The organism is Ruegeria sp. BG10 (assembly GCF_056538575.1).
The window spans coordinates 55114-164800 of sequence record NZ_JBQFTI010000003.1 but is presented as its reverse complement, the minus strand read 5'-3'; the positions used below and the strand labels follow the sequence as shown (position 1 = coordinate 164800).

Genomic DNA, 109687 nt, shown 5'->3' with positions numbered 1-109687 from the left:
TCTTTTTTCAGTTCGGTTGTGGATATCAATAACAAGTTCGAAAGTCCCGGTCCGCGAGTACTCGTTTACCGTCAATAGTTCGTTTTGAGTTCTCGCGCTGACTTCAAACGTGACTGTTCGTTGGCGGTCAAGTTCCGATTTCACCCAGTCTATGTCGGCACTTAGCATGTTCTTGAGGTTCGTGATCGAGCCATCATAGACAAGATGCCGGTGGTGTTTCAGATCAAAGGGAATATCTTCAGCCCTTTGAGTGATAAGCGTACAAATTTTGTCCTTTGCATGGGCGTACCCTACTTCATAGAAGACGTTTGGGTTTTTGCCCGTCATATCCGCAATAATGAAATCTGCGGCATCGATCTGCCGATAAATCCTCTCCAGGATGCTCTCTGTATAAATCTGTTCGTCGACACGCTCGGCCACGACGCCTTGCTCTTTTGCCGTCTCCTGAATTCCCAACCGATAAATGTCATCGAATTCGCTGCCGAAGGGCATCAGAACAAAGGCAAACGGCTTTGGTTTTGCCATATTGAGAAACCCCTTTTTTGTTCTTGGCTTTGCATAAAGCCGTTCGTGGAAACTTACGTCACGTTTCCATTTCTTGAAGAGGCTATCAAAGTGCTTCGGTCAAGTGAACAACCAGAAAGTGATGATCTAAGGCGCTTAAACCCCTGTATGTAAATATGTTTGCTGTTCCAAATTGCTTTACCAAGGTCTGCTTCGGGTTGCGACCCACCGAATGCTCCCGCAGCACTCAGTTAGCATAGCAATGACTGGTAAGGGCTCGATTTACTGCAATCCGGGCAATCCAAGGGTTTTAAAAACTTCAGCGCAGGCTGGGGTTGTTAGAGCTCGGAACCGATCAATTTCCAGTTCTAGGAAGCAAGCTTCGACAACGGCTTTTGCGAACTCTTCTTGTTGATTTTTGAGAACACTGGCCGCTCGCTCAGCCATATGTGCTTGAGCGTCTAGCAATTCTTGCGAATAAAAGCGTCGGCCCCCGAACTCGAAATCCAGACCATAAGCGGATTGAAGGCACGAAGATCCTCTATCCCGACTTTCAGGTCCGAGGTTGAATCCGCTACGACCGAGTAGCTCTTCAGCCATCGTCTCAACAGCCACTCGATCATCTCTTTCGATAGCATCAAGGCATTGGTCAATCAGGTCGGAGTGACGGAGTTCGGAATACTCAGTTGCAAGCCCTTGACCTGTGGAAAGAACAATAAGCAATGCGCAATGAGCGCCAATAAATCTGAACATCAACAATCCTTCCAATCTGCCTGAACGTTAGATTGGTGTGGTTTCGCACGCAAGGAGCATCAAAATGGTCGACTTGGCGAACCAAAGCACGGGGCTGTTTAAGTCAGTAGACTGACGAAGTCAGGATAACACCTCGTCCGATTTTTTGCAGGGCGAGGTGTTTTGTTAGAGCGCGGCGAATGGCTTCTAGGTCCGCATTGCGCCGTTCGCGACCTGCTGCATGAGCGAAACTCCAGACGACAGTGAAAGTCTGGAATGGGCTAAGTTCGCGCCATGCCGCTTAAGTGAGATGAACTTATCCATCTAAGGTCTGACAAGGACTCAAACCACCCAAATGGGCACGGCGCAAATGAAGGCGGGTGCTCGTCAGTGGTTTACGCAATGAACCGATATCTGTTCTTCGTTTCATGCAGCTTGTTTGCAGCGCGCTCAGGATCGGCCTGTACATTCTCTGCGAGCCTGCCTCCAACACTTTCCATGAAATCACTCAACTCACTTTCCTGAGTATCTTCTAGCGCGGCCAGAGTGATCCCAAGGCCCGCAATTTGCGCTGATATCAACCTAATTTGTTCAGCGCGATGTACGTGCTTAATGCTGGTTGCGTCGATGTGGCTGCGCATTTCTTGCAAGTCATCCTCTGACGATTCAGCAACTAAGTCCCAGATTTCATGATTTGGCCACCGGGCGCGGTTACTGTCATCAGGATCAGGCTCACAGTAACGTATCTTCTGCAACGCCTCGGAAATGACATCGCCGAACATGGCGTCGAATTGAGGCCATGTCCTGATCTGCCAACGATCCTTGAGCAAATCTTTCCCGGCACGAAACTCAACACGCCACACACGACTTTGAGACGCATCAGAAGGTTTCAAAGGAGGCAACCCGTCCCGCTCAAGGTTTGTGTTCCAGATATCCCACCAGATCGGTTTTTTCTTGTCGATCACTTCGCGACGCTTGTCATAAATGATGACCTGGCGTCCCGGCATTTTACCCACCGTGACGGATGTAAACTGACCAGATTTACCGTTGCTGCGCATATCATCTTGAGCGGTGAGATAGTCGGCGCGGTTGGTATGGCTGTGAACGACGAAATTTTCAGGAACAAGTTCGAAATCCGGTGCAAGGATATCAACGCAGAAATCCGCGCGGCTGATGCTGACTTGATGCGCCTCAAAACGGATTCCGAGTCTACTTAGTGTCTTATCAATGTAGGAACGTGCGTATCCGAGACCTTGGGTTGCAAGAAGAGTTGAACCCACCGAAACCCGAATACCCCACGGGTCGCGGGCATTTGGTTTCTTTAAGGACCAATGCACATCCAACGGTCCCCCTTTGAGGATAAAGCGATACCCGTTGCCGCCATGGGGCAACAGGTCAAAGTCTGCACCGCCGTAGCTGAAAGGAACGGGATGCCGCTCTTCTTCGGCTCGTTCCCTTTCGGTATTCAGCAAGTCGAATAGCTCTTGCGAGATGTTGGCCTGAATCGAAAGTGCGATAGTGTCGAATCCACGATGTACAACGTGCATTTAATGGTCTCCTTGTTTTCCGGTATTTCCAGAGGGGGGTGCTACAATCACCCCCCTCTTTCGGCGAACGCCGCGCGATTTGGTTGAGGTTGGGAAAGGGGCGGGCGCTGTCGCGCCCTTCGATAGTGCCTCCGGCGGGGCAGCTATTGTTTTGGGGCCGGGCTGGACGCCCGGCGGATATCATTGGCTGGCTGCTGCCTGCTTGCGCGAAATCCAATTCTCTGCACGTTCAGCGCATTTGGCGACGTTCAGAAGGTCATTGTGAGAGAACGCGCTGGTGGTGCGCCAGTCGCCTTCCCCGTTTTTGTAGGATCGTGAGATATCGACAGAAAAGAACCCGTCATTGTCCCAGATCGTTGCGGTAATAAGCCCGATTTTGAATTTGAAAGCGGGTTGTTGCGTCATGGTGAACTCCTTGGTTGAACCGTTTGGCAGGCACAGAAAGGGCGCGAGGTGGCGACACCCCGCGCCCCTGAGAGCCATCCGGCCCCAAAATCCCGCTCAGCGCTGCCAACTCTGAGCGGGCAAAACTTGAATGTCAGGAAGGTGCGGCGCTGGTATTGGCGACGCGCTTTTCGGCAATCCACTTTTGCAGATCGCTGCGCGTATATCGGACAGAGCGACCGGACACTTTTACGAACATTGGTCCACCGCCTCGGACGCGCCAGTTCTGCAGGGCACGAACGGAGTAGCAAAGGTAGTTGGCGGCTTCTTTTTCGTCGATAAGCCGGTCGAAGTAGTCAGGATCAATCTGTGCTTGCATGGTTGCCTCGCTGCATTTCGTTTCGTTGCAACCAGAATGCAGCGTAGGTGCGGATCAATCTAATGTCATATATGGCTCAAAACCTGTCCATTTATGACATCCCTATTTTTTAAGGCCAAACACGCGCAATGTCGCGTTGCCGATGGTGTGTGACGTTGGGAATTTGTGGTTCGGATCAACCCAGAAAAACGCGTAAATGAAGCTAAAGAAGTCGCTCTTGTAGGGTTGTTCTACGTCCAGATCGTCATAGTAATAGGTCGCCACCGGATGGCGGCCAGTATAGTGCTCGAAGACCTCACCGAGCCGTTGGATTGTTTCTTCCAAACTTTCGTTTTGCTTTGGTCTGGCGCGTGGGCGCTTGTGATGCTCCTGTGCGTCTCCAATCAAGAACGCAAACTCGGGGAGTTTCTCATTCAGGACATCAATCAGATACTCTCCGTAATCCAGCCCTTCGTGGTCAGAACCTAATGCGTTCTCAAAATAGTCTTCTGGCTCATTCGCCATTCCAACTTCTTCTAGTTCCCATTGAATGGATGGAGGCAGGTTTGAAAGCTGATCCAGCAGGGAGCGGACAGTCTTATCCAACTTGCCGTAGATTGCGTTGCGCTCTTTCGCAGGAAGTTGCGCTATCCGTCGGGCGTTGGGGCGGTAGTGCTGAGCAATCCACGCAATGTCCGTCGCAAATCCTTCCGCGACGGGCAGCGGAAGCTGCATTTGGTTCCAAAGTCGTTCGACGTCCAATGCGTTTTTCTTGTTCTGAGTATCCAGCATATGTCCTGAGCCTGTATTGGTAGCTATCTTATGGTTGTTTTGTGGAGCCCTATGTAACGTAACCTATATGTAGGGTGCAGAATTCCTGACCAATTTCCCTATGTAAGGTAACGTTACCGAAAAACCTGTGGAGGCATGACGCATTCGACTAAAAGCCGCGAATTCTGATTTACTTGGCTACGGCCTCTGAGGCCAGTCGCAAAAAAGGTTATAAAACACCATAAAAAGGGGGGCACACATTCATGTACCCCCTATCGTTGTCGCTACTTGTGAGCTTTAACCTGTCACGCCGACCTGCGGACAATTCTTTGCTTGCATAGCCTGGGTGATGGCGTCGTAATTCCCTTTGGCCTGTGCCAACTGGTCGGCATGATCCTGAGTCGCGGCCATAGCCAAAGCCGCGGGCCAGAACAGAACCAGTGTCACTCCGGTAATAACCGCGTCGTTAGTAGCCGATTTCTGTTGATCCGCTGTCAATTTATTCACATTGCTTGCAATTTGGTTGCGTTCCGCGTGCAATTGCTGGCACGAACGCCCGTCAAAAATTGCGGGGCTGACATACGTTGCTCCTACTTTATCCGGTGACTGCGCGCAGGCAGAAACGAAAGATAGTAGGGAAACAACAGTCAAAAACCTGCGCATGAAATACTCCTTTGCGTACATGCAGTTATGAGCCGGACAGCACTACGACAATAAGGCTTTTAAGCGGCAATCTAAGACTTTTTCGGTGTCCGTTTTGACTATTTAGAGGGCGTCGTTGGGTATCGGTGGGAAATCAGTGGAAGTCATGCTGTTAAAAGTATTTGACCCAAATTCGTGAAGCTCACCCTACAACCCTCAGTGGCGCGGTTCGGATGTCTTTTCGAACCGCGCGGGCCAATCGCGCTGCCACTGATCCTGCCGCCCGTTGTACGGCGTCATCTGCAAGGTGGGCATATCGCAGGGTCGTGGTCAGATTCTTGTGACCCATGATTTCTTTCAGGGTGAAGGGGTCAATCCCGTCTTTCATCGCAACAGAGGCATAGGTGTGTCGTAGGTCGTGAATGCGGACATCTTCCAAACCCGCTGTCTTACGTATACGCCGCCACGGTTTCTGTAGATTATTGAGCGGCCCGGTGTCTGACTCGCCTAATATTACATAAGGGTTTCCGGGCTGCCGGGGCAATTCCATCAGGATGTCGTAAGCTTCCCTCGGCAGGGGAATACGGCGGCGACCGGTCTTACTGTCCGGCAGCTCCAGATGGTGCGACGTAACATAGTCCCAGCGCAGTGTCAGAATCTCACTGAGGCGGCAACCGGTGTAAATCAGCAGCAAGAGTGCCGACACCACGTAAACGGTCTCTGTGCCGTCTTCCAGCGCCTCTGCCAGCACTTCGCCCAGTCGTATCTGTTCCGCGTCTGACAGGTAGCGTTTCTTTTCTTCTTCGCGGAATTTCTTGATCCGGCGCGCTGGATTTGATCCCGACTGCCGCAATCCCCAATCCTCGGCCAGATTGAACAGCTTCGACAGCATCGCCGCCGCCCGGTTGGCCTGATAAGGCGTTTCCCGCAGCCCGTGGTGAAAGGCGACCACGTCGGCGCGGGTCACCTCGGCAATCGGGATAGGACCGAGCTTGGGCCGGATGAACCGGCGTATCACGCTATGATAGTCGCGGGCAGTGGTCGGCTTGCAATGCTGGTCGACATATTCCTCTAAGAAACGGTCACAGAGCCCCGCCACGGTCGGAGCGCGCCTTTTGGCCTGCCTCTCGGCGGAAGGGTCCGAACCGCGTGCCACATCGCCCAAAAGCTGCTTTGCCTGCGTCCGCGCCTCCTCGGCGGTCAGAACGCCATGTTGGCCGATGGTGATCCGCCGTGTCCGGCGCCCGGCCCGGTATTGAACCAGATAAGTCTTTTTACCGGACGGATAAACCCGCAGCCCAAAGCCGCGCATGTCCCGGTCCCAGACAAGGTAATCCTTGGCCTCAATGGAAAGCCCCTCTACCGCGCGTTTGGTCAATTTGAACATATCCAGAACACTCCTTGCTTCCGGCCTGCTTCCGGAAGCTATACGGAAGCAAATGGCGGCGAATTCTGGAGTAAGTCATGAATTTAAGGCGCAGCGATGGTCAACTTAAATTACTGTTTTCGCTTCATTTTTGTAAGTTTGGCGAAAATGGGAGAAATACAGCGAAATGGCTCTGGCCGTTCTTTTAATCAGTGGGTCGCAGGTTCGAATCCTGCACGGCTCACCACTTTTTTTGAAACCCTATCAAAGGTCTGACCGTTCCGGCATAGCCTTTCGGCATGTCGACGACCTTGCCTTCTCGCTCACGGTGCGACAAGGGCGGTCACATTCGGCTGACCTAACCATGCCGTACCCACGGCCTGCGGCTGTTCACAAGCCTGTCGGCCGCTCTTTCGCCGCTCTGCATGGTTGGATATGTGTAGCTGGACGACAGCGGTGCCGCTTCGGCCCTCTGGTTCTGCGTTGAACAACTGGGAGCGTATCCATGATGTTTCGCCGTTCGGCTCTGGCCGCCGTGCTTGTCACCTTGCCCTTCGCGACGCTGGCGCAATCCTCAGATGCGCCGCCGACGGGGCTGACGCTGGAGCTGAACAAGGTTCAGGATGTGGAGAGGGCGTGCCGCCTGATCTTTCTGGTCGAAAACGAACTGCCGACGGCGATCGACAATGCCGGATATGAAATCGTGATCTTCGACGCCTCCGGCACGTTCGACCGGCTCGCCTTATTCGAGTTTCGGGATTTGCCGGCAGGGCGGCCGCGTGTGCGCCGGTTCGACATCCGGGACACCACCTGCGAAAATCTGGGCCGGGTGCTGATCAACGGTGTCAGCAGCTGTATCGTCGATGGATCTGAAAGCGACATATGCGATGACACGCCGACCCTGCGCAGCCGAACCGAAGTGGAGCTTTTGGGATGAGTTTTCTTGACGCCCTGCGCGAAATTCTGGCCCTTGGCGGCCCGGTGGTGGCCATCCTGATCGCGATGTCCGTGATCACGCTTGCGGTCACACTCTACAAGCTCTGGCAGTTTGCAGTGTCCGGCGTTGGACGGCATCGGGTGCTGTCCGAGGCTCTGGCCGCCTGGGATGCCGGCGATGAACAGGCCGCCCGCGCGCGTCTGTCGCAAAGCCACAGCTACCTTGCGCCGCTGGTAAGCGCCGCGATGGATGCGCCGGACACACCCGGTCTGGATCAGCGGCTGGATGCCGAGGCCGGGCTGGCGCTGGCCGGTCTGGAGCGGGGGTTTCGGCTGTTGGACACGGTGGCGCAACTGGCGCCGCTGCTGGGGCTGTTCGGCACGGTTCTGGGCATGATCGAGGCGTTCCAAAGCCTTCAGTCCGCCGGATCCTCGGTGGACCCGTCCCTGCTGGCGGGCGGGATCTGGGTGGCGCTGGTGACCACGGCGGTTGGACTGGCGGTGGCGATGCCGACTTCGATGGTGCTGTCCTGGTTCGAAAGCCGCACCGCGCGTGAACGGGTGTTCGCTGACAAGGCGCTGCGCACGGTTCTGGTGCCGGGGCAGGCGATTCCGCTGGCGGACGACACGCGGGCCCCGACGGCCGCGCCCGGACATGCGTAACGCGGCACCCTTTGTCCGACGCCGGATGGCGATGACGCCGCTTATCGACGTGATCTTTCTGCTGTTGCTGTTCTTCATGCTGACTTCGACCTTTTCGAAATATGGCGAGATCGAACTGAGCAACGCGACAACCGGAGGTGAGGCAGCCGAGGCACCGCAGAACCGGGTCTTTGTCCAACTGGGGGCCGAGCGGCTGGAATTGAATGGCGTGCCGGTCACGCTCGCGGAACTGGCCCTGCAGGTGACGACCGGGCAGGTGCTGATCAGCCTCGATCCCGACACGACAGCGCAGCGGCTGGTGGACCTGCTGGTCGAGCTGCGCGGGCGTGACGGGCTCAGCGTGCTGGTGCTGGAATGATCCGCCTGACCCGCCCCCGCCGCAGGCGCGATTCGACCATCGCGCTGATCAATGTCGTCTTTCTGATGCTGATCTTCTTTCTAATCGCGGGCACCGTGGCGACGCCGCTGGATCCGGATCTGAATCTGGTGGACACCGCGCAGCTTGAAGGCCGCGAGCCGCCCGATGCGCTGGTGATGCACAGGGACGGAACACTCAGCTTTCGCGGGGTGGCGACCGATCCGGAAACCTATATGGCCGGCCGTGATCCGGGGCCGGTGCGTATCGTACCGGATCGCAACGCGCCGGGGTCCCGGCTGATTGAGGTCACCGGCGCACTACGCAGGCTTGGCGCTGCGTCCGTTTTCGTCGTGACCGAGAAGGCGCTGGAATGATCCGGGGCTCGGCTGTCATCGCGGCCGTTGCCGTACTGATATCGCTGCTGTTGCACGCCTGGGGTCTGACAATGACCGCATCGGGTCTGGACGAGCGTTCGGTACAGCAAAGTCCCACAGATGCGGTCGAGCTTGGAAACCGGTTCGAGGATCTGGCCGAAACCGTCACCGAACCGGTCACGCCCGAGCCGACCCCGACGCCCGAGCCACCGGTCGAGGAGCAGCCGCCGCCCGCGCCGGAACCGGCTGAGATTCCGACCAGCGAGGTCCATGTGGCCTCAGACGATCCGCAGAAAACGTTTTCACCCGATACCGGCACCGCCGAGGTGCTGCGACCGGTCGAACCCGAACCGGTTCGCCCGGAGGATACCGGAACCGCAGAAGCAGAGGATGGCGAAGACGCGGCCGCCGATGATGTGGAGGAAACTCCGTCTGCCGAAACGGCCGAGACGGTCGAAACGCCCCTGGGCGACCCCGAAATTGTTGAGCCGGTGGTTGAAACCGCGCCGACAGCCCCGGCCCCGCAGCAGCTTGCCGCATTGCCGGAACCCGCCGAAACGCCTGAGACGCTGATTGCCCCGGTCGAGCCTGAACCGGTGCCTGAAACGACAGAGGATGGCGCGGATTCCGAACTGGCCGTGGTGACTTCGATCCGCCCGCGTTTGCCGGATCGCCGCGCGCCGGCCGAGCCGCAGGGCGTTCTGAGCGGATCGCGGGATTTCAGTGACCTGCGCTTTCCGACCCGCGAAATCGAGTCGCCCCTGACCACCTACAGGCGGAGGGGGATCGACACTTTCACCGTCAGCAACAGCGGGTCCGGCGCGGGTGGGCGCGGGCCCGGAAACTCGGACCGGACCAATTATGCCGGGCGGGTTCTGGTGCATCTGAATCGCGCGCCCATCGTCTACACGGCGGCCCGCGGGTTCGCGAAAGTGTTTTTCGAAATCAGCCCGGATGGAACCCTGGCCTGGGTCGATGTTGTGGACAGCACCGGCACACCCGATGTCGAGCGTGCGGCCAAGGCGCAAGTGCGCGCCGCCTCGCCCTTCCCGCCACCGCCGGGCGGCGTCAGCCGGAAACTGTCCTTTGTCTATTCCAGCAATTGACTGGTCTGAACGGGTTTCGAAGCTGAGTCGCAGCTGTGGGAGACGACCGGGCTGGTCAGCGAAGTATCGCGCCCAAACAGACAGCTCTGCTCAAAAAATATGCACAGGCGCAGCACTGGTAAACTTTCATCATTTAAAGGGGTGCTGTCGCATTTTTGTGATCAACTTTCTGTAACACGGGCCGGCGAAGTGTCAAAACGAGCGTAAACAAAGGAAAATCTGCGCAGGCTTCCCAAATCCGGTTTTGCAAAGATGCAACAAAATCCGGACCCTGGCAGAAGAAGCGCCGCAGATCTGTTGTCCGCGCGGGGATTTTATTCGAATAGGCCGACAGTCGCCTTTGGCGGCTGCACTCCTCTCAAAACCTATGGGTTAACCATGAAAAAAGTTCTCATCGCATCGACCGCGTTGATCGCAACTGCAAGCGTTGCCGCCGCGGAAGTTAAGTTCAGCGGTTACGGCCGTTTTGGTATTGGATACCAGGAAGACCGTACCGGCGACGTCGTCAATTTCAACACAGTGGGCGGCGTTGTGACGTCCACTAACACGGCTAACGTCGACACTGACAATACCATCCTGATTTCGCGGTTTCGTCTGAACATCGACGCTAATGTCGAAACCGATGGCGGCGTTGAATTCCAGGGCCGCGTCCGACTGCAGGCGGATGACGACAGCGACACCGGCGAAGCCGACTCGGCTGGTTTGAACGGTGCGCGTTTCTCTGTCATCTACGGGGGTCTGCGTGTTGACGCCGGCAACGTTGCTGGTTCGTTTGACAACCTGGACGATTATTTCGGTACAGAACCGGGTCTGGAAGAGTTCCTTGGGCAGTATTCCGGTGTCGACTACTCGTTCCTGGAATACTCTTCGACCGGTTCCGGTGCGAACGCGGTGTTCTTTCAATATGCCGTTGGCGACCTTGCTGTCTTTGCGTCTTATGACCAACGCACGCTAGGTCTGAATGGCGTTGCAGAAGATGCTGATCGCTGGGATCTTGGCGCAAGTTACACTTTCAACGACATCATCACGGCATCGCTGGTCTATGGTGAAACCGATCTGCCGGGCGGCGGCGACGAAAGCCTGACCGTCTTCACCCTTGGCGCGGATCTGGGCGAATTCTACGGCACCCTGTTCGTGGCGGATGACGACGTTGCGGACAGCGCTGAAAACGGCACTGCCTATGGTGTGTCGGCGTCCTATAACGTTGGTGCTGCGACCACGCTGCAATTCGTTTACGGCGACGGTTCGGCAGATGACGATACCCGCAACATCGGCATCGGCGCCATCTATGATCTGGGTGGCGGTGCTTCGCTGCGCGGCGCCATTGGCGAGATCAAGGAAGGCAACGCGGACGGTTACTATCGCGCCGATTTCGGTGCCCAGTTCAACTTCTGAGTTGGCCTGAACCACCAAAGAACAAGGGCGGGTCTTTAGACTCGCCCTTTTTGATTCCTGATCCCGAAACCTATTTCTTTTCGAAAAACAGGATGACCTCGCCCAGCCGCACCCCATAGCGCGAGACATAGGCGCGGTTCAGCAGGCGATCATCCTCCAGCAGCCACATCCAGTCATCGAAATTGACGCGCATCGTGCCATCCTTGACCGGCAGGTCGATCTTGTATTTCCAGTTGAAAGTGTCGCCGCGCTCGGTGCCGCTGGCGGTGCCCAGAACCCCCGGCGCAGTGCCGGTCCAGGTGTCCTTGCCGGTTTTGGTCAGGGTCCAGATCCGCTGTTCGGTCGCGCCGTCATCATAAAGGAAATCCTCGATCAGGGTCAGGGTTTCGCCATCCCATGTGCCGTCGATTTCGACGGTAAAGCGGCGCGGAACATTGCCCAGCACATCCTGAAACTGACCATAGGCGACGGTCTTGCCCGCAAAGAACTCCTCAAGGTTCAGTTGCCGGTCGGACAGAAAGGTCTTGGGCACCCGTGGCTTGGCGGAACAGGCGGCCAATACCGCAAGCCCTGTGATCGCAATGGCACCGATCAGAACACGACGCGAGATCATTGCAACGGCCTTGCGTCGGCAGTTGCGTCATATCCGTTGGCCCCGTTCAGATGGGCTGTCGCGGTTTCGGGGGCCGGACGCATGGTGGCGACCAGCTCCGCGACCTTGATGCCGAACTTGCGCATCTCGGACCGGTTTATGATCACGCCGTTTTCCGTCAGGTACATCCAGTCGGTGACATCAAGCGTGTGACCCCCGGCATCCTCGGGCAGGATGATGCGATAGGTCAGCTTGACCGTGGACCCCGATATGATGCCGCGGCCTTCGCCCACGATATCGTCCGCCGTGGCGGTAAAGCTGTTGCCGGTTCCCAGCGTCAGATACCATTTGCGGGTCATCTTCTTGCCGTTGGAATAGGTGAAATACTCGGTCAGCGTGCCGGTGTTTCCCTTCCATTCCCCCACCATGCGGGCAACAAAGCTGTTCGACATCTTGCCGTTTGGCCCATAGATCAGACCTTCGGACAGGATTTCCCCATTCAGGTTTTCCGTCATCCGGAAATCGGGTCCGGTGCCCGTATAATCGGCCGGGGATTGCGATCGGAAACTCAGGAACCGACGTTTCGCGATGATCAGAGCGAGCAGGGCAAGCAGAAGGATGGCTGTAAGTGTCATTTGGCTGAGACCTCAGTTGGCAGCGTCAGGACCATTCCGAACGCGCCGATTTTCAGGATGCAGGGCAGCACGGCATAGGCGAGGTTGAGCGTCTCCAGCGCCTGTGCCGAATTTGCTTGTCCCGGTGTGAATCCGCTGCGTTCCAGCAGCGGCAGAGTGAAAAAGGCAGCCAGCGCAAGGCCCAGCTTGCCCGCGAAAGACCAGATGCCGAACGCGGCCGAAGCGTTCAGCCCGGCCCGCGTCAGCACGACCGAGAACATGGCCGGCAGAACCACCATATCCGCCCCCAGCGCCGCGCCGGAGGCCAGGCAGATCACCGCAAAGCCGGTCAGGTTGCCCGCGGCCAGCGTCGCGGCACCGATGAAGCCGGCAATTGACAGCGGCATCGCGATCATCAGGGTCTGTTTCGGACCGATACGGTTGCTGAGCCGCGCCCAGAGCGGCACGCTGGCCCCCGCGCTGAGGAAAAACAGGATCAGCAGAGGCCCGGCCTTTCCGGGCAATTGCAGGCGGTCTTCGACAAAGAACAGAAACAGGGTCGAGGTGATTGCCACCGGCAGGCTGTTGACCAGCGCCAGCGCCAGAAGGCGCAGCGCACCGGCCTGACCCAGCCCGGCAAAGGACAGCCCCTGACCGGTGATCGGCGTACGGCGCCAGATGGGGAAGGTCAGGATCAGTGTCAGCGCGGCAAGAACACCCAGAAACAGGCCGAATGCCGGATAACCCTGGGTGCCGGCCCCCAGTGCCAGGAACAGGGCCGGAGCGCTTGCCGCAAGGACCACGCCGGTCAGTTGCCCGCCTTCGCGCCATGCGGCCAGCGTCATAAGTTCTTTCGGGTCAGGGCGTCGGGCCAGTGTCGCACTGCGGCCATAAAGCAGGATGGTCCCAAGGCTGTAGGCCGAGAACAACAGCACCAAAACGGCAACCAGCGCGGCAATGCTGGCGCCCTGCGGCAAGCCGAACAGCAGCGGGAACCCGATGGCCAGCCCGATCGCGGCGGTGGCGGCAAACGGCATCTGCGCCCCCGGCCAGCGGTCGATAGCCCAGCCGATCAGCGGATCCTGTATCAGGTCCACCAGCCGGATCACCAGAAGCACGGTCCCGATCACCCCCAGCCCGATGCCCAGATTGACGGCCGCGAAACGCGGCAGGTGGATATACAGCGGGATACCCGCCGCTGCGAGCATCAGCGCATAGAGACTGACGCGCGGATACAGCATCACTGGCCTTTCAACCTGCGTGTGAAACTTGCTGATCGGGTGTCGGTGCCCAGAAAAATGGACATGAAGGCACGTTTTGCACCCGGATAGGACAGGGTGCAGGTCTTTTTGTCATTGCGCCAGAGCCCGACCTTGTCCGGCCCCTCAGTAATGGCGACATAGCTGTCGCCTTTGCCCACCGCCTGAAAACACTGTTCCAGCTGTCCCTGCGTCGGGGCCGGGTTGCCCTGCCGGGCCATTTCGTCCAGCGTCGATTCAACCAGCGCCTTCTGCTTCAGGGTCTTGCGATAGGTCAGCTGCAGGCCAAACTCTTCATTCCAGCTGAACGCTGCGCCCCCGGGTGTGAACAGCCTGGCGTCATAGACCGGAACCCCCAGAAAGCGAAACGTCGCGCTGCCCCTGAGCTGAGCATCGTCCAGCGTTTGCGTGATCGGCGACGCCGCCAGCCCGCCCGGGGCCAGCGCGACAAGGCAGATCAGCGCCGCGCGGACGACGTCAGACGGCGGCCGAGGCAGCGATTGCAGTATCTTCTGCGGGATTGCCATTGTCTGCTCCGATTGTGTGCCGGGTGCCGCTCAGCCGTTCGACGACATGCATCGCGCTGGCGATCCCGTCTTCGTGGAACCCGTGCCGGTTATAGGCCCCGGCAAACCAGGTCCGGTTCTGGCCCTGCATCGCGCGAATCTGTCCCTGCGCCTTCAGTGCGGCCTTGTCGAAAACCGGATGGGCGAATTCGACCTGGTCATAGATTTTATCTGCAGGAATTTCCGACGACGCGTTCAGCGTCACGAACAGAGGGTCATTGTCCGGAATGCTCTGTAATCGGTTCATCCAGTAGGTGACACCGACATTGCCGGCCTGCGAACGATAGGTCCAGCTGGACCAGCAGGCGCGCCGCCGCGGCATCTGGCGCGGGTCGCAATGCAGGATCGCGGTGTTCGGCTGATAGCGGATCGCGCCCAGCGCCGCCTTTTCGGCATCGGTGGCGGCCCCTCCCAGTATCGCAAGAGACTGATCGGAATGGGTGGCCAGAATGATCTCGTCAAACAGGTCGGCCTGACCCTGGCTGTGGACCGTGACGCCGGTATCGTCGCGCTGGACATGTTCAACCGGCGATGCCAGCCGGATTTCGCATCCGCGACTGCGCAGGGCGGCGTCGACCCGGCGCACATATTCGATGCTGCCGCCTTTGACCGTGTACCACTGATGCTGACTGCCTCGGCCGCTGGCCAGCAGGGCATGGTTGCGGAAAAACTGCACCAGAGACCGGGCCGGGAACTGATCGACGAATTCGACAGGTGTGGACCAGATCGCGCCGCACATCGGCATCAGGTAATTGTGGCGGAACCAGTGGCCCAGGCGCAGCTGGTCCACCAGCTCTCCGATCGTGGTGTCATCGTCCTGCGCGGCTTCGGGGGCTTCTTTGCCAAAGCGCAGGATGTCGGCGATCATCTTGTAATAGGCTGGGCGCGCCAGATTGCGTTTCTGGGCTGTCAGGGTGCGCAGGTTGTTCAGCCCGTATTCGATGCGGCCATTGTCGATGGTCGCACCAAAGCTCATCTCGCTTTCGATGACGGGCACGTTCAGTTCGTCAAACAGCCGGGTCAGATAGGGGTAGGTCACATAGTTGAAAACGATAAAGCCGGTATCGACGGGCTGATCCCCGTTCCGGCCCGCCATGACCGTGCGCGCATGCCCGCCCAGCCGGGGTTCGGCCTCGAACACGGTCACGTCGTTGTTTTCAGAAAGATAGTAAGCTGCGGAGAGACCTGAAATGCCTGCGCCAATGACTGCGATTTTTTTCCGGACGCCCCGGGTTTCGTCGAACATTTAAGCCTCGTTATGTGACATTTTACAATAAGATACGCAGGATGGACGGGGGTGGATCAATAGGACGGAGGTTTTTCTTGGCACCATCCGGTCGTGACATGAGGGGGACAGTGCATTTTACTTTGCAACAGGCTGATCCAACGCAGCGGCGGGGCCGTAGATACAGCAAACAATAGTGAAACGGTCCACGCATGAGCAGCTTTGACGGAAAAACCTACTGGATCATCGGCGCCAGCGAAGGTCTGGGTCGCGCTTTGGCCTGCGCGCTGAGCCGTCAGGGCGCACATCTGATCCTGTCCGCGCGCAATGCCGGGCGTCTGGATGACATCTGTGCGACCCTGCCCCATGCGCGCCCGCTGCCGTTGGATGTGACGGACCTTGAGGCTGTGCGCCGCGCGGTGGAGAAGGCCGGCGCTGTGGACGGTCTGGTCTATAATGCCGGTGCCTATGACCCGATGAAGGCGGCCGACTGGAACACCGAGGCCGCGCTGGCGATGAGCGATGTGAATTACACCGGCGCGCTGCGCGTTCTGGGTGAAACGGTGCCCGGTTTTGTACGTGCGGGGCGCGGGGATATTACGCTGATCGGCTCGTTGGCGGGGTATCACGGGCTGCCTGCGGCGATCGGATACGCCTCCAGCAAGGCGGCGCTGATCTCGCTGGCCGAGACCATGCGGCACGATCTGGCAGGAACTGGGGTGACGGTGCGGATCGTCAATCCGGGGTTCATCCGGACCCGCCTGACGGAAAAGAACGCGTTCAGCATGCCGATGCTGATGAACCCCGATGACGCCGCCGACCGGGTGGTCAGGGCGATGTCGCGCCGCCGGTTCCGCACCGATTTTCCGGCCCCGTTTTCCTGGCTGATCCGCCTGATCGATTATCTGCCGGATCTGCTGGTCTATCGCGGAAAATAGACTCTGATCAGCGCAATCTACCCAAACTGCCCCTGACAGAACCAGCCCGCCGACATGGTGCCGCCATGGCCGTAGAACAGCCACAGCCGCTCGCCCTGTTCGGTGACCACCACCCAGTAATCCCGCACGCCGCTGCGCCAGTTGGGGTCGTCCAGCCACCATTCCGGCGCAATGCGTTCGGGGCCGGTGGCCTGCGCCAGTTGCCAGTCGCGCCCGCGCCAGCGGAAGGCGGCGGGCACATCCGGCGTTTCCGGGGCCATCACCGGTTCGGGCTGCCACATCAGCAGGGGCCGGGGCCGCGGCGGGGCCGGCCAGTCGCGGGCGGGTTCGGACCAGGCGGCGGCCAGAACCTGCGCGGTTTTCTCGGGGATATGCGAGGCCGCCGGGTGATGCCGCGTGATCGCCTCAAGCCCCACCCGCGCGCCCAGCTTGCCGATCAGATCATCCACGGCGGTATTGCCCTCCAGCCGATCACGCACGGCGCGGCGGGCCTCGGCATGGCCGGCCATGGTGCGGGCGTGGATGGGCTCAGACTGGATCGCCTCAAGGCGCATCATGTCGATGCCATAACCCGCATCGATCTTGTCGACTTTCATCTCTAACAAAGGGCGAATACGGTGTTTGTCACAGGTCGGGCGGGCCAAACCCACCTCGACAATCTCGGCCGCCTGATCTGCGCGATGCGCTTCCAGCCGCAGGGTCCGCACCCCGCGGCCCTTTTCCTCCAGCTTCGCGCAGAGCGTCGGCAGCATCCGGTCGATGGCGGCCATCACGTCTTCGGTCAACCCGATCGGGTTGGGCAGGGTCATCCGCACCGCAAAGTGATGCGGCGGGCGGGCGGGCGAGACCGGCTCGGGCGCGCTGCCCATCGCCTGATCCAGCCGCAGCACCAGCCCCCGCCCGAACCGCCGCGCCAGGGACGCGCGGGGTTGCCCAAGCAGATCGCCAATCCGGCGCAGACCCAGACGGTTCAGTTGCGCGACCACCTGATCCTCAAGCCGCAGCGCCGCGATGGGCAGAGGGCTGAGCGCCCCATAGGACTGCCCCGGCGCGGCGATCCGCGCGCCGCCGCCCAGCGCCATCACCCGCGGTGCGGCGCCGCCTTTGGTCCAGTGCCGCCGTTTGGTGGCCCGGGCGCGGGTGGCGCGGGCCTCCTGACTGATGGCGTCGCCGCTGCGGTCCGATGTGGCCTCTTGCCCCGCATAGCGCGCCAGCGCCCAGGCCGCGCCCAGCGTGTCGGCGATGCCCATCTGCACGCTCAGCCCCATATCGGCGCAATCGGTCTCGATCACGTTCAGCAGCGCCTCTTCACCGCCAAACAGATGCGCGCAACCCGACAGGTCAACGACCAGCCCGTCCGGCGATTCCTCGGCCACCCAGGGGCTGAACTTGCCCACCCAGCGGCGCAAAGCGGTCAGAAACGCGGCCTCGGCCGGGGCGTTGCGGGGGCGGGTGATCAGGGCCGCGCACATGGCATGGGCGTCGCGCACCGGCTGACCGACGCGCAGTCCGGCGGCCTGGGCCTCGACGTTCAGCGAGGTGACGACCTGCATGTTCGACTGTTCCGCCACCACAGCCAAAGGTCCATCCTGCAGGCCCCGCGCGGCGCGGACCAGCCGTTCCGCCCCCAGACGAGGGAACCAGAGCGAGAGTATTCGGCGTTTGGGCATCGGGCAGACATCAAAATGTTCTCATTTTGTTCTTAAATGAGAATCACCTGCCGAGTCCACGCCTACCCGCAGGTCAGGCGCTGAATGATCCCGGCTTCGTCGACGAATACGTTCAGACGGTCGATGCGGTAATCCTGCGTCGCGATCCCGTCCGGGCCCAGAACCCGCGCACGGTCGGGCAACACGCCCTGAACGGTCGAAACCGGCTGACCCACCGAACCGGCCAACGCCGCGCCCTCGCAAAAGGCCAGATCAACCGGCGCAGGTTCGGGCGGCAGCGGGGCATCCTCGGGCGGCGGCGCTTCGGTGCAGGCGGCCAGCAGGATCAGTGCGGGAATAAAACGGTGCATTGGCGTTCCTCTTTCCGGCAATGTCGCATCTGCAATATCAATAATTTACCCAGGCTGCCACCAAAGCACAGTTGAAAACGCCCTGCAATTGACGCAGGGTCGGGGCAAAATAGACAGGGAGACAAGCACAATGCGTACCCGTGCCGCCGTCGCCGTTCAGGCGGGCAAACCTTTGGAAGTGATGGACGTGAACCTCGAAGGGCCCAGAGCGGGCGAGGTTCTGGTCGAGATCAAGGCCACCGGCATCTGCCACACCGATGAATTCACCCTGTCGGGCGCTGACCCCGAGGGCCTGTTTCCGGCCATTCTGGGCCATGAAGGCGCGGGCGTGGTGGTCGAGGTCGGCCCGGGCGTGACCAGCCTGAAACCCGGCGATCACGTGATCCCGCTCTACACCCCCGAATGTCGTGAGTGTGAATACTGCCTGCATCCCAAGACCAATCTGTGTCAGGCGATCCGCGAAACGCAGGGCAAGGGGCTGATGCCGGACGGGACATCCCGGTTCTCGACCCTGGATGGCGATCCGATCCTGCACTACATGGGCTGCTCGACTTTCTCGAACCACACGGTCCTGCCGGAAATCGCGCTGGCCAAGGTGCGTGAGGACGCGCCGTTCGACAAGATCTGCTATATCGGTTGTGGCGTGACCACCGGCATCGGTGCCGTCATCAACACCGCCAAGGTGGAAATCGGCAGCCGCGCCATCGTATTCGGTCTGGGCGGTATCGGTCTGAACGTGATCCAGGGCCTGCGACTGGCCGGGGCCGACCAGATCGTCGGCGTGGATCTCAACCCGTCAAAGGTTGAGATGGCCACCAAGTTTGGCATGACCGATTTTGTGAATCCCAAAGAGGTCGAAGGCGATCTGGTCCCCTATCTGGTCAACCTGACCAAAGGCGGCGCGGATTACACATTCGACGCCACCGGCAATGTCGGCGTGATGCGCGACGCGCTGGAATCGGCGCATAAAGGCTGGGGCGAGTCGATCATCATCGGCGTGGCACCTGCGGGCGCCGAAATCTCGACCCGACCGTTCCAACTGGTCACAGGCCGTTCTTGGCGCGGCACCGCATTCGGCGGCGCCCGGGGCCGGACCGATGTGCCCAAGATTGTCGACTGGTACATGGACGGGAAGATCGAGATCGACCCGATGATCACCCACACGATGGGTCTGGACGACATCAACCACGGTTTTGACCTGATGCATAAGGGTGAGAGCATCCGCTCGGTCGTGGTCTACTGAACGACCTGAAATTTGCGCAAGGGGCGGGCCTTTTTTCCGCCCCTTTTGTGTTTTTACATCCCTCGTATTGAACGACAAATTTGAGTTGAGGGAAAACGTGACTGCAGGCAGAACGGACCGGCTGGCCGTGTTGATTGATGCGGACAACGTACCGGCAAAACACGCAGCAGAAATTTTCGAAGAAGTCGCTTCCTTGGGAGAAGCCAGCCTGAGGCGGATTTACGGGGATTTTTCCAATGGCTCGCCCCAAGGATGGGAGGCAAAATCTCTCGCCGAGTATGCCATCGTTCCCCATCAGCAACTTGCAAATACAACCAAGAAGAACTCAAGCGATATCGCGTTGGTAATCGACGCAATGGATATCCTGCATTCAGGCCGGTTCAGCGGCTTTGTTCTGGTATCTTCAGACAGTGATTTCACCCGGCTCGCCAGTCGCATCCGGGAACAGGGGTTGGATGTCTTTGGAATTGGTGAACGCAAGGCTCCTTCTGCGTTTGTGGCTGCGTGCAACCGATTTATTTACATAGAAAACATTGAGAAAACGCCCTCGGATTCGCAGGAAGCCAAAAAACCCAACGACGCTAAGCCAAAGCACGATCTGAATCACGCCTACCAGCTCATTCGGAATGTTGTTCTGAACACTAAAGAGGCTGACGGTTGGGCAAGCTTGTCTTTTGTTGGCAGCCAGCTTGGGAAAATCTATCCCGATTTCGATTCCCGCACTTATGGCCAGAAGCGCCTCGGTGATCTGGTCAGAGCAATTGACCGCTTCGAGGAAAGCGGCATGAATGGCGGTTTCAAGATCAGGTGCAAGGACACCGAGTAACCTTCACCGAATAAAATGGCCGATCATTCCCCCGGTCGCGTCGCCCCGGTATCCGACCGTGGCGAGCGCACCCTCAGGACCGGGGTGTTGGCCGATGTGTTTGCCCGGCTTTCGCGCCAGACCACAAAGACGCCCGAGGCGATGATGATGCTGGCCCCGATAGCCACCCAGCCGTCGGGCTTTTCGCCAAAGAAAATCATGCCGAACAGCGTGGCCCAGATGATCTGGCTGTACTGGCTGGGGGCGACGACTCCGGCAGGTGCCGCGCGATAGGCCAGGATGATCAGGTGCTGCGCGATCACCGAGAACACGCCGACCAGCGCCATCATCGCCAGATGCAACAGGGACGGGGGTTGATAGACGGCGGGCTGGGCCAGGCTCATGACCAGAATGGCCAGCAGCATCGGATAGAGGATCAGCACGGCCGAGCGTTCCTCATTGCCGATCTTGCGCACCAGCACGGACGCAAATGCGCTGCAGAAGGCGGCGGTCAGGGCGGCGAGATGCCCCAGCGTGATGTCGGTCGTACCGGGCCGCAGCACGATCAGGACGCCGATCAGGCCGACACCCACGGCCGCCCAGCGCTGGGCGCGGACGACCTCGCCCAGAATCGGGATCGACAGCACCGTGACGATCAGCGGGAAGGAAAACAGCAGCGAATAGACCTCGGCCAGCGGCAGCGTGGAAAAGGCGTAAAACGCGCAGGACATGCCCGTCACCATCAATGCGGATCGCAGCATGACCAGCATGGGATGGCGCGGCATGAAATTGCCCGTCGACCGATCGGTCAGGATCGTGACGGCCATGGGGACAAAGGAAAATAGCGTGGCGAAGAAGATGATCTGCATCACCGAATAGGTTCCGCCCAGCACCTTGATCAGCGCGTCATGGCTGGCAAAGACCGCGAATCCAAGAAACGCGAAGCCAAGTCCCCTGAGGGTGGTGTTTTGAGTGCTCATCGAATTGGCCTCGGGTGATGTGTCGGTGTGTCATCGCAGCGCGGGCAAAGTCTCCGGCTGGCCTGCCTCTGAGTAAACCCATTTCGGCAAGGCGCAAAGCCCCTATTTTACCGCTAACATGACAAACCTGCCATGTCGTGAGATCAACGCAGAACCGGCGGCGCGTCCTTTGGTTGGCGGGCCGACTGAACGCCGGCCTTCATGCCCATGCCGATGCGCTGGGCCAGTGCGACCCACGGGGTTGCTGTTTCCGGGGGCAGCGTCTGCGTGGCAACCTCTTCGAACAGATCCAGCCAATGGGCGAACATCTCGGGGCGCACGTCGGGCCGTTCGATATGAATGCGTTGCGGATTGCCGTCATAGCTGCGTTCAAACAGGATCGCGTTGCGCCAGAAGGCGGCGATCTTTTCCTCATGTGCGGGCCAGTCGGTGACATGGTTGGCAAAGACCGGACCCAGCAGCCCGTCCTGCCGGACACGGGCATAGAACGCGTTGACCTGTGCGTTGATCTGGTCAGGTGTCGCAGGGAAGCGCGGCGGCAGGGTTGGTCTGGTCATGAGGTGCCCGGTTTCGTCTCTGTTCCTGGCCAATATCCCGTTCAGCTGTCAGGCGACAGGGGTGGTTTTGTCGCGTGGCTCGGGCGTCAGCAGATGCCGCAGCAGGGCCACCGGATGCGCCTTGAGGCTGAGGCGGGTGGCCACGTAATCCTCGACCACCTGTTCGCCCAGCGTCATCTGCGGCAGATAGGCCTCGGGCTCGTCCAGCGCTTCGCCTTCCATATCCTGTGCAAACAGCGGCAAGGGCTTGGCGGTGGCAATCGCCTTGGCCTGCCACAGCGCCTCGCGCCGGGTCAGATCGCAGGCGGCAAAGGCATCGGCCTCGGCCAGCCGTTCGATCACCGATGGGCCCAGCCCGGCGCGGCGCCAGACGTCATCGACCTGATGGTAGCCGTTGCCGCGCGCGGCGGTGAGCCAACTGGCGTCTTCCTCGCTCAGCCCCTTGATCTGACGGAACCCCAGCCGCAGGGCCAGCCCGCCCTGGCCGTCGGGTTCCATCACATTGTCCCAGAAGCTGGCATTGATGCAGACCGGGCGCACCTGCACCCCGTGTTCGCGCGCATCCCGCACGATTTGCGCCGGAGCATAGAATCCCATCGGCTGTGAATTCAGCAGCGCGCAGGCAAAGATGCCCGGATGGTGGCATTTGATCCAGGCCGAGGCATAGACCAGCAGCGCAAAGCTGGCCGCGTGGCTTTCGGGGAAACCGTAAGAGCCGAAGCCTTCGATCTGCGAAAAACACCGTTCCGCGAAGTCCTGTTCATAGCCGTTTCGCGCCATGCCGCGCAAGAAGAGCGCGCGGAACTCGCTGACATTGCCATGTTTCTTGAAGGTTGCGAGCGAGCGGCGCAGCCGATCGGCCTGTTCCGGGGTGAACCCCGCGCCCACGATGGCGATCTGCATCGCCTGTTCCTGAAACAGCGGCACGCCCAGCGTCTTGCCCAGCACCTCGCCCAAGGCGTCCGAGGGGAAGCTGACCTCTTCCTCGCCATTTCGCCGCCGGATATAGGGGTGGACCATGTCGCCCTGAATGGGGCCGGGGCGGATAATGGCGACCTCGATCACCAGATCATAGAAATTGCGCGGTCGCATCCGCGGCAGAAAGTTCATCTGTGCACGTGATTCCACCTGAAACACGCCGATACTGTCGGCTTTGCACAGCATGTCATAGACCGTTGGGTCCTCGGGCGGCAGCGTGGCCAGGGTATAGCTGGTCTGGTGATGCTGGGTGATCAGATCAAACGCCTTGCGGATACAGGTCAGCATGCCGAGGCTGAGGACATCGACCTTGAGGATGCCCAGACTGTCGATATCGTCCTTGTCCCAGCAGATGACCGTGCGGTCTTCCATCGTGGCGTTTTCGACGGGGACAAGCTCGTCCAGACGCCCCTCGGTGATAATGAAACCGCCGACATGTTGCGAGAGGTGGCGGGGGAAGCCGTCAATCTCATAGACCAGCATCAGAGTTTGTTTCAGGCGGCGATCCTCGGGATCGAGGCCGATTTCGCGCATGCGTTCCGCCTCAAGTCCGGCGGCTGAGAAAAAGCCCCAGAGCTGGGAGGAGAGCGCCGAGATGGTGTCTTCGGTCAGGCCCATGGCGCGCCCGACCTCGCGGATGGCGCGCTTGCCGCGATAATGCACGACCGTGGCGCAGAGGCCGGCGCGGTGGCGGCCATAGCGGTCATAGATGTGCTGGATCACCTCCTCCCGTCGTTCATGTTCGAAATCCACGTCGATATCGGGTGGCTCGTCGCGGGCCTCAGACACGAAACGTTCGAAGACCATGGTGCCCATCTCGGGGCTGACCTCGGTGATGCCGAGGCAGAAGCAGACGACGGAGTTGGCGGCCGAGCCGCGCCCCTGACACAGGATGCCGCGGGAGCGGGCGAAATGGACGATGTCGCGGACGGTCAGGAAATAGGGCTCGTATTTCAGCTTGCCGATCAGGGCGAGCTCATGCGCCAGCATCTTTTGCGCCTTCTCCGACGCGCCCGCCGGATAGCGCCAGTTCAGCCCCTCCTGCGCCAGACGGTGCAGGCGTTGGGTCGGGGTCTCCTGTTCGCTGCCTTCGCTGGGATATTCATAGCGCAGCTCATCAAGCGAGAAGGTGAGCTGTTCACTGAGCGCATGAGCGCGGGCGACAGCCCCCTCATGGCCCTTGAAAATGCGCAGCATTTCGGATTCCGACCGCAGGCGCTGTTCGCCATTGGCCAGCGCGTCGCGGCCCAGCTCATCCACCTTGCGGCGCAGGCGGATGGCGGTCAGCACATCCCCCAGCTTGCGGCGCGCGCCGTGATGCATCATCGGCGTGGCGCTGGCGAGGGTGGGCAGGTCGAGCTGTTTCGATTTAGTCTCTAACAAAGAGAAATGCGTGCTGTCCGCACCATCATATCGGGGATGCATCAACAGATGCATCCGCCCGGCAAAGCGGCGCGTCAGCTGTTGCGCCTGTGTCCGCCACGCGTCCGCGCCGCCCTTGGACCGGTCCGCCTGTGGCCAGAGCAGCAGGTGGAGGTCGTCGGAAAATTCCAGCAGGTCGGACAGGTGCAGGATGCAGTCGCCTTTCAAGGCGCGCAGGCGACCTTTGGAGAGGATGCGGCACAGGTTGGCCCAGCCCTGCCGGTTCAGGGGCAGGGCGGTCACGGTGGGCGCGTCGGTGAAGATCAGTCGCGCCGCCGGGATCAGGCGCGGGACCTCGTGGACCGGATAAGAGGGCGGCTTGGGGATGTGATCGGGGCAGGGCGGGCCGATGGCGGTGTTCTGCGCCTCCCATTCCAAGCGCTCACGCACCTTGCGGGCGATCTCGCGCCCCTGGGTATGGGCGCGGACGATGCCGGCAACCGAGTTGTCATCGGCAATCGCAATGGCAGGCAGGCCCAGGGTAACGGCGCGCTCCATATACTCCTCGGGGTGTGAGGCCCCGGTGAGGAAGGTGAAGTTCGACGTGATCGACAGTTCGGCATACATGGCGATTCCCTATTATATTCACGTTTTGTTCTTTTTCGAGTCCTTTGCGCCAATGCGCAGGAAACGGGTCGCCTTGGGGGCAGGCGGGCGGGCATGGTCGCCACAAAACAGGAGACCCGATATGTTCAAGATCACTGCCCTTCCCACCGACGAAGTCCGCGCCTATCAGGCCGGAGGCCCGGATGCTTATGGTGCCACCCCCGAGCGCGCGGTGTCAGACGGGCACGGCAACCCCTGCCGGCATTGTCTGCGCAACATTCCAGAAGGAGAAGACATGCTGATACTGGCCCATCGCCCCTTTTTAGAGACACATCCCTATGCGGAAACGGGTCCGATTTTTCTGTGCGCCGCGCCATGCGAACGGCATCAGGGCGATGCGGTGCCCGAGATTCTGACGACCTCGCCCGACTATCTGATCAAGGGCTACGGGGCGGATGACCGGATCGTCTATGGCACCGGGGCGATCACGCCCACGGATCGGATCAGAAATGCGGTCAGCGATATCTTTGCGCGTCCGGATGTGGCCTATATTCACGTCCGCTCGGCCCGCAACAATTGCTATCAGGCAAGAATCGACCGGGTCTAAAGCTTGACCCGGTGCATCCCCCGGCGGGGCTGATTCCGGTCCTCGGCCGGGGGATCGTCGGCCCGGCTGGAGGTCAGGGCTAGGAAGACATCCTCAAGATCGGCCTCTTCGGTGCGCACGTCGCGGATGCGGATATCGGCGGCTCGTACGGAGGCCAGAACCTGCTCGGCGCTGGTCTGGGCGCTGCGGTATTGCAGCACCAGGCTGCCGTCATCGCGCAGCGCGGCGTCGACGCCTTCGGCGACCGGCAGGTCGATGACCGGGCTGTCCGGTACGATCACCATGGTGCGGCTGTCCATGCGGCCCAGCAGGTTGGCGGTGCTGTCCTGCGCGATTTTTTCGCCGTGGTTGATGATGGCGATCTCGTCACACATTTCCTGCGCTTCTTCCAGATAATGCGTGGTCAGAATGATGGTCATGCCCTGTTCATTCAGCCTGCGCACGTTGGTCCAAAGCATCTGGCGCAGTTCGATATCCACACCCGCCGTGGGTTCGTCCAAAACCAGAATCTTGGGGTGATGCACCAGCGCCTTGGCCAGAAGCAACCGCCGCCGCATCCCGCCCGAAAGCGTGCGGGCATACGCCTCGGCCTTGTCGCTGAGGCCAACCAGTTCCAGAATCTCGTCGCTGCGGCGTTCGGACTTCGGCACGCCATACAGCCCGGCCTGAACTTCCAGCGCGCCGCGCGGCGTGAAAAAGGGGTCAAGGTTCAGTTCCTGCGGCATCACGCCGATTGCAGCGCGCGATTGGCGCGGGTTTCGGTCCTGATCAAAACCCCAGATTGACACGGACCCCGCCGATTTCACCACCAGACCGGCGAGAATGTTGATCAGGGTCGATTTGCCGGCCCCGTTCGGCCCCAGCAGACCAAAGACCGAGCCGCGCGGGACAGTCAGGTCGATGCCCTTCAGCGCCTGCTTCTCGGGCTGAGCCTTGCCGCCGCGATAGGTCTTGCGCAGCCCTTCGATCCTGATTGCCGCATCGCTCATGTGGCTCTTGCCCCCGGTTTGCTCATCGCTCATAAACGCACCTATTACATGCCCGCGAGGCCGACAACCGAAGAAGGATCGCCAGCCGTGACCATCGAAGCGCCGGAAACCAAGATCGTCGAAACCGCCCGTGTCGCCTGTGACGGCGGCGAAGGTGCGTTGGGCCATCCGCGCGTCTGGTTGCAGATCCCCGAGGATACGGGCTGGGTCGAATGCCCCTATTGCGACTGCAAATATGTGCTGAAGGGTTCCGGGGCGGAATAAGTGCGCCGGGCCGCCCGACGCGTCGCGCTGGGCGGGGGTCTGCTGGTAATTCTCTATTTTCTGGCGGCGACGCTCGGGGCGATCATACCGGGGCGCACCAGCTCGGATAACGGCCGGGCGACTGTAGAGGTCGGGCTGATCCGGGGTCCGATACATTACGATTTTCTGATCCCGCTGACCCCGGATGTCCGCCAAAGGCTGCGCGCCCTGTCCGATGCGGGGCTTGCACTGGATCAGCCACAGGCCCGATGGCTGTTGATCGGCTGGGGCGCACGCGAATTCTATACCACCACAGGCACCTATGCGGATGTCAGCGCCATGGCCATTCTCAAAGGGCTGACAGGCGACGGTTCGGTGATCCGAGCCGACGTGCTGGGACCTCTGCGGCCGGATGCCGAGCTGCCGTGGATAACAATGACGCCCGCTCAGTTCGACCGCTTCCTGATTGCGATCGAGGCCAGCTTTGCCCGATCGGATCAGAGCGCTTTGCGGCCGCTGGATGTGCCGGGATTTTCTGCAACAGACCGGTTTTTCGAGGCACGGGGCCGGTTCAACCTTTTGCAGACCTGCAACGTCTGGGTGGGACAGATGTTGCGTGCGGCGGATATCCGGTTTGGTCTTTGGGTGCCGCTGCCCTATTCCGTCACGCTGTCGCGCTGGCTTTTCCAAAGCTCTGCACCGTGAACCCGCCCCAGAATCGCCGTTTTGTTGCGGTAATGGCGGGTCAAACAACGTGAGCAGTACCCATGTCGCATGTTTCGGTTCAAACGCCCCCGTCGCCTGTATTCGGCTGGCTGGGATTTGCGGTCGGCGCGGTTTCTCTGCTGTCCGCCCTGTTCGTTTTCTGGGCAGGGCCATTTGCGCCGCAACAGACAGCTGGCGTCTCTCTGGGTGAACTGGCAGCAGAGATCGGCAAGTCCACCCTGCGCGCCGCGGCCGGGATGGAACAGCCCGCGCCCGTCACCCCCACCCGTGATCTGGACGATCTTCTGCGCATCGGTGTGGCGATGCTGGGCGGGCTGGCCATTATCTTTTCGGCCATCGGCATTCTGCGCCACGAAAATATGCGCCCGGCCATCGCAGGCGCGGTGATCGGCACGGGCGCGATCCTGTTTCAGTTCTTCGCCTTCGCCTTTTTTGCCTTCCTCGGGGTGCTGGTCATCATGGCGCTGCTGCACAGTTTCTCGGATTTCTTCTCGGGTCTCTCCGGCGGCTGAAAGACGTTCTTGACTGGCCACCCGTCCGACCCTGTGGCAGAACCATCCCTGACCGACAGGGAGAGCGCGCATGAGCAATTTCGGAAAAGGGTGTCACCTGCATCTGATCGACGGATCAGCCTTTATTTTTCGGGCCTATCACGCGCTGCCGCCACTGACGCGGAAATCCGACGGGTTGCCGATCGGGGCGGTTTCGGGCTTTTGCAACATGCTGCAGAAATATGTCGAAGGGAATGACGGGCCGGACGCGCCGACCCATGTGGCGGTGATCTTCGACAAGGGCTCTCATACGTTCCGCAACGACCTTTATGACCTCTACAAGGCCAACCGCGAGGCAATGCCCGAAGACCTGCGGCCGCAGATGCCGCTGACCCGCGAGGCGACCCGCGCCTTCAACATCGCCTGCAAAGAGCTGGAGGGGTATGAGGCCGACGACATCATTGCCACGCTCGCCGTTCAGGCGCGTGAGGCCGGGGGCCGGGTGACCATCGTCAGCTCGGATAAGGACCTGATGCAGTTGGTTGGCGACGGCGTCGAAATGCTGGATGCGATGAAAAACAAGCGCATCGACCGGGACGGGGTGATCGAGAAATTCGGCGTCGGCCCGGAACGCGTCGTCGATGTGCAGGCGCTGGCAGGTGACAGCGTGGATAACGTGCCGGGCGCGCCGGGCATTGGAGTCAAGACGGCGGCCCTGCTGATCAACGAATATGGTGATCTGGAAACCTTGCTCGACCGCGCGGAAGAGATCAAACAGCCCAAGCGCCGCCAGACCCTGATCGAAAAGCGCGACCAGATCGAATTGTCGAAAAAGCTGGTGCAGCTGGACGAAAACACACCGCTGGATTTCACGCTGGACGATCTTGAAGTGAAAGACCCCGAGCCGGATGCGCTAATGGGTTTTCTGGCCGAAATGGAATTCCGAACACTCACCAAGCGCATCGCTGACAAGCTGGGGGTCGAGACTCCGGTGATCCCCGAAGCGCCCGCTGCCGAAGTTGAGACAGAGGCCGAAACCGTCCCGTTCGACGCAGAGAAATATGAATGCGTGCGGGACGCTGCGGCGGTGCAGGCCTGGATCGACAGGGCTTATGAGCGCGGCTGGATCGCGGTGGATACCGAAACCACCGGCCTGAACGAGATGATCGCCGATCTGGTCGGTATCTCGCTGTGTGTCGAAGCGGGCGAGGCCTGTTATATCCCACTGACGCATCGGGACGGAGCCAGTGATGACCTGTTCGGTTCGGACGCGCTGGCCGAGGGGCAGATGCCGCTGGATGAGGCCCTGACCCTGCTGAAACCAATGTTCGAGGACCCGTCGATCCTCAAGATCGGGCAGAACATGAAATATGACGCCAAGATATTCAGGCGTTACGGAGTCGACGTCACACCCATCGACGATACGATGCTGATGTCCTATGCGATGCATGGCGGCGAGCATGGGCATGGCATGGATACGCTGTCCGAGCGTTACCTGAACCACACGCCGATCCCGATCAAGCCGCTGTTGGGCTCGGGCAAATCGGCGATTACTTTCGACAAGGTGCCGATTGACGAGGCCACGGCCTATGCCGCCGAGGATGCCGATATCACCCTGCGTCTGTGGAAGCTGTTCAAGCCGCAACTGCATCAGGTGCAGGTGACGACGGTGTATGAGACCCTCGAACGTCCGCTGGTGCCGGTGCTGGCCGAGATGGAGATGCACGGCATCAAGGTTGACCGCGATGTTCTCAGCCGCATGTCCAACGCATTCGCGCAAAAAATGGCCGGCTTAGAGGCTGAAATCCACGAGTTGGCGGATGAGAAATTCAACGTCGGTTCCCCCGCGCAACTGGGCGAGATCCTGTTCGACAAGATGGGGTTGGAAGGCGGCAAGAAGGGCAAGACCGGGAAATATTCGACCGGGGCCGATATTCTGGAAGACCTTGCCACCGAACATGAACTGCCGCGCCGGGTGCTGGACTGGCGGCAGCTTTCCAAGCTGAAATCGACCTATACAGACGCGCTGCAGACCCATATCAACCCCGACACGGGGCGGGTGCATACGTCTTATTCGATCACCGGGGCCAATACCGGACGTCTGGCCTCGACCGATCCCAACCTGCAGAACATCCCTGTGCGCACTGAGGAAGGCCGCCGCATCCGCGAGGCATTTATTGCCGAGCCGGGCAATGTGCTGGTCAGCCTCGACTACAGCCAGATCGAGTTGCGCATTCTGGCGCATATCGCGGATATTTCGGCTCTGAAACAGGCGTTTTCGGATGGTCTGGACATTCACGCCATGACCGCGTCCGAGATGTTCGATGTACCGCTGGACGAGATGACGCCGGATATCCGCCGTCAGGCCAAGGCGATCAATTTTGGTGTGATCTATGGCATCTCGGGCTTTGGTCTGGCGCGCAATCTGCGCATCCCGCGGGCCGAGGCACAGGGGTTCATTGACCGCTACTTCGAGCGGTTCCCGGGCATACGCCGCTACATGGACGACACCGTCGCGTTTGCCAAAGAACATGGCTATGTGCAGACGCTGTTTGGGCGCAAGATCCACACGCCCGAGATCAACGCCAAGGGACCGCATGCCGGGTTTTCACGCCGGGCGGCGATCAACGCACCGATTCAGGGCACGGCGGCGGATGTGATCCGGCGCGCGATGGTGCGGATGCCGGATGCCATCAACGGGCTGCCTGCCAAGATGCTGTTGCAGGTGCATGACGAATTGCTGTTCGAAGTGGCCGAGGACGCGGTGGATCAGGTGATCGGTGTGGCCCGCGACGTGATGGAAGGCGCATCCGATCCTGCCGTGAAGCTGGATGTGAAGCTGAGCGTGGATGCCGGGCAGGGGGCCAACTGGGCCGAGGCGCATTAAGCGCGGCGTTGCTCATCCGGCCCGGCGGGCCCTCTTCGCAGCGGGTCAGTCTTGCGGTCTGACCATCCGGCCGACCAGCCGTTGCACCGACGGGCCCAGTACAAGGATCACTGTGAAGGCTATGGGCCAGCAAAAGGCCCAGGATGCCATCCAGTCCCCCAGTGTGCCTGGCCCGAAGCCGATCGCCTTGACCGTTGCGATGCCGGTCACGATGCAGGACATCAATCCCGACATGATCAGGCTGAACAGGGTACGGGCATAGCGGCTGGGGATCATCTGAGGCATCCTGAGAATCGCGTTGCCCCGGTTTGCGGTATTTTCCAGCCGAATTCCAGACAGGACGTCGTTCCGGAACTACATCCAGCCCAGAGATGCAACGGTGCGCGGGGTAGACGGGTTGTATTCGGCGCTGACCCAACCGGAATAGCCGGCCTCATCCATGGCCGCGAACAGGCGTGTGAAATCCGTAGGCCCGCGGCCCGGTTCTGCCCGGTCCGGGGCGGCCCCGATCTGAGCATGGGCAATTCTGGGGTGAAAGCGATCCCAGACCGCCAGCGCATCGCCGTGGATCATATGAGCATGAAAACTGTCGAATTGCAGACCGATATTGGGGCGGTCCACCCGGTCCAGTACTTCAGCCGCCAGATCATAGTCATTGAGGAAATACCCGGGCTGCGAGGACGGGTTGAGCGGTTCGATCGTGAATTGCTGCCGGGGTGCGATATCCGCAGCCCATTGCAGGTTCTGCACAAAGCTGTTCAGCGCCTCTGCTCCGGCCGCATAGCCTGACATGATGTGGATCAGCCCCGGCCGCAGCACCTCGGCATAGCGCAGGACGCGGCGGATATCCGACCGGAACCGGGCCTCGCCGCCGGGCACCGCCGCGTATCCGGGCGCGCCGCCGGTGTAATTCGGGGGTGGCGCGTTGATCAGCACCAGTTCCAGATCGTTGGTCAGCAGGGCGCGGCGGGTCTCTTTCGCGGCCAGTTCGTAAGGGAACAGAATCTCGACAGCCCTGAAACCCGCATCCGCCGCCGCCTGAAAGCGGTCAAGATAGGGAAGCTCGGCAAAAAGCAGGGAAATATTGGCGGCGAATTTGGGCATGTGTGACCTCGGGCAAAGGGTGGGGGGACCTTAATCGCGCGGTGCCTGCCGGGAAAGGGACTGAAAACGACAGATTGTCGAAAATCAGCCAGATCGCCCCGCCGGTTTCAGGAACCTTTGGGACAATACGGCGAATCATTTCAACGGCGCCGTACCAACAGAAGGTCCGAATACCATGGCGATGAGCCCTGACCCCGTGCGCGGGAACACCCTGTCTGTGTCTGGCGGGCGCAGTTCCGCCTTTTCCGGCAACGGGTTGGCCGTGGCGTCCATGCTGACCTGGGCGGCCGGGTTTCCGGCGGCCGAAGTGCTGCTGCAAAGCTGGCCTCCGGTCGCACTGTTCGCGGCCCGGCTGGCCCTGGCGGTGGTTTTTCTGGTCCCGGTCTGGATACTGATCGACGGTCCGTCGCTAGTGCTTCGCGCCCGCTGGCGGCATGCGTTGCTGGTCGGCGGAACGCTGGGCGCCGGCATGTTCCTGATCATTCTGGCGCAGAAACTGACCGATCCGGTGACCGTGGCCATCATCGCCTCCTGCGCGCCGTTGTTTGCAACCCTGCTGGAACTGGCGACCGGAACGCGGCGGTTGCGGCTGAACTTTGCCCTGGGTGTGCTGGTGTCGATCATCGGCGGGCTGATCGCCACCAGCGCGGTGGCCCCGGCCCAGCTGGGGTTGGGCGCTGGCTGCGCCATCCTGTCGACCGGGCTGTTCTGCTGGGCGAGCATGGCGACCGCGCGGGACTTTCCGGAACTCAGCCAGATCGGGCGCAGCTCGATCACGCTTGTCGGCGGGCTGGTCGTGGCCGGGGTTCTGTTCTTTGCAGCGGGACAAATGGGGATGGAGGTCATGCCCGCCGCAGCGGTCGATCTGCAACAGGTCGGTATGCTGTTGATCTATGCTCTGGTCTCGCTGGGTCTGAGTCAGGTGTTCTTCGTTGCTTCGGTGGGCAGGCTGGGGGTCGCATTGGCCTCATTCCATATCAATGTCGCACCGTTTTACGTGATGTTGATCATGCTGGTGTTGGGCGAGGAATGGAACTGGACCCGTGCGCTGGGCGCGGCGATTGTCGCTGTGGCGGTGATTTTGGCGCAGGATCGCCGGGCGGCGCAGCGGGCCTAATCCGGCAGGTCCCCGGACTTGATCAGCGGAAAGAACTGCCCGCCGGACCAGACGCCGAACCCGTCACCATTGTGTTCGGCGATGTCGACAAGGCGGTAAAAGCTCTTGCGGTCGATCCGCGCCTCAAGGTTCGCGCGCACCAGTATATACGGGGAAGGTTCCTCTGTTTCGGGATCGGTGACAATCCGGATCGGATGATCCGGCCCCGCCATCGCGCTGTCGCCGACATGGGTGGAAAACGTCAGAACCTGATCCCGGCCCTGGCCTTCGGCATCGAAGTCCACCGCCACGAATGGTGCGTCCTCGACGGTGATTCCCACCTTTTCGACCGGGGTCACCAGAAAGTACTTCCCGTCTTCTTTCTTAAGAATTGAGGAAAAAAGCTTCACAAGCTCGAACCTGTTGATGGGTGACCCTAAGTAACTCCATGACCCATCTTTGGCGATCCGGATGTCCAGATCACCGCAAAACGGAGGATTCCACAGATGAACAGGCGGCAAACCCCTGGTTTTGGTTGATTTGACTGATGCTGCCAAACCTTCCGGCGAAGGTGTCACAGGTTTTTGTCCGCTCATTGCTTTTGCCATTTCCTTTTCGCGCGATACACTTCAACCATATTAGTCCACGGAAGGGAAAGTCATGACCGAACCTGCCGACCTCGTGTCCGAGATCGAAGCGCTGGAAACCAAACTGCAAGAGGCCAAGTCCTCGATCACCCGCCGCTTTATCGGACAGGAAAGGGTCGTGGATCTGACCCTGACCGCGCTGTTGTGCGGCGGGCATGCCCTGCTGATCGGTCTGCCCGGCCTGGGCAAGACGCGGCTGGTCGAGACGCTGTCGACGGTGATGGGCCTGCATGGCAACCGCATTCAGTTCACGCCCGACCTGATGCCCGCCGATATTCTGGGGTCCGAGGTTCTGGACACCGCCGAAGATGGCAGCCGCCATTTCCGTTTCATTCCCGGTCCGATCTTCTGCCAGTTGCTGATGGCGGATGAAATCAACCGCGCCAGCCCGCGGACGCAGTCGGCGTTGCTGCAGGCGATGCAGGAACGCACAGTGACCGTTGCCGGTGAAGACCGCGCGCTGGGCGTACCGTTCCACGTTCTTGCCACGCAGAACCCGATTGAGCAGGAGGGCACTTATCCGCTGCCCGAGGCGCAACTGGACCGGTTCCTGGTGCAGATCGACGTGGATTACCCCGACCGTCAGACCGAACGTGACATTCTGCTGGCCACCACAGGCGTGGAAGAGGAAGAGTCGCATCAGATTTTCTGCATGGACGAGTTGCTGGCCGCGCAGGTTCTGCTGCGCCGTATGCCGGTGGGCGAGTCGGTGGTGGAACTGATCCTCGATCTGGTCCGCGCCTTCCGCCCGGAAGAACCCGGCGCCTCGGAACGGGTCGCGGAAACCGTGGCCTGGGGGCCCGGCCCCCGCGCCGCGCAGGCGCTGATGATGACGGTGCGGGCGCGGGCGATGCTGCAGGGCCGACTGGCCCCCAATGCCGAGGACGTGCTGGACATGGCGCGCCCGGTGCTGAGCCACCGGATGGCGCTGAACTTTGCGGCGCGGGCACGGGGTGACAGCCTGGCCGAGCTGATCGAATCCACCGCTGCCGGACTGATCCGCACCGAGGCCGCGGCGTGAATGCCGCGCTGACCCTTCGCGAAAGATCCGAAGCCGAGGCGTCGCGGCTGCCGCCGCTTTTGGCGCGCGCCGAACATCTGGCCGGTACCGTCCTGCTGGGGGATCACGGACGCCGGCGTTCGGGCCTTGGCGATGATTTCTGGCAATACCGCCCCGCCCAGATCGGCGACAGTCGCCGCCTGATCGACCACCGGCGCTCGGCGCGCGGGGATCAGCAATATGTGCGTGAACGGGAATGGCAGATTGCGCAATCGGTTATGCTGTGGGTGGATCAGGGTGCTTCGATGCGGTTTGCCTCGGACAAGTCCTTACCCACCAAGGCCGACCGCGCGCGGCTGTTGGGGCTGGCGACGGCCATTCTTCTGGTGCGCGGCGGCGAACGTGTGGGGCTGACCGGCACCACCCTGCCGCCCCGGCGCGGCAATGCGCAGATCATCCGGCTGGCGCAGGCCTGGTCCGAAGACGCCGCGCCAGATTATGCCCCGCCCGAACACCGCGCCATGATCCCTCATGCCCGTGCCGTGTTCATCTCTGATTTTCTCGGCCCTCTGGGCGAGGTCGAACTGGCACTGACCAAGGCCGCCGACCGCGGCGTGCGCGGCGTCCTGCTGCGGGTTCTCGACCCGGGCGAAGAGAGTTTTCCCTATCGCGGCCGCACGATCTTTGAAAGCGTCGGAGGTTCTGTCAGGCATGAAACCCTGAAAGCCGGGGACCTGCGCGACCGCTATCTGGACCGGCTCGCCGAACGCAAGGATGCGCTGACCCGCCTGTGCCGCGCGACGGGGTGGCAGCTGGGCCTGCATCACAGCGGCGACAGCGCGCAGGTGGCCTTGCTGTGGCTCTATCGCGCGCTGGACGGGGGGACGGTATGACGGTTCTGGCGGGCATCGGATTCACCGCGCCTTGGGTGTTGCTGGGTCTTCTGACCCTGCCGATCCTGTGGCTGATCCTGCGCGCGGTGCCGCCCGCGCCGATCCGGCGGTTGTTTCCGGCGGTGACGCTGCTTCTGGGTCTGAAGGATGACGAAAGTGTCTCGGACCGGACGCCGTGGTGGCTGCTGTTGCTGCGGATGCTGGCGGCGGCGGCGATCATCATCGGACTGGCGGGACCGGTGCTGAACCCGTCACGTGACGAGACCGGATCAGGGCCGTTGCTGCTGGTGCTCGATGCCAGTTGGGCTGGGGCGACGCGGTGGTCTTCGACCCTGGATCAGATCGACGCGCAACTGACCGAGGCCGGTCGGGCGGGGCGCACCGTGGCGATCCTGGGGCTGACCGAACCTGAAACGCCGGTGTTTCAGGCGGCCGAGGCATGGCGCGGACGTCTGCCGGGGCTGGCGCCGATGCCATGGCAGCCGACCACGGCGCAGATTGATCAGGTGCTCGCCGCGCTGGATCAGGTCGAGGGTGGCTTTGACTCTCATTGGTTCAGCGACCGGCTGAGTTATGACGGGCATGACAGGGTACTGTCGGCGCTGCAGGCGCGCGGGGCCGTGACCGTGTTTCAGTCACCATCGCCTGTGGTTGCGATCCTGCCGGCGGCCTATCAGGACGGGGTTATCGAACTGACGGCCCGGCGGGCCGTTCCCGCCCCGGCCGACCGTATCACCGTGCTGGCACAGGGCCGTGATCCGGCCGGTGCCATGCGCGTTTTGCAGTCAGCCGAGATGGAATTTGCCGGTGGCGAGGGGCAGGCACAGGTGGAACTGGCCCTGCCATCCGAACTGCGCGCCCGTATCACACGGTTCGAAATTCAGGGGCAGCGTTCAGCCGGGGCTGTCACCCTGACCGATGACAGCCTGCGCCGGCGCGAGGTGGCGCTGATCGCAGGCACGCTGAACCGTGAAGGGCTGGAGCTGCTGTCGCCGTTGCATTACCTGACGCAGGTTCTGGTCCCGACGGCGGATTTTGTAGAAGGCGGTCTGCTGGATGTGCTGCCTGCCAATCCCGATGTCATTGTGCTGGCGGATGTGGCGGGTCTGGCGGATGCGGAACAGGCCGCGCTGGTCGAATGGGTCGAACAGGGCGGTCTGCTGCTGCGCTTTGCCGGGCCGCGGATGGCCGCCAGCGATCTGGGCCGGGCCGAGGAGGACATTCTGTTGCCCGTGCGCCTGCGCAGCGGTGGCCGGTCGGTCGGCGGCGCGATGAGCTGGGGCGAGGCCAAGGGGCTGGCGCCTTTCCCGGAAAACTCACCCTTTTTCGGGCTGCGGGTGCCCGGTGACGTGACGGTTACCACCCAGGTCATGGCGCAGCCGGACCCGAATCTGGCCGACCGGGTAATCGCCTCGCTGTCGGATGGCACGCCGCTGGTCACACGCAAGGCGCTGGGGCTGGGTCAGGTGGTGCTGTTCCATGTGACCGCGGATGCCGAGTGGTCCAGCCTGCCGCTGTCGGGCCTGTTTGTGGAAATGCTGGACCGTCTGGCCGTGGCCTCAGCGGCGAAATCCCGGCAGGTGTCCCAGTTGCAGGGCACCACGTGGGAACCGATTCAGGTCATGGACGGCTTTGGCACCTTGTCTGACGCGGGCAATCTGGCCGGGGTCGACGGGGCGGCGCTGGTGTCTGGAACCGTTGGCCCCGGCCTGCGGCCCGGCCTGTATGAAAGCGGCAAGCAGAAACTGGCCCTGAATGTGCTGTCCGATGACGCGGAACTCAGCCCGGTGGTCTGGCCGCCGGGTGTTCCGGTCAGGGGGCAGGAGGTGACAACAGAGACGCCGGTCGGGGGTCTTCTGCTCAGTCTGGCGCTGCTGCTGCTGACCGTGGATGTAATCGCCTCGCTGGCCTTGTCCGGACGACTGGGTTTGGCAAAGGCCGCTGCGGTTGCGCTGGCGGCGGTGATGCTGGTGCCGCAGGCACAGGCGCAGACACCGCAGGACACGGAATTTGCGCTGAATGCCACCAAAGAGCTGGTGCTGGCCCATGTGCTGACCGGCAACGCACAGGTCGACGATGTGGCGGGGGCCGGCCTGCGCGGTCTGGCGCAGACGCTGTTCTATCGCACGTCGGTCGAGCCCGCCGAGCCCATAGGGATTGATCTGGAACGTGATGATCTGGCGTTTTTCCCGTTGCTCTACTGGCCGATCACGCCGGATCAGCCACAGCCCTCGGCCGAGGCGTATGCCCGGCTCAACGCCTATCTGCGGTCCGGCGGGATGATCCTGTTCGATACGCGGGATGCGGATGTGGCCCGGTTCGGCGCCTCCAGCCCAAACGGACGCAAGCTGCAACAACTGGCCGGGCCGTTGAATATCCCTTCGTTAGAGCCTGTTCCGCGTGACCATGTACTGACCCGTGCCTTTTACCTGTTGCAGGATTTCCCGGGCCGCTATGCGGGAACCGAGGTCTGGGTCGAAGCTGCGCCTCCGGATGCGGAACAGATTGAGGGCATGCCCTTCCGCAACCTCAACGACAACGTGACGCCGGTGGTGATCGGCGGCAATGACTGGGCTTCGGCCTGGGCGGTGGACCGCAACGGGCAGGCGCTGTTGCCGGTGGGGCGCGGCTATGCCGGAGAGCGCCAGCGCGAGCTGGCCAGTCGCTTTGGTGTCAATCTGGTGATGCATGTGCTGACCGGGAATTACAAATCCGATCAGGTCCACGTGCCCGCCCTGCTGGACAGGCTGGGACAATGACAGGAACCGTCATCTTCGATCCGCTGATTCCCTGGCCTGTTCTGGCCGTCGTGGCCGCGATTGCGGTCGGCGGCATCGTTCTGGCCCTATGGCGCGGTCTGTCGGGCTGGGCCCTGCGCGGTTTGGCGGCGCTGGTCGTGATCGCCGCATTGGCGGGTCCGGTCTATCAGGTCGAGGACCGCGCGCCGCTGACCGATATCGTGCTGATGGTCGAGGATCAAAGCGCCAGCCAGACCCTGTCGGATCGGGCGGATCAGACCTTGTTGGCGGCTGACGCGCTGGCGGCCGAGATCGAGTCGCGCGACAACACCGAGCTGCGCCGCATCCCCTTGGGTGACGGGGATGGCGACGAAGGTACACAGGTTATGGCGGCGCTGAACGCGGCGCTGGCCGAAGAACCCCGCGCACGCATCGCCGGCATTCTGGTGGTGTCGGACGGAATCGTGCACGATGTCGATCAGGCCCCTGATCTGCCCGCGCCGATGCACCTGTTGCAAACCGGGCGCGCCACTGACTGGGACCGCCGCCTGATTGTCCGCAACGCCCCGGCCTTTGCCATTATCGGCGAACCCGTCACCCTGACCCTGCGGGTCGAGGACAGCGGTGCCGCGCCCGGCGGAGCGGCCACCGCGCCGCTGGAAATCTCGGTGGACGGAGATGAACCGCAAAGCTTCAGCATCCCGATTGGCGTCGATGTGGAACTGCCGATCACGCTGCCCCATGGCGGGCGCAATGTCATCCAGTTCACGGTGCCACAGGCCGAGGGAGAGCTGACCGACCGCAACAACACCGCGCTGATCCAGATGAACGGGGTGCGTGACCGGCTGCGTGTCCTGCTGGTCTCGGGCGAGCCGCACCCCGGCGGGCGGACATGGCGCAACCTGCTGAAATCTGACAGTTCGGTGGATCTGGTGCATTTCACCATCCTCCGTCCGCCCGAGAAACAGGACGGCGTGCCGGTGGACGAGCTTTCGCTGATCGCCTTCCCGACGCGCGAGCTGTTTCTGGAAAAGATCAACGATTTCGACCTGATCATCTTTGACCGCTACAAGCGCCGCGGCATCCTGCCGGCGATCTATCTGGACAATGTCACCAACTACATCAACGAAGGTGGCGCGGTGCTGATCGCTGCGGGTCCGGATTTTGCCAGCGCAGACAGTATCTTCCGGTCCCCGCTGGCACCAATCCTTCCGGCCCAGCCGACAGCCCGGATCATCGAGGAACGCTTTGTCCCAATGGTCACCGATCTGGGTCATCGCCATCCGGTGACGACGAACCTCGGCGATTCCGAGGATTGGGGCGCGTGGTTGCGTCAGATCGATGTCAATCACCGCACTGGCGAGCTGTTGATGACCGGCGTGGACGACCGCCCGCTGCTGGTGCTGGACCGGGTGGGCGAGGGGCGCGTGGCGCTGCTGGCCTCGGATCATGCCTGGCTGTGGAGCCGCGGCTATGAAGGTGGCGGCCCGCAGCTGGAGCTGCTGCGGCGGCTGGCCCACTGGATGATGAAAGAGCCCGAGCTTGAGGAAGAGGCGCTGTGGGCCGAAGCCAATGGTCAGGTCATGCGCATCATCCGTCAGACGCTGGAGGACGAGGTCGGGCCGGTAACCGTGACACGCCCGAATGGCGAAACGCTTGATATCACCCTGGACGAGGTCAGCCCCGGCCGTTTCGAAGCCCGGTATTTCGGGCCGGAAATTGGCCTCTACCGCCTGCAGGAAGGCGAGCAAACGGCAGTGATCGGTCTGGGCCCTGCCGCACCGAAGGAATTCGAACGCACCATAGCCACGGGCGAGATACTGGAGCCCGTGCTGGCGGGAATGCGCGGCGGCGTCATTCGGCTGGAGGACGGGCTGCCCGCAATCCGCAATGTGCGGGCCGGGCGGCCCGCCGCGGGGCGCGGCTGGATCGGTCTGACACCCCGCAATGCCTATGAAACCCGCGATGTCACGCAGGCCGGGCTGCTGCCGCCTTGGCTGGTGCTGTTGCTGGCCGGCGGCTTCCTGCTGGGTGGATGGCTGCGTGAAGGCCGGCGATGATCATTCGAACACGACGCGGACCGTCGGATCGCCCGGCAAGCCCCGATAGGAGGCAGATGCGCCACCCTTGCCCTTTGACGGCGGGAACAGCGGCCCGAACGACCCGACCGAGATCAGGTCTCCGGGCTGAAAGACGATCCCCCTGGACATCAGCCACAGCGCCGCATTGGCCGGATGGCCCAGTACCGCCACCCCCGGCACCTGAGCCAGAACTTCTCCATCCGCCGCGCTGAGCGTTACCGTCATATCCGACAGCGCCCGCGTCATCTCCGCCGGGTCGGTGACCGGAACTGCCGGGCCCAACACGCCCAATTTCGGCGCGACGCCGATGGCCGTCAGGGTCACCGGCGTGATCGGTTCGCCCTCGGCAAGCGTTAGGTCGGGCAGTTCGATGAAGGGATGGATGGCCGAGACTTGCTCCAGCACTTCGGCCGGTGTTGTCGCCTGATTGATCCGCGCGTCGCCGACCACCAGAATGAGGTCGGCTTCAAAGACCGGACGCGCCCCCCACGCGGCGGGAACAGTGGCTCCGTCATTCAGCATCATATCGCGAAACAGCACACCCTGAACCGGCTCGGACGCGCCGAACCTTTCCTGCGCGGGGGCACTGGTCAGACCCGCCTTGTATCCGATGACCGGACCCAGATGCGGCTCTAACGCGGCGACAAGCCTGCCTTGCGTACACAGCGCGTCCGCCATGCTGCCGCCGGGCGACAGCGCCACCGTGGGCGTCGCGGTCAGGTAATCCTGCACAAAGCGGTCGATCTGCTGTGGTGAGGCGCATTCCGCCATCGCGTGTGTGGCACCAAAAACAAGGGCGAACAGAGCGGAGAAGTACCGGGTTCGACGCATCGCAGACCTCCGTATCAGACCACAGACTGACACGCCCGCCGCCGGGGTGGCAACGGCTTAAACACTTTTTCACGCTCTGCCCGGATGCTGGGCACGGATTGGCCCGGGATCACCGACTATGAGTCTTGCAGGAAAACTGGCACAGGAACGGCGCGCGCGACTGGCGGCCGAGCGGCTGCTGGACATGAAACAGGCCGAGTTGTCGGCCGCGAACCGCAAGCTGGGCCTGCATGCCATGGCCCTGACCCGGCGGATCGGGGAAACCCAGGCCGAAGTGGAAACCGTCCGGGATGAGAATGAAAAGGTGAAATCCGATCTGACGGTGGCCAATGCCAAGATCGAGGTGGCCGAGCGACGCCTGTGGCACTCGATCCAGACCATTCAGGACGGGTTCGCGTTTTTCGACGGGGAAAGCCGCCTGATCGGGGCCAATGCCTCTTACTTCAGCCTGTTTGACGGGCTGGACGAAGTGGCGCCGGGCATCCCCTATGCGCAGATACTGGAGGTTCTGACCACCGAGGGGCTGGTTGATATCGGCGACGAACCCGCCGCCGACTGGCAGGCCAGAATGCTGGCGCGGTGGGCCGAGCCGCACCCCGATCCGGTCGTGATCAAACTTTGGAACGGTCAGTATTTCAAGATGATCGATCAGCGCGGCAATGGCGGCGATGTGGTCAGCCTGGGTCTGAACATCACTGCCTCGGTCCGTCATGAGGCCGAGTTGAAGGCCGCCCGCGAACGCGCCGAGGCCGCCAACCGCGCGAAATCGGCCTTTCTGGCCAATATGAGCCATGAAATCAGAACTCCGATGAACGGAATCGTCGGGATGACCGAATTGCTGTCGGAAACGCCGCTGGATGAGGAACAGCGGCTGTATCTCAACACGATCCGCAATTCCGGCGAAGCGCTTCTGGTGATCATCAACGACGTGCTGGATTATTCGAAGATTGAGGCCGACAAGCTGATCCTTCACCCCGAACAGTTCGATTTTGAGCGCTGTATCCTTGAAGTGGCAATGCTGCTGCAGCCCAGCGTGCGGGACAAGGGGCTGTCGCTGCTGGTCGATTATGACCTGTTCCTGCCGACGCTGTTTGTGGGCGATCCCGGTCGCGTCCGGCAGGTGCTGACCAATCTGGTCGGCAACGCGGTCAAATTCACGTCCCAGGGCCACGTCCTGATCCGTGTGACCGGGGTGCCGGACTCGGATACCAATACCTGCGACATCCATGTCGCGATCGAAGATACCGGCATTGGAATCGAAGCGGACAAGGTCGGGCATATCTTTGGCGAGTTCAATCAGGTCGAAGACGAACGCAACCGCCAGTTCGAAGGAACCGGGCTGGGTCTGGCCATCACCAAGCGGCTGATCACGCTGATGGGCGGAACGGTCTGGGTTGAAAGCGAGCCGGGGCAGGGGTCCTGCTTTGGCTTTCGCGTCACCTTGCCGACTGCGGAAGGCCCGCAACCCACGCCACCCGATCTGGCCGGGCGTCTGACCCATGTAATCGTGGTCGAGGATCTGGCGGTCAACCGCGCCATCCTTGCAAAACAGCTGGGGCGGCTGGGGTCGCGGGTGACGGTTTGCAAAACCGGGGGTGAGGCATTGGCCGCAGTGGATGACAGTGTTGATCTGCTGCTGTGCGATCACGACCTGCCGGATATGGATGGGCTGGAACTGGCGACAACGCTGAAAGACCGCGGCTGGGGCGATCTGCCCGTGGTGGTGATGTCTGCCAATCCGGGCGTCATCCACGCCAACCCGGCCCGCCACTTGATCGAAGGGGTGTTGCAGAAACCCATACCGCGTGCCGAACTCTATGCGCGGCTGACAACGCTTGGCCCGGTGCCGGGCGAACAGGGCGCGGCGATCCCGCCAGGCTGTCCGGGTTCCGCGTCAAAACAGGCGGTTGGCGATCAGCGGTTGATGCGGGTTCTGGCCGCCGAGGATAACCGGACAAATCAGCTGATTCTGAAAAAGATGGTCAAGGACCTGCGCATCGAGCTGCGCTTTGCCGGTAACGGGATCGAGGCGGTTGAGGCGCATCGGGACTTTGACCCGGACCTGATCTTCATGGATATTTCGATGCCCAGGATGGACGGCAAACAGGCGACGGCGGAAATCCGGCGGCGCGAAATTGAAACCGGGCGTCATGTGCCCATTGTGGCCCTGACCGCCCATGCCATGGCCGGGGACGATCAGGGCATTCTGTCGGCGGGGTTGGATCATTACCTGACCAAGCCGTTGCAGAAACAGAAGATTCTCCAGATGATCCGGGACTACCAACCCAAGGGGACCGCGCCCGCCATTGCCGAAGATGGGCAGGCTGACTAGGCTGGCCGCATGTCAAACCGTGGATTTCACCCTCGTGCCCTGGGCGAGATTGCCATTCGGTGCGCCGATATGGGCGCGATGGTGGCATTTTACGAGAACGTGATCGGGCTGGAGCGCCTGACCGGTGATCACAACAGCGCCATCACCTTTTTTCGCATTGCCGAGGGCTTCGGCGGGCACACGCAGGTGCTGGCGCTGTTTCATCATACCGCCGCCCCGCGCCCGGGGCTGCATCCGACGGGTGACAACGGGCCCGCGACCGGGGCAGGGTCATCACTGCATCACATCGCACTATCCCTGCCGTTTGAGGAACAAGAGGCCGTGATGCGCTGGTACGACACAATCGGCCAGCCCTATCGCGTCGAACAGTTCGGCTGGATTGGGTGGCGCGGCATCTTCACCGAAGACCCCGAGGGAAACACGGTCGAACTGGTCGCTTATGACCCGTCGATGCTGGATCAGGCCTGATAGGGGCGTGTGAAAACGGGTTTATCTTCTTCCGACAGGTCTGGGCGGTAGGCGTAGCCGCCAGCGTCGAAATCCAGCAAACCCCTGGGATCGGTCAGCCGGTGCTGGATCACATAGCGCGCCATGGCACCGCGTGCTTTTTTAGCGAAGAAACTGACAACTTTTGGAGAGTCGCCCTTTTCCTCCATGAAGACCGGCGTGATCACCCGCAGTTTCAGTGCCCTGGGTTCTACCGCGCCAAAATATTCCTGACTGGCGCAATTCACCAGAACCTCTGAGCCGACCTCTGCCGCCTGCCCGTTCAGGGCTTTGCTCAGCTGATCGCGCCAATATTCATACAGGTTCCTGCCGCGCCGGGTTTTCAGCTTGCTACCCATCTCAAGCCGATAAGCCTGAATCGCGTCCAGTGGGCGCAGCACACCATAAAGGCCGGACAGAATGCGCAGGTGGTCCTGCGCCCAGGCCAACTCGTCTGCATCCAGCGAGGTGGCCTCAAGACCCTGATAGGTGTCGCCGGCAAAGGCCAGCGCGGCAGGGCGGGTGGCATCATCCGCAGGGCAATCGGAAAAAGCGCGGTACCGGTCGCGGTTCAGGCGGGCCAGATCGTCGCTCAGATCCATCAGCTTTTTCAGATCGCCCAAAGTCAGGTTACGGGCGGTCTTCGACAGACGGATCGCGTCGTCCTGAAAGTCGGGCTGCGTGACCTCGATGTCCCGTTCTGCCCAGTCCAGCCGCTTGGCCGGGGAAATGACTACCAGCATATCCGCCCTCGTTCCTTGCCTGTTGTTGGGTATCTAGCCCGCCTGCCGCAGCACGTCCAGAAAGGCGGGCCCAAACCTTTCGTGACGCCGGTCGCCCAGAACCTGAGCCAACGCGCTTGGGTCGTCGCTGCGCAGTTGCGCGACCCGGGCCAGTTGCGCGGCGGAACAGGTCAGCGGTTTGTCGATCCCGTCAGGACCGCGCGACAGCTGTGTCTGAACTTCCAGCAGGCGGTCGTAGATGCCGCCCTGATCGCGCCCGGCCAGTTTGCGCCGGGCCGGGTGCAGTTCCTCGACCGCGCCGGTCAGAACTTCAAGGAAGGTGGCCCCGTAACGCTCAAGCTTTTTCGCGCCAACCCCGCTGATCCGGGCCATGTCGTCCAGCGATGCAGGGCGGGTTTCGGCCATCTCGATCAGGGTCCGGTCGGGGAAGATGACATAAGCCGGCACGCGCGCGGCCTCGGCCAGCGCCCGGCGTTTGGCCTTCAGCGCGGACAGCAAGGGCGCGTCCTCTTCCGACACCATCATTTTGACGGCGGGCCGGCGGGTTGCTTTTCGGATCGTGTCCTTGCGCAGGTTGATCTGCGCCGCGCCTTTCAGGATGGGTTTGGCGGCCTCGGTCATACGCAACGCGCCATGGCGCTCGGGGTCTGGGCGGACCAGATCGTGACCCATCATCTGCCGGAAAATCGCCTGCCATTGCGGGCGCGACCAGTCCTTGCCGATACCCCAGGTGGACAGGGTGTCGTGGCGGCGGGCGCGGGTCTTGTCGGTTTCGTTGCCCAGCAGGATGTCGATCAGGTGACCGGCGCCGAACCACTCCTCGGTGCGCAGAATTGCAGACAGCGCCATGCGAACCGGGGTGGTGCCGTCGAACACCTCAGGCGGAGTATCACACAGGTCGCATTTGCCACAGGGTTCGATCCGTTCGCCAAAATAGCCCAGCAAGCTCTGGCGGCGGCATTCCAGCGCTTCGGCCAGCCCCAGCAGAGCGTTCAGGCGCGCGTGATCGGCCATGCGGCGCTCGGGCGGGGCGAGCCCCTCGTCGATCTGCGAGCGGCGCAGGCGAATGTCGTCGGGGCCAAACAGGGTCAGGGTCTCGGCAGGCCCGCCATCCCGTCCGGCGCGGCCGATTTCCTGATAATAAGCCTCGATGGATTTGGGCAGGTCTGCATGGGCGACCCAGCGGATATCGGGTTTGTCGATGCCCATGCCAAAGGCCACGGTGGCGACCACGATCAACCCATCCTCGCGGGCAAAGCGGGTTTCGACAATGCGACGGTCCTCGGCCTCCATCCCGCCGTGGTAATGGCAGGAAGTGTGGCCCTCATCGCGCAAGGCTTTGGCCAGCACTTCGGTCTTGTTGCGGGTGCCGCAATAGACAATGCCGGACTGGCCCTTGCGGGCGGCGGCAAAGTCGAGGATCTGCTTGCGCGGCCCGTCCTTGGCGGCAAAGGCCAGATGGATATTGGGCCGGTCGAAGCCGCGCAGGAACTTGCGTGGCGCGGTGCCGTCGAACAGTTTTTGAACGATTTCGTCCTGCGTTTCCGCGTCCGCCGTGGCGGTGAACGCCGCCAGAGGCACGCCCAACGCGCGCCGCAACTCTCCGATCCGCAGATAGTCGGGGCGGAAATCGTGGCCCCATTGGCTGACGCAGTGCGCCTCATCCACCGCGATCAGGCTGACATTGATGCGCCGTAGCATCCCCAGCGCCGATCCGGCGGCCAGACGTTCGGGCGCCATGTAGAGCAGTTTCAGCCGCCCGGCCTCCAACGCCCCCCACACGGCGTCGGTTTCCTCGGGCGTATTGCCGGATGTCAGGGCTCCGGCCTCAACGCCCGCCTCTTGCAGCCCGCGCACCTGATCGCGCATCAGGGCGATCAGGGGTGAGATCACCACCGTCACCCCGTCGCGCAACAAGGCAGGCAGCTGAAAACACAGGGATTTACCGCCGCCGGTGGGCATGATGGCCAGCACGTTCTCGCCTGCGGTCACGGCATCGACAATCTCTTCCTGACCGGGGCGGAAATCGTCGAATCCAAAGACATCTCGCAGCAGTGGTGCGGCGTCGAACATGTGCGGGGTTGCCCTGTTTTAAGGTTTATCTGCTCTTAAGACAGGACAATCACATACTAAGATTCGGTGAACAAGAGGTCAGACGAAATAGACCGCATTGTTGATCAGGATGATCCGCAGAGCATAGACCCCGATCAGCACCACAAGCGGCGTCAGATCCAGCCCGCCCATATTCGGCAGGATACGGCGGATCGGAGCGTAGATAGGCTCTAACAGGCGATTGAGGCCGTACCAGATTTGCGCGACAAGCTGTTGGTGCAGGTTGAGCACCTGAAAGTTGATCAGCCAGCTCATGATCACATGGGCCAGGATGATGAACCAGACAATGTCCAGGATCAGCAGCAGAATTTGGATCAGCGACAGCATGGGGCCTCCGGGTATTGCATCTGCTGAGACCTAAGCGCCGTGGCGGCAAAGAGCAAGCCCGCGCCAACAGAACGCTTGCGAAACGGTCCAAAGCCCCGTCTTATGATGGCAACGATAACAGGGGCAGGCATGGCAGAAATATCCAAGCGCAAGCGCATCTGGGGCTGGTGGTTTTTCGACTGGGCCAGCCAGCCGTATCACACTTTGCTGGTCACCTTTGTCTTTGGTCCCTATTTCGCCGGGGTTGCGGCGGGGTATTTCTCGGGCACCGGGCTGGACGCGCAGGCCGCTGCTGCCCGGGCACAGACGGTCTGGGCCAACTGCCTGACCATCACCGGGCTGATCATCGCCTTTGGCGCACCGCTGCTTGGGGCGATGGCGGATGTCTCGGGGCGGCGCATTCCCTGGATCTTCGGCTTTTCGGTAATGTATGCGGCGGGGTCGGCGGCGCTGTGGTACACGATGCCGGACGGGTCGAACATGTGGCTGATGCTGTCGGCCTTCGGGCTGGGCTTCGTGGGCGCGGAATACGCGCTGATCTTCATCAACTCGCAATTGCCGGATCTGGGCGACGATGAAGAAGTGGGTGAGATTTCGGGCTCGGGCTTTGCCTTTGGCTATTTCGGCGGGCTGATCTCGCTGGCGATCATGCTGGCGCTGTTCGTAGAGCAGCCCAACGGCAAGACACTGATTGGGATGGCACCGGTCTTCGGTCTGGACGCCGCCCAGCAAGAAGGGACACGGTTCGTCGGGCCATTTACCGCCATTTGGTTCGTGCTGTTTATGGTGCCGTATTTCCTGTGGGTCCGCGACGACCCGGACAGCGGCAAGCATGGCAGTCTGGGTCAGGCGCTGCGGCTGCTGGGCAAATCCATATCCGACCTGCGGCACCGGGGCAGCCTGGCCAGCTATCTGGGCTCGTCGATGTTCTATCGCGACGCGTTGAACGGGCTTTACAGCTTTGGCGGCGTCTATGCGCGGCTGGTGCTGGAATGGGGCCTGATCAAGATCGGCGTGTTCGGCATCGTCAGCGTGCTGGCTTCGGCCATTTTCGCCTGGATCGGCGGCAAGATGGATCGCAAATATGGCCCAAAACCGGTCATTCTGGTGGCGATCTGGGTGCTGATCTTCGTCTGTATCACGGTCGTGTCGATGGACAGGACGCAGATCTACGGGATTGCGCTGCCCGAGGGGTCCGGCCTGCCGGATATCGTGTTCTTCGGCTGCGGCGTCCTGATTGGCGGCATGGGCGGCATCCTGCAATCGGCCAGCCGCTCGCTGATGGTACGCCACACGGATCCGAAAGCCCCGGTTGAAAGCTTTGGTCTTTATGGTCTGTCGGGCCGTGCCACCGCCTTTGCCGCGCCCTTGCTGATCGGGATTGCCACAACCGCCACAGGCAGTGCGCGTCTGGGGGTGTCACCGATCATTCTGTTGTTTATTCTGGGTCTGTTCCTAATGCGCTGGGTTAAACCGGAAGGGGATCAGAGCAGATGATTTTACTACGTTTTTTGGCAATAATCGCCGCGATTACATGGGCAGGCACGGCGGGAGCGGCCCCCCTGGCCAAGCAATTGTTCGGCGCTCAAAAGCAAAGTTCACAGCAAAAACCGGCCGCCTTCGGCAGTTATTCGCGCGGCTGTGCCGCCGGGTCGGTGCAACTGTCCGAGACGGGGCCGACCTGGCAGGCAATGCGCCTGTCGCGCAACCGCAACTGGGGGCATCCACAAGCGATCGACTATGTGCAGGACCTGAGCAAGTTCGCGGCGAAACAGCCGGGGTGGAATGGGCTTTATATCGGAGATATCAGCCAGCCGCGGGGCGGGCCGATGACATCCGGGCACCGCTCGCACCAGCTGGGTCTGGACATCGACATCTGGATGCTGCCGGGCGGCAACATGCGGCTGAGCCGCAAGGCACGCGAAAACGTCTCGTCGATTTCCCTGCGCCGCGCCAACGGGGCCTATGTCAACGGCAACTGGACCAAACAGCACCACGCGGTGCTGCGCGAGGCGGCGAAAGACAAGCGCGTGGCACGGATATTCGTCTTTCCCGGCGCCAAGGTGCAGATGTGCAACGATGAGAAAGGCAACCGCGCCTATCTGCGTAAGATCAGGCCGTGGTGGGGGCACCATTACCATTTTCACGTCCGGCTGGCCTGCCCGCGCGGATCGCGCGGCTGCGTCAATCAAAACCCGCCGCCCAAGGGCGACGGCTGCGCCGAGGCGCAGCAATGGGTGCGCAATATCCTGAACCCGCCGCCGCCGGACCCCAATGCACCACCGCCCAAAAAGCGGCGTGAATATGTGCTGGCGGATCTGCCTCAGCAATGCTCGGCCGTCTTGCAATCCAACTGACCGCGGCGCTGGTGCTGGCCGGATCGGTTTGGGCGGTCGAGGTCAGGACGGCCACCCTTATCGACAGCTACGTCTGGCGGCACAAGGCCGCGTGGTTTGGCGGATTTTCCGCTCTGCACATCTCGGAAAACGGGCATCAGATGATCGCGCTAAGCGACCGGTCAACGATGGTGTCCGTGCGTATCGCCCGGGATGGCGACAAGATATCCGGCCTTCGGGTTCTTGGTCAGTGGCCGCTTTTGTCCAGCACGGGGCGCAATCTGCCGGGCCATGTCGGCGATTCCGAAGGAATTGCCATTGCGCCGGACGGCGGGGTCTATGTCTCGTTCGAAGGGGTGCACCGCGTTGCCTATTATGGCGCGCCTGGTGACCACGCGCGCGTTTTGCCCCGTCCCGAAGTGTTTGACGATCTGGACGGGAACGGGTCATTCGAAGCGCTGGCGATCGACGGCCGGGGGCGGCTTTACACGCTGACCGAAAAGAACCGGACCGCGCAGGGTGACATCCCCGTCTATCGCTGGAACGGTCAAGTTTGGTCCACGCCTTTTGTTCTGCCCGCGCGCGGCAAGTTCCTGCCAGTCGCCGCGGATTTCGGTCCGGACGGGCGGCTTTATCTGCTGGAGCGGGCTGTCTCGCTGACCGGCTTCCGGTCGCGCCTGCGGCGGTGGCAGATCGACGGGGACGGGCCCGTTGCCGAAGAAACCCTGATGGAAACCGGCACCGGCACGCATGACAACCTCGAAGGGCTTTCCGTTTGGCGGGACGATCTGGGGCGTTTGCGGGCCACGATGATCTCGGATGACAACTTCCTTGCCCTGCAGCGGACCGAGCTGGTCGAATATCTGCTGCCCGATTGACAGGGCTGGATCAAAGGTCTAAACGCACGGCTTGCCTTGGGACGGTCCCTTGGCCAAGTCGCCGCTACCTTGTCAAAACGGGCATCTGAAAATGCAACGCTCTTATATTCCCGGCATCATTGCCATGGCCGCCATTGTCGTGGCCTCGAACATCCTGGTTCAGTTCCTGATCTTTGACGGGCTGCTGACCTGGGGTGCCTTTACCTATCCGCTGGCCTTTCTGGTCACCGACATCATGAACCGCGTCTATGGCGTGGCGACCGCCCGTAAGGTCGTGTTCGCCGGGTTTGTCACCGGCATCATCTGCTCGCTGATCGGCAGCCAGATCATGCTGCAGGGCGACGGGTTCACCTATGCCGCCGTGCCGCTGCGGATCGCCGTCGCGTCGGGCACCGCCTTCCTGATCGCGCAGCTGACCGATGTCACCGTGTTCAACGCGATGCGCGGTGGCCGCTGGTGGCGCGCGCCGCTGGTGTCCACACTGGTCGGTTCGGCGCTGGATACCGCACTGTTCTTCACCATCGCCTTCTCGGCCTCGGTCACCATTTTCGGCGCCAATGCCGACGCGGCGATCAACTGGGCGTGGGAGCCCGTGCCCTTCATGCTGTCCGGCCCGATGGCCCCGTTGTGGGTGACGCTGGCTTTTGCCGACTGGTTGGTGAAACTGTCGCTGGCGCTGATCGCGCTGATCCCGTTCAAGGTGATCGTTGCGCGACTGACCGCGCAGCCAGCGTAAAAAAGTGCTTTGAGATTGGCACAACTTGTGTCACGCTCAATCTCAACCGCAACAGATAGAAAAGGAGGTGATCCAGTGTCGAGAAAGAGATTGGAGAGAGGTGTCGGAACAACCAGGGGGAAAACCTGCTGAGGCAGCCCTTGGCCGGGCATTCGCCCTGGCTGGTCGACTGATCTAACCGACCCGACCTCCTGAACTTTCGAAGGGCCGCCCTGCCGGGGCGGCCCTTTTTGTTTTCCCATGCGGCCTGTAAGGTCCGTCCCATGCTGCGCATCACCGACGATATCAGCCTGCAGGACTGGGAACTGACCGAAAGCTTTGTTCGTTCGTCGGGTCCCGGCGGGCAGAATGTGAACAAGGTTTCGACCGCTGTCGAATTGCGGTTCGAAGCCGCGCGCTCGCCATCTTTACCCGATCCCGTCAAGGCGCGGCTGAAGCGACTGGCCGGGCGGCGCTGGACCAAGGATGGGGCGATCATCATTCAGTGCGAAGAAACCCGGTCTCAGGCCCGCAACCGCGAGATCGCGCGCGCCCGGCTGGCGGAACTGATCACCCGCGCCCTTGTGAAACCCAAGCGGCGCGTCGCCACCAAACCCACCTATGGATCAGTCAAGCGCCGTCTGGCGGCGAAAAAGGCGCGGTCCGGCGTCAAGGCGTTGCGGGGCAATGTGTCCGAAGATTGATCTGGTAGTTTCGCTGCGCCTTGCTAGTCTGACAACGCAAGGGAGAGCAAGGTCATGAGGTTAGAGGGAAAAACCGCAATTGTCACCGGCGGCGCGTCCGGCTTCGGGGCCGGGATCGCGCAGAAATTCCTGTCCGAAGGTGCCCGCGTGATGATTGCCGATGTCAACGGCGATGCCGCCGAGGTGCAGGCCAGGCAGCTTGGGCCGAATGCGATTGCTCAGATGGTTGACGTGGCAGATGCGGCCTCGGTCAACGCCATGGCCGACATAATGCAGGAGCGGTTCGGGCATCTGGACATTCTGGTCAACAATGCCGGTATCACGCACCTGCCGATGCCGCTGGAAGAGGTGACCGAAGAGGATTTCGACCGGGTCTTCAACGTGAACATGAAATCTGTCTATTTGACAGCGCGGGCTTTAGTGCCTGCGATGAAGGCGCGGGGGGCGGGGGCGATTCTGAATGTCGCCTCGACCGCCGGTCTGTCGCCGCGCCCGAACCTGAACTGGTACAACGCCTCCAAGGGCTGGATGATCACCGCGACCAAAACGATGGCGGTGGAACTTGCGCCCTCCGGCGTGCGGGTGAACGCGATCTGTCCGGTGGCGGGCGAAACCCCCCTTCTGAAATCCTTCATGGGCGAGGACACGCCCGAGATTCGCGCGAAATTCCTGTCCACCATTCCGCTGGGCCGCTTTTCCACGCCAGGCGATATGGCCAATGCCGCCTGTTTCCTGTGTTCCGACGAGGCCAGCATGATCACCGGCACCGCGCTTGAGGTCGATGGCGGCCGCTGTATCTGAGGACAACCTATGAAACCCGGACCCAGAAACCTGGTTACCGATGTCGCGGGGCTGACAGTCGGCAATGCGCAGGATGCGGCGCTGAAATCGGGCACGACCGTTCTGACCGGACAACGCCCGTTCACGGCTTCGGTTCATGTGATGGGCGGCGCGCCGGGTACGCGCGAGACCGACCTGCTGGCCCCGGACAAATCGGTCACGCATGTCGATGCGCTGGTGCTGTCGGGGGGGTCGGCCTTTGGGCTGGACGCATGTTCCGGCGTATCGGATGCGCTGCGGTCGCAGGGCCGTGGATTTCCGGTTGGAAATGCCGTTGTGCCGATTGTGCCGGGCGCGATCCTGTTCGACCTGTTGAATGGCGGCGACAAAACCTGGCGCGAAAACCCCTATCGGGCTTTGGGGCGCGCGGCTTTCGAAAGCGCCTCGGACGTTTTTGCGCTGGGCACGGCGGGGGCCGGCACCGGAGCTTTGGCGGCCATGCACAAGGGCGGGCTGGGTTCGGCGTCGTTTGTGCTGGACAGTGGTGTCACGGTCGGCGCGCTTGTCGCGGCCAGCCCAGTGGGCAGCGTCACGACCTCCAGCGACCGCCATTTCTGGGCGGCGCCGTTCGAAGTTGACGGCGAATTCGGCGGGTTGGGCCCTGATCCCAACGCAGCACTGGGGCGCCACGTCTTTAGCCGCAAGGCGCAGGTCATGTTTCCCGCCACGCCGGACAATGCCAATACCACCATCGCCATCGTGGCGACCGACGCGGCGCTGACGAAACCGCAATGCCAGCGCCTTGCGGTGGCGGCGCATGACGGTATTGCCCGGGCCATTCTGCCCTCGCATGCGCCGTTCGACGGTGACCTTGTGTTCGGTATCAGTACCGGCGTGCGCCCGCTGGCTGCGGAAACCGAACTGGGGATGATCGGGCACGCCGCCGCGCTGTGTCTGGCGCGGGCCATCGCGCGGGCGGTGTACCTGGCAACCCCGGCCGAGGGAGACCTTTTGCCATGCTGGTCCGCCGTACATGACAAAAGTTAAGGACGGCACATATGCCGCAGTGCGACAGTATCCTCGCGCGGCAATCTGCGCGTTGACTCTTTTCTGTGCCGAATGTCCATTCGGGGCAGCCAATTCCTATCGGAGCAAAAGCCATGAATCGCATCCTCGCTACCGCAGTTATGGGCCTTCTGGCCATGCCAGCCTTCGCCGAAGGCGACGCAGAAGCTGGTAAAAAGGCCTTTAACAAATGCAAATCCTGCCACCTGATCGCCGACCCTGCGGGCGAAGTGATTGTCAAAGGCGGCAAGACCGGCCCGAACCTTTACGGCATCGCAGGCCGCACCGCCGGCACCGTTGAAGGTTTCAAATACGGCGACAGCATCGTCGCCGCCGGCGAAAACGGTCTGGTCTGGGACGAAGCCACCTTCGTCGAATACGCACAGGACCCGAAGGCGTTTCTGAAGGACTATCTGGGCGAAACCTCGGCCAAGTCGAAAATGACCTTCAAACTGAAATCGGGCGCCGAAGACGTCTATGCCTATATTGTCAGCGTATCCGGCGAATAACGCCTGATCCCGACCTTCTGAAAAATGACGAAAAGGCCGCAGCCCCTGCGGCCTTTCGTGCGATTGATAACCGAATCGATCAGCGCCACGTTGGGGATGCGCGGTTCATCATGCTTTGCTCGCATGGTTTCGCAAAGCCAAGCCGATCCGGCCGCAGCCAAGATCCAACGTCCGGCCTTTTGGGCGGATCGGCAGCAGGAGACGACAGATGGGAATCATGATCCCGGCCTGGGTTGATGGCGAATTGACCCCCGTAGACAAGCTTGAGGCGCATGAGAAGGGCCTGAAGCACAAGGCGGTGTCGGTTTTCGTGGTCCGCGGAACCGAGATCCTGCTGCAACGCCGGGCGATGGGCAAATACCACACGCCGGGCCTGTGGGCGAATACCTGCTGTACCCATCCCGACTGGGGCGAGACGCCCTCGGAATGTGCCGTGCGCCGTCTGCGCGAGGAACTGGGAATCACCGGGCTTTACCCCGAATATCGCCACCGGCTGGAATATCACGCCGATGTCGGCAACAACATGATCGAACACGAAGTGGTTGATATCTTCCTTGCCCATGTCCGCGGACCGCTGAAAATCGAACCTAACCCGGATGAAGTGATGGATATCCGCTGGATCGATTACCACGATCTGCTAGCCGAAGTGCAGCGTCACCCGCAGCGGTTCACGCCGTGGCTGAAGATCTACCTGCACAATCACGCCGACACGATTTTTGGCCCTGACCTGATCATATCAGCGACGACCTGAGCGCTACGGCTTGCAAGGCCCGCCCAAGCCGCCTAAATCAACGCGTCATGGCCAAGCAAAAGCAGAAGACAGACCCGAATTACAAAGTCATCGCCGAAAACCGGCGGGCCCGCTTCGATTATGCAATCGAAGAGGATATCGAGTGCGGCATCGTGCTAGAAGGGTCCGAGGTGAAATCCCTACGCGCGGGCGGGTCGAACATTGCCGAAAGCTATGCCTCGGTCGATGACGGAGAGCTGTGGCTGATCAACAGCTACATTGCGCCCTATGAACAGGCCAAGGTGTTCAAGCACGAAGAACGCCGCCGCCGCAAGCTGCTGGTATCGCGTAAAGAACTGTCGAACTTGTGGAACGCGACCCAGCGCAAGGGTATGACGCTGGTGCCGCTGGTTTTGTATTTCAACCACAAGGGCCGGGCGAAGCTCAAGATCGGCATCGCCAAGGGTAAGAAGCTGCACGACAAGCGTGAGACTCAGGCCAAGCGGGACTGGTCACGCCAGAAACAGCGGCTGATGAAGGATCACAGCTGATCCTTCACAGATTTCAGAAGGCCATGGCCGCGGACACCGCGCGTTGCCAGCGGTCATAGGCGGCATCGCGTTCTTCTTCGGACAGTTCGGGTTCAAACCTGCGGTCCAGCGCCCAGGTTTCCGAGAATCCCTGCTGATCCGGGTAAACGCCCGCACGCATCCCCGCCAGCCAGGCTGCGCCAAGCGCGGTGGTTTCCTGCATCACCGGGCGGTCAACCGGCGCGCCCAGATAATCCGACAGGCCCTGCATCGCCCAGTCGGAGGCGCTGGCGCCGCCATCGACGCGCAGCGTCACCTCGGTATCCGCGCCCCAGTCGCCCTGCATGGCGTGCCACAGGTCGCGGGTCTGATAGGCAATGCTTTCCAGCGTGGCGCGGGCAAATTCGGCGCGGCCGGAATTGCGCGTCAGGCCAAACACCGCGCCCCGGCAATCGGGTTTCCAATACGGCGCGCCAAGGCCGGTAAAGGCGGGCACCAGCACCACATGCTGGTTCGGGTCCGCCTGTTGCGCCAGTTCACCGCTTTCGGGGGCCGAATCGATGATCTGAAGCGCATCGCGCAGCCATTGCACGGCGGCCCCGGCCACAAAGATTGACCCTTCCAGCGCATAGGTGCGCTTACCGTCCAACTGATAAGCGATGGTGGTCAGCAGACGGTTTTGCGACTCGACCGGTTTGTCGCCGGTGTTCAGCAGCGCGAAACATCCCGTGCCATAGGTTGATTTCATCATGCCGGGGTGGAAACAGGCCTGCCCGATCGTGGCGGCCTGCTGATCGCCCGCAACGCCCAAAATAGGAATGCTTCCGCCCAACAGGGTCGTTTCTCCGAAATCCGACGCGCAATCATGCACCTTTGGCAGCATGGACATGGGCACATCCAGCAGATCGCAGATTTCACTGCTCCATTCGCCCTTGTGAATGTCGAACAGCAGGGTGCGTGCGGCGTTGGTGGCGTCGGTGGCGTGGCTGCGCCCGTCGGTCAGTCGCCAGATCAGGAAACTGTCGATGGTGCCAAACATCAGCTCTCCGGCCTCGGCCCGCTCGCGCGCACCCGGGACCGTATCCAGCAGCCACTTGACCTTGGTGCCCGAGAAATAAGGGTCCAGCAGCAGACCGGTCTGGGCGGTCACATCATCCTCGCAGCCGGCCTGTTTGTAGCGCGCGCAAATCTCGGCGGTGCGGCGGTCCTGCCAGACGATGGCGTTATGGATGGGCTTGCCGGAGGCGCGGTCCCAGACCACGGTGGTCTCGCGCTGGTTGGTGATGCCGATGCCCGCGATCTGGTCGGAGGTGACGCCGGTGCTGTCCATAACCTCGCGGCAGACATTCAGCACGCTGTCCCAGATTTCCTCGGCATCGTGCTCGACCCACCCCTCCTGCGGGAAATGTTGGGTGAATTCGTGCTGCGCGGTGCCTGCGCGCTGCATGTTTGCGTCGAACAAAATGGCCCGCGACGATGTGGTGCCCTGATCAATGGCAAGAATAAAGGTCATGCCTGCGCCCCTCTCGGTTGGTTTTGCGGGACTTTAGCGCAAACAGTGACGCACGTGCCAGAGCGTTCAGACCGGAATATTGTCAATCAGCCGCACGCCATCCGCCCAGGCCGCCGCAAACAGCCGCGCAGGGCGTGTTGCGTGGGTCAGCGGCTCCAGCGTTTCGGCACAGCGCAGGTGGATATACTCGACCTGTGTGAAGCCCGCCGCCAGCAGGTCGGTGACAGCCTGCTCGGCCAGCGGCTCGAATGCGGCACCGGTTTTCAGTGCCTCGGCAAGATCGCGCATGATCCGGTGTTTTTGCGCCGCCACGTTCAGCCCTTCAGGCGACAGGCGCAGATTGCGCGAGGACATGGCCAGACCCGACGCTTCGCGCACCGTGGGGCAACCGACCACCTCGACCGGGATATCCAGATCCCGCGCCATCCGGCGCACCACCATAAGCTGCTGATAGTCTTTTTCCCCGAAATAGGCCCGGTCCGCCTGCGTTTGCAGGAACAGCTTGGCGACCACGGTGGCAACGCCATCGAAATGTCCGGGGCGGAACTCGCCCTCCATCACGTTGGTCAGGCCGGTGACGGATACGGTGGTGGCAAATCCCTGCGGATAGATTTCCTCGGGCTCGGGCACATAGATCGCATCGACGCCAAAGGGGGCCAGTTTCTGCGCGTCTTCGTGTTCGGTGCGCGGGTAATTGGCCAGATCCTCGGGGTTGTTGAACTGTTTCGGGTTCACGAAGATCGTGACGATGACCCGGTCTGCGCCGGCTTTGGCGGCTTCGACCAGCGACAGATGCCCCTGATGCAGCGCGCCCATCGTGGGGACAACGCCGATCACCTCGCCGCTGCGACGCCAGCCTTCGGTCAGCGCCCGCAGATCGGCCAGGCGGCGCAGGATCGGGGCGGTCATGTCTTGCGGCCTTTGGCCGGGGCCTGATCGGCAAACACATGTTCGGCCGCCGGGAAGGTCCGGGCGCGCACCTCGGCTGCATATTCGGCAATGGCGGTTTCGGCCAGCACGCCCAGTTCGGCGTAGCGTTTGACGAATTTCGGTTTGAAGGCGGTAAAAAAGCCCACCATGTCATCCACCACAAGGATCTGCCCGTCGCACCCGGCCGACGCGCCAATGCCGATGGTCGGGATGGCGACCTCGGACGTGATGCGGTCGGCCAGGCCCTGCGGAACCTTCTCTAACACGACCGAAAATGCGCCCGCATCGGTCACGGCGCGGGCATCGGCCAGCACGGTTTCGGCCTGCTCGTCACGGCCCTGAACCTTATAGCCGCCCAGCGTGTTGATCGACTGTGGGGTCAGGCCGATATGGGCCATCACCGGGATGCCGCGCCTGACCAGAAAGCGGATGGTGTCGGCCATCTCGACCCCGCCCTCCAGCTTGACCGCACCGGCCCCGGTTTCCGCCATCAGGCGGGCAGCGTTGCGAAACGCCTGCGCCGGGTCATGCTCATAGCTGGCAAAGGGCATGTCGATGACCATCATCGCCTTGCTCAGCCCGCGTGCGACGGCCTGTCCATGCAGGATCATCATCTCCATTGTCACGCCCAGCGTCGATTCCAGCCCGTGCAGCACCATGCCGACGCTGTCACCGACCAGAACGAAATCGCAATGGGCATCCATCAGCCGCGCCATCGGTGTGGTATAGGCGGTTAGGCTGACCAGGGGCTCGCCCCCTTTGCGAGCGCGGATGTCCTCGGCATTCGGGGCTTTTTTGCGGGCGGTGGCGCTCATGATCGCTCCTCCGGGGTTCATGTTGCAGCGCGGCATAGCAGATCGGAGCAAGCCATAGAAACCCCGATTGCGCGAACATTTCCTTGATTGACCCAAGGTTTAAAGGGACATTGGTCGCAGAACGGCCCGCAAACGCACGAGGCCGCATGTTTTCCGTGGGGAGAGATTTACATGACAAAGCAGACATTTCGGTCCTTTGCCTCGGCGCTTGTGCTGGGTGCCAGCCTGATTGCCTCGCAGGCGTCGGCCAAATCCGACATCACCATCGCGATGCAGCTGGAACCGCCGCATCTGGACCCGACCAGCGCGGCGGCGCAGGCCATCGATTCGGTGGTCTACACCAATATCTTCGAGGGCCTGACCCGGTTCATGGGCGATGGTTCGGTTGTGCCCGGCCTTGCCGAAAGCTGGGAGATTTCGGATGACGGAACCGTCTATACGTTCAAGCTGCGCGACGGCGTGACCTTTCACGACGGCACCGCGATGGATGCCGAGGACGTCAAATTCAGCCTCGACAGGGCCATGGCTGAGGACAGCGCCAACGCGCAGAAGGCCCTGTTTGCCGGGATTGAAAGCGTCGAGGTCGTGGACCCGCTGACCGTCAAGGTCACCCTGTCGGAACCCAATGGCAATTTTCTGTTCAACATGGCCTGGGGGGACGCGGTGATTGTCGCCCCCGAAAGCATCGACGCAATCAAGACCGACCCGGTCGGCACCGGCGCATTCACCTTTGGCGAATGGGTGCAGGGCGACAGCATCACCCTGAGCCGCAATCCCGATTACTGGGGCGATCAGCCGGCGCTGGAGACAGCGACGTTCAAGTTCATCTCGGACCCGACCGCCGCCTTTGCCGCGATGATGGCCGAGGATGTGGACGTCTTTGACAACTTCCCGGCCCCGGAAAACCTGCCGCAGTTCGAGGCCGATCCGCGGTTTCAGGTGCTTGTCGGCTCGACCGAAGGGGAAACCATCCTGTCGACCAACAACAAACAGCCGCCGTTTGACGACATCCGCGTGCGTCAGGCGCTGGCCCACGCCATCGACCGTCAGGCGATCATCGACGGTGCGATGTTCGGCTATGGCACGCCGATCGGCACCCATTTCGCGCCGCACAACCCGGCCTATGTCGATCTGACCGGCAATTCGGCCCATGACCCGAAAGAGGCCGCCAGGCTGCTGGCCGATGCCGGATATGCAGAAGGGTTTGAAACCACCCTGCACCTGCCCCCGCCATCTTATGCGCGCCGCGGCGGCGAGATTGTCGCCGCGCAACTGGCCGAGGTCGGCATCAAGGCCGAGATCATCAACGTGGAATGGGCGCAATGGCTGGAATCGGTGTTCAAGGGCAAGGATTTCGGCCTGACCATCGTCAGCCATACCGAACCGATGGATATCGGCATCTACGCGCGTCCGGATTATTATTTTCAGTATGACAGCACCGATTTTCAGGCGCTGATAGACCTGCTGAACTCGACCACCGATCCCGACGAACGTACCCGCCTGATGGGTGAGGCGCAGCGCCTGATCGCCAGTGATTATGTCAACGGATACCTGTTCCAGCTGGCCAAGCTGGGCGTCGCCAAGGCGGGCGTTCAGGGCCTGTGGGAAAACGCGCCCACGGCGGCGATTGACCTGACGCAGATCAGCTGGTCCGAATGAGTGTTCGCGGGGCTGCAACCTGCGGCCCCGGCTATCCGCCGTGTCAGAGTACCCGTCCAAGATGATCCTGTTTCGTACGTTGTGTTTCTGTGTTCTGGCCGCCTGCCTGGTGTTTTTCCCGCTGGGCAGGGCCGCAGCCCAGAACGTGCTGGACGGGCGGATGGATGCGCTGGCCGGTACGCCCGAGAACCCGCTGAAAGTGGGTATCGGTATCCAGATCGACCAGATCACCAGTGTCGACCAGAAGGCCGAGAATTACGGCGCGGTTGTCGTGCTGCGGGTGCAATGGACCGATCCGGCACTGGCCTTTGACCGCGATGCGGCGGGGCGCGAATTCCGCGTCTTCAACCCGCCGACCCTGGCGGAACATGCCACCAGTATCGGGGCGGTGCTGCCGGCCTTTGTGATCCACAACCAGCAATCCAACAAATGGATTCACGAATCTGCGGCCTCGCTGCGTTATGACGGGCAGGTCGTCTATGTCGAAAAGTCGTCGCTGACCTTGCAGGCACCGCATTTCAACTTTCGGAAATACCCGTTCGACACGCAGGAGTTTCACTTCGAGGTCGTGTCGATCCTTCCGTCCGAATACGTCTCGTATTTCCCGCTGGAAGACCATTCGGGCCTTGGCGATCTGCTGGGCGAAGAGGAATGGATACTGGACAACGCCCGGGTCGAAGCCTCGAAGGTGATCGGCATCTCGGGCCGCGAAAGCGATCAGGTCGAGCTGGTGTTCGAGGGCCACCGCCACCTGACCTATTACGTCATACGGGTGTTTCTGCCGATGCTGGTGCTGATCACCGTCGGCTGGGCGCTGTTCTTTCTGGACGAATATCGCCGGCGGATCGAGATCGCCGGCGGCAACCTGTTGGTTTTCGTGGCCTTTAACTGGGCAATTTCGGCCGATCTTCCCAAGCTGGGGTATCTGACTTTTCTGGACTTCGTCCTGCAATGCATGTTCCTGATGACCGGGGCGCTGATCGTCTTCAATGTCGCCCTGCGCCGGATGAAAGTTGCGGGGCGCGAGGACGCCGCGCGAAAGCTGGACAATTACGCCATCAAGTGGATCTACCCGCTTGGCTATGCCGCGATCGTCGGTTACGCGGTTTTCGCCTATCTTCTGGTGCCTTAGGTGCTGGACCCGCATCCCCTGTGACCCTAACGTGGTCCTGATGCTGCACTATGCGTTCAAACGTTTGCTTTCACTGGTCATCAGCCTGATCGTGGCCTCAGTGGTCATTTTCGCCGTGATCGAGGTAGCGCCGGGCGATCCGGCCTCTTTCATGCTGGGTGTGAATGCGCAGGCCGACACGCTGGCAGCGCTGCGGGCCGAACTTGGGCTGGATGTCTCGAAAGCGCAGCGGTATTTCAACTGGGTCGGCGGCATGCTGGTGGGGGATTTCGGCACCTCCTACACCTATCGCACGCCGGTGTCGCAGATGATCGCGGACCGGCTTTGGGTGTCGCTGCCTCTGGCGCTTTATGCGCTGACTCTGTCCACCCTGATCGCCTTTCCCGCCGGTATTTATGCCGCCGCGCGCCGCGGCTGGCCGGGTGACCTGACGGTGATGGGGGCAACGCAGCTGGGCATTGCAGTTCCGAATTTCTGGTTCGCGATGATGCTGGTGCTGATCTTTGCCATCAATCTGGGCTGGTTCAATGCCGGCGGATTTGCCGGCTGGGACAAAGGCGTCTGGACCGGGCTGCATTCGCTGACCCTGCCCGCGATTGCGTTGGCCCTGCCGCAGGCGGCAATTCTGGCCCGGGTCATGCGGTCGGCGCTGCTGGATATTCTGGGCGAAGATTTCATGCGCACCGCCCGCGCCAAAGGGCTGACGCGTCGTCAGGTGCTGTGGCGGCACGGGGTGCGCAATGCTCTGATCCCGGTCCTGACCATCATCGGATTACAGTTTTCCTTCCTGCTGGCGGGGTCGATCATCATCGAACAGGTCTTCTACCTGCCCGGTCTCGGGCGGCTGGTGTTTCAGGCGATTTCCGCGCGGGACCTGATCGTCGTGGAATCGGTTGTCATGCTGCTGGTCTTTGCCGTCATCACGGTGAATTTTCTGGTCGATCTCGCCTATGCCGCCGTCGACCCCCGCCTGAGGAGCCGGACATGAGCCGCAACCTGACCCTTGGGGCGCTGTTGTCCTCGCTGGTGTTGCTGGCGGCGCTGGTCTCGTTCGTATGGACGCCCTACGAATATGCGGCCTTGAACATTCCCTACAAGCTGCAGCCCCCGAACGCGCTGCACTGGTTCGGCACCGATCATTTCGGGCGCGACATGTTCTCGATGATCATGGTCGGCGCGCGTACGTCGATCGCCGTGGCCTTGGTCGCCGTGGGCATCGGCATGGCGCTGGGCGTGCCGCTGGGTCTGACGGCGGCCGCACGCAAGGGGTCCTGGCTGGATGAGTTGATCATGCGCGGCAACGATCTAGTCTTTGCCTTCCCGTCGCTGGTCATCGCCATCCTGATCACGGCCGTTTTCGGCGCAGGCGCCATCAACGCCATCATTGCCATCGGAATCTTCAACATCCCCGTCTTCGCCCGTATCACCCGCGGCGCGGCGCTGTCCCTGTGGGAGCGGGAGTTCATTCTGGCTGCTCGCGTGTCGGGCAAGGGCGCGTCGCGAATCTCGGCCGAGCATATCCTGCCCAATGTCGCCAACCTGCTGATCGTGCAGGGCACCATCCAGTTCTCTCTGGGCATTCTGGCCGAGGCGGGCCTGTCCTATGTCGGTCTGGGCGCGCAACCGCCCACGCCCAGCTGGGGGCGGATGCTGGCCGATGCGCAGACCATGGTCAGTTTCGCCCCGCATCTGGCATTGATCCCGGGGCTGGCGATCATCGTCACGGTGCTGGGTCTGAACCTTCTGGGCGACGGACTGCGCGACTGGCTCGATCCCCGGATCAGGGTGGCCCGCGCATGAGCTTGCTTGAGATCGAAAACCTGTCCCTGTCGATCCACGGCATAAACATCCTGAAACAGGTCAGCCTGTCCATCGCGCCAGGTCAGATCGTGGCCGTGACCGGCGAAAGCGGATCGGGCAAGTCGATGACCGCGCTTGCGGTGATGCAACTTTTGCCGTCGGGGGCATCGGCACAGGGCGCGATCCGTTTGCAGGGCCGGGACCTTCAGAACTGTCCCGAGGATGAGATGTGTGCCCTGCGTGGCGCGTCGATCGGTATGGTGTTTCAGGAACCGATGACCGCGTTGAACCCGGTCAAGACGATCGGCGATCAGGTGATGGAAACCATCCTGATCCATAAAGCCATGCCTGCGCCGCAGGCCCGCACACGCGCGCAGGAGGTACTGACGCGCGTTGGCCTGCCGCCCGACCGGTTCCCGCTGACCCGCTTTCCGCACGAATTGTCGGGCGGTCAGCGCCAGCGCGTCGTGATCGCCATGGCCATCGCCCTGCGCCCGACGCTGCTGATTGCCGATGAGCCGACCACGGCGCTGGATGTGACCACACAGGCGCAGATCCTCGATCTGCTGCGGGGGCTGGTGCGCGAATATGGCATGGGCCTGCTGATGATCACCCACGATCTGGCGGTTGTCGCCGGTCTGGCCGATCAGATCGTGGTGATGCGCCACGGCGCAGTGGTCGAATGCGGTGCCACCGACCATCTGCTGCGCAACATGCAGCACCCCTATACCCGCATGTTGTTCGAGGCGTCGGGCCATCAGGTGGCGCTGCCGGAGCCTCTACACCCGCGCCCGCTGCTTGAGGTGACGCAGGTTGTCCGGGACTATCGCCTGCCCCGGAAACGCCTGTTCGGCACGCCGGGAAGCCACCGCGCGGTGGACCATGTCAGCTTTGTCCTGAACAAGGGCGAGCGTCTGGGCCTGGTGGGCGAGTCGGGGTGCGGAAAATCGACCCTGACACGGGCAGTTTTAGGGTTGGAGGAGGTACAGAGCGGCGAAATCCGCCTGGATGGTCAGCCTGTCTTCGCGGGTCACAAACCCAACCTGGCCGTTCGGCGCAAGATGCAGGTGGTGTTTCAGGACCCATATGGCAGCTTCAACCCGCGACACCGCGTCGCCCGCCTGATCACCGAGCCGTTTCACCTGCTGGACACGCCGCCCACCGGGACGGAACGTCAGGACCGGATTGCCGAGATGCTGCACGCCGTAGGTCTCAGCCCCGATGATGCGGGCAAGTATATCCACGAGTTCTCGGGCGGGCAGCGGCAGCGGATCGCCATCGCCCGCGCCCTGATCATCCGCCCCGAACTGATCCTGTTTGACGAGGCGGTATCGGCGCTGGATGTCTCGGTCCGGGCGCAGATCCTGGACCTGCTGGCCGAGCTTTGCGCGGCTTACGATCTGACATACCTCTTCATCAGCCACGACCTGAGCGTTGTGCGCACGATCACCGACCGGGTTCTGGTGATGCAGGCAGGCCGGATCGTCGAACAGGGCGAGACCGAGCAGGTCTTTACCGACCCGCAACACCCTTATACCCGCACCCTGATCGAAGCGGCGCCGACGCTGCCCGAGATTGGGGGAAAGGTGGCCTGAAATCCCTGTATTAGAGCCGAAACGGAGCGCCTCATGTCCAAACCCCTCTGGTTCGATCCCAGCCTGTGCCTGATCGGTGGCGCATGGGTCCATCCCGCGTCACAGGCGGATATTCCGATGATCAACCCGTCGGACGGGTCCGAGATTTGCCGGATCGCGCGCGGCATAGGTGCGGATATCGACGCAGCGGTGGCGGCGGCGCAGGCCGCGCTGGATGGCGACTGGGGCCGCAAAACCGCGCTGGAGCGGGGGCGTATCCTGACCCGTCTGGGGCAACTGGTGTTGGAACGCGTCGATGATCTGGCCGCGTTGGAGGCGATGGATGTCGGCAAGCCGCTGTCGCAGGCGCGAGCAGACGCTGTTGCGCTGGCACGCTATTGCGAATTCTACGGTGGTGCCGCGGACAAGGTAATGGGTGAAACCATTCCCTATCTCGACGGTTATACGGTTTACACCCTGCGCGAGCCGCACGGGGTCACGGGCCATATCGTGCCGTGGAACTATCCGATGCAGATCATCGGCCGCTCGGTCGGGGCGGCGCTGGCAATGGGCAATGCCTGTGTCCTGAAACCGGCGGAAGAGGCCTGTCTGACCGCACTGGCCTTTGCCCATCTGGCGCAACAGGCCGGTCTGCCCGCCGGGGCACTGAATGTCGTTCCCGGACTGGGGTCCGAGGCCGGGGCGGCGCTGTCGGGGCATCCGGGCGTGCACCATATCTCGTTCACCGGGTCCGTCGCCACGGGTGCGCTGGTGCAGCAGGCGGCGGGGCGCAACGTGGTGCCGGTGACGCTGGAACTGGGGGGGAAATCCCCGCAACTGGTCTTTGACGACGCCGATCTGGACGCGGCGCTGCCGTTTCTGGTGAATGCAGGGATTCAGAATGCCGGGCAGACCTGTTCAGCCTCGTCCCGCATTCTGGTGCAGCGCGGCGCTTATGCGCAGGTCAGGGCCCGGATGGCTGCGGCCTATGCCGATCTGACTGTCGGCCCGGCGCACGAGGATTTGCGCGTTGGTCCCCTGATCTCGGCCCGGCAAAAAGAGATTGTTTCGGGTTTCCTGACCCGGGGCGCCGATCTGGATATCGCGGCGCAGGGGCGGATCGTAGATCACGCGCCCGCGAACGGGGCCTATGTTCAGCCCACGTTGTTTGCCGACGTCCCTCCCGACCATGTTCTGGCCCAGGACGAAATCTTTGGCCCGGTTCAGGTTCTGATCCCGTTCGACGCCGAAGAGGACGCGGTGCGGATCGCCAATTCCACCGAATACGGGCTGGTCGCCAGCATCTGGACCCGAGACGGGGCGCGGCAGATGCGGCTGGCGAAAAACCTGCGGTCGGGTCAGGTGTTCATCAACAATTACGGCGCGGGCGGCGGGGTTGAACTTCCCTTCGGCGGGGTAGGTAAATCCGGCCATGGCCGCGAAAAGGGGTTTGAGGCCCTGTTTGGATTCTCACAGGTGAAAACGGTCGCTGCATACCATGGTTAGGGTCTAAACGATCACCTCGATCGCCTGTTGGGCCCCAACGCCGAACACCCGTTTGTAGCGTTCGATCTGGTCCTTCGGACCCATCGCCTTTTCCGGGTTGTCCGATAGTTTCACGGTTGGGCGGCCATTGGCCGATACCGCCTTGCAGACCAGCGAAAACGGTGCCAGCGCGTCACCCGGGACAAGCTTGCGGAAATCATTGGTCAGCAATGTGCCCCAACCGAACGAGACTTTGGTTCGGTGGGCAAACTGGCTGTGCAACTCGCGGATCTTGTCCACGTCCAGACCGTCTGAAAAGATCACGCGTTTCTGCATCGGATCTTCGCCGCGCGATTCCCACCAGTTGATCGCCGTTTCCGCCCCGGTCGCCGGGTCGCCGCTGTCGACACGGATGCCCGTCCAGCCGGCCAGCCAATCCGGGGCGCGGTCCAGAAAACCCTGGGTTCCGTAGGTGTCGGGCAGGATGATGCGCAGGTTGCCGTCATGTTCGTCGTGCCAGTCGCTGAGAACGTCATAAGGCGCCTGCGCCAGGTCCGCATCGCTGTCGGCCAGCGCGGAATAGACCATGGGCAGCTCATGGGCGTTGGTGCCGATGGCCTCGACCTCGCGCCGCATGGCGATCAGGCAGTTCGAAGTGCCGGTGAAGGACGGGCCCAGCCCCTCGATCATGGCCTGAACGCACCAGTCCTGCCACAGGAAGGAATGTCGCCGCCGAGTGCCGAAATCGGCGATGCCCAGCCCGCCAATACCCCGTAACTGTTCGATTTTTTCCCAGACCCGCGTCATGGCCTGGGCATACAGCACCTGAAGTTCAAACCGGCGCATATGGTTCAGAACCGCACGCGAGCGCAGCTCCATCAGCACCGCCAGCGCCGGAATTTCCCACAGCATCACCTCGTGCCATTTGCCTTCGAAGGTCAGTTCGTACTGGTCGCCCTTGCGTTCCAGATGATAGGCCGGCAGACGTAGGTTTTCGAACCATTCCATGAAATCCGAACGGAACATCTGCCGCTTGCCATAGAACATGTTGCCGCGCAGCCAGGTGCTTTCCCCGCGGCTCAGGCTCAGCGACCGGATGTGATCCAGCTGTTCGCGCAGCTCGCCCTCGTCGATCAATTCCGCCAGCGGAATGTGATTCGACCGGTTGATCAGCGAGAAAACAACGTCGGTTTGGGGCTTATTTCGAAACACTGACTGGCACATCAGCAGTTTGTAGAAATCCGTGTCGATCAAAGACCGGACAATCGGGTCAATCTTCCATTTATGATTGTACACGCGTGTCGCAATATCGACCATGGGGAACTCCTGCGATTTCCGTTGTTAGATCAATAGGTGCCTGGAATGGCAAGAGTCGCCGGATCGACAACAATGACAAGGTCAGGTCACAAATCGAGCATATTGTGTGTTCTTTTCACCGGTTAGTGGGAAGAGGGGATGGAAAGACAAGGTTAAGACTGTGAATGGTTCTCGAGTACGATTTTGACATTGTAACGACTGAAGCTGGGGAAACGGATTCCAAGTCAGCACCGTCAGGTGCGCCGATTGCGCGCGCGGTCTTTCGTGATGTCAGAACGGCCGAGGCCCTGCGGGCCGCCTCGCCGAAAATCCGGGATATTTTCCAGCGGGCCGGATTCGATCTTGAACCGGTCAGAAGCGATGTTTCGCGCGGCTTTTACCGCACATCGGACTCAGCCCATCGCGAACGCATTCTGCGCACGCTGTTTGCAAATATCCGGGATATGGGGGTTCGCGGCGAATATTGCGGCGCGTTCGATCTGGGGCAGTTCATTGAAAACGTTAAAAAAGCGCAACCGTTGCCTGAGACCATCAAAGAAGCCCCGGACACTGCCCCGACGCCAAGCCCGGCAATGCCAGCCAAGCCGAAGCGCCGAACGGTTCAGGGGCGCATCGGCATTTCACTGGGTTTGGCCGTGATCCTGATATTGGTGCTCAGATACCTGGCCTCTGCCGGGGCGGCGCCTTAGGCCAGGGACACGCCCGCCTCGCGCATCGCCGTTTCGGCCGCCGCCAGAGACCCGTCCAGATCGATCGCGCGGCAGGCGTCCATCTGCACGGTCACGTCGAACCCAAGCCGGGCAGCGTCCACGGCCGAATAGTGGACGCAGAAATCAGTCGCCAGCCCCACCATCGTCAGCTTGCGGATGCCACGCGTGTTCAGATACCCCTCAAGGCCGGTCGGAGTGGTCTGGTCGTTTTCGAAAAACGCGGAATAGCTGTCAATGGCTGAGCGGAACCCTTTTCGGATAATCAGGTCGCCATCAGTGCGCAAATCCGAATGAAAGGCCGCACCCTGCGTACCCTGAACGCAATGGTCGGGCCACAGCACTTGCGGGCCATAGGGCATTTCGGTCATCTCGTAGGCGGATTTACCGGCATGAGAACTGGCAAAGGAGGAATGCCCGGCCGGGTGCCAGTCCTGCGTCAGGATTACCGCGTCGAACCTGTCCATCATTGCATTGATGGGGGCCACGATCTCATCCCCTCCGGGTACGGCCAGCGCGCCGCCGGGGCAGAAATCGTTCTGGACATCGATTACGATCAGGGCATGGGTCATGGGGGGCCTCGCTTTCGGTTGCCCTATCGGTAGGGTGCCGGGCAGGGGGCGTCAATCCGGTCTCTTGCGACTCTGCGCGCGCAGGTTTAGACCGCGCGCATGTATACGATCGCTGCTCTCTATCACTTCACCCGTTTTCCGGATCACGCCGCCCTGCGCGAGCCGCTGCTGGAGCTGTGCCGCGCCCGGTCTGTCAAGGGCACGCTGTTGCTGGCGAAAGAGGGGATCAACGGCACAATCGCCGGCCCCCGCGCCGGGATTGATGCGGTTCTGGCCAATATTCGCGCCTTGCCCGGCTGTGCCGATCTGGAATGGAAAGAGGCCGGTTCGGATCATCCGCCCTTTGGCAAGATGAAGGTGCGCCTGAAGAAAGAGATCGTGACCATGGGGCAGCCGGATGTCGATCCGCGCGCACGCGTCGGCCATTATGTCGAGCCCGGGGACTGGAACGACCTGATCCGCTCGGACGATGTAGTTGTGATAGACACCCGCAACGATTACGAGGTGGCGATTGGCACGTTTGAGGGCGCAATAGACCCTGAAACCGCCAGCTTCCGCGATTTCCCGGCGTGGTGGGAGGCAAACAAAGAGCGTTTCCACAACAAACGCGTGGCGATGTTCTGTACCGGTGGTATCCGCTGCGAGAAATCCACCAACTACCTGCTGGGGCAGGGGGTCGAGGATGTCTACCACCTAAAAGGCGGTATATTGCGCTATCTTGAGGAGATGCCCGCCGACGACAGCACCTGGCAGGGTGAGTGTTTCGTGTTCGACAACCGTGTCTCGGTCGGTCACGGACTGGTCGAGGGACCGCATAACCTGTGTCACGGCTGCCGCCGCCCGATCCTGCCCGAGGATATGAAACGCCCGGAATATGAACATGGCGTCACCTGCCATCGGTGCATCGACGAGACGACCGAGGCCGACAAGATGCGGTTCCGCGAGCGTCAGAAGCAGATCCTGCTGGCCCGCCAGCGCGGGCAGGAGCATCTGGGGGCCGTTTAGACCCGTCTGCAATTCCTGTTGCGGGCGGGCGCAGGAATTTGGATGATCGGGGTCACGCAATCCGGCCCGAGGTGTAATGTCCCGTAAACCCACAACTTTGGAAGAATGGAAATCGACCTTGCTGGCGGCGGTCGGGATGGTTGTGGCCAGCTTCTTCGCGTGGTTCGGCCTGTCGCGCCTCAGCGAGGCCACCGCCGGGGACACGATCGGCACGCTGGCAGCGGTAGGGCTGGTGCTTTGGATCGTGTCGCAATCCTGGTTTTACATGACACAGGTAAAATCGCCGCGCAGGCTGTTGTTCCTGATGGGCGTGTCCTTCATTCAGGTGGTGCCGTTTCTGTTCGCCGCCGTCTATGGCGCCTTCGGATATACCGGAAACTGCGTGCTCGGTGCACAGGGGCCGGCCGATATCCTGTATTTCTCTTACGTCACCTTCACCACCGTCGGATATGGCGACATGACCCCCGTAGGCCTGTGCCGCGGGCTGGCCGTGGCCGAAGCTGTGACGGGCTATATCCTGCTGGGCATGTTCGTCGCCGCCGCCGTCGCCCTCTACACGCGCACCCACGGCCGCTGAGGGTCGCAGCGCCGGGTTACCTGTTGCTGTCGATCCAGCGCGACATCATCTGTTTGTCCCGAAAACACTCTGCCGGAATCGGGCGGCGCTTGCTGCGCGAAATCCGCTCGGCAAAGGCAACCTGCTTGCCGGTCGGGTAATTGGCAAATGGCGATGGATCAGCCGGTTTATGCGCCGAAATCCAGGTGGACATGGACTGACGGTCGCGCTGCGCCTCGGCCGGGATTTCCAGTGCGGATTGCTGCGCGATGGCGCGAGCATAGCGCAGCTGCCGGTCCGTGACGGGCAGCAGGTGATAGTCGTTTGACGAGCCGCTCAGGGCGGTATTTCGCGAGTATTGGGCCATCGGGCGATCCTCTGACTATGTAGAACATAAGTAGAACATTAATATTTTCTTTCAAGTGGGCATGGCGGCGCTGGGCAAGAAGTTGCCGGCATCCGGTTTTGTTGACTGATCAATCAATTAACTATAGACGCGAAAGAAACCGTCCCCGGGCGTCACCCGCGGGCACCTTGCACAAAAAAGGACGCGGCATGAAGTTTCAGCCCAAGGCGAGCCATTTCATCAACGGCGCATATATCGAAGACACCGGCGGCGCGCCGATCGACGTGATCTTTCCGGCCACCGGAGAGGTCATCGCGCGGCTGCATTCAGCGACGCCCGAGATCGTGAATCAGGCTCTAAACAGCGCCAAAGCGGCGCAGGCCGAATGGGCCGCGCTGTCCGGGACCGAGCGTGGCCGGGTTCTGCGCCGCGCCGCCGACATCATGCGCGAGCGCAACCGCGAACTGTCGATTCTGGAAACTCATGACACCGGCAAACCCCTGCAGGAAACTCTGGTGGCCGATGCGACAAGCGGTGCCGACGCGCTGGAATATTTCGGCGGTCTGGCCGCGTCCCTGACCGGTGAGCACATCCCTCTGGGCGGCGGCGATTTCGTCTATACCATCCGCGAGGCTCTGGGTGTCTGCGTCGGCATCGGCGCGTGGAATTACCCGACCCAGATCGCCTGCTGGAAAGGTGCCCCGGCGCTGGCCTGCGGCAACGCCATGGTATTCAAACCGTCCGAGACAACGCCCCTGTCGGCGCTGAAAGTGGCCGAGATTCTGATCGAGGCCGGTGCCCCCAAGGGAATCTATAACGTCATTCAGGGTTATGGCGACGTGGGCGCTTCGCTGGTGACCGATCCGCGTGTGGCCAAGGTTTCGCTGACCGGTTCGGTGCCGACCGGCCGCAAGGTTTATGCCGCTGCCGCCGATGGCATGAAGCATGTCACGATGGAACTGGGCGGCAAGTCCCCGATGATCGTGTTCGACGACGCCGACATCGAAAACGCCGTCTCGGGCGCGATTCTGGGCAATTTCTATTCTTCGGGCCAGGTCTGTTCCAACGGCACCCGCGTCTTTGTGCAGAAAGGCATCAAAGAGGCGTTTCTGACCCGCCTGTCCGAACGTCTGGCGACCGCAAAGATCGGCGATCCGCTGGACGAGGATGTCAATTTTGGCCCCATGGTCAGCGAAAACCAGATGAACATCGCGCTGGACTATGTCGAAAAGGGCAAGGCCGAAGGCGCACGACTGGTCTATGGCGGCACGCGGATCGACGGCGACGGGTTTTACATGCAGCCCACCGTGTTCGCAGATGTGACCGATGACATGACCATCGCGCGCGAGGAGATCTTTGGCCCGGTCATGTCGGTGCTGGATTTCGACACCGAGGAAGAGGTTCTGACCCGCGCCAATGACACCGAATTCGGACTGGCCGCAGGCGTCTTCACCAACGACCTGACCCGCGCCCACCGTATCGTGGCGGGGTTCGAAGCGGGCACCTGCTATATCAACACCTATAATCTGGCCCCGGTCGAAGCCCCGTTCGGCGGGTCGAAAATGTCCGGTGTCGGGCGTGAGAATTCGAAACTGGCGATCAACCACTTCAGCGAAATGAAGACGGTCTATGTCTCGATGAACGATGTCGAGGCGCCCTACTGATCAAAACCGGCTATCCGGGCTCTGTTCCCGACATTTCGCGTCGGGAACAGAGCATAAGCTGGCTGTGACCTGTGGCTGACTTTCCTGCAGGGGCGCTGATCCGCGCGCCCGCAGCAGGAGGTCGCGCTCATGAAAACCCACGCTCAGGCCGTTGTGATCGGAGGCGGGCTTGTCGGCTGTTCGATCCTCTATCATCTGGCCAAGCTCGGCTGGACCGACGTGGTGCTGCTGGAGCGCGACGAACTGACCTCTGGTTCAACCTGGCACGCGGCCGCGAACATTCACGGCCTGCATGACAACAACAACATCACCCGCATCCAGCATTATACGATGAACCTGTATAAAGAGCTGGAGAAGGAAACCGGGCAGGGCTGCGGCGTATTTCAGTCCGGCTCTCTGTATCTGGCGCAGACCGAAGACCGCGAACATCAGCTGCGCCTGCAAGAGGCCAAAGCCAGGTTCTACGGCCTCAACTTCTATGAGGTCAGCCGCGAGCAGGCAATGGAACTGCACCCGCTGGCGCAGTTCGACGACATCCGTTGCATCATGTTCGAACCCGATGGCGGCAATGTGGACCCTTCGGGTGTGACCCATGCCTATGCCGCCGGTGCGCGGGCAATGGGGGCCACGATTGAGCGGTTTTGCCCCGTAACAGGGACGGATCCGCAGCCTGACGGCTCGTGGATCGTGCGCACCGAAAAGGGTGATATTCATACCCAATGGGTGGTCAATGCAGGTGGTCTCTGGGGGCGAGAAGTGGCGGCGCTGGCGGGGATCGAACTGCCTCTGCAACCGACCGAGCATCAGTATTTCGTCACCGAAGCGATTGATGAGGTCGCGGCGCTGGGCCGACGCCTGCCGTCCATCGCGGATCGCGATGGCGAGTATTACTTCCGTCAGGAAGGCAATGGTCTGCTGATCGGCGCTTATGAGAGGGACATGCGGTTCTGGGCGGAAAACGGCACCCCGCTGGATTTCGCCCACGACCTGTTCCCCGACGATCTGGACCGGATCATGGAAAACGTCATCCGCGCCACTGAACGCGTGCCCGTGGCAGCCACGGCAGGGGTCAAGCGGGTGATCAACGGGCCGATGATCTGGTCGCCGGATTCCAATGCGATCTGGGGGCCGGTGCCGGAACTGAAGAACTATTTCTGCTGCACCGGCATCATCCCGGGCTTTTCCCAATCCGGGGGTCTGGGCCTGCTGTCGGCCCAGTGGATGATCGAAGGCGAACCGCAATATGACATGTTCGCCTGGGACCTGGCGCGGTTCGGCGACTGGGCCGACAAGGCATTCACCAGGGCGCGGGTCGAGGATGTCTATACCCATCGCTTCGCCATCCATTTCCCCAATGAGGAACGCAGCGCCGGACGCCCTGCCCGCATGCGCCCGGCCTATCAGATGCAAAAGGACATGGGCGGTGTCTTTGGCCTGAACTGCGGCTGGGAACATCCGCTCTGGTTCGCCGATCAGCCGGGGGTGGCCGAAACCAACGGGTTCACCCGTCAGAACTGGTTTGAACCGGTCGGCCAGGAAGTTCGGATGCTGCGCGAGGCGGTCGGCGTCATCGACATCTCAAACTTCGCCAACTACGTGGTCAAAGGGCCGGGCGCCCAGGGCTGGCTGGACCGGTTGGTTGCCAACCGGGTGCCGACCGAGATCGGGCGCTCCTGCCTGACGCCGCTGATTTCCGTGCGTGGCGGCGTGGCCGGAGATTTCACCATCACCAAGGTCGCCGCAGACGAATACATGATGATCGGGTCCGGCATGGCCGAACGCTATCACCAGCGGTTCTTCAACATGGTCGATCTGCCCGAAGGCACAAGTTTTGAGGTCGCCACCAACCGCATAGCCGGTTTCAATGTCGCCGGGCCAGGATCGCGTGATCTGCTGCAACGCCTGACAAATGCCGACCTGACGAATGAAGGATTCCGCTTCATGCGCTCGCGCAGGATTGAGGTCGCAGGCGTCGATTGCCTGGCAATCCGCGTCAGCTTTACCGGCGATCTGGGCTGGGAGCTGCACTGCGCGGAAGAGGACCAGACCCGACTCTATTCAGCGCTTCTGGAGGCCGCGAAAGAACTCGGCGGCGGTCCGGTCGGTGGTCGCGCGCTGGGGTCTCTGCGCATCGAAAAGGGCTACGGGTCTTGGGGCCGGGAATATTCTCAGGAATACTGGCCGCAGGAGGTCGGGCTGGCGGGTCTGATCAAGCTGGACAAGGATTTTCTGCATAAAGACGCCTACCTGGCCATCAGGGACAACGCCCCACGCGAGGTTCTGTCGATTTTCGAGGTCGAAGCGACCGACGCGGATGCAACAGGCGGCGAGCCGATCTTTACCCCGGACGGCACGCCGGTGGGGCGAGTGACCTCGGGGGCCTATGGCTATTCGGTCGGAAAATCCCTGGCGATCGGCTATGCCGATCCAAAGGTGGCGCAGCCCGGTGACACGGTCGAGGTCTTCATACTGGGCAAGCCCCACAAGGCCCGGCTGCTGACCGAGCCGCCGTTTGACCCCGCAGGCCACCGATTGCGCGATGTCACGCAACCCGTCATGGAACCGGTCAAATGACATCCACATTCGACCGCGTTGCCGACTTTGCCCTGAAGCGACCCGCAGCGGAGATGCCCGACAGCGCCAAAGAGGCTGCGGCCCTGATGATGCTGGACACGATGGGCATCCTGATCGCGTCCGGTCCGATGGAGGCCGGGGTCATCGCGCGCGACACGGCGGCGCTGCTTTTTGCCAGCACAGACGCCGCCTATGGCGCGCGGATGATGTTCGATGGCCGACCGGTCAGCCTTGCCGGGGCCGCCTATGCCGCCGCCACCCAGACCGACAATCTGGATGGGCATGACGGGTATAACCCGACCAAAGGACATATCGGCGTGGTTGTCCTGCCGGCGCTGGTGGCGCTCGCTGAACATTGCCCGGATTTGACCGGCCCCGAGGCGTTGGGCGCGGTGATAACCGGATATGAAATTGCCGGGCGCGCGGGATTGTCGCTGCATGCGTCCGTTTCTGATTACCACACCTCCGGCGCGTGGAACGCACTGGGCGTCGTGGCCATGGCCGCACGGTTGAGGGGGCTGACACAAGAACAGATGCGGCAGGCGCTGGGGATTGCCGAATACCACGGTCCGCGCAGCCAGATGATGCGCGAGATTGCCAATCCCACAATGCTGCATGACGGATCGGGCTGGGGCGCGCTGGTTGGCCTGTCGTCTGCCATTCTGGCCGAGCGCGGCTTTACCGGCGCCCCTGCCATCACGATCGAGGCCGAAAGCGCCGCGCCGCACTGGACCGATCTGGGCGAGTTCTGGCAGGTCGAACATCAATATGTGAAACCCTACCCGATCTGCCGCTGGGCCCACGCCGCTATCGACGGGGTGCGGGCGGTGATTCAAACGCACGACCTCGACCACACTCAGATTCGGGCGATTCAGGTCAACAGTTTCCATGAGGCGGCCTGTCTTTTTGCCGGCATGCCCGGCACGACGTCGCAGGCCCAGTATTCCCTGCCCTTTGCTGTCGCCGTGCAGGCGATTCATGGCAGGATCGGCGTCGAACATATCTCGGGCGCGGGTCTGTCCGATCCGACCGTGGCCAATCTGATGTCACGGATCACCGTTGCCGAATGCGATCGCCACAATATACGCTTCCCCCAAGGGCGCTGGGCGGATGTCAGCATCGTCACCACAGAGGGGCGCGTGCTGGAGTCCGGTGACATTCACGCCCGCGGCGGCCCCGAAGCCCCGATCAGCCGCGATGAGGTGATCGCGAAGTTCACCGAGTTTGCCGCTCCGGTCATCGGTGACGCTCGCGCCGAAGCCATCCGCGCCGCCATACTGGATTGGGTTGAACCCGGGTCCCGATATGCCGATCTGTCGCCGCTTCTGTTTGATCCTCCGGAGCACTGACTTTCTTTCCGGATTCGGGTTCAGGGCTGGACACCAGCGCCAGCGCGTTTCTTGTTGGCAAAGCAAGACCGGGATAATGCGGGAACGCTAATCCTGCCCGAGCGCCGCGAACAACTCAGAAATCCGTTGCCGAGTTTCCGCGCTGTCCCGCAGCAGGCGCGTGGCCTCCGCCAACGGCGTTTCCGGTTGGCGGGGCGGAGCGGTCAGCAGAGATTGCGTCACCTCAGCCACCGGGCCATATTTTGCGCCAACCTCAACCTCGGCGTGATCCGGCAAACCGGCCAGCCAGAATAGCCTGTTCGCCTGATCCGGATCGCCTGCGATGCGCATCTGATCCGCCGCCGCCTGAAAATCGCCTGCCGCCAGCAGTGCCTTGGCCCTGAGCGCGGTTGCCTCAGGTGATGTGTCGTCCGCCAATTCGAGCATTGCCTGATGCGGCCGCTGGCTCAACAACGCCGCCTGCGCCCTGATCCGGGCACGCGCTCTGCGTTCGAGCCTGTCCTGCGGTCGTTTCGCCAGCGACGCGGCCTGTCTTGAAAATCCCAGCCTCGCCAATCTGCCGGCTGCTGCTATGGCGGTGTCGGTCGTTAGGCTCTGAACTTGCTTCTGGGGCAGGGCCAATACACGCCGCAGAAATGTGGCATCATCGGCCCGTTCGGTCAGGATCAGTACCACGCGGTTCAGGGCCTCTTGATTTTCCGCCTCTGTCTGTAAGCCGGACAGCACGTCCAGTGCAGCGTCAAATTCATGCGCCAGGCTCAGGGCCAGGGCATGGGTCCGGCGCATCAGGGACCCGATTTCGGAATTGCGGAACTCGACGGTGTAAGAGGCTGCAAGGTGCAGTTCCTGAGGTGATACCGCACCACGGTCCAGCCAGCGTTTGTCGACCAGCCGCGCCAGTGCCAGCGGCGCTTCCAGCGCGGCGTCCGGGGCTGAAATGACCTCGGACAGCAAGGATTCGGACGCCATGTCATCGCCTTCCGCAGTCGCGACCCTGGCCCTGACCTGCGTGACATCTGGGCTGGTCCGGCTTTGAACGCGGTCGACCGAACGCAACACCCTGCGTGCGGCCTCAAGCCGGTTCGCATCCACCAGAATGTCGGACAGCGGCGGCCCGACATGGCGCCGCAGGTGATCCGGCAGCCGCGCGAAGGATTGTTCGATCGCGGTCAGGTTGGCGTCCGACTGCAAACTGCCCTCGGTCAACGTCGCCCACAGGGCGGCATCGCTGTCGCAGCGCTGCAATCCTGCAAACGGGTTGGTTTCATCCTGCCGGTCCTCGTCCAGAACCCGGGCGATGGCCGATATCCGGGCGGATTCCTGGGACGGTTCCGCAAGCAGATCAAGCATCCTCAGCGATTCCGCACCAAATCCGGAATAGGCATAGAGTTTGGCCAGCCGCAGGGCGCGGCTTTCATCAAGAGCGTCGAATTCCTGAAACAACCCGGATCGCAGCGCAGCTATCTGGTCAGGGAAGGGACGGTTGTCGGACCAGTTTTCAAAGGCCAGTTCGGCAGTGGAAATGCAGGGCGGCCGCCGTTCCAGCTGCGGTATGTGCGGACCCAGCAGACCGTTCAGGTCGTCCAGAACCGATGTCACGCTGACGTTCAATTCCAGTTCGGGCGGTATGAACAGGCTTTGGTTCAAGGCGGACGCCCTCGGCCCAACCGGCGCAATGTTCAGATCGACAATATTGCGGTCGACACCCTGCAAGAGCCGGGTGGAAAGCTGATTTTCAAGCCCCTGCGCGTTCTGATTGAACAACGGCAACGACAGCGCATCGAAGGTTTCCACCGCACGCGGCGGATTGGCCGGACTGACGGCCTTTGGCAGCACCGGGGGCGGGATATTCCCGGCGATATCCGGTAATACGGGACCGGGCGCGATATCGATCACGATCATCGTGTCCTGGAACAGAAAGGCCGAGGCTGCGCAGTCGCACCCAAACTCGATCTCAAGCGCAGCCCCGGGCTCTGTCTGCGAAATGGTCGCCAGCCGGTCATTGGTGAGGCGTTGAAAGACGGATTCCGTCCGGAACGTCACATCCTCCAGCGCGACGTTCAGGCGGGCGCCGTTCTTGGTGTGTTTCAGAGCCCATCCGGTGTCGGGCGGCACCTGCACGACCAGCCTTGTGTACCCGTCATGTTCACCCGACCGCACAGTCGCGTCACGCGCGGTGGCGTTGCCTGCGACCAAGATCAGGGCTGACAGCACTATCGCGAACCGGATCATGCCGCCGCCTGTTTAACTTCTTTCAGCGCCTCTTCAAGCTCGGTGAAGTCCGGGCGGTTATGGGTCGGCGTGTTCTGGCGGCCGACCTCGATACACATGGCCGGGTTGTGATTGTGCAGATTGGCGACCAGAACCTCTTTGATCAGCTGGTAGAAATGGTTGTCTTCCTCGACCACGGCCTTCAGCTTTCCGGCAAAGGGACCGACCAACCCATAAGCCAGAAACACACCCAGGAACGTACCGACCAGCGCGCCGCCGATCAGCTTGCCCAGCACTTCGGGCGGCTGGTCGATGGATCCCATCGTCTTGATCACCCCCAGAACCGCGGCCACGATCCCCAGCGCGGGCAAACCATCGGCAACGGTTTGCAGGGCATGGCTGGAATGCATGGCATGGTGGAAATTGGCCTCCATCCGCTTGTCCAGCACCTCTTCTACCTGATGCGGATCGTCGTAATTCATCGCCGCTGACCGCATCGTGTCGCAGATCAGGTCCACCGCTTCTCTATCGGCCTGAATCTTGGGATAGGCTGAGAACACAGAAGAGTTTTCCGGGTCCTCGATATGCTGTTCGACCTCGACCGGGTTGGCCTTTGCGATGCGGATCAGCGAAAACAGCAGACACAGCAGATCGCGATAATCCTCGGGCTTCCATTTCGGGCCCTTGAACACTTTGCCCATGTCTTTGGCGGTGTGTTTCACCGCGCTCATGTCGTTGCTGATCAGAAACGCCCCGACGGCGGCTCCGCCGATCATCATCATCTCGAATGGAAGCGATTTCAGGATGATGGCCATCTTGCCACCCGCAGCCAGATAACCGCCGAACACCATGGCGAAGATGATGACAATTCCGAGTATTCCGATCATGGGAGATCTCCAGCAAATTCCAGGGCGCGGTTGAAGAGCATCAGCATCATTCCTGCGGGGCAGAGGCGTTTCGGCCGGCCATGATCACGCTGATCGTATAGGCGGCCTCGGGGCTGAGCCCGGCCAGAATGCCGGCGGCCGCGTCCGGCGGCATGCGCGACAGAAAGCCTGCGCCAAAGCTTGGGTCCATCGTTTCGAACAGGGCGGCGGCGTCTTTCGGTTTCATGTTCTGGTAGACATCGGTCAGCCGCGTCAGGTCGGTTTCGGCCGCCGTTTCCGCGATGGCGAGGGTCGTGCGCAGGGCTTCCTCGGCCTCCAACAGCGCGGTAAGGCGGGTCTCAATTGCCTGATCGGCAAGGGCCAGCGCCATTTCCTTGTCCAGCGCCGCCGCCTCGCGTTGATTCAGGGCGTCCTCGCGGCGCAGCAATTCGGTCAGCAAAACCTGCGCGCCCGGAAGTTCCGGCGTCGCGCTTCCAGAGGCAGGCGTGGTCGGCTCGGCACCTTTCGCCAGGGCCGGGCCAGCCTCAAGCCCCAGCCGAATCGCCGCCGACCCGATCATCAGCAGCGATATCAGCGCAAGCACACCACCCTTTGGTCGCTTATTACTGGCCGGCGCAGTCATGTCGCGGCCTCGCTTCGGTTGCGATCATGCCGGAAAAACATCAACCCGCCGGGGCGCTTGTTTTCCGATGTTTTGGCGGCTTCTTGTTCCGGTGCGTCGGCAACCGAAGGCGCATCAGCAACCGGCGGATTATCATCAGCAACCGGCTCCGGTTCGGCTTTACTGTCAGTCGGTTGTGGTCCCGGTTCTGCGACATCTTCGGAAATGACGTCATGCATGGATGCCATCATCAGTTCCAGCCGCTGCGCCACTGATTCCGCCCGTTCGGTCAGGTCTTTCAGGGCCGCGCCCGACCGGTCCGATGCTTCGCGCGCTGAGCCGAGCGATTTCTTCAGCTCTTCGGCCTGCGTGGACAGCACCGCGACCGCGCCGCCGACACCTTTCTCCAGATCGGTGAACCGTTTGAGCCGCCGGGACAGTACGAAACAATAAAGTCCCGCACCCAGCGCGCCGGCGACCAGCAAAATATCTGCAATCAGCTCCAACTTCGCCTCCTAATTCAATACGAATTCCATCACGAGAACGTCGCGCACCCGGCCTTCGCCGACGACGATCTCGATGCGTCGCAGCAGGTGACCGCGGATGCGCATCAGGGCCAGAGAATCCTCAAGATCCGACACTTCGATGGCACGCAGATAGCCGTTCAGAACGTCCATGATTCGCGGTTTCATCTTTTCCACATCGGCGGTGTAATCCGCGTTTACTTCCAACTGGGCGTGAAACTTCAGATGCCGCGAATCACCGGCGTTCACCGAAAGGATGACCGGGGGCAGATCAACGAACGCAACCTTTGGCAGAGCTTTCGCCGGCTCGCCCTTTTCCATTTGCCCGGCCTGGTCCACCGCGGGCTTGCCGCCAAAAGGCAATATCCCGGAAGTCGTCAGGAAATACCCGCCAGCGGCCCCGGCCAGGGCCAGAATCACCCCGACAATCATCCCTTTTTTCCCAGATTTTTCCGGGGTTTCTGCCGGTTCAGCATTTGCGTCAGTCATGACGTCCTCATCTTTCCAATCTGCTGTCGTCATAACCCGGCAGGGACTAACCGATTGTTAAGGGCAATCGTCCAAACAGGGGATGCGCCGGGCAGAATGTCGGCGAGTCGGAGGTGAGCGTGCAGCAGATCGGAACTGTCTGGGCAAGTTTGGACAGGCGGAAACAAATCATCGTCGCCGGTGCTGTTGTGCTGGTGTTTCTCGGAGTTCTGGCGATGTCGCGACTGGTGACCGCGCCGTCGATGACCCTGCTTTACGCGGGGCTGGAAAGCGGGGCGGCGGGGGATATCGTCCGTTCGCTGGATCAGCGCGGGGTTCCGTATGAAATTCGCGGCGGCTCGATCTATGTGCCCGGATCGCAACGGGATGAGCTGCGCATGACTCTGGCCAGCGAAGGGCTGCCTGCCAATGGCAACCGGGGATATGAGCTGCTGGATACGCTCAGCGGGTTCGGCACCACATCGCAGATGTTCGATGCCGCCTACTGGCGCGCGAAAGAGGGGGAGCTGGCCCGCACCATTGTTGGCAGTCCTCATGTCAGCCAGGCACGGGTTCACATCGCCAACGGCTCGACCAACCCGTTTCAGCGCAGCGTTGCACCAACGGCCTCGGTCTATCTGGTGTCGTCGGGTGCGCAGATCACGTCCGATCAGGCCAAGGCGATCCGGTTCCTTGTCGCCTCGGCGGTCAGTGGTCTGGCGCCCGAGAATGTCGCGGTCATCGATTCCAACGGCGCAGTGATCGGAGCGCAGGAGACCGCCGTTGCTGCCGATACAGCCGATGACAAGGCCCGCCAGTTGCGCGAACGCGTCATGCGGCTGGTTGAAGCCCGCGTCGGGGCCGGGAATGCCGTGGTCGAGGTGAGCGTCGATACGGTGACCAAAACCGAATCCATCCGCGAGCGACGCTTTGACCCGAAGGGGCGTGTCGCCATCAGCACCGATGTCGAAGAACGCTCGGACAGTGCCCGCAACCAGAGCGCCGATGTCACTGTCGCCTCGAACCTGCCCGACGGCGACGGGGCCGGTGGTGACGAATCGAATTCCACGGCGACGCAGACGCGTGAGCGGGTGAATTACGAGGTTTCCGAAACCGAACTGGAAGTGCACACCGCCCCCGGTGCAATCAAGCGACTGACGGTGGCGGTATTGGTGAACGGGACCCGCTCGGTGGATGCGGCCGGGGTTGAGACCTTTGTGCCGATGCCGGCCTCCGAAATGGACGCCTTGCAGGAACTGGTCGCCTCGGCCGTCGGGTTCGACGCAGAGCGCGGGGACGTCATCACGCTGAAATCTCTGGACCTTCCGGTTGTCGAGCCGCAGGGGACGGTGGCTTCGGCCTCGCTCTGGCAAAAGGTGCATTTCGACGCGATGTCGCTGATCCAGATGGCGGTTCTGGCCGCGGTGTCGCTGGTATTGGGGCTGTTCGTGATCCGACCGATCCTGACGAAGCCAACTGTCGCCCCGGCCCTGTTGCCAGCCGGAACCGCGCCTGAGTCTGACGCATATCTGACCGGTGAAATCGCGACAGATGAAAGCGGACAATTCGTGCCTATCCCGGGGCAGGCGCCCGCCGGCGACGTTCCGGCCCTTGCGTCGCAACCCGGCGCGGACCCGGTGGATCACCTGCGCGCAATGATCGGCGACAAGCAGGAGGAGACCGTCGAAATCCTGCGCAGCTGGCTGGAAGAAGGGGAGGAACGTGTGTGATGTCGATTGCCCATCTTCTTGAGGATTTCACCCTGCAGGCCGGCGGCGGCAAGCTGCATCTGCTGGACGAGGACGCGTTGGAGGAACAGCGGCTGGCCGCCTTTGAACAAGGGTACAGCGCCGGTTGGGAAGACGCGGTTCAGGCGCAGGAGCAGAGCCAGGCGCAGGTTTCGGCCGGGCTGGCCAATTCGCTTGGCGACATGTCCTTTACCTATCACGAGGCGGCAAACCGGATGGCCCTGTCGCTGGAGCCGATGTTCCAGAGCCTGGTCCAGGTCGTCCTGCCCGAGATGCTGGATCGCGGCTTTGCTGCCCGGCTGGTTGAACAACTGACCGATATGGCGCGCGAACAGCTTGGCCAGCCGATGCAGATTTTTGTGCCCGAAGGCAGCGCGGAACAGGTGGAGGCCATGATGCCGCAGGACCTGTCCGTTCCCACACAGGTTGTCGCAGACCCGTCGATGCAGGCCGGGCAAGCCCGACTTCAGGTCGGCACGACCCGGCGCGAAGTGGATTGCGACGGGCTGCTCGCCGCGGTGGCCGTCGCGTTCGACGCTTATGTTTTTGAGGCAAATGAGGCAGTAACCAATGAGTGAACCGCAATCGCCAAAACCCGAGAAATCCAACCCGTTCGAAGCCGTCCCGATCGAGGTCACGGTTTCGGTCGGCCGCGCCCGGCCCTTGATCCGCGATTTGCTCAGCATGGGCGAAAACGCAGTGCTGACGCTGGACAAGCGGATCGAGGACCCTGTTGATCTGTATGTCGGCGATCAACTGGTCGCCCGCGGCCTGCTGGAAGAGATGGAGGGCGACCAGGCCGGGCAACTGGCCGTGCGCCTGACCGAAATCGCGGATCTGCAAAACGGAATCGGCTGATGCGGTTGCTGCTCTGGCTGGTGCTGGCGCTGGCGACCCTGTCCCCGTCGCTTGCCGCAGCGCAGGACTTGTCGCTGTCACTGGGAGACGGCGGATCGATCTCGGCGCGGACCATCCAGCTGATCCTTTTGATCACCGTGCTCAGCCTCGCGCCGGGGCTGGCGATCATGATCACCTGCTTTCCGTTTCTGATCACCGTTCTCGCCATTCTCCGGCAAGGCATCGGCTTGCAGCAATCGCCCCCCAATATGCTGATCGTCAGCCTGGCCCTGTTCCTGACCTACTTCATAATGGAGCCCGTCTTTTCCGAAGCCTGGGTCACGGGCATCCGCCCGATGGTCGAGGAAACGATGGAGGTGGAGCCGGCGCTGGATATCGCGATCCGGCCGTTCCGGGCCTTCATGGCCGCGCGGCTGGATGCCGACACGTTTCACGCCATGGCCGCCCTGCGACCCGGTGGCGATGCGATCGCCTTGTCGGCCGAGGCGCCGCTGTCCATCCTGATGCCGTCCTTCATGCTGTCCGAGATCGCGCGGGCCTTTCAGATCGGGTTCCTGATCTTTCTGCCGTTCCTGATCATCGACCTGGTGGTGGCTGCGGTTCTGATGTCGATGGGGATGATGATGGTTCCGCCGGCAACCGTATCCCTGCCGTTCAAACTGGCCTTTTTCGTGATCGCCGATGGCTGGTCGCTGATCGCCGGCGCGCTGGTTCGCAGCTATATGACCTGAGCGGTTACTGCCGGGTGATCTGCAGCCGCGCGCGCAGGCCCTGACCCCCGGCCTCGAAACTCAGCGTGCCCCCATGTTGTTCGGCAATGGTGGCGGCAATGGTCAGGCCCAGACCGAACCCGTCCGAGGACCCTGTATTGGACCCGCGCCGGAACGGGGCCATCAGCGCCTCGATATCCGACACGGACAGATCTGTGCCCTTATCCTCGACGGTGATGGTCGCCGTGCGGGCATCGGTTTCCAGCTGCACTTCGGCGCGGCGACCATATTTCAGTGCGTTGTCGATCAGATTGGTCATCGCGCGCCGCAGCGATATCGGCCGCCCCATGACCAGCATTCGCCGTGTTTCCGGCAGGGACCCGTGCCCGCGCCGCGACATGAAGACCGACGGCGCGCCTTCGACCGCGACCGGGGCAATTTTCTTAAGGGTCACCGGCAGGTCCATATCCTGGTAATCGGCGACCAGAGACTCGACCAGCGATGTCAGCGAAATCTGGCGCGGCTCCTCAACGCTCAGCTCGGACCGCGTATAGGTCAACACGCTTTCGATCATCCCGGTCATCTGGTCCACATCCGCCTCAAGCTTTTCGCGCAATTCGTCATCGGGGATCAGGGCCGCGCGCAGGCGGACGCGGGTGGCGGGTGTACCCAGATCGTGGCTGACGCCCGACAGGACGGTGGCGCGTTTTTCAAGCTGCATGCGCTCGGCATCCAGATGGTCGTTCACTGCCGACACAATGTCGCGCAATTCCGCGGGACCGTCCGCGTCATAGCTGCTGGGCCCGCCATGTCGCTTGCGGTCGCGCAGGGCGGTGGAAAACCGGGTGAAGCTGTCCGAGACATTGCCGATCGAGGTCAGAACCACCGCCAGCGCCACGATGGCGGCCAGAATGGCCGGCAGGCGCAGGTCCGCCGGCGCTGCCCTGCACCCCCACAGGCTGGTGCCGTCGATCTGCTGCCAGGGATTGCGGCCGAACCGCGCGATGACAACGGGTTCGCTGCAATAGGTGGCCAGCAGACGGGTCAGGTTGCCCATCTTTTCGGGTGCCGTCTGATCAATCCCCGACAGGATGTCCGAGACCGGATAGACCAGGCGGTCGGACATCACCGCCAGTGTCAGCTCGCGCCCGGTCAGGGGGGCCGAACTGTCGGTCAGGATCGACAGGTTGGTCACGAAGCTCCGGTCTGACAGGCCCGGCAGTTGCTCGAACCGCCCAGCATCCGCCAGATGCGCGGCGGCCGCGGGCAGGTCGGTGATCGTGACGCCGTCGGGCGGCGGATTGCCGACCCGCAGGTCTTCGTAGATGGCAAACCCGGCGACATAGGTGCGGGTCAGAAATTCATCCCAGGCGCGGGCCGAGGCGAACCACAGTCCCGCCGACAGCAGTCCCGAGGCAAAGGCCGCTCCGGTCCAGATCCAGCCCAGGCTGCGCAGGCGCGGCGCGCGCGATGTCATGCGCCCTCATCCACCGAGACATCGGCGGCGAATACATATCCGACCCCGCGTTCGGTGCGCAGCATCTGCGGGTCTTTCGGGTTGGCTTCGATCTTGGACCGCAGCCGTCCGACCAGCATGTCGATGGCGCGTCCCTGCGCCTCGGGCTTGTCGGCGCCGCCGGTGACATCCAGCGCGGCGGCGATCTCATCCCGGGTCAGCGGGATATGCGGGTTGGCCAGCAACACCTTGAGCAGTGCGGTTTCCCGTTGCGACAGGGACACCAGATAGCCCTCGGGCGAATGCACCTCATCGCGTTTGCCGTCGTATCTCCAGTCATTGAACCGAAAGTTTCGTGTGCGGCGGCGATAGACCAGGGACGGGGTGCGCCGGGCACGCTGCATCACCGCGCGGACACGCGCCAGCAGCAATTGCGGGTTGAACGGCTTGGCGATGTAATCGTCGGCGCCGACCTCGTACCCCGCCATCCGCTGATGGTCGGCAGACAGGGCCGAGACCAGAATGATCGGCACATCCTGCTCAGCCCGCAGACGGGCGCAAATCTCGACGCCGTTCTCATCGCCCAGCATCACGTCCAGCAGGATCAGGTCAATCCGCCCCGCCGTCAGATGCGCGCGGATTTCGTTTTCCGAACTGGCGGGCAGGGCGATGAACCCGTTCTGTTGCAGAAACTGAGTCATCATTGCCCGCATATCCGGGTCGTCATCCACCACCAAAAGCCGCGGAATGCTCACTCTGATTGTCCTCCCGATCTCTGCCCTCCGACACCGTCAATTGTAACGAACGGAAACAGATTCAATGTCAACGTAACACGCTGTAACAAAAGCGGTGAAAATTTGGACACTGGCGGGCATTTGCCCCGGATTACGCGTTGCCAGACAGCGTTACGGTCGCAGTATGGCCGGCATCGCTGCTGTCGCAGTCACCGAGTTCTCAGGGAGGAGACACGAAATGAAGCGTTTTGCATTTGCCACCGTATCGACGCTGGCCGTTATGGCCGGGTCGTCGGTTCTGGCCGGGCCAGAGGCCGAAGTTCTGCATTGGTGGACGTCGGGCGGTGAGGCCAAATCGGTCGCCGTTCTTCAGGAAGAGTTCGCCTCGAACGGCGGCACCTGGACTGACATGCCGGTTGCTGGCGGTGGCGGAGATGCGGCGATGACCGCGTTGCGCGCCCGTGTTCTGGCTGGCAACGCGCCGACGGCTGTTCAGCTGAAAGGCCCGGCCATTCAGGAATGGTACGAAGAGGGCGTTCTGGCCGACATTTCCAGCGTTGCCGAGGCTGAAGGCTGGGCCGACGTCCTGCCCGCCTCGATTGCCGGTCACATGAAATGCGAAGGCACCTGGTGCGCGGCACCTGTGAACGTGCACCGCGTCGACTGGATCTGGGCCAACGCCGACGTGCTGGCCGCCAATGGCATCGAAATGCCGACCACCTGGGACGAGTTCAACGCCGCAGCGGAGAAGCTGCAGGCCGCTGGTGTGATCCCGCTGGCCCATGGTGGTCAGGCGTGGCAGGACGCCACCGTATTCGAAGCTGTTGTGCTGGGCGTAGGTGGACCTGAGTTTTACCAAAAAGCGCTGGTTGACCTGGACCCCGAGGCGTTGACTTCGGACACGATGGTTCAGGTGTTCGACCAGATGCGCACCCTGCGCGGATATGTGGACGAGAACTTTTCGGGTCGCGACTGGAACCTTGCCACCGCCATGGTCATGAACGGCGAAGCCGCGTTCCAGATCATGGGCGACTGGGCCAAGGGTGAGTTTCTGGCGGCTGGCAAGAAGCCCGGCGAAGATTTCCTGTGCGCCTCGACCCCCGGCGATGGTTATCTGTACAACGTCGACAGCTTTGCCATGTTCGACGTGGACGGTGACGACAAGAAAGCGGGTCAGGACCTGTTGGCCAAGCTGATCGTCGCGCCCAACTTCCAGAAAGTGTTCAACCTGAACAAAGGGTCGATCCCGGCGCGGACCGATGTCGGCCTGGAAGACTTCGACATCTGCGCAAACCTGTCGGCCGAAGATATGGGCGCGACCTCGGCTGCGGGTTCGCTGCTGCCGTCCTACGCCCACGGTATGGCGCTGCGCGGGTCGCAGTCCGGTGCGATCACCGACGTTGTGACCGCGCATTTCAACTCGGATATGTCCTCGGCTGACGCGGTTCAGCAACTGGCGGACGCGGTAGCAAATAGCTACTGATCCAACACGCTCTGCCCCCTATGATGCGGGGCAGAGCATCTTTCCCCGGAGGCTAAAATGTCCGAATGGCTGGAAAACCACCTTCCCAAGGTGGTGCTGGCACCGTCGTTCATCGCCGTATTGATCTTTGTCTACGGCTTTATCGGATGGACCGCATGGGTGTCGCTGACCCGATCGAAACTACTGCCGAAATACGAGATCAAGGGCTTCATTCAGTATGAACGCCTGTTTGACTCGCCACGCTGGGACACGGCAATCAACAACCTGTATATCTTTGGCGCGCTGTTCATCGTGATCGCGATGGTGCTGGGCCTGTTGCTGGCGATCCTGCTGGATCAGAAGATCCGCGTCGAAGGCGCGATCCGCACGATCTACCTGTACCCGATGGCGCTGTCGATGATTGTCACAGGCACAGCGTGGAAGTGGATTTTGAACCCGGGTCTGGGCATTGAATCCATGGTGCAGGGCTGGGGTTTCACAAACTTCGAGTTCGATTGGCTGGTGAACCCCGATTATGCCATCTACACCATTGTGATGGCCGCGATCTGGCAGAGCTCGGGCTTTGTCATGGCGCTGTTTTTGGCCGGGCTGCGCTCGGTTGACGGAGAGATCATCAAAGCCGCTCAGGTCGACGGTATCCCCACATGGCGCATCTATACCGCGATCATCATTCCTTCGATGGCCCCGATCTTCTTGTCCGCCTTCATCGTTCTGGCCCACCTTGCCATCAAGAGCTTTGACCTTGTCATCGCCCTGACAGGTGGCGGTCCGGGCTACGCCACTGATCTGCCGGCAACCTACATGTACGCCATGGCGTTTTCGCGCGGTGACATCGGTCAGGCGGCCTCCTCCGCGATGATCATGATGCTGGTCGTCTTTGCCATCGTGGTTCCTTACCTTTATTCAGAGCTGAGGGCGAAAAATGACTGATCTGTCGATGCCCCAAACCCAAACCCGCACCCAAAGCGCCACGGGCAAGATTGCCCTGCGTTGGCTGCTTTACGTTCTGCTGGGCCTGTTCGCGCTGTATTACCTGATGCCGCTGTTCGTGATGTTGACCACATCGTTGAAAAGCCTTGAGGAAATCCGCACTGGCAGCCTGATCTCCCTACCGCGCGAGGTCAGCTTGGACGCCTGGAAAACCGCGTGGTCCGGTGCCTGTACCGGTATCCAGTGCGAAGGCCTGCGACCCTATTTCTGGAACTCGGTCCTGATCGCGGTGCCCGCTGTGGCCATCTCGACCCTGCTGGGTGCGCTGAACGGCTATGTCGTCGCGCAATGGCGGTTTAAAGGCGCCAACATCATCTTCTCGCTGATGCTGTTCGGCTGCTTTATCCCGTTTCAGGTTGTGCTGCTGCCGATGGCGCGCCTGCTGGGCATGATGGGGATCGCCGGGACCATTCCGGGCCTGATCTTTGTCCACGTGATCTACGGGCTCGGTTTCACCACGCTGTTTTTCCGCAACTACTATGTCACCATTCCGTCCGAGCTGACCAAGGCCGCGCGGGTCGATGGGGCCGGGTTCATGCGGATTTTCTGGTCGATCTTCCTGCCGCTGTCGCTGCCCATCATCGTGGTGACCGTGATCTGGCAGTTCACCCAGATCTGGAACGACTTCCTGTTCGGCGTGTCGTTCAGCCAGGCGGGGACGCAGCCCGTGACCGTGGCGCTCAACAACATCGTAAACTCCACCACCGGCGTCAAAGAATACAACGTCGACATGGCCGCCGCGATCATCGCGGGGCTGCCGACGCTGCTCGTCTATGTCGTTGCCGGTAAGTATTTCATCCGCGGTCTGACCGCTGGTTCCGTGAAGGGATAAGACCCATGGCTCCCATCCTCGATATCAACAATCTCTACAAGAATTACGGCGCGACCGAGATTCTGAAGGACATCAACATCTCGATCGAACCGGGCGATTTCCTGGTGCTGGTTGGCCCGTCGGGTTGCGGTAAATCCACCCTGCTGAATTGCATCGCGGGGCTGGAGCCGATCACCGGCGGCACGCTGTCCATCGGCGGCAATGACATGACCCATGTCAGCCCCAAGGACCGCGACATCGCCATGGTGTTCCAGTCCTACGCTTTGTACCCGACCATGACCGTGGCCAAGAACATCACGTTTGGCATGAAAGTGCGCGGGGTCGATCAGGCGACACAGGACGCCAAGCTGAAAGAGGTTGCCCAACTGCTGCAAATCGAACCGTTGCTGAACCGCCGCCCCAGCCAGTTGTCGGGCGGTCAGCGTCAACGGGTGGCGATGGGCCGGGCGCTGGTGCGTGACCCCAAGCTGTTCCTGTTTGACGAACCGCTGTCGAACCTCGACGCCAAGCTGCGGGTCGAGATGCGGACCGAGATCAAGAAGCTGCACCAGACGCTGGACGCCTCCATCGTCTACGTCACACATGACCAGATCGAGGCGATGACGCTGGCCACCAAGATCGTCGTGTTAAAAGGCGGCATTGTGCAGCAGATCGGCAGCCCGGCCGAGATCTACAACAACCCGGCCAACCTGTTTGTGGCCGATTTCATGGGCTCGCCTGCGATGAACCTGATTCCGGCGCAAGCCAGCAGGAACGGGTCCGGCACCCAGATCGCCATCTCGCGCCCATCGGGCGAGACGCTGGTTCTGAAGGACGCCCGCGACCTGTCGCTGCCGCAGGACGTGATCCTTGGCTTGCGTCCGGAAGACATTGCCGAGGCCGGGTTCCGCGCCGGTGCCGGCGTGCAGGAGGCCGAATGCATGGTCGATATGGTCGAACCTGCCGGGGCGGATACCTATGTCGTGTCTGAACTGGGCGGCAAACAGGTCACCGCGCGGCTGCATGCGGAAACCAGCGCGCAGGCCGGCAAAGTGCTGAACCTCGCCTTTGACATGAGCAAAGTGTCATATTTCGCCCGGGAAACCGGCGAACGCCTGAACTGAACGCAAAACGCCGCGCGAACCCAATCGCGCGGCGCTTTTGTCAGGATCCGGCTTGAATCAGCCGACCTGATTCTTGTTCATGTCCTTGATCAGCCGGTTCAGATCACCGCCACGGGCATCCAGCATGGCACCGATCTCGGTCCGTTCGGTCAGCAGCATGTTCACCCCTTCGATGAACATGTTGAAGAACCTGTCGCGCCCCGATTTGTCCGAAACCAGGAAGGTCACTTCGAACGGGGATGTTCCCTGCAGCTTGACCGAAGTGCGCACCTCGTAGCCAGCCTTGATCTTGCGGGCGTTGCGGACGGTGACCTGACCGCCGATGAACTCCCGGAAACGCCGGCCGTATTTGTTCGAGATATAGCCCTGGAACGCCTGGGTGAACTTTTTCAGCTGCGATGGGCTGGCCGAGCGGCCGTCGGCCCCCAGCACGTACCGCGCCATGATCGGCACATCGGCATATTGCACGAAAATCTTTTCGAAATCGCGGATCATCGCCTTTTCGGATTTGCCCGAGGCGATCACCCGATTGATGTCGTCCACGACATTGACGACCAGCGCCTTGGCGCTGGCTTCGGTCTGGGCAAAGACGGGCAGGGGCAGGGCAGTCAGCGCCAGACCGGCAAGGCTGGTCGCGACAAAACTGCGTCGGTTCAAATGGTTACTCGGCATAGGGGTCCTCGTAAGGGTCTAGGTAGGGGTCCCTGACTGGGTCGGTCCCGATTTCAGCGTAGGGGTCGTCATACAGACCCAGATAGGCCTCCTCATCGTCCCTCGCCAGTTCGAAACGCCGGTTTTGCAGATAAATTGTCTGTGCCTGCGCATAGCTGTCGGCGCTTTCATACAGGATCGAGTCGACAGTGTCCGAGAACCGCCCACGATCCCCCATCCGGCGCACGACCTCGGCATAGACGCCGATATTGTCGACCGGGCGGGTGGGGCTGAAATTGATCGGGTTCGAGAACAGGTTGACCACAACCCCCACCGCGTCCCGCGATGTCGACGGGCCATAGAAGGGCAGTTCGACATAGGCGCCCTCGCCAAAGCCCCAGACGTGCAGGGTTTCACCAAAATCGGTATCGACGGGCGGCAGGTTCAGTTCGCTGGCAGGATCGGACAGGCCCGCGCCACCCACGGTCGTATTGACGACAAAGCGCAGCAGGGCATTGCCGGACTGCTTGAGGTTGCCCTGCAACAGATAGTCCAGCGCCTGGCCCGGCATCGTCAGGTTTTCGGCGAAGTGGTTGAAGCTTGTCACCATAGGGTCGGGCACGATCTTGACATAACCCTTCGAGGCCGGTCGGAACAGGAACCGGTCTACGCCCAGGTTGAATTTATGAATGCCCCTGTTGGTTTTTTCATAGGGATCAAACACTTCGCCCCGCGCGGCTTCCTCGGCGGGCTGCGTCGCGCAGGCGCTGAAGACCGTCAGCAGGGACAGGACGATCAGGGGCTTCAGGCTGATTTTGCTCAACACGGTCTTTGCCACTCCAAACCGTTCGGTTTTTGGGTTTCCGAACTTTCAATCAATACTGCAGGTGGTCGCTTTGCACGCCCCAATCCGATGTCACATAGATGTTTCTCAACGATTATGAAACAGCTAGCGTTTAACCTGCCCGAAGGGTTGAGGTAAAGTGACACAAGTTCAACAGTTCGGAATAAGAAAAGTTACGCCCACCTTTCAGGCAGGCCGTGCACTGAATTCACACTTTTCGAACCGGGTCTTCCCGGTTAGCTTCCCCCCGACTCAAGATTGGAAGGAAACCGCATGAGCATCGCAGCAAAACTGGAAAGCCTGGGCGTCACCCTGCCGGACGCGCCGGCACCAGCGGCCAATTACGTGCCGTTCGTGCGCGTGGGCAACATCGTCTATGTCTCGGGCCAGATTTCCAAGGATGACGATCTGATCACTGGCAAGCTGGGCGATGACATGGATGTTGAGGCCGGCGCCGCGGCCGCAAAGGTCTGTGCCATCAATCTGCTGGCGCAGGTCAAGGCGGCCTGCGGCGGAGATATCGAAAAGCTGGTGCGCGTGATCAAGCTGACCGGTTTCGTGAATTCCACCGCTGATTTCACCGCACAGCCGCAGGTGATCAACGGCGCCTCGGATTTTCTGGTCGAGGCGCTGGGCGATGCCGGGCGCCATTCACGCTCGGCCGTCAGTGCGGTCTCGCTGCCGCTGGGCGTGGCGGTCGAAATCGAAGGCATCTTCGAGGTTCAATGACACCGCCGCTGCCAGCAGAATTCCTGCGCGTCCCGCTTGCACATCGGGCGTTGCATGACGTTTCGGACGGCCGTCCCGAAAACAGCCGCGCGGCCATTCGCGCCGCTGTTGCGGCGGGCTACGGGATCGAGATCGACCTGCAATTGACCGCCGACAACCGGGCGATGGTGTTTCACGACTATGACATGACGCGCCTGACGGGGCAGTCCGGGCCGATCCGGCAGATCAGCTCGGCCCGGGCCTCCGGGACCCGGTTGCTGCATGCCGAAGATGGCATTCCGACACTGGACGAGGTGCTGGACATGGTCGCGGGCAAAGTGCCGCTGCTGATCGAGTTCAAGGATCAGGACGGTGCGATGGGCACCGATATCGGCGCGCTGGAACAGGATGCGGTGCGCGCGCTGCAAGGGTATGACGGGCCGGTGGCGCTGATGTCTTTCAACCCCAATTCGGTGGCCGAACTGGGCCGGCTGGCCCCGCATCTGCCGCGCGGCATCGTGACATGTTCCTACCAGCCCAAGGTCGAGCTGTTGCCGCAGGCGGTTTGCGATCACTTGCGCGACATCCCGGATTTCGACCGGGTCGGCGCCAGTTTCATCAGCCATGAGGTGGCGGATCTGGACCGCCCCCGCGTGGCCGAGTTGAAGGCGCGCGGCGTGCCGGTTCTGTGCTGGACAGTGCGATCGCCCGCGCAGGAGGCGGAAGCCCGCGAAGTTGCCGACAATGTGACCTTTGAAGGGTATTTGGCCCCGCATCCGGGTTGATCCCACCCCGCGCCGTCACAGATAAAGATCAGAGGCGGAGGGCATATGGATCAGGCGCAGATCGAGGTTCGGGTACTGGGATCGCTCTCGCAGATTTCTGCGGCCGAGTGGGACAGCTGTGCCTGCCCCGAGGCCGCCGATGGCGGGCGTCCTCTGGATCCCTTTACCACCCATAGGTTCCTGCTGGCGCTAGAGCAAAGCGGCTCGGTCGGGCGCGGCACCGGCTGGCAGCCGCAATACCTGACCACCTTTCTGGACGGGATGCTGATCGCGGCGGCCCCGATGTACGCCAAGTCCCACAGCCAGGGCGAATACATCTTCGACCACAACTGGGCGCATGCCTATGAAAATGCGGGCGGGCGCTATTACCCCAAGCTGCAGATCGCCGTTCCGTTTACCCCTGCAACCGGGCGGCGGTTTCTGGTGCGGCCCGGGTACGAGGCGGTTGGCATGTCGGCGCTGGTGCAGGGCGCGGTGCAACTGGCGGCGGACAACCGCGTTTCGTCGGTCCACGCCACCTTCTGCACCGAGGATGAGGCCCTGGCGGGTGAACAGATGGGTCTGATGCGGCGCATGTCGCAGCAATTTCACTGGCTGAATGACACCTACACCGATTTTGACGGGTTTCTGGGCGCGCTGTCTTCGCGCAAGCGCAAGAACATCCGCAAGGAACGGGCGCAGGCCCGCGGCTTTGGCGGTGAGATCCGCACGCTGACAGGGCCCGATCTGCAACCCGAGCACTGGGATGCGTTCTGGCAGTTCTATCAGGACACCGGGTCGCGCAAATGGGGCGCCCCTTACCTGACCCGACAATTCTTTGATATCGCTCAGGAAACCATGGCCGATGACATGGCGCTGGTACTGGCGGAGCGGAACGGCTATCCGATCGCGGGGGCGCTGAACTTTATCGGGCGCGAAACGCTTTTTGGCCGCTACTGGGGCTGTGTCGAACACCACGCCTGTCTGCATTTCGAACTGTGCTATTATAGGGCGATCGACTTTGCCATTGCCGAAGGCCTGGCCCGGGTCGAAGCCGGCGCACAGGGCGAACACAAGCTGGCGCGCGGCTATCTGCCAACGCGCACGCATAGCTTGCATTGGGTAGGCGACCCCGGCTTTGCGGACGCGATCAGAACATATCTGGACGTCGAAGCCCAGGCAGTGGGAGAAGAGATCGAGATTCTGACGGAATACGGCCCGTTCAGGAAATCGAACCCGGAGGAACAGCAATGACCGAACTATTGTCGACCGAGACCCGCGGCCCGCTTCTGGACCCGCTGTTCAAGAACGGCTGGACCATGGTCAAGGACCGGGACGCGATCACCAAGACCTATATCTTCGAGGATTTCGTCCACGCCTTTGGCTGGATGACGCAAGTGGCGATCTTTGCCGAGAAATGGAACCATCACCCCGAATGGTCGAATGTCTACCGCACGGTCGAGGTCACGCTGTCCACCCATGACGTCGGCGGCCTGTCAGCGCAGGACGCCAAACTGGCCCGCAAGATGGACAGTCTGGTCTAGCGGCGGGTTCAGCCCCGGTCGCTCTGCGATCCTTCGCCGCCGGCCAGCGATGCCGCAGTCCCCATTTGCCGGAATTCCTCGGGTGTGACGGTGCCGTCGCTGACGTCGATATTGCCCGGTATGCGGGTTGTCCGGTTGCCGATCTGGCGGACGCTGCGCGCCGCAAGATTTACGTCCAGACAGCGGTTGTTATAGCAGGTCAGGCCAGAGGCGTTGATCTGAATGCGCGGCTGCCCGTCCGGCCCGGTCACCACCGGTGCCTGCGGCACGTCACAGGCGGCCAACGCGCCCAGAACGCCAAGAAGTACCCATTTGTTCATTGCACGCCCCTGTTTGCTCAAATCAGCCCGGCCGCAGCCGGAGCTGTTCGGGTTCAATCCAGCTGACCGTTCCCATCCTTGTCCGCGGATGAGAAATCTTCGTTCATCTGTGCGTCATATTCTGCACGAGAGATAAAATCATCATTGTCGCGGTCAACGTTTTGAAACTGTTTTATGTCCAGAAACGGCTTGGCTTCGTCCAGACCCAGCGTGCCGTTCTTGTCTTCGTCCATGGTCTGAAAGGCATAGTCGGAAAAGGCGTTGAACTCGTCTTTGGACAGGAAACCGTCATTGTTTGTGTCGATGGCGTTCAGTTCTTTTTCATGCAATTCCGCAACCGTTTCGGCCACGGCGGTGCCGGACAAAAAGATGGCCGCGATCACAATAAATCCACGTGTCATTCCGTTTCTCCTCAGCATGCAAATCTCTGGCCTTCGATCCCACCGGCAGCCGCGCCGGCCGCCGTCAGGATGGCCTTGCCGGACCCGCCGCCGAACTGGTTGCCGATGGCGCCGCCGATCAGCGCGCCGCCCAGTGTGCCGCTGAGGCAGGCAATCTCGTGCTGTCGCGCCGCCTGTTGCTGAGGTGTCGGGGCTGGTCCGCAGGCGGCCAATGCGCCTGCTGCGCCCAGCAAAAGCGTGAATAACTTCAGTTTCATAAACGAACTCCCTGAATGTATGGGGCAAGTATTGGCCCATCAGGGAAACGCATCAAGTTAAATTGGGCTCATGGCCCCGGGCGTGCCGGGGCCGCCGGGGATCACATCGCGTCCAGCAGGCTTTCACCGGCGGAAATCTCGCAGGTGCCCGGGTTTTCTTCCAGATTCAGCGCAACCACCTTGCCGTCTTCGACCAGCATCGCATAGCGTTTCGACCGCGCGAACAGCCCGACAGGCGGGGCGTCGAATTCCATGCCGATGGCTTTGGTGAATTCTGATGCTGCGTCGGACAGCATGGTCAGTCCGGCGGCGGTGGCCCCCGTCGACTCGCCCCAGGCGCCCATCACAAACGGGTCGTTGACCGCAACGCAGATTACCTCGTCCACACCCTTGGCGTCGAACTGGCCCTTGGTGCGGATAAAGCTGGGCACATGCGCGGTCGTGCAGGTGCCGGTAAACGCGCCGGGAACGGCAAAAACAACAACTTTTCGTCCCTTGGTCTTGTTGGAAATCCGAACTTCTTCGGGGCCTTCGGCGCCCATCTGGATCAGGGTTGCATCGGGCAGCGTGTCACCTGTTGAAATCATTTCTAAGCTCCTGTCGTTTGGATTTGCAGAGTCGGGCTTAGCCGCAATATAGGTGAGCAAATGAATGAAACCACGGGAATTCGACAGGGTGGGAGGAACATGAGCCATATTGTCGTGATCGGTGCCGGGCAGGCAGGGTCGTCGCTGGTCGCCAGGCTGCGCAAGGACGGGTTCGAGGGTGAGATTACGCTGATCGGGGCCGAACCGCATCTGCCCTATCAGCGCCCGCCGCTGTCCAAGGCCTATCTGCTGGGCGAGATGGAGCTTGAACGCCTGTTTCTGCGGCCCGAGAGCTTCTATTCCGAGAACGATATCACGCTGCGCCTGGGGCAGCGCGTGACAGCGATCGACCCGCAGGCCAAAACCGTGTCGTTGGGCGATGAGGTCATCAACTATGACATGCTTGCCCTCACCACCGGCTCGGATCCGCGCCGCCTGCCGGCCGCGATTGGCGGTGATCTGGAGGGTGTGCACGTGGTGCGTGATCTGGCCCATGTGGATGGGATGGGTCCTGACGTGACCGACGGGGCACGGGCCCTGATCGTGGGCGGCGGCTATATCGGGCTTGAGGCCGCGGCGGTCTGCGCCAAGCGCGGTGTCAATGTGACCCTGGTCGAGATGGCCGACCGCATCCTGCAACGCGTGGCCGCACCGGAAACCAGCGACTATTTCCGCGCCCTGCACACCGAATACGGGGCCGATATCCGTGAGGGCGTGGGGCTGGATCGTCTGGTCGGCGAAAACGGCCGGGTCACCGGGGCTGTCCTGACCGACGGCACCGAGCTGGAGGTCGAGTTCGTCGTTGTCGGCGTCGGTATCGCCCCCGCGACCCAACTGGCCGGGATGGCGGGGCTGGAACTGGACAACGGCATCAAGACCGACGCCCATGGGCGCACATCCGATCCGTCGATCTGGGCGGCGGGCGATTGCGCCTCTTTCCCGCATAAGGGTGACCGCATCCGTCTGGAAAGCGTGCCAAACGCCATAGATCAGGCCGAGGTGGTGGCTCAGAACTTGCTGGGTGCGGGCAAGGATTATGTGGCCACGCCCTGGTTTTGGTCGGATCAGTATGATGTAAAATTGCAGATCGCCGGCCTGAACACCGGCTATGACCGTGTGGTGACGCGGCAGGGAGACGGTCAAACCGTGTCTTTCTGGTATTACAAAGGCGATCAGTTGATCGCTGTGGATGCGATGAACGATCCGCGGGCCTATATGGTCGGCAAACGCCTGATCGACGCGGGCAAGACCGCCGATCCGGCGGTTGTCGCCGACCCCGACGCGGATCTGAAACCGCTGCTCAAGGCGTGAGGATCATCGCCGGAGCGTTCCGGGGCCGTGCCTTGGCCTCAGTCGGCAAGGGCGACGCGGGCGCGCATCTGCGCCCGACCACCGACCGGGTACGCGAAAGCCTGTTCAACGTGCTCAGCCACCAGATCGACTTTGACGGGCTGCGCGTGCTGGACCTGTTTGCAGGCACCGGCGCGCTGGGGCTAGAGGCGCTGTCGCGCGGCGCGGCGCATGTCACCTTTGTCGATGACGGGCGTGTGGCGCAGGGTCTGATCCGAAGGAATATCGACCTGACGCGCAGCGCCGACCGCACGAACCTGATCCGCCGCGATGCCACCCGGCTGACAGCCAATCCCGGACCGGCCTATGACCTGATTTTTCTGGACCCGCCTTATGGCAAGTCGCTGGGTCAGAAGGCGGTTGCCGCGCTGCCGGCCGGTTGGATCGCAGACGGCGCCCTGCTGGTCTGGGAGGAAAACGCCCCGATGCAGGCCCCGGACGGCTTTACCCTAAAGGACAGCCGAAAATACGGTGACACTCATATCTCTTTGATGTGGCGCGACACGCCAGCGTGAACGGAGCCTTGCCATGCATGACCTGATCATCTTTGACTGCGACGGCGTTCTGGTCGACAGCGAACCCTTGTCCAACCAGATACTGGTCGACAATCTGGCCGGGTACGGGCTGAACCTGAGCGTCGAGGACAGTGTCGGGTTCTTTCTGGGCGGTACCATGGCCGGGGTTCACGCCAGGGCGCGCAAGATGGGGGCGGATCTTCCGGACGACTGGGTCGACGAGATCTATGCGGAAATCTACGAAGGATTGCGTGGCGGCGTTGCCCTGATGCCCGGCATTCCCGACCTTTTATCGGCACTGGAGGCCGGGGGCGTGCCGTTTTGCGTCGCCTCGAATGGCAGCCCGGAAAAGATGCAGATCACCCTGGGTCAGAACGGACTGTGGGACCGGTTTCGCGATGTGATGTTCTCGGCCCATGTTCTGGGCACCGCCAAGCCGGATCCGGGCATGTTCCAGATGGCAGCGCAAAAGTTCAGTGCCTCCCATCCCGTCGTCATCGAGGACAGCGCAAGCGGCGTGACCGCCGCGGCCCGCGCCAACATGCGTTGTCTGGCCTATGTGCCGCACGGAGACGGGTCGAAGCTGGCCGATCTGGGGGCGGAACCGTTCACGGACATGGCACAGGTGCCTGCGCTTTTGGGGATTTGAGACCGCCGTGCTAATATCCAGGTCATGGACCGTGCCCTGACCCCTATGACCTGGACCCCGTCACAGGAGGCTGAAGCCACAACCGGCCCCGAGCGCAAACCGATGCGCGCGCCGGTGTTCATCCACGACGCGGTGACGCCATGGGGACACGAAACACTTCTGGTGAAGCTTCTGCGCGATCAGGCGACCGATCAGGACGAATAGGTCGGGTGGAATTTGCCGCCGGGCGAAAGCGTGAAAATCTCGACCCCGTCCGCAGTGACACCCACCGAATGCTCGAACTGCGCCGACAGCGACTTGTCGCGTGTCACGGCGGTCCAGTCATCGGCCAACGTCTTGGTCTCGGGGCGGCCCAGATTGACCATCGGCTCGATGGTGAAGAACATACCCTCTTCCAGCTTGGCGCCGGTTCCCGGACGGCCATAGTGCAGCACGTTCGGCGGGGCGTGGAACACACGGCCCAGACCGTGGCCGCAGAAATCGCGGACAACGCTCATCCGGTGCGCTTCGACATAGGCCTGAATGGCGTGGCCGATATCGCCGAAGGTATTGCCGGGCTTTACCATCTCGATACCCTTGAACAGGGCGTCATGGGTCACCTGGATCAGCCGCTCGGCCTTGCGCGGCAGTTTGCCGGCCACATACATGCGCGACGTGTCGCCAAACCAGCCGTCGACTACCACCGTGACGTCGACATTCAGGATGTCGCCGTCCTTCAGCCTTTTGTCACCGGGAATGCCGTGGCAGACCACGTGGTTGACGCTGATGCAGCTGGCATGCTGATAGCCCTTGTAGCCAATCGTCGCCGAGGTTGCGCCCGCGTCCTCGACCATCTGGGTGATCAGGCGGTCGATCTCGCCGGTGGTCTGGCCAGGAAAGACATGTCCCGCGATATCGTCGAGAATCCGCGCAGCCAGGGCCCCTGCGGCGTGCATGCCGGCAAAGTCTCCCTGTTCATAGATGCGGATACCGTCCTTCGTCAGACGGCCACGATGTTCCTTCATCGGTGCGAGGCTCCAAAAGTTTCGCGCAGCATTTCTTTTACGCTGCTTGTGCAGAAAGTACCAGAGGGTGTGGAGTGGCGTCTCTTTTGCCCCCAGTGAGATGGAGCCGACCCGCGAAATTTCAAGAAAAGGAACGGTTTTATTGGGATTTCAGGCCCCGGACCTGCGCTGCCGCCCGTGGTGCAGATACAAAAAAGGACCCCGACGGATTCGCCGGGGTCCCCTGGAAAAGCGCCGGTCTGATCAGAGGCAGGTGTAAAAGATCGTGTGCACCGGCCGAACCGACCCGTCGCCCTGGGTTCGGTTACTGATGCCCAGGTCTTTCTTGATGGCGGCCTGCCCGCTCAGCCTGGGGTTGGCCTGCCGGGTGCAGAACGATGCAACGCGGCGTCTGACTTCGGGTTCCGATACCTCTTCCGGGAAAAAGCCGACTTCCACGGTTCTGAACACGCCCCCGGATTCCAGCGGGAAAGCAAGGTCCAGCCCCTGCTGATCGGCCGGGTTCGGAAATACGCTCTGAACCAGGCTGGCGCGGCGTGTCGCGGCGGCCTGCGGGTCCACGGAACACCCTGTCAGGGCAATTGCTGCTGCGATAAATGCGGTAAATTTCTTCATTGGTGTCTCTGGTTTTTTGCCTCGGATACTCTGGGTTGCGCCCCGGTGCGCGGCGTACTCTCCTGTGTCGTGTGTGTTTCGAATCTGTGGCACTTTTAAGGCGAGCGACGGGGTTTTTCAGAGCCGGTACGCCAAAGGCCGGACCCGCCACGCCGCACGTCAACCGGGGCGTGGTTTCAGGCCATGCGGGTGGTGTTCACCCAGACCCCTTCCGGTGAGATCCGGGTCTCATACACCAGCTTTTCGACCCCCTGCGCCTGCGCTGTCGCAAAGGCAGCGGCATAGGTCGGGTCGATATCCGCTGCCAGCGCAAAGCGGTCGCAATCGGTGCGCTGCACCAGATAGAGCAGGATCGCCCGATGCCCCTGCGCCACCATCGCGGTCAGCTCGCCCAGATGTTTGGTGCCGCGGGCGGTGACGCTGTCGGGAAACTCGGCCAGACCGGGGGTCCGCGACAGCGTCACGCATTTGACCTCGACATACGCGTCGGGCAGGCCGGGTTGGCGCAGCAGAAAGTCAACGCGGCTGTTTTCGCCGTATCTGACCTCGGGCCGCACCGTTTCATAGGCCGCCAGTTCGGGGATTTCGCGGGCCATCAGCGCCGCGCGCAGGGCTTTGTTGGGAACCGATGTATCGACCCCGGTAAAATGGCCGTTTTCATGATCGACCAGCCGCCAGCCGAATTTCAGCTTTTTCTTCGGGTCGTCATTGGGCTCCAGCCAGATTTTCTCGCCCGGTTCGGCCAGCCCCATCATCGACCCCGGATTGGCGCAATGGGCGGTCACCTCGCGCCCGTCCTCCAGCGTGCAGTCGGCCAGAAAGCGTTTGTAGCGGCGGATCAGGCGGGCGGGGACAAGAGGGGTTTCAAATTTCATGCCACAGGGCCTATACCTGCCCAAGGGGTCGATCAAGAGGAGCGCGCGTCATGGCCAATCCAACCGCTGCAATGCTGGTGATCGGGGACGAGATCCTCTCGGGGCGCACCCGTGACGCGAATATGCATTTCCTGGCCGGGGAACTGGCCAAACACGGCATTGACCTGAAAGAGGTTCGCATTGTCAGCGACGACGCCCCCGCGATTGAGGCTGCGGTCAAGGCGCTGTCTGCCGCCCATGACACTGTGTTCACCAGCGGCGGCATCGGACCCACCCATGACGATATCACCGCCGACTGCATCGCGCGGGCCTTTGGCGCGCATATCGACATTCGCGACGACGCCCGGGCGCTGCTGCAGGCCCATTACGACAAGTCGGGTCTTGAGCTGAACGAAGCCCGCCTGCGCATGGCCCGCATCCCCGACGGGGCAGTTCTGATCGACAATCCGGTGTCGACCGCACCGGGGTTCACCATCGAGAATGTGCATGTGATGGCCGGGGTGCCCCTGGTGTTTCAGGCCATGGTCGCCAGCGTTCTGCCCGGTCTGACCGGCGGCAGCCCCCTGCTGTCTCAGACCCTGCGGGTGGACCGGGGCGAAGGCGATATCGCCGCCACCCTGTCGATTCTGGCCGAAGAATTCAACGACCTGTCCATCGGTTGCTATCCGTTTCAGATCAACGGCGTCTTCGGGGCCAATGTGGTCGTGCGCGGCACGGACGGGGCGCGCATAGACGCCGCAACCACCCGGCTTGCGAAAGATCTCGATCTGTGAACGTCAACTGGGCGGAGGTTGTCGACGGGACCTGGCCCGCCGCAGGGTATCGGCGGCTGGGTCCGTTTCAGTTGCGTCTGGGGCAGGGTGGCGGATCGCGGGTGTCGGCCGCCAGTGCTCTGGGACCTGTGACGGACGAGGATATTTCAGCCGCCGAAACGGCAATGCAGGCCATGAACCAACCGTGCATCTTTTGTCTGCGCCCGGGTGATGAGGCGCTGGATGCCCGGCTTGACGCACGTGGCTATGACATTCTGGATCCGGTCAACATCTACGCCTGTCCGGTGATGGCCCTGACCGACCTGCCGATCCCTCCGGTGACCGTTTTCACCGTCTGGCCGCCCCTGTCGATAATGAAGGAAATCTGGGCGCAGGGCGGTATCGGGCCTGCGCGACGGGCCGTCATGGATCGGGCGCAGGGTTCCAAAACCGGCCTGCTGCTGCGTCACATGGATCACCCCGCCGGAACCGGATTCGTCGCCCTGCACGGAGACATTGCAATGGTCCATGCGCTGGAGATTTTGCCGGATCACCGCCGCCAGGGGCTGGGCCGGTGGGCCATGCGCGCCGCCGCGTTCTGGGCGCTGGACAATGGGGCGCAAACGCTCAGCGTGATCTGCACCAAGGCAAATGCGGGGGCCAACGGCCTTTATCGTGCGCTCGGGATGGAGATCGCCGGCGAATACCATTACCGTCAGCTTGCCCAAGGAGAGAGCCCGAAGTGACAGACCAGAACATGCCGACCGCGCTGAACCTGCCGATGGTGGATCCGCTGCCGCCCGAAACGCAGAAATATTTTGATATCTGCGTTGAAAAACTGGGGTTTGTCCCGAATGTGCTGCGGGCCTATGCCTTTGACATCGACAAGCTGAATGCCTTCACGGCGATGTATAACGACCTGATGCTGGCCGACAGCGGCCTGACCAAGCTGGAACGTGAGATGATCGCGGTAGTCGTGTCCGCGATCAACAAGTGCTTTTATTGCCTCGTGGCGCATGGCGCGGCGGTTCGGCAGCTGTCCGGCAACCCGCAACTGGGCGAAATGCTGGTCATGAACTACCGCGTGGCGCCTCTGGACACGCGCCAGCGCGCGATGCTGGACTTTGCCGCAAAGATGACGACAGCCAGCACCGAAATCGAGGAACCCGACCGCCAGCGCCTGCGCGACGCCGGATTCTCGGATCGCGACATCTGGGACATCGCCAACGTGACCGGGTTTTTCAACATGTCGAACCGGGTCGCCAGCGCCACGGCGATGGCCCCGAACGACGAATACCACGCGCAGGCCCGATGATCCGGCGCGCCCTCCTTTGCCTGACGCTGATGGCCGGGCCGGTTGCCGCGCAGGATCTGACGCTGCCGCAGGGTGCGCGCCAGATCAGCGACCGCACCAGCCCGCTGGACAGCTATGAGCTGCCGACCGGCCCCTATGCGGACGGCCACGTTCCCGCGCGGATGGTTGAAGGGCGGGTAGAGCGGTTCACCTGGCGTCTGCAATCGGGGTCCAGCACGACGCTGCAACTGCTTGCGCCCCTGCGCGATCAGATCGCGGCGCAGGGCTATGACATTCTGTTCGAATGCGAGGCGCGCGCCTGCGGCGGTTTCGATTTCCGCTTTGGCACTGAGGTGGTGCCAACCCCCGACATGTACGTGGCGATTCAGGATTACCGCTTTTTGTCCGCCACACGCGGCGATGAGGTCCTGAGCCTGCTGGTCAGTCGCAACCCGCCGGACGGCTATGTGCAGATGATCCGCGTCACCCCGGCTGATGCCGCCGCTCCGCCGCCGCTGGTGATCGAGGAAACGGTCAGCCAGGCCGGCGGGCTGCTGGAGGATCTGCAACAGAACGGGCATGTCATTCTGGATGACCTGCATTTCCGCACCGGTGAGATCACGCTGGGCACGGGGCCATTTGCCTCGCTGGCGCTGATCGCGGCGTTTCTGGCTGACAACCCGGATACGCGACTGGCGCTGGTGGGCCACACCGATGACACCGGCGCGCTTGACGCCAATATCTCGGTCAGCACCGGCCGGGCGCAGGCGGTGCGCGCGCGTCTGATCGAACAGCATGGCGTCGCCGCGGACCGGATCGAGGCGCGGGGCATCGGCTATCTGGCGCCGCTCACGTCCAACGCAACACCCGAGGGGCGCGACCTGAACCGCCGGGTCGAGGCGGTTCTGCTGGTGAACTGATGGTTCCGGGCAAAAAAAGGCCCGCATAGTCGCGCGGGCCGTCGAAGTTCACCTTGGGAGAAATTACCAGTCCATCGGACCCTTTTCGTTGAAGGATTCGACAAGAAAATCTATGAAAGCCCGGACCTTGGGCTGGGTAAACCGGCCGGGGGGATAGACAGCGTACACGCCCTGCACCTCGTCCGGCAGCGACGGCATCGCATCCAGAACTGCGCCCGATTTCAGGGCGTCGGCATATAGGTAGCTGGGCAGATATGCGATCCCCAGACCGGAAATCGCGGCGTTCAGCAGCGACTGGCCGTCATTGACGCTCAGCCAGCCGGCGGTGCGCACCTGCCGCTTTTCACCGGAGGGCGCGGTCAGTTTCCACACATTGCCCGAGGACTGGCTGGAATAATGCAGCAGCTTGTGTTCGTTCAGATCGTCGATCTTGTGCGGACGTCCGTATTTCTCGACATAGCTGGGCGCGGCGACCATGCGTTTGACGGTCTCGGTCAGCTTGCGGGCGCGCAGCGTGCTGTCTTCCAGCTCGCCAATGCGCACGGCAACGTCGAACCCTTCCGAGATCAGCTCTACATAGCGGTTGTTCAGCACCATGTTCACGGTGATGTCGGGATAGGCCGCAAGAAATTCGGATAATACCGGAGACAGATGATTGACGCCGAAATCCGTCGCCACGCTGATCCGCAGCAGGCCGGACGGGGCCGATTGCATCGACGTGACCAGCGCGTCGGCCTCGCCCGCATCATTCAGCACGCGGCGCGCCCGATCATAGTAGGCCAGCCCGATTTCGGTCGGGGACACACGCCGGGTCGTCCGGTTCAGCAGCCGCGCACCCAATCGGGCCTCAAGGCTCGAAACGTGCTTTGACACGGCCGACTTGGAGATGCCCATCTTCTTGGCCGCATCGGTGAAGCCACCCTGGTCCACCACGTTGGCAAAGGCTTCCATTTCGGTCAATCGATCCATTCTCGTTCCCCGGGTGTTTGTTCGTTGCCTGACTTTGGCCGCCAATCTGGGCGGAAACTGGGCAGACATGGGATAATATCAGGGATTCAATTCGGATCGTTTGCAGATGGGAAACGTCGAAACAGTGGTTTCCAGGATCGCCACAAGCCTGTCAGGGCAGGGGATTTAGGGGGTCCGGCGCAGGTATGCTATGGTGAGAATGGCAAATTTGTGACCACGGAGGAGATCATGAAAGCCTTTTTCACCATTGCTGCCCTGTGCCTGTCCGCCGCCGTTGCGCTGGCCGGAGGTGAAACGCCGTCCAACCCCGACGCGAAAGTCTATTTCGTGAATCTGGCCGATGGTGACACCGTTCAGTCACCCGTGACCGTGGTCTTCGGGCTCAGCGGCATGGGCGTGGCCCCGGCCGGGACCGAGAAGGAAAATACCGGCCATCACCATCTGCTGATCGACCGTCCTCCGCTGGGTGAGGGCGAGGACGGCGCGGATGAACTGGCCTATGGTCTGCCTTCGGATGACAACCATCTGCATTTCGGTGGCGGCCAGACCGAGGTGACGCTGGAACTGGCCCCCGGCCAGCATACGCTGCAGCTGGTTCTTGGTGATGCGGGCCATGTGCCGCATTCCACACCGATTGTGTCCGAGGTGATCACAATTACGGTGGAGTAAGTCACCGGATCATCAGCGAAAACGGTTTACATTGAAGCGGGTGTAAGAAACTCTGCCGCCGATAACAGGAGGGCGGCATGTCGTTTGAGTTTTTCATTACATCACTGATTGTAGTTCTGTTGCCCGGAACCGGTGTCATTTACACGCTGGCCGTTGGTCTTGGGCGCGGGTTTCGCGCCAGCCTCGCCGCGGCGGCGGGGTGTACATTGGGAATCGTTCCCGCCGCGCTGGCAAGTATCATCGGTCTGGCCGCCCTGTTGCACACAAGCGCGCTGGCGTTTCAGGTCATCAAGTATCTGGGTGTCCTGTACCTGTTCTACATGGCCTGGGGCATCGTGAAAGAGGGCGGCGCGATGGAGGTCAGCACCGAGAAGGTTGCGGTGCGTCCTTTCCGGATCGCGATGACCGGGGCGTTGATCAACGTTTTGAATCCCAAACTGTCGCTGTTCTTTCTGGCGTTCCTGCCGCAGTTCCTGCCTGCGGGTGCAGCACATGCAGGTTTGGAACTGGTCAAGCTTGCCCTGGCCTTTATGGCAATGACCTTCGTGGTCTTCATCGGATACGGCACCTGCGCGGCGCTGGCGCGAGACTATGTCATACGCAGGCCATCGGTGATGGCCTGGATAAAACGGTGTTTCGCGACGGCGTTCGGCGCGCTGGGGGTCAAGCTGGCGCTGGCCGACTGATCAGAATTCCGCAGCCAGCCGCGTGCCCTGATTGATCGCCCGCTTGGCGTCCAGCTCGGCGGCCACATCCGCGCCGCCGATCACATGCGGAGTGATGCCGCGTTCGATCAGCGCGTCCGCCAGGCTGCGCTCGGACACCTGACCGGAACACAGCACGATCGTATCGGCGGCGATTACGGTCGGGTCGGCACGCTCTTCGCCAAAGCTGATATGCAGGCCGTCATCGTCGATGCGTTCATAGTTCACGCCGCCCACGAAATCGACGTCCTTCATCTTCAGCGTGGCGCGGTGAATCCATCCCGTTGTCTTGCCCAGCCCCTTGCCATGCGCCTGTTTCTTGCGTTGCAGCAGGGTGACCTGTCGCGCCGGCGCTTCGGGCTGCGGGCCTTCGGGCGCCAGGCCCGAGCGGTGTTCCGCCGGGTCGGTGACGCCCCATTCCTTCATCCACAGCGGCAGGTCTGTGGTCGGGCTGTGGCCCTCTTCCAGCAGGAATTCCGACACGTCGAACCCGATGCCGCCGGCACCGATGACGGCAACGGACTTACCCACGGGGGCCTTGCCGCGCAGCACATCGACATAGCTGAGCACATTGTCCCGGTCCTGCCCCGGGATTTGCGGGTCGCGCGGGGAGACGCCGGTGGCGATGACCACCTCATCATATCCGGCCAGATCATCGGCGCTGACCTCCCGGTTCAGTTCCACCTTCACGCCCAGATCGGACATCATCGTCCGGTACCAGTCGACCAGCCCCCAGAACTCTTCCTTGCCCGGCACCTGTTTGGCCATGTTCAGCTGACCGCCGATCTCTTCGGACCGGTCGAACAGCGTCACAGTGTGACCGCGCTGGGCCGCCGTCATCGCCGTGGACAGGCCCGCCGGGCCCGCGCCAACAATGGCGACGGTCTTGGCGGTGTCGGCTTTGCCGATCACCAGCTCTGTCTCGTGGCACGCGCGCGGGTTCACCAGACACGAGGTCAGCTTGCCGTTAAACGTATGGTCCAGACAGGCCTGATTGCAGGCAATGCAGGGCGCAATCGTCGCGCCCTGTCCGGCAATGGCCTTGTTCACGAAATCCGCATCCGCCAGCATTGGCCGGGCCAGCGACACCATGTCGGCGCAGCCCGAGGACAGAACCTCTTCGGCCACTTCCGGGGTGTTGATCCGGTTCGAGGTGATCACCGGAACCCCGACCTTGCCCATCAGTTTCTTGGTGACCCACGCGAACGCCGCGCGCGGGACGCTGGTGGCGATGGTGGGAATGCGTGCCTCATGCCAGCCGATACCGGTGTTGATGATCGTGGCCCCAGCCGCCTCGATTCGCTGGGCCAGTTCCACAACCTCGTCATGGGTCGAGCCATTGGGAACAAGGTCGATCATCGACAGCCGGTATATGATAATGAAATCGGTGCCGACGGCCTCACGCGTGCGGCGCACCACCTCGATTGGCAGACGCATCCGGTTCTCATACGACCCGCCCCAGCGGTCCGTGCGCTTGTTGGTGTGGGTCACAAGGAACTGGTTGAGGAAATAGCCCTCGGAGCCCATGATCTCGACCCCGTCATAGCCCGCTTTTTGGGCCAGAACGGCAGCGTTAACGATATCGCTGATCTGTTTCTCGATACCCTCTTCGTCCAGCTCCGTTGGCGGGAAGGGCGAGATGGGCGATTTTACCGGGCTGGGAGCCACGCATTTCGGACCATAGGCATAGCGGCCCGCATGCAGGATCTGCATCGCGATCTTACCGCCCGCCTGACGCACGCGGTCTGTCACGATGGAATGGTTCGCCACGTCCTTGTCGCTGGTCATCATCGCCGCGCCGGGCAGAACCGAGCCTTCAAGGTTTGGGCCGATCCCGCCGGTCACCATCAGCGCCACACCGCCGCGCGCCCGGTCGGCATAGAACTCGGCCACCCGGTTCCAGTCGCCGGTTTCTTCAAGCCCGGTGTGCATGGACCCCATCAGGACGCGGTTTTTCAACGTGGTAAAGCCCAGATCCAGCGGGGCCAGCATGTTTGGGTACGCAGTCATGGCGAACTCTCCCTCCCGATATTCGCACGCTAGATTGACGTTCGCGTCAACTTTGTCACGCGAAACCTAACGTCACCCCCTTTGCGGGCGTCGCGGTGCTTGTTACAGAGTTTTCGTAGCACATTTGTGAGGCCGCGCATGACCCCCGAAGAGATCGCCAGACTGCCCTATCGCCCCTGCGTCGGCCTGATGCTGATGAATGCCGAGGGCAGGATTTTTGT

Annotated in this window: 116 protein-coding genes (2 of these 116 running past the window's edge); 66 read left to right on the top strand and 50 right to left on the bottom strand. The window is 61.8% G+C overall.

The window, feature by feature from the left end:
• From ACR0D8_RS14125 to ACR0D8_RS14090, 8 genes are all read right to left on the bottom strand, one after another.
• Nucleotides 1–525, bottom strand: the 5' portion of a protein-coding gene (locus tag ACR0D8_RS14125; RefSeq protein WP_480647401.1) for a hypothetical protein. It extends 333 nt beyond the left edge of the window; the window shows 525 of its 858 coding nt (coding positions 1–525); the start codon lies at nucleotides 523–525; its stop codon lies off the left edge, out of view.
• A gap of 261 nt (nucleotides 526–786) precedes the next feature.
• Nucleotides 787–1257, bottom strand: coding sequence for a hypothetical protein (locus ACR0D8_RS14120; RefSeq protein WP_480647399.1), 471 nt, complete (start codon nucleotides 1255–1257; stop codon nucleotides 787–789).
• A gap of 374 nt (nucleotides 1258–1631) precedes the next feature.
• The gene (locus tag ACR0D8_RS14115) at nucleotides 1632–2783 is read right to left on the bottom strand and encodes a hypothetical protein (RefSeq protein ID WP_480647397.1); all 1152 of its coding nucleotides are present in this window, start codon (nucleotides 2781–2783) and stop codon (nucleotides 1632–1634) included.
• A gap of 180 nt (nucleotides 2784–2963) precedes the next feature.
• Nucleotides 2964–3188, bottom strand: coding sequence for a hypothetical protein (locus ACR0D8_RS14110; RefSeq protein WP_170326242.1), 225 nt, complete (start codon nucleotides 3186–3188; stop codon nucleotides 2964–2966).
• 133 nt (nucleotides 3189–3321) lie between these two features.
• Nucleotides 3322–3546 (bottom strand): helix-turn-helix transcriptional regulator, encoded by a 225-nt coding sequence (locus ACR0D8_RS14105; protein ID WP_171616510.1) that lies wholly within the window; start codon nucleotides 3544–3546, stop codon nucleotides 3322–3324.
• A gap of 102 nt (nucleotides 3547–3648) precedes the next feature.
• Entirely contained in the window at nucleotides 3649–4317 is a 669-nt protein-coding gene (locus tag ACR0D8_RS14100; protein WP_480647395.1) for a hypothetical protein, read from the bottom strand.
• A gap of 276 nt (nucleotides 4318–4593) precedes the next feature.
• Nucleotides 4594–4959: a hypothetical protein gene (locus ACR0D8_RS14095; RefSeq protein WP_480647393.1), complete on the bottom strand. Its 366-nt coding sequence runs from the start codon at nucleotides 4957–4959 to the stop codon at nucleotides 4594–4596.
• Between the two features lie 181 nt (nucleotides 4960–5140).
• Entirely contained in the window at nucleotides 5141–6325 is a 1185-nt protein-coding gene (locus ACR0D8_RS14090) for a tyrosine-type recombinase/integrase (protein ID WP_480647391.1), read from the bottom strand.
• 484 nt (nucleotides 6326–6809) lie between these two features.
• Between ACR0D8_RS14090 and ACR0D8_RS14085 the strand changes: the two genes are divergently transcribed.
• The 6 genes from ACR0D8_RS14085 to ACR0D8_RS14060 all read left to right on the top strand — a co-directional run bounded on the left by ACR0D8_RS14085 (nucleotide 6810) and on the right by ACR0D8_RS14060 (nucleotide 11136).
• Entirely contained in the window at nucleotides 6810–7241 is a 432-nt protein-coding gene (locus ACR0D8_RS14085; RefSeq protein ID WP_480647389.1) for a hypothetical protein, read from the top strand.
• On the top strand, nucleotides 7238–7903 hold the full coding sequence (locus ACR0D8_RS14080; RefSeq protein WP_480647387.1) for a MotA/TolQ/ExbB proton channel family protein: 666 nt from the start codon (nucleotides 7238–7240) through the stop codon (nucleotides 7901–7903). The genes ACR0D8_RS14085 and ACR0D8_RS14080 overlap by 4 nt, the downstream gene beginning before the upstream one ends.
• Nucleotides 7896–8261, top strand: a complete 366-nt coding sequence (locus ACR0D8_RS14075; protein WP_475156576.1) for an ExbD/TolR family protein — start codon at nucleotides 7896–7898, stop codon at nucleotides 8259–8261. Before ACR0D8_RS14080 ends, ACR0D8_RS14075 begins: the two co-directional genes overlap by 8 nt.
• Complete coding sequence (locus tag ACR0D8_RS14070) at nucleotides 8258–8635, top strand: ExbD/TolR family protein (protein WP_480647385.1); 378 nt, start codon at nucleotides 8258–8260, stop codon at nucleotides 8633–8635. The genes ACR0D8_RS14075 and ACR0D8_RS14070 overlap by 4 nt, the downstream gene beginning before the upstream one ends.
• Nucleotides 8632–9741 (top strand): energy transducer TonB family protein, encoded by a 1110-nt coding sequence (locus ACR0D8_RS14065; protein WP_480647384.1) that lies wholly within the window; start codon nucleotides 8632–8634, stop codon nucleotides 9739–9741. The genes ACR0D8_RS14070 and ACR0D8_RS14065 overlap by 4 nt, the downstream gene beginning before the upstream one ends.
• Before the next feature lie 378 nt (nucleotides 9742–10119).
• Nucleotides 10120–11136, top strand: coding sequence for a porin (locus ACR0D8_RS14060; RefSeq protein ID WP_480647382.1), 1017 nt, complete (start codon nucleotides 10120–10122; stop codon nucleotides 11134–11136).
• Between the two features lie 70 nt (nucleotides 11137–11206).
• Here ACR0D8_RS14060 and ACR0D8_RS14055 read toward each other — a convergent pair whose 3' ends face one another.
• The 5 genes from ACR0D8_RS14055 to ACR0D8_RS14035 are packed head-to-tail and all read right to left on the bottom strand — an operon-like array spanning nucleotide 11207 to nucleotide 15413.
• Nucleotides 11207–11749 (bottom strand): DUF3833 domain-containing protein, encoded by a 543-nt coding sequence (locus tag ACR0D8_RS14055; RefSeq protein ID WP_480647380.1) that lies wholly within the window; start codon nucleotides 11747–11749, stop codon nucleotides 11207–11209.
• Nucleotides 11746–12363, bottom strand: coding sequence for a DUF3833 domain-containing protein (locus ACR0D8_RS14050; protein ID WP_480647378.1), 618 nt, complete (start codon nucleotides 12361–12363; stop codon nucleotides 11746–11748). The genes ACR0D8_RS14055 and ACR0D8_RS14050 overlap by 4 nt, the downstream gene beginning before the upstream one ends.
• A complete protein-coding gene (locus ACR0D8_RS14045; RefSeq protein WP_480647376.1) occupies nucleotides 12360–13583 on the bottom strand; it encodes an MFS transporter in 1224 nt (407 codons plus the stop codon). Before ACR0D8_RS14045 ends, ACR0D8_RS14050 begins: the two co-directional genes overlap by 4 nt.
• The gene (locus ACR0D8_RS14040) at nucleotides 13583–14128 is read right to left on the bottom strand and encodes a hypothetical protein (RefSeq protein ID WP_480647375.1); all 546 of its coding nucleotides are present in this window, start codon (nucleotides 14126–14128) and stop codon (nucleotides 13583–13585) included. Before ACR0D8_RS14040 ends, ACR0D8_RS14045 begins: the two co-directional genes overlap by 1 nt.
• Entirely contained in the window at nucleotides 14079–15413 is a 1335-nt protein-coding gene (locus tag ACR0D8_RS14035) for an NAD(P)/FAD-dependent oxidoreductase (RefSeq protein ID WP_480647373.1), read from the bottom strand. The genes ACR0D8_RS14040 and ACR0D8_RS14035 overlap by 50 nt, the downstream gene beginning before the upstream one ends.
• A 191-nt stretch (nucleotides 15414–15604) precedes the next feature.
• Here ACR0D8_RS14035 and ACR0D8_RS14030 point away from each other — a divergent pair, with 191 nt between their 5' ends.
• On the top strand, nucleotides 15605–16330 hold the full coding sequence (locus tag ACR0D8_RS14030; protein WP_480647371.1) for an SDR family NAD(P)-dependent oxidoreductase: 726 nt from the start codon (nucleotides 15605–15607) through the stop codon (nucleotides 16328–16330).
• A 17-nt stretch (nucleotides 16331–16347) separates the two neighbouring features.
• Here the strand turns inward: ACR0D8_RS14030 and ACR0D8_RS14025 are convergent, their stop codons facing one another.
• Both ACR0D8_RS14025 and ACR0D8_RS14020 read right to left on the bottom strand, forming a co-directional pair.
• A complete protein-coding gene (locus ACR0D8_RS14025; RefSeq protein ID WP_480647369.1) occupies nucleotides 16348–18000 on the bottom strand; it encodes a DUF6504 family protein in 1653 nt (550 codons plus the stop codon).
• A gap of 62 nt (nucleotides 18001–18062) precedes the next feature.
• A complete protein-coding gene (locus ACR0D8_RS14020) occupies nucleotides 18063–18350 on the bottom strand; it encodes an I78 family peptidase inhibitor (protein WP_475156609.1) in 288 nt (95 codons plus the stop codon).
• Nucleotides 18351–18480: 130 nt separating this feature from the next.
• Between ACR0D8_RS14020 and ACR0D8_RS14015 the strand changes: the two genes are divergently transcribed.
• Together ACR0D8_RS14015 and ACR0D8_RS14010 are read left to right on the top strand one after the other, a co-directional pair.
• Nucleotides 18481–19593 carry an S-(hydroxymethyl)glutathione dehydrogenase/class III alcohol dehydrogenase gene (locus ACR0D8_RS14015; protein WP_480647367.1) on the top strand — a complete coding sequence of 371 codons (1113 nt, stop codon included), beginning with the start codon at nucleotides 18481–18483 and terminating at the stop codon, nucleotides 19591–19593.
• 97 nt (nucleotides 19594–19690) lie between these two features.
• The gene (locus ACR0D8_RS14010; RefSeq protein ID WP_480647365.1) at nucleotides 19691–20419 is read left to right on the top strand and encodes an NYN domain-containing protein; all 729 of its coding nucleotides are present in this window, start codon (nucleotides 19691–19693) and stop codon (nucleotides 20417–20419) included.
• A gap of 23 nt (nucleotides 20420–20442) precedes the next feature.
• Here the strand turns inward: ACR0D8_RS14010 and ACR0D8_RS14005 are convergent, their stop codons facing one another.
• The 3 genes from ACR0D8_RS14005 to ACR0D8_RS13995 form a co-directional block, all read right to left on the bottom strand.
• Nucleotides 20443–21378, bottom strand: coding sequence for a DMT family transporter (locus tag ACR0D8_RS14005; protein ID WP_480647363.1), 936 nt, complete (start codon nucleotides 21376–21378; stop codon nucleotides 20443–20445).
• A 143-nt stretch (nucleotides 21379–21521) separates the two neighbouring features.
• Entirely contained in the window at nucleotides 21522–21935 is a 414-nt protein-coding gene (locus ACR0D8_RS14000) for a group III truncated hemoglobin (protein ID WP_480647361.1), read from the bottom strand.
• A gap of 48 nt (nucleotides 21936–21983) precedes the next feature.
• Nucleotides 21984–24902: an error-prone DNA polymerase gene (locus tag ACR0D8_RS13995; protein ID WP_480647359.1), complete on the bottom strand. Its 2919-nt coding sequence runs from the start codon at nucleotides 24900–24902 to the stop codon at nucleotides 21984–21986.
• Nucleotides 24903–25023: 121 nt separating this feature from the next.
• Here ACR0D8_RS13995 and ACR0D8_RS13990 point away from each other — a divergent pair, with 121 nt between their 5' ends.
• On the top strand, nucleotides 25024–25488 hold the full coding sequence (locus ACR0D8_RS13990) for a DUF1203 domain-containing protein (RefSeq protein ID WP_480647358.1): 465 nt from the start codon (nucleotides 25024–25026) through the stop codon (nucleotides 25486–25488).
• On the opposite strand, the gene ACR0D8_RS13985 is transcribed toward ACR0D8_RS13990, so the two are convergent.
• The gene (locus ACR0D8_RS13985) at nucleotides 25485–26477 is read right to left on the bottom strand and encodes an ABC transporter ATP-binding protein (protein ID WP_480647725.1); all 993 of its coding nucleotides are present in this window, start codon (nucleotides 26475–26477) and stop codon (nucleotides 25485–25487) included. The two genes, ACR0D8_RS13990 and ACR0D8_RS13985, sit on opposite strands and share 4 nt — an antisense overlap.
• Nucleotides 26478–26564: 87 nt before the next feature.
• On the opposite strand from ACR0D8_RS13985, the gene ACR0D8_RS13980 reads away from it, so the two are divergent.
• The 4 genes from ACR0D8_RS13980 (at nucleotide 26565) to polA (ending at nucleotide 30824) form a co-directional block, all read left to right on the top strand.
• Nucleotides 26565–26741 (top strand): zinc-finger domain-containing protein, encoded by a 177-nt coding sequence (locus ACR0D8_RS13980; RefSeq protein WP_480647356.1) that lies wholly within the window; start codon nucleotides 26565–26567, stop codon nucleotides 26739–26741.
• Nucleotides 26742–27425: a TIGR02117 family protein gene (locus ACR0D8_RS13975; protein ID WP_480647354.1), complete on the top strand. Its 684-nt coding sequence runs from the start codon at nucleotides 26742–26744 to the stop codon at nucleotides 27423–27425.
• A gap of 62 nt (nucleotides 27426–27487) precedes the next feature.
• Complete coding sequence (locus tag ACR0D8_RS13970) at nucleotides 27488–27958, top strand: hypothetical protein (protein WP_480647352.1); 471 nt, start codon at nucleotides 27488–27490, stop codon at nucleotides 27956–27958.
• Nucleotides 27959–28028: 70 nt separating this feature from the next.
• Nucleotides 28029–30824 (top strand): DNA polymerase I, encoded by a 2796-nt coding sequence (polA, locus tag ACR0D8_RS13965; RefSeq protein ID WP_480647350.1) that lies wholly within the window; start codon nucleotides 28029–28031, stop codon nucleotides 30822–30824.
• Nucleotides 30825–30869: 45 nt separating this feature from the next.
• Here the strand turns inward: polA and ACR0D8_RS13960 are convergent, their stop codons facing one another.
• On the bottom strand, nucleotides 30870–31100 hold the full coding sequence (locus ACR0D8_RS13960) for a DUF2798 domain-containing protein (RefSeq protein WP_480647349.1): 231 nt from the start codon (nucleotides 31098–31100) through the stop codon (nucleotides 30870–30872).
• A 78-nt stretch (nucleotides 31101–31178) separates the two neighbouring features.
• The gene (locus tag ACR0D8_RS13955) at nucleotides 31179–31928 is read right to left on the bottom strand and encodes a hydroxypyruvate isomerase family protein (protein WP_480647347.1); all 750 of its coding nucleotides are present in this window, start codon (nucleotides 31926–31928) and stop codon (nucleotides 31179–31181) included.
• A 175-nt stretch (nucleotides 31929–32103) separates the two neighbouring features.
• Between ACR0D8_RS13955 and ACR0D8_RS13950 the strand changes: the two genes are divergently transcribed.
• Nucleotides 32104–33045 carry a DMT family transporter gene (locus ACR0D8_RS13950; RefSeq protein WP_480647345.1) on the top strand — a complete coding sequence of 314 codons (942 nt, stop codon included), beginning with the start codon at nucleotides 32104–32106 and terminating at the stop codon, nucleotides 33043–33045.
• Here ACR0D8_RS13950 and ACR0D8_RS13945 read toward each other — a convergent pair.
• Nucleotides 33042–33620 (bottom strand): DUF1285 domain-containing protein, encoded by a 579-nt coding sequence (locus ACR0D8_RS13945; protein ID WP_480647343.1) that lies wholly within the window; start codon nucleotides 33618–33620, stop codon nucleotides 33042–33044. The two genes, ACR0D8_RS13950 and ACR0D8_RS13945, sit on opposite strands and share 4 nt — an antisense overlap.
• A 64-nt stretch (nucleotides 33621–33684) precedes the next feature.
• On the opposite strand from ACR0D8_RS13945, the gene ACR0D8_RS13940 reads away from it, so the two are divergent.
• From ACR0D8_RS13940 to ACR0D8_RS13925, 4 genes are read left to right on the top strand one after another with little or no spacing between them, the layout of a single operon-like run.
• Nucleotides 33685–34692 carry an AAA family ATPase gene (locus ACR0D8_RS13940; RefSeq protein WP_480647341.1) on the top strand — a complete coding sequence of 336 codons (1008 nt, stop codon included), beginning with the start codon at nucleotides 33685–33687 and terminating at the stop codon, nucleotides 34690–34692.
• The gene (locus ACR0D8_RS13935) at nucleotides 34689–35564 is read left to right on the top strand and encodes a DUF58 domain-containing protein (RefSeq protein ID WP_480647339.1); all 876 of its coding nucleotides are present in this window, start codon (nucleotides 34689–34691) and stop codon (nucleotides 35562–35564) included. Before ACR0D8_RS13940 ends, ACR0D8_RS13935 begins: the two co-directional genes overlap by 4 nt.
• Complete coding sequence (locus ACR0D8_RS13930) at nucleotides 35561–38323, top strand: DUF4159 domain-containing protein (RefSeq protein ID WP_480647338.1); 2763 nt, start codon at nucleotides 35561–35563, stop codon at nucleotides 38321–38323. Before ACR0D8_RS13935 ends, ACR0D8_RS13930 begins: the two co-directional genes overlap by 4 nt.
• Entirely contained in the window at nucleotides 38320–40362 is a 2043-nt protein-coding gene (locus tag ACR0D8_RS13925; RefSeq protein WP_480647336.1) for a hypothetical protein, read from the top strand. The genes ACR0D8_RS13930 and ACR0D8_RS13925 overlap by 4 nt, the downstream gene beginning before the upstream one ends.
• On the opposite strand, the gene ACR0D8_RS13920 is transcribed toward ACR0D8_RS13925, so the two are convergent.
• A complete protein-coding gene (locus ACR0D8_RS13920; RefSeq protein ID WP_480647334.1) occupies nucleotides 40363–41214 on the bottom strand; it encodes a 2-keto-4-pentenoate hydratase in 852 nt (283 codons plus the stop codon). It lies immediately after the preceding gene.
• 118 nt (nucleotides 41215–41332) lie between these two features.
• On the opposite strand from ACR0D8_RS13920, the gene ACR0D8_RS13915 reads away from it, so the two are divergent.
• Nucleotides 41333–43546: a response regulator gene (locus ACR0D8_RS13915; RefSeq protein ID WP_480647332.1), complete on the top strand. Its 2214-nt coding sequence runs from the start codon at nucleotides 41333–41335 to the stop codon at nucleotides 43544–43546.
• A 9-nt stretch (nucleotides 43547–43555) separates the two neighbouring features.
• The gene (locus tag ACR0D8_RS13910) at nucleotides 43556–44014 is read left to right on the top strand and encodes a VOC family protein (RefSeq protein WP_480647330.1); all 459 of its coding nucleotides are present in this window, start codon (nucleotides 43556–43558) and stop codon (nucleotides 44012–44014) included.
• Here the strand turns inward: ACR0D8_RS13910 and yaaA are convergent.
• The 3 genes from yaaA to ACR0D8_RS13895 all read right to left on the bottom strand — a co-directional run bounded on the left by yaaA (nucleotide 44005) and on the right by ACR0D8_RS13895 (nucleotide 47214).
• Entirely contained in the window at nucleotides 44005–44775 is a 771-nt protein-coding gene (gene yaaA, locus ACR0D8_RS13905) for a peroxide stress protein YaaA (RefSeq protein WP_480647328.1), read from the bottom strand. The genes ACR0D8_RS13910 and yaaA overlap by 10 nt on opposite strands.
• A 33-nt stretch (nucleotides 44776–44808) precedes the next feature.
• On the bottom strand, nucleotides 44809–46848 hold the full coding sequence (gene recQ, locus ACR0D8_RS13900) for a DNA helicase RecQ (RefSeq protein ID WP_480647327.1): 2040 nt from the start codon (nucleotides 46846–46848) through the stop codon (nucleotides 44809–44811).
• Nucleotides 46849–46926: 78 nt separating this feature from the next.
• The gene (locus ACR0D8_RS13895) at nucleotides 46927–47214 is read right to left on the bottom strand and encodes a YggT family protein (RefSeq protein ID WP_475156675.1); all 288 of its coding nucleotides are present in this window, start codon (nucleotides 47212–47214) and stop codon (nucleotides 46927–46929) included.
• A 129-nt stretch (nucleotides 47215–47343) separates the two neighbouring features.
• On the opposite strand from ACR0D8_RS13895, the gene ACR0D8_RS13890 reads away from it, so the two are divergent.
• The 10 genes from ACR0D8_RS13890 (at nucleotide 47344) to smpB (ending at nucleotide 55482) form a co-directional block, all read left to right on the top strand.
• Nucleotides 47344–48711, top strand: a complete 1368-nt coding sequence (locus ACR0D8_RS13890; protein WP_480647325.1) for an MFS transporter — start codon at nucleotides 47344–47346, stop codon at nucleotides 48709–48711.
• Nucleotides 48708–49571, top strand: coding sequence for a penicillin-insensitive murein endopeptidase (gene mepA, locus ACR0D8_RS13885; protein WP_480647323.1), 864 nt, complete (start codon nucleotides 48708–48710; stop codon nucleotides 49569–49571). The genes ACR0D8_RS13890 and mepA overlap by 4 nt, the downstream gene beginning before the upstream one ends.
• A complete protein-coding gene (locus tag ACR0D8_RS13880) occupies nucleotides 49544–50428 on the top strand; it encodes an esterase-like activity of phytase family protein (RefSeq protein WP_480647321.1) in 885 nt (294 codons plus the stop codon). The genes mepA and ACR0D8_RS13880 overlap by 28 nt, the downstream gene beginning before the upstream one ends.
• Nucleotides 50429–50519: 91 nt before the next feature.
• Nucleotides 50520–51164: a queuosine precursor transporter gene (locus ACR0D8_RS13875; RefSeq protein ID WP_480647319.1), complete on the top strand. Its 645-nt coding sequence runs from the start codon at nucleotides 50520–50522 to the stop codon at nucleotides 51162–51164.
• A 263-nt stretch (nucleotides 51165–51427) separates the two neighbouring features.
• Nucleotides 51428–51847, top strand: coding sequence for an alternative ribosome rescue aminoacyl-tRNA hydrolase ArfB (arfB, locus tag ACR0D8_RS13870; RefSeq protein WP_480647317.1), 420 nt, complete (start codon nucleotides 51428–51430; stop codon nucleotides 51845–51847).
• Nucleotides 51848–51901: 54 nt separating this feature from the next.
• Nucleotides 51902–52648: an SDR family oxidoreductase gene (locus tag ACR0D8_RS13865; RefSeq protein ID WP_480647315.1), complete on the top strand. Its 747-nt coding sequence runs from the start codon at nucleotides 51902–51904 to the stop codon at nucleotides 52646–52648.
• 9 nt (nucleotides 52649–52657) lie between these two features.
• Nucleotides 52658–53674, top strand: a complete 1017-nt coding sequence (locus ACR0D8_RS13860; protein ID WP_480647313.1) for a P1 family peptidase — start codon at nucleotides 52658–52660, stop codon at nucleotides 53672–53674.
• A gap of 113 nt (nucleotides 53675–53787) precedes the next feature.
• The gene (locus ACR0D8_RS13855) at nucleotides 53788–54201 is read left to right on the top strand and encodes a c-type cytochrome (RefSeq protein ID WP_475156697.1); all 414 of its coding nucleotides are present in this window, start codon (nucleotides 53788–53790) and stop codon (nucleotides 54199–54201) included.
• 208 nt (nucleotides 54202–54409) lie between these two features.
• Nucleotides 54410–54952 (top strand): isopentenyl-diphosphate Delta-isomerase, encoded by a 543-nt coding sequence (gene idi, locus ACR0D8_RS13850; RefSeq protein ID WP_480647311.1) that lies wholly within the window; start codon nucleotides 54410–54412, stop codon nucleotides 54950–54952.
• Between the two features lie 47 nt (nucleotides 54953–54999).
• Nucleotides 55000–55482 carry an SsrA-binding protein SmpB gene (gene smpB / locus ACR0D8_RS13845; protein ID WP_170382128.1) on the top strand — a complete coding sequence of 161 codons (483 nt, stop codon included), beginning with the start codon at nucleotides 55000–55002 and terminating at the stop codon, nucleotides 55480–55482.
• A 13-nt stretch (nucleotides 55483–55495) separates the two neighbouring features.
• Here the strand turns inward: smpB and glpK are convergent, their stop codons facing one another.
• The 3 genes from glpK to panB form a co-directional block, all read right to left on the bottom strand.
• The gene (gene glpK / locus ACR0D8_RS13840; protein ID WP_480647309.1) at nucleotides 55496–56974 is read right to left on the bottom strand and encodes a glycerol kinase GlpK; all 1479 of its coding nucleotides are present in this window, start codon (nucleotides 56972–56974) and stop codon (nucleotides 55496–55498) included.
• Nucleotides 56975–57040: 66 nt separating this feature from the next.
• Nucleotides 57041–57883, bottom strand: coding sequence for a pantoate--beta-alanine ligase (panC, locus tag ACR0D8_RS13835; RefSeq protein WP_480647307.1), 843 nt, complete (start codon nucleotides 57881–57883; stop codon nucleotides 57041–57043).
• Nucleotides 57880–58719 carry a 3-methyl-2-oxobutanoate hydroxymethyltransferase gene (panB, locus tag ACR0D8_RS13830; RefSeq protein WP_480647305.1) on the bottom strand — a complete coding sequence of 280 codons (840 nt, stop codon included), beginning with the start codon at nucleotides 58717–58719 and terminating at the stop codon, nucleotides 57880–57882. The genes panC and panB overlap by 4 nt, the downstream gene beginning before the upstream one ends.
• A 171-nt stretch (nucleotides 58720–58890) precedes the next feature.
• Here panB and ACR0D8_RS13825 point away from each other — a divergent pair, with 171 nt between their 5' ends.
• From ACR0D8_RS13825 to ACR0D8_RS13800, 6 genes are read left to right on the top strand one after another with little or no spacing between them, the layout of a single operon-like run.
• Entirely contained in the window at nucleotides 58891–60378 is a 1488-nt protein-coding gene (locus ACR0D8_RS13825) for an ABC transporter substrate-binding protein (protein WP_480647303.1), read from the top strand.
• Between the two features lie 40 nt (nucleotides 60379–60418).
• On the top strand, nucleotides 60419–61510 hold the full coding sequence (locus ACR0D8_RS13820; RefSeq protein ID WP_480647301.1) for a ligand-gated ion channel: 1092 nt from the start codon (nucleotides 60419–60421) through the stop codon (nucleotides 61508–61510).
• A 40-nt stretch (nucleotides 61511–61550) separates the two neighbouring features.
• Nucleotides 61551–62498 carry an ABC transporter permease gene (locus ACR0D8_RS13815; RefSeq protein ID WP_480647299.1) on the top strand — a complete coding sequence of 316 codons (948 nt, stop codon included), beginning with the start codon at nucleotides 61551–61553 and terminating at the stop codon, nucleotides 62496–62498.
• Nucleotides 62495–63310, top strand: a complete 816-nt coding sequence (locus ACR0D8_RS13810) for an ABC transporter permease (protein ID WP_480647298.1) — start codon at nucleotides 62495–62497, stop codon at nucleotides 63308–63310. The genes ACR0D8_RS13815 and ACR0D8_RS13810 overlap by 4 nt, the downstream gene beginning before the upstream one ends.
• Nucleotides 63307–64905, top strand: a complete 1599-nt coding sequence (locus tag ACR0D8_RS13805) for an ABC transporter ATP-binding protein (RefSeq protein ID WP_480647296.1) — start codon at nucleotides 63307–63309, stop codon at nucleotides 64903–64905. The genes ACR0D8_RS13810 and ACR0D8_RS13805 overlap by 4 nt, the downstream gene beginning before the upstream one ends.
• Nucleotides 64906–64938: 33 nt before the next feature.
• Entirely contained in the window at nucleotides 64939–66390 is a 1452-nt protein-coding gene (locus ACR0D8_RS13800) for an aldehyde dehydrogenase family protein (protein WP_480647294.1), read from the top strand.
• A gap of 3 nt (nucleotides 66391–66393) precedes the next feature.
• Here ACR0D8_RS13800 and pncB read toward each other — a convergent pair whose 3' ends face one another.
• A complete protein-coding gene (gene pncB, locus ACR0D8_RS13795) occupies nucleotides 66394–67686 on the bottom strand; it encodes a nicotinate phosphoribosyltransferase (protein ID WP_480647292.1) in 1293 nt (430 codons plus the stop codon).
• 164 nt (nucleotides 67687–67850) lie between these two features.
• Between pncB and ACR0D8_RS13790 the strand changes: the two genes are divergently transcribed.
• On the top strand, nucleotides 67851–68375 hold the full coding sequence (locus ACR0D8_RS13790) for a hypothetical protein (protein WP_480647290.1): 525 nt from the start codon (nucleotides 67851–67853) through the stop codon (nucleotides 68373–68375).
• Here ACR0D8_RS13790 and pncA read toward each other — a convergent pair.
• Complete coding sequence (gene pncA, locus ACR0D8_RS13785; RefSeq protein WP_480647288.1) at nucleotides 68372–68965, bottom strand: bifunctional nicotinamidase/pyrazinamidase; 594 nt, start codon at nucleotides 68963–68965, stop codon at nucleotides 68372–68374. The two genes, ACR0D8_RS13790 and pncA, sit on opposite strands and share 4 nt — an antisense overlap.
• Before the next feature lie 99 nt (nucleotides 68966–69064).
• Between pncA and trhO the strand changes: the two genes are divergently transcribed.
• Both trhO and ACR0D8_RS13775 read left to right on the top strand, forming a co-directional pair.
• A complete protein-coding gene (gene trhO / locus ACR0D8_RS13780; protein ID WP_480647286.1) occupies nucleotides 69065–69970 on the top strand; it encodes an oxygen-dependent tRNA uridine(34) hydroxylase TrhO in 906 nt (301 codons plus the stop codon).
• A gap of 76 nt (nucleotides 69971–70046) precedes the next feature.
• On the top strand, nucleotides 70047–70547 hold the full coding sequence (locus ACR0D8_RS13775) for an ion channel (protein ID WP_475156738.1): 501 nt from the start codon (nucleotides 70047–70049) through the stop codon (nucleotides 70545–70547).
• 16 nt (nucleotides 70548–70563) lie between these two features.
• Here ACR0D8_RS13775 and ACR0D8_RS13770 read toward each other — a convergent pair whose 3' ends face one another.
• Nucleotides 70564–70893 carry a hypothetical protein gene (locus tag ACR0D8_RS13770; protein ID WP_475156740.1) on the bottom strand — a complete coding sequence of 110 codons (330 nt, stop codon included), beginning with the start codon at nucleotides 70891–70893 and terminating at the stop codon, nucleotides 70564–70566.
• A 188-nt stretch (nucleotides 70894–71081) separates the two neighbouring features.
• Between ACR0D8_RS13770 and betB the strand changes: the two genes are divergently transcribed.
• From betB to ACR0D8_RS13755, 3 genes are all read left to right on the top strand, one after another.
• On the top strand, nucleotides 71082–72536 hold the full coding sequence (gene betB, locus ACR0D8_RS13765) for a betaine-aldehyde dehydrogenase (RefSeq protein WP_480647284.1): 1455 nt from the start codon (nucleotides 71082–71084) through the stop codon (nucleotides 72534–72536).
• A gap of 129 nt (nucleotides 72537–72665) precedes the next feature.
• Nucleotides 72666–75110: a GcvT family protein gene (locus ACR0D8_RS13760; RefSeq protein ID WP_480647282.1), complete on the top strand. Its 2445-nt coding sequence runs from the start codon at nucleotides 72666–72668 to the stop codon at nucleotides 75108–75110.
• Nucleotides 75107–76459 carry an MmgE/PrpD family protein gene (locus ACR0D8_RS13755; protein ID WP_480647281.1) on the top strand — a complete coding sequence of 451 codons (1353 nt, stop codon included), beginning with the start codon at nucleotides 75107–75109 and terminating at the stop codon, nucleotides 76457–76459. Before ACR0D8_RS13760 ends, ACR0D8_RS13755 begins: the two co-directional genes overlap by 4 nt.
• Before the next feature lie 87 nt (nucleotides 76460–76546).
• Here ACR0D8_RS13755 and ACR0D8_RS13750 read toward each other — a convergent pair whose 3' ends face one another.
• Genes ACR0D8_RS13750 through ACR0D8_RS13730 form a run of 5 tightly spaced genes read right to left on the bottom strand, consistent with a single transcriptional unit; the run spans nucleotide 76547 to nucleotide 81171 of the window.
• Complete coding sequence (locus tag ACR0D8_RS13750) at nucleotides 76547–78691, bottom strand: tetratricopeptide repeat protein (RefSeq protein ID WP_480647279.1); 2145 nt, start codon at nucleotides 78689–78691, stop codon at nucleotides 76547–76549.
• Complete coding sequence (gene motA / locus ACR0D8_RS13745; protein WP_480647278.1) at nucleotides 78688–79557, bottom strand: flagellar motor stator protein MotA; 870 nt, start codon at nucleotides 79555–79557, stop codon at nucleotides 78688–78690. Before motA ends, ACR0D8_RS13750 begins: the two co-directional genes overlap by 4 nt.
• 46 nt (nucleotides 79558–79603) lie before the next feature.
• Entirely contained in the window at nucleotides 79604–80179 is a 576-nt protein-coding gene (locus ACR0D8_RS13740) for a MotE family protein (protein ID WP_480647276.1), read from the bottom strand.
• The gene (locus ACR0D8_RS13735; protein WP_480647274.1) at nucleotides 80176–80664 is read right to left on the bottom strand and encodes a hypothetical protein; all 489 of its coding nucleotides are present in this window, start codon (nucleotides 80662–80664) and stop codon (nucleotides 80176–80178) included. The genes ACR0D8_RS13740 and ACR0D8_RS13735 overlap by 4 nt, the downstream gene beginning before the upstream one ends.
• Before the next feature lie 9 nt (nucleotides 80665–80673).
• A complete protein-coding gene (locus ACR0D8_RS13730) occupies nucleotides 80674–81171 on the bottom strand; it encodes a flagellar basal body-associated FliL family protein (protein WP_480647272.1) in 498 nt (165 codons plus the stop codon).
• 119 nt (nucleotides 81172–81290) lie between these two features.
• Between ACR0D8_RS13730 and fliF the strand changes: the two genes are divergently transcribed.
• Genes fliF through fliP form a run of 4 tightly spaced genes read left to right on the top strand, consistent with a single transcriptional unit; the run spans nucleotide 81291 to nucleotide 84487 of the window.
• Nucleotides 81291–82880 (top strand): flagellar basal-body MS-ring/collar protein FliF, encoded by a 1590-nt coding sequence (gene fliF / locus ACR0D8_RS13725; protein ID WP_480647270.1) that lies wholly within the window; start codon nucleotides 81291–81293, stop codon nucleotides 82878–82880.
• Nucleotides 82880–83476: a FliH/SctL family protein gene (locus ACR0D8_RS13720; RefSeq protein WP_480647269.1), complete on the top strand. Its 597-nt coding sequence runs from the start codon at nucleotides 82880–82882 to the stop codon at nucleotides 83474–83476. The genes fliF and ACR0D8_RS13720 overlap by 1 nt, the downstream gene beginning before the upstream one ends.
• On the top strand, nucleotides 83469–83756 hold the full coding sequence (locus ACR0D8_RS13715; protein WP_480647267.1) for a FliM/FliN family flagellar motor switch protein: 288 nt from the start codon (nucleotides 83469–83471) through the stop codon (nucleotides 83754–83756). The genes ACR0D8_RS13720 and ACR0D8_RS13715 overlap by 8 nt, the downstream gene beginning before the upstream one ends.
• Nucleotides 83756–84487: a flagellar type III secretion system pore protein FliP gene (fliP, locus tag ACR0D8_RS13710; protein ID WP_480647265.1), complete on the top strand. Its 732-nt coding sequence runs from the start codon at nucleotides 83756–83758 to the stop codon at nucleotides 84485–84487. The genes ACR0D8_RS13715 and fliP overlap by 1 nt, the downstream gene beginning before the upstream one ends.
• 4 nt (nucleotides 84488–84491) lie before the next feature.
• Here fliP and ACR0D8_RS13705 read toward each other — a convergent pair whose 3' ends face one another.
• Entirely contained in the window at nucleotides 84492–85943 is a 1452-nt protein-coding gene (locus tag ACR0D8_RS13705; RefSeq protein ID WP_480647263.1) for a sensor histidine kinase, read from the bottom strand.
• The gene (locus ACR0D8_RS13700) at nucleotides 85940–86677 is read right to left on the bottom strand and encodes a response regulator transcription factor (RefSeq protein WP_480647261.1); all 738 of its coding nucleotides are present in this window, start codon (nucleotides 86675–86677) and stop codon (nucleotides 85940–85942) included. The genes ACR0D8_RS13705 and ACR0D8_RS13700 overlap by 4 nt, the downstream gene beginning before the upstream one ends.
• Nucleotides 86678–86894: 217 nt before the next feature.
• On the opposite strand from ACR0D8_RS13700, the gene ACR0D8_RS13695 reads away from it, so the two are divergent.
• Genes ACR0D8_RS13695 through ACR0D8_RS13680 form a run of 4 tightly spaced genes read left to right on the top strand, consistent with a single transcriptional unit; the run spans nucleotide 86895 to nucleotide 91064 of the window.
• On the top strand, nucleotides 86895–88139 hold the full coding sequence (locus ACR0D8_RS13695; protein ID WP_480647259.1) for an ABC transporter substrate-binding protein: 1245 nt from the start codon (nucleotides 86895–86897) through the stop codon (nucleotides 88137–88139).
• Nucleotides 88140–88196: 57 nt separating this feature from the next.
• The gene (locus ACR0D8_RS13690) at nucleotides 88197–89069 is read left to right on the top strand and encodes a carbohydrate ABC transporter permease (RefSeq protein WP_170387762.1); all 873 of its coding nucleotides are present in this window, start codon (nucleotides 88197–88199) and stop codon (nucleotides 89067–89069) included.
• Nucleotides 89062–89961, top strand: a complete 900-nt coding sequence (locus tag ACR0D8_RS13685) for a carbohydrate ABC transporter permease (RefSeq protein WP_480647257.1) — start codon at nucleotides 89062–89064, stop codon at nucleotides 89959–89961. Before ACR0D8_RS13690 ends, ACR0D8_RS13685 begins: the two co-directional genes overlap by 8 nt.
• A 5-nt stretch (nucleotides 89962–89966) precedes the next feature.
• A complete protein-coding gene (locus ACR0D8_RS13680) occupies nucleotides 89967–91064 on the top strand; it encodes an ABC transporter ATP-binding protein (RefSeq protein ID WP_480647255.1) in 1098 nt (365 codons plus the stop codon).
• Between the two features lie 57 nt (nucleotides 91065–91121).
• Here ACR0D8_RS13680 and ACR0D8_RS13675 read toward each other — a convergent pair whose 3' ends face one another.
• Together ACR0D8_RS13675 and ACR0D8_RS13670 are read right to left on the bottom strand one after the other, a co-directional pair.
• Nucleotides 91122–91736 (bottom strand): MlaC/ttg2D family ABC transporter substrate-binding protein, encoded by a 615-nt coding sequence (locus ACR0D8_RS13675; protein WP_480647254.1) that lies wholly within the window; start codon nucleotides 91734–91736, stop codon nucleotides 91122–91124.
• On the bottom strand, nucleotides 91726–92541 hold the full coding sequence (locus ACR0D8_RS13670) for an MlaA family lipoprotein (RefSeq protein ID WP_475156798.1): 816 nt from the start codon (nucleotides 92539–92541) through the stop codon (nucleotides 91726–91728). The genes ACR0D8_RS13675 and ACR0D8_RS13670 overlap by 11 nt, the downstream gene beginning before the upstream one ends.
• Before the next feature lie 291 nt (nucleotides 92542–92832).
• On the opposite strand from ACR0D8_RS13670, the gene ACR0D8_RS13665 reads away from it, so the two are divergent.
• Genes ACR0D8_RS13665 through ACR0D8_RS13650 form a run of 4 tightly spaced genes read left to right on the top strand, consistent with a single transcriptional unit; the run spans nucleotide 92833 to nucleotide 95575 of the window.
• Complete coding sequence (locus tag ACR0D8_RS13665; protein ID WP_475156801.1) at nucleotides 92833–93288, top strand: RidA family protein; 456 nt, start codon at nucleotides 92833–92835, stop codon at nucleotides 93286–93288.
• The gene (locus tag ACR0D8_RS13660; protein ID WP_480647251.1) at nucleotides 93285–94052 is read left to right on the top strand and encodes a glycerophosphodiester phosphodiesterase family protein; all 768 of its coding nucleotides are present in this window, start codon (nucleotides 93285–93287) and stop codon (nucleotides 94050–94052) included. Before ACR0D8_RS13665 ends, ACR0D8_RS13660 begins: the two co-directional genes overlap by 4 nt.
• 45 nt (nucleotides 94053–94097) lie before the next feature.
• Nucleotides 94098–95285 (top strand): GNAT family N-acetyltransferase, encoded by a 1188-nt coding sequence (locus ACR0D8_RS13655; protein ID WP_480647250.1) that lies wholly within the window; start codon nucleotides 94098–94100, stop codon nucleotides 95283–95285.
• Nucleotides 95282–95575 carry a 4a-hydroxytetrahydrobiopterin dehydratase gene (locus tag ACR0D8_RS13650; RefSeq protein WP_475156813.1) on the top strand — a complete coding sequence of 98 codons (294 nt, stop codon included), beginning with the start codon at nucleotides 95282–95284 and terminating at the stop codon, nucleotides 95573–95575. The genes ACR0D8_RS13655 and ACR0D8_RS13650 overlap by 4 nt, the downstream gene beginning before the upstream one ends.
• Before the next feature lie 8 nt (nucleotides 95576–95583).
• On the opposite strand, the gene ACR0D8_RS13645 is transcribed toward ACR0D8_RS13650, so the two are convergent.
• From ACR0D8_RS13645 to ACR0D8_RS13630, 4 genes are all read right to left on the bottom strand, one after another.
• Nucleotides 95584–95895, bottom strand: a complete 312-nt coding sequence (locus tag ACR0D8_RS13645) for a hypothetical protein (protein WP_480647247.1) — start codon at nucleotides 95893–95895, stop codon at nucleotides 95584–95586.
• 53 nt (nucleotides 95896–95948) lie between these two features.
• Nucleotides 95949–96296, bottom strand: coding sequence for an EF-hand domain-containing protein (locus ACR0D8_RS13640; RefSeq protein ID WP_480647245.1), 348 nt, complete (start codon nucleotides 96294–96296; stop codon nucleotides 95949–95951).
• Nucleotides 96297–96307: 11 nt separating this feature from the next.
• Nucleotides 96308–96553, bottom strand: coding sequence for a glycine zipper 2TM domain-containing protein (locus ACR0D8_RS13635; RefSeq protein WP_480647243.1), 246 nt, complete (start codon nucleotides 96551–96553; stop codon nucleotides 96308–96310).
• A gap of 101 nt (nucleotides 96554–96654) precedes the next feature.
• The gene (locus ACR0D8_RS13630; protein ID WP_475156833.1) at nucleotides 96655–97140 is read right to left on the bottom strand and encodes a redoxin family protein; all 486 of its coding nucleotides are present in this window, start codon (nucleotides 97138–97140) and stop codon (nucleotides 96655–96657) included.
• 99 nt (nucleotides 97141–97239) lie between these two features.
• Between ACR0D8_RS13630 and ACR0D8_RS13625 the strand changes: the two genes are divergently transcribed.
• The 4 genes from ACR0D8_RS13625 to ACR0D8_RS13610 are packed head-to-tail and all read left to right on the top strand — an operon-like array spanning nucleotide 97240 to nucleotide 99858.
• Nucleotides 97240–98451: an NAD(P)/FAD-dependent oxidoreductase gene (locus ACR0D8_RS13625; RefSeq protein WP_480647241.1), complete on the top strand. Its 1212-nt coding sequence runs from the start codon at nucleotides 97240–97242 to the stop codon at nucleotides 98449–98451.
• On the top strand, nucleotides 98448–99005 hold the full coding sequence (gene rsmD, locus ACR0D8_RS13620) for a 16S rRNA (guanine(966)-N(2))-methyltransferase RsmD (protein WP_480647240.1): 558 nt from the start codon (nucleotides 98448–98450) through the stop codon (nucleotides 99003–99005). Before ACR0D8_RS13625 ends, rsmD begins: the two co-directional genes overlap by 4 nt.
• 13 nt (nucleotides 99006–99018) lie before the next feature.
• A complete protein-coding gene (locus ACR0D8_RS13615; protein WP_480647238.1) occupies nucleotides 99019–99654 on the top strand; it encodes an HAD family hydrolase in 636 nt (211 codons plus the stop codon).
• A 24-nt stretch (nucleotides 99655–99678) separates the two neighbouring features.
• Nucleotides 99679–99858: a hypothetical protein gene (locus tag ACR0D8_RS13610; RefSeq protein WP_480647236.1), complete on the top strand. Its 180-nt coding sequence runs from the start codon at nucleotides 99679–99681 to the stop codon at nucleotides 99856–99858.
• On the opposite strand, the gene map is transcribed toward ACR0D8_RS13610, so the two are convergent.
• From map to sfsA, 3 genes are all read right to left on the bottom strand, one after another.
• Nucleotides 99846–100658 carry a type I methionyl aminopeptidase gene (gene map, locus ACR0D8_RS13605; RefSeq protein WP_480647234.1) on the bottom strand — a complete coding sequence of 271 codons (813 nt, stop codon included), beginning with the start codon at nucleotides 100656–100658 and terminating at the stop codon, nucleotides 99846–99848. The genes ACR0D8_RS13610 and map overlap by 13 nt on opposite strands.
• Before the next feature lie 243 nt (nucleotides 100659–100901).
• Nucleotides 100902–101273: a hypothetical protein gene (locus ACR0D8_RS13600; RefSeq protein ID WP_475156862.1), complete on the bottom strand. Its 372-nt coding sequence runs from the start codon at nucleotides 101271–101273 to the stop codon at nucleotides 100902–100904.
• Nucleotides 101274–101449: 176 nt separating this feature from the next.
• Nucleotides 101450–102148, bottom strand: a complete 699-nt coding sequence (gene sfsA / locus ACR0D8_RS13595) for a DNA/RNA nuclease SfsA (RefSeq protein ID WP_480647232.1) — start codon at nucleotides 102146–102148, stop codon at nucleotides 101450–101452.
• A 50-nt stretch (nucleotides 102149–102198) separates the two neighbouring features.
• On the opposite strand from sfsA, the gene ACR0D8_RS13590 reads away from it, so the two are divergent.
• From ACR0D8_RS13590 to ACR0D8_RS13575, 4 genes are read left to right on the top strand one after another with little or no spacing between them, the layout of a single operon-like run.
• Nucleotides 102199–102921 carry a competence/damage-inducible protein A gene (locus ACR0D8_RS13590; RefSeq protein ID WP_480647230.1) on the top strand — a complete coding sequence of 241 codons (723 nt, stop codon included), beginning with the start codon at nucleotides 102199–102201 and terminating at the stop codon, nucleotides 102919–102921.
• A complete protein-coding gene (locus ACR0D8_RS13585; protein ID WP_480647228.1) occupies nucleotides 102918–103646 on the top strand; it encodes a GNAT family N-acetyltransferase in 729 nt (242 codons plus the stop codon). Before ACR0D8_RS13590 ends, ACR0D8_RS13585 begins: the two co-directional genes overlap by 4 nt.
• Nucleotides 103643–104215: a peroxidase-related enzyme gene (locus ACR0D8_RS13580; RefSeq protein WP_480647226.1), complete on the top strand. Its 573-nt coding sequence runs from the start codon at nucleotides 103643–103645 to the stop codon at nucleotides 104213–104215. The genes ACR0D8_RS13585 and ACR0D8_RS13580 overlap by 4 nt, the downstream gene beginning before the upstream one ends.
• A complete protein-coding gene (locus ACR0D8_RS13575; protein WP_480647224.1) occupies nucleotides 104212–105114 on the top strand; it encodes an OmpA family protein in 903 nt (300 codons plus the stop codon). The genes ACR0D8_RS13580 and ACR0D8_RS13575 overlap by 4 nt, the downstream gene beginning before the upstream one ends.
• A 63-nt stretch (nucleotides 105115–105177) precedes the next feature.
• Here ACR0D8_RS13575 and ACR0D8_RS13570 read toward each other — a convergent pair whose 3' ends face one another.
• The gene (locus ACR0D8_RS13570; protein WP_475156890.1) at nucleotides 105178–106083 is read right to left on the bottom strand and encodes a LysR family transcriptional regulator; all 906 of its coding nucleotides are present in this window, start codon (nucleotides 106081–106083) and stop codon (nucleotides 105178–105180) included.
• 228 nt (nucleotides 106084–106311) lie between these two features.
• On the opposite strand from ACR0D8_RS13570, the gene ACR0D8_RS13565 reads away from it, so the two are divergent.
• Both ACR0D8_RS13565 and ACR0D8_RS13560 read left to right on the top strand, forming a co-directional pair.
• On the top strand, nucleotides 106312–106752 hold the full coding sequence (locus ACR0D8_RS13565; RefSeq protein WP_480647222.1) for a DUF4399 domain-containing protein: 441 nt from the start codon (nucleotides 106312–106314) through the stop codon (nucleotides 106750–106752).
• A 77-nt stretch (nucleotides 106753–106829) separates the two neighbouring features.
• Complete coding sequence (locus ACR0D8_RS13560) at nucleotides 106830–107438, top strand: LysE family translocator (protein ID WP_480647220.1); 609 nt, start codon at nucleotides 106830–106832, stop codon at nucleotides 107436–107438.
• On the opposite strand, the gene ACR0D8_RS13555 is transcribed toward ACR0D8_RS13560, so the two are convergent.
• A complete protein-coding gene (locus ACR0D8_RS13555; protein WP_480647218.1) occupies nucleotides 107439–109466 on the bottom strand; it encodes an FAD-dependent oxidoreductase in 2028 nt (675 codons plus the stop codon).
• A 138-nt stretch (nucleotides 109467–109604) separates the two neighbouring features.
• Here ACR0D8_RS13555 and ACR0D8_RS13550 point away from each other — a divergent pair, with 138 nt between their 5' ends.
• Nucleotides 109605–109687 carry the 5' portion of an RNA pyrophosphohydrolase gene (locus tag ACR0D8_RS13550; protein ID WP_480647216.1) on the top strand. The gene runs 403 nt beyond the window's last position, so the window shows 83 of its 486 coding nt (coding positions 1–83); the start codon lies at nucleotides 109605–109607; its stop codon lies beyond the right edge, outside the window.

Coding starts and splice junctions, on each gene's coding strand:
- ACR0D8_RS14120 (WP_480647399.1), bottom strand. CDS start 1,257: ATGTTCAGATTTATTGGCGCTCATTGCGCATTGCTTATTGTTCTTTCC.
- ACR0D8_RS14115 (WP_480647397.1), bottom strand. CDS start 2,783: ATGCACGTTGTACATCGTGGATTCGACACTATCGCACTTTCGATTCAG.
- ACR0D8_RS14110 (WP_170326242.1), bottom strand. CDS start 3,188: ATGACGCAACAACCCGCTTTCAAATTCAAAATCGGGCTTATTACCGCA.
- ACR0D8_RS14105 (WP_171616510.1), bottom strand. CDS start 3,546: ATGCAAGCACAGATTGATCCTGACTACTTCGACCGGCTTATCGACGAA.
- ACR0D8_RS14100 (WP_480647395.1), bottom strand. CDS start 4,317: ATGCTGGATACTCAGAACAAGAAAAACGCATTGGACGTCGAACGACTT.
- ACR0D8_RS14095 (WP_480647393.1), bottom strand. CDS start 4,959: ATGCGCAGGTTTTTGACTGTTGTTTCCCTACTATCTTTCGTTTCTGCC.
- ACR0D8_RS14090 (WP_480647391.1), bottom strand. CDS start 6,325: ATGTTCAAATTGACCAAACGCGCGGTAGAGGGGCTTTCCATTGAGGCC.
- ACR0D8_RS14085 (WP_480647389.1), top strand. CDS start 6,810: ATGATGTTTCGCCGTTCGGCTCTGGCCGCCGTGCTTGTCACCTTGCCC.
- ACR0D8_RS14080 (WP_480647387.1), top strand. CDS start 7,238: ATGAGTTTTCTTGACGCCCTGCGCGAAATTCTGGCCCTTGGCGGCCCG.
- ACR0D8_RS14075 (WP_475156576.1), top strand. CDS start 7,896: ATGCGTAACGCGGCACCCTTTGTCCGACGCCGGATGGCGATGACGCCG.
- ACR0D8_RS14070 (WP_480647385.1), top strand. CDS start 8,258: ATGATCCGCCTGACCCGCCCCCGCCGCAGGCGCGATTCGACCATCGCG.
- ACR0D8_RS14065 (WP_480647384.1), top strand. CDS start 8,632: ATGATCCGGGGCTCGGCTGTCATCGCGGCCGTTGCCGTACTGATATCG.
- ACR0D8_RS14060 (WP_480647382.1), top strand. CDS start 10,120: ATGAAAAAAGTTCTCATCGCATCGACCGCGTTGATCGCAACTGCAAGC.
- ACR0D8_RS14055 (WP_480647380.1), bottom strand. CDS start 11,749: ATGATCTCGCGTCGTGTTCTGATCGGTGCCATTGCGATCACAGGGCTT.
- ACR0D8_RS14050 (WP_480647378.1), bottom strand. CDS start 12,363: ATGACACTTACAGCCATCCTTCTGCTTGCCCTGCTCGCTCTGATCATC.
- ACR0D8_RS14045 (WP_480647376.1), bottom strand. CDS start 13,583: ATGCTGTATCCGCGCGTCAGTCTCTATGCGCTGATGCTCGCAGCGGCG.
- ACR0D8_RS14040 (WP_480647375.1), bottom strand. CDS start 14,128: ATGGCAATCCCGCAGAAGATACTGCAATCGCTGCCTCGGCCGCCGTCT.
- ACR0D8_RS14035 (WP_480647373.1), bottom strand. CDS start 15,413: ATGTTCGACGAAACCCGGGGCGTCCGGAAAAAAATCGCAGTCATTGGC.
- ACR0D8_RS14030 (WP_480647371.1), top strand. CDS start 15,605: ATGAGCAGCTTTGACGGAAAAACCTACTGGATCATCGGCGCCAGCGAA.
- ACR0D8_RS14025 (WP_480647369.1), bottom strand. CDS start 18,000: ATGCCCAAACGCCGAATACTCTCGCTCTGGTTCCCTCGTCTGGGGGCG.
- ACR0D8_RS14020 (WP_475156609.1), bottom strand. CDS start 18,350: ATGCACCGTTTTATTCCCGCACTGATCCTGCTGGCCGCCTGCACCGAA.
- ACR0D8_RS14015 (WP_480647367.1), top strand. CDS start 18,481: ATGCGTACCCGTGCCGCCGTCGCCGTTCAGGCGGGCAAACCTTTGGAA.
- ACR0D8_RS14005 (WP_480647363.1), bottom strand. CDS start 21,378: ATGAGCACTCAAAACACCACCCTCAGGGGACTTGGCTTCGCGTTTCTT.
- ACR0D8_RS14000 (WP_480647361.1), bottom strand. CDS start 21,935: ATGACCAGACCAACCCTGCCGCCGCGCTTCCCTGCGACACCTGACCAG.
- ACR0D8_RS13995 (WP_480647359.1), bottom strand. CDS start 24,902: ATGTATGCCGAACTGTCGATCACGTCGAACTTCACCTTCCTCACCGGG.
- ACR0D8_RS13990 (WP_480647358.1), top strand. CDS start 25,024: ATGTTCAAGATCACTGCCCTTCCCACCGACGAAGTCCGCGCCTATCAG.
- ACR0D8_RS13985 (WP_480647725.1), bottom strand. CDS start 26,477: ATGAGCGATGCGGCAATCAGGATCGAAGGGCTGCGCAAGACCTATCGC.
- ACR0D8_RS13970 (WP_480647352.1), top strand. CDS start 27,488: ATGTCGCATGTTTCGGTTCAAACGCCCCCGTCGCCTGTATTCGGCTGG.
- polA (WP_480647350.1), top strand. CDS start 28,029: ATGAGCAATTTCGGAAAAGGGTGTCACCTGCATCTGATCGACGGATCA.
- ACR0D8_RS13960 (WP_480647349.1), bottom strand. CDS start 31,100: ATGATCCCCAGCCGCTATGCCCGTACCCTGTTCAGCCTGATCATGTCG.
- ACR0D8_RS13955 (WP_480647347.1), bottom strand. CDS start 31,928: ATGCCCAAATTCGCCGCCAATATTTCCCTGCTTTTTGCCGAGCTTCCC.
- ACR0D8_RS13950 (WP_480647345.1), top strand. CDS start 32,104: ATGGCGATGAGCCCTGACCCCGTGCGCGGGAACACCCTGTCTGTGTCT.
- ACR0D8_RS13945 (WP_480647343.1), bottom strand. CDS start 33,620: ATGAGCGGACAAAAACCTGTGACACCTTCGCCGGAAGGTTTGGCAGCA.
- ACR0D8_RS13940 (WP_480647341.1), top strand. CDS start 33,685: ATGACCGAACCTGCCGACCTCGTGTCCGAGATCGAAGCGCTGGAAACC.
- ACR0D8_RS13930 (WP_480647338.1), top strand. CDS start 35,561: ATGACGGTTCTGGCGGGCATCGGATTCACCGCGCCTTGGGTGTTGCTG.
- ACR0D8_RS13925 (WP_480647336.1), top strand. CDS start 38,320: ATGACAGGAACCGTCATCTTCGATCCGCTGATTCCCTGGCCTGTTCTG.
- ACR0D8_RS13920 (WP_480647334.1), bottom strand. CDS start 41,214: ATGCGTCGAACCCGGTACTTCTCCGCTCTGTTCGCCCTTGTTTTTGGT.
- ACR0D8_RS13915 (WP_480647332.1), top strand. CDS start 41,333: ATGAGTCTTGCAGGAAAACTGGCACAGGAACGGCGCGCGCGACTGGCG.
- ACR0D8_RS13910 (WP_480647330.1), top strand. CDS start 43,556: ATGTCAAACCGTGGATTTCACCCTCGTGCCCTGGGCGAGATTGCCATT.
- yaaA (WP_480647328.1), bottom strand. CDS start 44,775: ATGCTGGTAGTCATTTCCCCGGCCAAGCGGCTGGACTGGGCAGAACGG.
- recQ (WP_480647327.1), bottom strand. CDS start 46,848: ATGTTCGACGCCGCACCACTGCTGCGAGATGTCTTTGGATTCGACGAT.
- ACR0D8_RS13895 (WP_475156675.1), bottom strand. CDS start 47,214: ATGCTGTCGCTGATCCAAATTCTGCTGCTGATCCTGGACATTGTCTGG.
- ACR0D8_RS13890 (WP_480647325.1), top strand. CDS start 47,344: ATGGCAGAAATATCCAAGCGCAAGCGCATCTGGGGCTGGTGGTTTTTC.
- mepA (WP_480647323.1), top strand. CDS start 48,708: ATGATTTTACTACGTTTTTTGGCAATAATCGCCGCGATTACATGGGCA.
- ACR0D8_RS13880 (WP_480647321.1), top strand. CDS start 49,544: ATGCTCGGCCGTCTTGCAATCCAACTGACCGCGGCGCTGGTGCTGGCC.
- ACR0D8_RS13875 (WP_480647319.1), top strand. CDS start 50,520: ATGCAACGCTCTTATATTCCCGGCATCATTGCCATGGCCGCCATTGTC.
- arfB (WP_480647317.1), top strand. CDS start 51,428: ATGCTGCGCATCACCGACGATATCAGCCTGCAGGACTGGGAACTGACC.
- ACR0D8_RS13865 (WP_480647315.1), top strand. CDS start 51,902: ATGAGGTTAGAGGGAAAAACCGCAATTGTCACCGGCGGCGCGTCCGGC.
- ACR0D8_RS13860 (WP_480647313.1), top strand. CDS start 52,658: ATGAAACCCGGACCCAGAAACCTGGTTACCGATGTCGCGGGGCTGACA.
- ACR0D8_RS13855 (WP_475156697.1), top strand. CDS start 53,788: ATGAATCGCATCCTCGCTACCGCAGTTATGGGCCTTCTGGCCATGCCA.
- idi (WP_480647311.1), top strand. CDS start 54,410: ATGGGAATCATGATCCCGGCCTGGGTTGATGGCGAATTGACCCCCGTA.
- smpB (WP_170382128.1), top strand. CDS start 55,000: ATGGCCAAGCAAAAGCAGAAGACAGACCCGAATTACAAAGTCATCGCC.
- glpK (WP_480647309.1), bottom strand. CDS start 56,974: ATGACCTTTATTCTTGCCATTGATCAGGGCACCACATCGTCGCGGGCC.
- panC (WP_480647307.1), bottom strand. CDS start 57,883: ATGACCGCCCCGATCCTGCGCCGCCTGGCCGATCTGCGGGCGCTGACC.
- panB (WP_480647305.1), bottom strand. CDS start 58,719: ATGAGCGCCACCGCCCGCAAAAAAGCCCCGAATGCCGAGGACATCCGC.
- ACR0D8_RS13825 (WP_480647303.1), top strand. CDS start 58,891: ATGACAAAGCAGACATTTCGGTCCTTTGCCTCGGCGCTTGTGCTGGGT.
- ACR0D8_RS13815 (WP_480647299.1), top strand. CDS start 61,551: ATGCTGCACTATGCGTTCAAACGTTTGCTTTCACTGGTCATCAGCCTG.
- ACR0D8_RS13810 (WP_480647298.1), top strand. CDS start 62,495: ATGAGCCGCAACCTGACCCTTGGGGCGCTGTTGTCCTCGCTGGTGTTG.
- ACR0D8_RS13805 (WP_480647296.1), top strand. CDS start 63,307: ATGAGCTTGCTTGAGATCGAAAACCTGTCCCTGTCGATCCACGGCATA.
- ACR0D8_RS13800 (WP_480647294.1), top strand. CDS start 64,939: ATGTCCAAACCCCTCTGGTTCGATCCCAGCCTGTGCCTGATCGGTGGC.
- pncB (WP_480647292.1), bottom strand. CDS start 67,686: ATGGTCGATATTGCGACACGCGTGTACAATCATAAATGGAAGATTGAC.
- ACR0D8_RS13790 (WP_480647290.1), top strand. CDS start 67,851: ATGGTTCTCGAGTACGATTTTGACATTGTAACGACTGAAGCTGGGGAA.
- pncA (WP_480647288.1), bottom strand. CDS start 68,965: ATGACCCATGCCCTGATCGTAATCGATGTCCAGAACGATTTCTGCCCC.
- trhO (WP_480647286.1), top strand. CDS start 69,065: ATGTATACGATCGCTGCTCTCTATCACTTCACCCGTTTTCCGGATCAC.
- ACR0D8_RS13775 (WP_475156738.1), top strand. CDS start 70,047: ATGTCCCGTAAACCCACAACTTTGGAAGAATGGAAATCGACCTTGCTG.
- ACR0D8_RS13770 (WP_475156740.1), bottom strand. CDS start 70,893: ATGGCCCAATACTCGCGAAATACCGCCCTGAGCGGCTCGTCAAACGAC.
- betB (WP_480647284.1), top strand. CDS start 71,082: ATGAAGTTTCAGCCCAAGGCGAGCCATTTCATCAACGGCGCATATATC.
- ACR0D8_RS13760 (WP_480647282.1), top strand. CDS start 72,666: ATGAAAACCCACGCTCAGGCCGTTGTGATCGGAGGCGGGCTTGTCGGC.
- ACR0D8_RS13755 (WP_480647281.1), top strand. CDS start 75,107: ATGACATCCACATTCGACCGCGTTGCCGACTTTGCCCTGAAGCGACCC.
- ACR0D8_RS13750 (WP_480647279.1), bottom strand. CDS start 78,691: ATGATCCGGTTCGCGATAGTGCTGTCAGCCCTGATCTTGGTCGCAGGC.
- motA (WP_480647278.1), bottom strand. CDS start 79,557: ATGATCGGAATACTCGGAATTGTCATCATCTTCGCCATGGTGTTCGGC.
- ACR0D8_RS13740 (WP_480647276.1), bottom strand. CDS start 80,179: ATGACTGCGCCGGCCAGTAATAAGCGACCAAAGGGTGGTGTGCTTGCG.
- ACR0D8_RS13730 (WP_480647272.1), bottom strand. CDS start 81,171: ATGACTGACGCAAATGCTGAACCGGCAGAAACCCCGGAAAAATCTGGG.
- ACR0D8_RS13720 (WP_480647269.1), top strand. CDS start 82,880: ATGTCGATTGCCCATCTTCTTGAGGATTTCACCCTGCAGGCCGGCGGC.
- ACR0D8_RS13715 (WP_480647267.1), top strand. CDS start 83,469: ATGAGTGAACCGCAATCGCCAAAACCCGAGAAATCCAACCCGTTCGAA.
- fliP (WP_480647265.1), top strand. CDS start 83,756: ATGCGGTTGCTGCTCTGGCTGGTGCTGGCGCTGGCGACCCTGTCCCCG.
- ACR0D8_RS13705 (WP_480647263.1), bottom strand. CDS start 85,943: ATGACATCGCGCGCGCCGCGCCTGCGCAGCCTGGGCTGGATCTGGACC.
- ACR0D8_RS13695 (WP_480647259.1), top strand. CDS start 86,895: ATGAAGCGTTTTGCATTTGCCACCGTATCGACGCTGGCCGTTATGGCC.
- ACR0D8_RS13690 (WP_170387762.1), top strand. CDS start 88,197: ATGTCCGAATGGCTGGAAAACCACCTTCCCAAGGTGGTGCTGGCACCG.
- ACR0D8_RS13685 (WP_480647257.1), top strand. CDS start 89,062: ATGACTGATCTGTCGATGCCCCAAACCCAAACCCGCACCCAAAGCGCC.
- ACR0D8_RS13680 (WP_480647255.1), top strand. CDS start 89,967: ATGGCTCCCATCCTCGATATCAACAATCTCTACAAGAATTACGGCGCG.
- ACR0D8_RS13675 (WP_480647254.1), bottom strand. CDS start 91,736: ATGCCGAGTAACCATTTGAACCGACGCAGTTTTGTCGCGACCAGCCTT.
- ACR0D8_RS13665 (WP_475156801.1), top strand. CDS start 92,833: ATGAGCATCGCAGCAAAACTGGAAAGCCTGGGCGTCACCCTGCCGGAC.
- ACR0D8_RS13660 (WP_480647251.1), top strand. CDS start 93,285: ATGACACCGCCGCTGCCAGCAGAATTCCTGCGCGTCCCGCTTGCACAT.
- ACR0D8_RS13655 (WP_480647250.1), top strand. CDS start 94,098: ATGGATCAGGCGCAGATCGAGGTTCGGGTACTGGGATCGCTCTCGCAG.
- ACR0D8_RS13650 (WP_475156813.1), top strand. CDS start 95,282: ATGACCGAACTATTGTCGACCGAGACCCGCGGCCCGCTTCTGGACCCG.
- ACR0D8_RS13645 (WP_480647247.1), bottom strand. CDS start 95,895: ATGAACAAATGGGTACTTCTTGGCGTTCTGGGCGCGTTGGCCGCCTGT.
- ACR0D8_RS13640 (WP_480647245.1), bottom strand. CDS start 96,296: ATGACACGTGGATTTATTGTGATCGCGGCCATCTTTTTGTCCGGCACC.
- ACR0D8_RS13635 (WP_480647243.1), bottom strand. CDS start 96,553: ATGAAACTGAAGTTATTCACGCTTTTGCTGGGCGCAGCAGGCGCATTG.
- ACR0D8_RS13630 (WP_475156833.1), bottom strand. CDS start 97,140: ATGATTTCAACAGGTGACACGCTGCCCGATGCAACCCTGATCCAGATG.
- ACR0D8_RS13625 (WP_480647241.1), top strand. CDS start 97,240: ATGAGCCATATTGTCGTGATCGGTGCCGGGCAGGCAGGGTCGTCGCTG.
- ACR0D8_RS13615 (WP_480647238.1), top strand. CDS start 99,019: ATGCATGACCTGATCATCTTTGACTGCGACGGCGTTCTGGTCGACAGC.
- ACR0D8_RS13610 (WP_480647236.1), top strand. CDS start 99,679: ATGGACCGTGCCCTGACCCCTATGACCTGGACCCCGTCACAGGAGGCT.
- map (WP_480647234.1), bottom strand. CDS start 100,658: ATGAAGGAACATCGTGGCCGTCTGACGAAGGACGGTATCCGCATCTAT.
- ACR0D8_RS13600 (WP_475156862.1), bottom strand. CDS start 101,273: ATGAAGAAATTTACCGCATTTATCGCAGCAGCAATTGCCCTGACAGGG.
- sfsA (WP_480647232.1), bottom strand. CDS start 102,148: ATGAAATTTGAAACCCCTCTTGTCCCCGCCCGCCTGATCCGCCGCTAC.
- ACR0D8_RS13590 (WP_480647230.1), top strand. CDS start 102,199: ATGGCCAATCCAACCGCTGCAATGCTGGTGATCGGGGACGAGATCCTC.
- ACR0D8_RS13575 (WP_480647224.1), top strand. CDS start 104,212: ATGATCCGGCGCGCCCTCCTTTGCCTGACGCTGATGGCCGGGCCGGTT.
- ACR0D8_RS13570 (WP_475156890.1), bottom strand. CDS start 106,083: ATGGATCGATTGACCGAAATGGAAGCCTTTGCCAACGTGGTGGACCAG.
- ACR0D8_RS13565 (WP_480647222.1), top strand. CDS start 106,312: ATGAAAGCCTTTTTCACCATTGCTGCCCTGTGCCTGTCCGCCGCCGTT.
- ACR0D8_RS13560 (WP_480647220.1), top strand. CDS start 106,830: ATGTCGTTTGAGTTTTTCATTACATCACTGATTGTAGTTCTGTTGCCC.
- ACR0D8_RS13555 (WP_480647218.1), bottom strand. CDS start 109,466: ATGACTGCGTACCCAAACATGCTGGCCCCGCTGGATCTGGGCTTTACC.